Genomic DNA, 98,774 nt, shown 5'->3' on the forward strand with positions numbered 1-98,774 from the left:
GAACTTGAGCGCGAAGGTTTTGAAGCGACTTACCTCGATGTGCAAGACAATGGTCTACTCGATTTAGAAGCGCTCAAAGCCGCGATCCGCCCTGATACGATTTTGATTTCGGTGATGTCAGTCAATAACGAAATCGGCGTGATTCAAGACATTGCAGCGATCGGTGAAATCTGCCGCGAACGTGGCATCGTTTTTCATGTTGATAGCGCCCAAGCCACCGGCAAAATCGACCTTGATTTGTCGAGCTTAAAAGTCGATTTGATGAGTTTTTCAGCACATAAAACCTACGGCCCGAAAGGCATGGGTGCACTGTATGTACGCCGTAAACCGCGCATTCGCCTAGAAGCGCAAATGCACGGTGGCGGCCATGAGCGTGGTTTCCGTTCAGGCACCTTAGCAACGCATCAAATCGTCGGCATGGGTGAAGCGTTCCGCATTGCCCGGGAAGACATGGCTGAAGAAAATAAACGCATCGGCGCACTGCGTGATCGTTTGTGGAATGGCCTCAAGGAAATCGAAGAAACGCATTTAAACGGCGATATGGCGCAACGTGTTCCGCATAACTTGAACGTGAGTTTCAATTATGTCGAAGGCGAATCGCTGATTATGGCGCTCAAAGATTTGGCAGTATCATCCGGCTCGGCCTGTACTTCTGCTTCGCTAGAGCCATCGTACGTCTTGCGCGCCTTGGGCCGCTCGGACGAATTGGCACACAGCTCGATTCGTTTCACCATTGGCCGCTTTACCACTGAAGCTGAAATCGACTTTGCGATTGAATTGATCAAGGGCAAGATCGACAAGCTGCGTGCCTTGTCGCCATTGTGGGATATGTATAAAGAAGGCATCGATATCAGTACCATCGAATGGGCGGCGCATTAACACAGAGAATAGGGATTAGGGAATGGTCAAGCGCATTCATTGCATACCTTTCCTGTCCTTTCCAATTGAATCCAAGAATTAAGTTCAAGAGTGGGATCAAAGATCGGGCGTCAGGGATTTGAAGCAAGAAGCCAACAGGCTTGAGCAATCCCCAATTCCCAATCCCCAATCCCTCTCCGTCAGGAGAAGAAAATGGCATATAGCGAACAAGTACTCGATCATTACGAAAATCCACGCAATGTGGGCGCTTTTGAAAAAGGTGACGACACCGTCGGTACCGGTATGGTCGGCGCGCCTGCGTGTGGCGATGTGATGAAATTGCAGATCAAAGTCGGTGCCGATGGCCTGATTGAAGACGCAAAATTCAAAACCTACGGCTGTGGCTCAGCCATTGCATCGTCGTCGCTGGTGACTGAATGGGTTAAAGGCAAAACGCTAGATCAAGCCTTGGCGATTAAAAACACCCATATCGCTGAAGAACTGGCTTTACCACCGGTTAAAATTCACTGCTCAATCTTGGCAGAAGACGCGATTAAAGCAGCGGTTGAAGATTACAAGCAAAAACATCTGTGAGTTGAGAGTAAGGATTGGGGAGTAACAACCACTCCCCAATCACAACTCCTCACTCCCTACATGGAGCAGACATGGCACTGACATTGAGCGAAGCGGCTGCAAATCACGTCGCAAACTTTATTAAAAAACGCGGTAAAGGCCTTGGCATTCGTCTGGCAGTCAAAACCTCGGGCTGTTCAGGCATGGCGTACAAGCTCGAATTTGTTGACGCTGCAAGCGATACCGATTTGGTCTTTGAAAGCCATGGCGCCAAAATTTATACCGATGCCAAATCACTCGCTTATCTAGACGGCACTGAATTGGATTACACCAAGGAAGGACTGAACGAAGGGTTTAAATTTAATAATCCCAACGTTAAAAACGAATGCGGCTGTGGCGAAAGCTTTGGTGTGTAAGCGAAGTACAGTGAATGGGGACTGGAGAATGGGGAATGATCAGTATTTGTACTGTCGACTTAGAACTCTCTCCCGTCCTTTTTAATATCAATGTGTCAGCAAAAAAGTATGTTTTTGCTATTCCCTATTCCCCACTCACCCCATCCCCATGATCAACTTCAATCAATCCCATTTCGCCCTGTTTGATCTGCCCGTCGCCTTTGCGATTGATGCCAAACTGCTCGATACCCGCTATCGCGAAGCGGTGGCTCAGTTTCATCCTGATCGATTTGCGACGGCCAGCGATGCGGAGCGCCGCCAAAGCTTACAAGCGACCACGCACATCAATGAAGCCTATCAAACCTTGAAATCAGGTCTGGCTCGAGCGCGCTATTTACTCAAATTGGCCGACATCGATACCCAAGAAGAAACCAATACCGCGATGCCGATGGATTTTTTGATGGCGCAAATGGAATGGCGCGAAAGCATTGCGGAGGCTAAAGCCAGCCAAAACCTAAGCGCGCTGGAAAACCTAGCCAGCGAGATGCGCGCCGAAATGCAAGCCCTTGAAGACAAATTGGCCATGCAAATCGATGGGCAAAAAGACTATATCCACGCTGCGCTGAGCGTGAGAAAATTACGCTTTATGGAAAAGCTCGACCAAGAGATTGGCGATGCGATTGAAGCGATTTTGTATTAATCGCTAGGCGAGCAGTATCGTAGCTCCGATAGAGCGTAGCGAAATCGGAGGAATGGCTTACGTACGATTACGCTGCGCTAATCGTATCTACGGTGCTCAATTTTATTTCCAGCCAGTTTGGCGGGTCATCACCCGCCCTACATCAGGGTATATTCCTAAAGCCTTTATATAAAAATCGCTTCAGGCATATACCTTAAAGCATTTTAATCGATTAGATTTTTAGGATTTAAGCCAATGGCTTTGTTGCAAATCTCCGAACCCGGCCTTTCTGCCGCGCCGCATCAACACCGCCTTGCGGTGGGCATCGACTTGGGTACCACCAACTCTTTAGTAGCTACAGTAAAAAGTGGCAGCGCGGTCTGCCTGCCCGACCATGATGGCCGCACGCTACTGCCGTCGGTGGTGCATTACAGTCAATCTGGGCAAATACTGGTTGGCCATGCGGCGCAAGCGCAGCAAAATGTCGACCCCAGCAATACGCTGCTGTCGGTAAAACGCTTTATGGGCCGTGGCATCAATGACATCGCCGATTTAGCCACGCCGTATCGCTTCGTCAAACAAGACATTGATGAGCCAGGCATGCTGAAAATTGTGACCCGCGCAGGGATTAAAAGCCCGGTTGAAGTGTCGAGCGAAATCCTCAAAAACCTCAAAGCGCGCGCGATCGAAAGCCTCGGCGGCGAACTGGTCGGCGCAGCGATTACCGTTCCAGCGTATTTTGATGATGCGCAACGCCAAGCGACTAAAGACGCCGCGACACTCGCTGGCATCAATGTTTTGCGGCTCTTAAATGAACCTACCGCCGCGGCAATTGCCTATGGTTTGGACAATGCGTCTGAAGGCACGTATGTGATTTACGATTTGGGTGGCGGCACATTTGACGTGTCGGTGCTCGAACTCACGCGTGGAGTGTTTGAAGTGCGCGCCACTTCGGGCGATTCGCAACTGGGTGGCGACGATTTTGACCACCGAATTTATTGCTGGATTTTAGAGCAGGCCGGCATTCACGGCCCCAATCCACACGATACCCGCCTGCTGCTGACGCGCGCGCGCGAAGCCAAAGAAGCGCTGACCGATCACACCAGCACTCAAATTACCGCCGTTTTATCCGATGGTCAGGTGGTGGATTTAATGCTGAGCGCCGAACTATTTCATAAAATGACCGCCCACCAAATCAGCAAAACGCTGTTGCCAGTGAAAAAAGCCCTGCGCGACGCCAAGCTCGATTTTGCCAGCGTAAAAGGCGTGGTTTTAGTCGGTGGCGCAACGCGGATGCCGCATGTACGCAAAGCGGTGCGTGAGTTATTTGGCCAAGAACCGCTGACCAATCTGGATCCGGATAAAGTCGTTGCCATTGGCGCGGCGATTCAAGCCGATGTCTTGGCGGGCAATAAAGGGGACGACGATTGGTTGCTACTGGATGTGATTCCACTGTCTTTGGGGCTAGAAACCATGGGCGGTTTGGTCGAAAAAATCATTCCACGCAATAGCACCATTCCAACGGCCCGCGCACAAGAATTCACCACGTATAAAGACGGCCAAACCGCGATGGCGATTCATGTATTGCAGGGCGAGCGCGAGTTGGTGAGCGATTGTCGTAGCTTGGCGCGGTTCGAGCTGCGCGGCATTCCAGCGATGGTCGCCGGTGCAGCGCGGATTCGCGTGACTTTCCAAGTGGACGCCGATGGTTTGCTGTCGGTGTCTGCGCGTGAGCAATCGAGCGGCATTGAAGCGAGCATCGCGGTCAAACCGTCGTATGGTCTAAGCGACAATGAAATCAGCCGCATGCTCACCGAATCAATGACCCATGCCAATGTAGATCTGCAAGCCAGAAAGCTCGCCGAAGCGCGCGTTGAAGCCAGCAGCATTGTCGCCGCGGTATTGATTGCACTTGAGAGCGACGGTCATTTACTCAATTCAAGTGAGCGTGCGCCGATTGATGCGGCACTGGCCCACTTACAAACGCTGATTGCTGGCGATGATGCCAACGCCTTAATCGCCGGCACCGAGCAACTGAATGCCGCCAGCGATGAATTTGCCAGCCGCCGCATGAATGCGGCCGTCAAACGCGGCTTAAGCGGCCAAAAAATTACTGATATTTAACGACATCGCGCGCTGCGCTCAATGATTGTTTTTGCTATTGCTAAAACCAGCCGCAAAGATTGCGCTGTTTGAATGAAGGATTGACCATGACTCAAATCGTTGTATTACCCCACCCGACGCTCTGCCCAGAAGGGGCGGTACTCGAAGTCGAGCCCGGCACCACGATTTGTGATGCACTGCTGGCGAACGATATCGAAATCGAACACGCTTGCGAAAAATCCTGCGCCTGTACCACTTGCCATGTATTAGTGCGTGAAGGTTTTAACAGCCTAAACGAAGCCGATGAGCTCGAAGAAGACCAACTGGATAAAGCCTGGGGCTTAGAATCTTGCTCACGCTTGTCGTGCCAAGCTGAAGTGGCTGATACTGAATTGGTGGTTGAATTACCTAAATACACCATCAATCATGCGCGTGAGCATCACTAATCGGCGCGTTCAGATCATAGCTTGATGCCGAGCCGCAGACACTTAAAATCATCAACACGTAATCTGAACAACGCCTAATTAGTCTGGGTATAACTATCCAGCCAAATATAATCAACGTCTAGCCAGCCATACCCTAGGAGCAAATCATGAAATGGACCGATAGCCGCGAAATCGCCATTCAATTGAGCGAAAAATTCCCCGATACCGATCCAAGCACCATTCGTTTTACTGATTTACGCGACTGGGTGCTGGCACTGGATGGCTTTAACGATGACCCGCAGCATTGCGGCGAAAAAATCCTTGAAGCAATTCAAATGACGTGGATCGACGAAGCAGAATAAGCCAAGAACACTTTCATCAAACTTAAAACTCCGCATAAGAATGGAATCAGCTAAACTAGCGCCATCGCCCTATTTGATGATGGTGTATGTCTACAGCCTTACTTTCTAGCGCGCAGCATATCTTGGCTGCTCGTCAGCAACTCGCCCCCTGCTTGGCGCAAACGCCCAATCCGGCGAGTTTTATTGCGCAAATCAACGTGGTCATCACGCATCTATTGGCCGCTTGCGAGCAAAATAGCCATGTCGCCTTGGCGATGATACAGCTTGATCTGAATGACCCCTATACCGTGCGCCATCCGATCAATGTGGCGATTGTTGTCAATTTAGCGCTCAAAAACTTAGGGCATAGCGAGACTGAGCGCTGGCATTTTATCGCCGCAGCACTGACGATGAATATCGGCATGTATGCACTGCAAAATGAATTATCCCAGCAAAGCAGCGCCCTCACGCCCGAACAGCTCAGCCAAATCAAACTCCACCCCGCGCAAGGCCGCGAAGCGCTACGCAGCTTAGGCGTGGCCGACTCGATGTGGCTCGATTGCGTCTTACAACATCATGAAGCACCCGATGGCAGCGGCTATCCGCAGCAGCTCGCCGGGGATGCGGTGTTATTCGCCGCCCGCTTGATTGGTCTGGCTGATCGCTATTGCGCTTTGCTCTCAAACAGCACCTATCGCACCAGCCAATCGGCCGATGTGGCCTTACAAACTTCGCTCAATAGCGCTGGCGGTAGTCTGGATCAAAAGCTGGTGAATTTATTTAGCCAAACCATCGGTAGCTATCCACCGGGCTCGGTGGTGTTACTCAACAATGGCGAATCTGGCGTGGTGCTGGAGCAAGCGATTGGCGCCGCCGCACCGCATATTCTGGCGCTGTTTGATCGTGACGATCAACTCTATCCACAAGCCATCCGCCGTAATGGTCAACTGGCTGAATTTAGAATTTTGAAAGTACTCGATAGTCGCATCATCGCTGGCGCTATGTCATTGAGCCAAATTTGGGGCCCTGACGCGCAAATTTAACGCGCTATTTCTTTACCGCATAAAAAAACGCCAAGCTGACTTGGCGTTTTTTTTGCACGATGAATAACGCGCTTATTGGTGATGCATTGGCATTGAAGCGTTTGCTGGCATCGACGCATGGGCTGGCATTGAGCCATGCGCCATACCGCGATGGCCTTTTTTGCTTGAGCAATTGGCGCGCATAGCCTCGCGTGCTGCACGGCGTTCAGCGACTGTCACGGTACCATCTTTATTGGCATCCATTTGCTCAAAACGGGCATCCGACATTTTTTGATGCTCAGCCTTGGTGATATCCCCTTTTGGCATTTTTGGGCAAGTTGGCGTGGCCGCAAAAGCCATCGAAGTGGTAAAAACAGTCGCCGCTAATAACAAAGCTTTCATTGAGGTGCGCATTTTATTTCTCCAAACCAGCAAACTGCACTATGCAGCATGTTCTGTGTGATATAACGTCGCAATCTTCAATTCGGTTGACGACAAGGATAAAAAAAAATGACTTTTGCTGAACAATTAGCACAGATGCCCACCATTAATCATTTATCGGCGATTGAATTACTCGATGGTGAAACCGTGATCGCCCGCATTGACAATCGCCCCGGCCAAGCCGGTAGCGTGCGGCTGTATCACGCCTTGTATCAAGAATTTGGCGCCATCAGCGATATCGCCGCGCAAAAAGGCTTACGCCTGTATGCCGAGCACACTGCTGATGCGCAAGCTTTTCCCGGCAAGCACCCCAATATCGACCGTTTATTGCTGATCGCCGACAGTGGCCAGCCTTTAGCTGTGCGCCTGATTGCCGTCTAAACTTGCTGATACCAGCCGAGCGTCTTATGCCTTCTGCTTTATTTACTCGATGTATTGCCCGCCTTGCATTATCCATCATGGCTTTGAGCGCAATACCTGCTCAAGCTGAAATTGATTTGGGTTCTTTGGATTTTTTAGCCAGCGACAAACCGCATAGCCCGATACCCAGTGGACTTATCGTCGGGGGAGTCGTATTCGGTGGACAAGCGCGTTATCAGGCACAAGATGCAACGGGGTATGCCATCCCGGGGCTGATTTATTTTGGCGATCACTTCATGTATTTGGGTGATCGAGCGCGTTATTATTTTTATAAAGAACATCAGCTTGGGCTATACGCCTACGGTCGGGTGCGCTTTGGCAATCTCGATCCAAAGGACAACGCAGCATTGGCTGGCATGCTCAAACGTAAAGGCCAACTTGAGGCCGGTGTGGGCCTCAATTACGCGCTGCCTTATGCGCTACTGAGTATGCGAGTGTCGAGTGATATCACCGGCAATAGTCGTGGCCAAGAAGCGCTATTTTGGACTGATTTTCCCATTGTTCGTGACAATCTACTGATCATGCCCGGCATGGGCGTTATGGTGCGCAGCAGTAAAATGGCCAATTACTACTTTGGCGGCATTTCAGCGCAAGAAGCGAGTAATAGCCGCCCAAGCTGGGATACCGGCGCAACCGTTTCACCACTGATCGCGCTGGTGAGCAGCTATCGCATTAACAAAAGCTGGATCGGCATGGCCGCAGTCAATTACGAGCTGTACGATAAAAGCATCCAAAACAGCCCGATTGTGCAACACCGCGGTGAGTTTTATGCCGGATTGGGTCTGGGTTATATCTGGTAATTACATATACCATCAGCGCGTAATGGCTTGTATGACGAGCAACAAAAAGGGCCTTTCGGCCCTTTTGCATTCAATCACATTAAATCGTAACGCCAGTCACTTAAGAAATTTTCTTTGACACAGAGACGCAAAGACGCAGAGTAAAACCAATTCAAAACTCAAACCATTAGACGATTTAAGCGGCGATATGCTCTGCGTTGCTAAGTTGGCGGGTTTAATGCTGGCATAAACAACATCAAACCATTCAACAATTAACCGTGTTTTTTCGGCAAGAACAGCGCTGCAATTTGCGGCGTGCGCTTGGGTAATTTAGGCAAATTACTCGGGAACGCCGGCACATCGCTGGCATCACGCTGCGCGCGCGATGGCATGCGCTGATAGTCTTTCACGCCTTTATCGGTGGTCGGATCCACATGATGACGGCGCTCAGCGCGCGCTGGTCGCTCGTCGATCACTTGAATCGTACCTGGCGAGAAACCATGCACTGGAATCAACGACATTTCGCGATTGAGTAGCTTTTTAATGCCTTCGTAAGCCTTGCCTTCTTCGGGCGCAACCAGAGAAATCGCCACCCCCGTAGCACCCGCACGACCGGTACGGCCAATACGATGCACGTAGTCTTCGGCGTTGGTCGGCAATTCGTAATTCACCACATACGGCAAATCAGAAATATCCAAACCGCGCGCTGCCACGTCGGTCGCCACGAGTACTTGCGTTTCACCGGCTTTGAATTTAGTCAGCGCTTCAGTGCGCGCGCGTTGATCGCGGTCGCCATGAATCGCTTCGCAATTAAAGCCAGCGCGTTTCAAATCACGTGCCACTTGATCAGCACCGATCTTGGTACGGCAAAACACAATCACTTGCGTCATTTGATGCACACGAATCAAATGCGCCAGCAAAGCGCGTTTGCGGGCAGTTTCAACCGGATGCAATTCTTGTTTAACCGATTCATTGGCTGAGTTTTGGCGTGAAATTTCAATTTTCACTGGCTCATGCATAAATTGCTTAGACAGCTTGATAATTTCTGGCGCAAAAGTCGCCGAGAACAACAGCGTTTGCTTGCGATTGGTACACAAATTGAAAATATTTTGAATATCCAAAATAAAGCCCATATCGAGCATGCGATCGGCTTCGTCTAAGACCAAAATTTCAACTTGCGATAAATTAATTGATTTTTGCTGGATATGATCGAGCAAACGACCGGGCGTGGCGACCAAAATTTCGATCCCTTCACGCAGCGCAGGAATTTGCGCCTTCACATCGACACCGCCATACACCACATGGCTACGCAGACCCGTGCCCTTGCTGTAAGTGGCCACATTGGCGTACACCTGATCGGCCAATTCACGCGTTGGCGTCAGAATCAAAGCGCGGATCGGGTGCCGTGCCGGAGAAGCACTGTGATTGGCGTGACGGATAATTCGCGTCAAAATTGGCAAAGTAAACGCGGCAGTTTTACCGGTACCGGTTTGGGCTGCGCCCAACACGTCTTTGCCGGCCAAAATAACCGGAATCGCTTCAGCTTGAATCGCAGTAGGAGTTTCATAGCCTTGTGCAACGACCGCCTTTAATACTTCAGGCGCCAAGCCTAATGATGCAAATGTGATACTCATTACACTCCAATACACGCGACAAAACTAAAGGCAGCACTTTACACCAAGCGAGCCCATATGCCTACCTTCGTCTGCAGCCAATGGCGCCGATCAGCGATAAAATCCAGCATAAAACCAAGCATTTAACGCTGATTGCCACCGATCTTCGGCCAGCCAAGGCCCATCCATCCAGCGCACCCATTTATTCAGCGAATACGGGGTAGATCAAATTATTCTATTGAAATGACGGCAAGCTAAGCCAATCACAGTAAACTAGGGTCTGTTGACGCTTGGTTTGCCAGCCGCGTTTATGCGGATTTTGGCCTGAGGCAAGGCACGAAGCGCGCAGCGTAGTCATTCTACGCCAGCGCTTTGTAACGCAACATCAGGCCAAAATCCGCCAAACCCTGCGGGCTGGGCGCTTTTCGCGGTGACTCTGCGTTGTAGCAAGCTCACATAGAATGACTATGCATCGCTTACTACGCCTTGATTCGCCGCGAAAATCGCTCCAGCGCGGCGGAAAACCAAATGCCAACAGACCCTAGCACACTGTCACTACCCCACTTTGGAGCCCAACGTATGTACGATATCGCCCGTGAACATTTACGCACCGTGCGTGATTTGCACCGCTTTGCCGTCAGCCGTTTTAATACCGCTGAATTATTTTATGGTCACGGCACCACTGAAGCGTGGGACGAAGCCGCTTATTTGATTTTAGCCACGCTCAAATTACCGATTGACCGCCTCGAGCCGGTATTTGACGCGCATTTGCTGCCAGAAGAAATCGCCCAAGTGCTCGATGTGATTCAAGAACGCGTTGTTACGCGTAAGCCCGCAGCGTATTTAACCAAAGAAGCGTATTTGGGCGATTTTAAATTTTATGTCGATGAACGCGTGATTGTGCCGCGCTCATTTATCGCCGAAATCTTGTTTAACGATGGCTTAGAACCGTATATCGAGCACCCAGAACTGGTTCACCGCGCGCTGGATATGTGTACCGGCTCGGCCTGCTTGGCGATTTTAATGTCGCATGCCTTCCCCGATGCCGCCATTGATGCGATTGATCTCTCGCCTGATGCGCTCGATGTCGCTGAAATCAATATCCTGGAATACGGCTTGGGGGATCGAATTGATTTGCTCGACTCAAATTTATTCGCAGCGATTCCAGATGAACGCTACGACTTGATTATTTCCAATCCACCGTATGTGGATGCGCACAGCGTGGCCGAATTGCCACCAGAATATCTGCACGAGCCAGAAATGGCCTTAGGTAGCGGCGAAGATGGCCTCGATATCACCCGCGAAATTTTAGCGAAAGCCACTGAGCACTTAAACCCACGCGGTGTATTGGTCGTTGAAATCGGCCATAACCGTGACGAGCTCGAAGCGCAATACCCAACATTGCCATTCGTGTGGCTAAGCACTGAATCGGGTGACGGCTTTGTCTTCTTGCTCACGCGGGAAATGTTAGTTGAAGCAGGGTTGTAATTAACAAGGGTATATCAATCTAGGCTTTAATTTATTTAGCTTAGGTAGATATACCCATCAATCACGCTATCTCACCCCACTTCAACACGATTGCGTCCTGCCGCTTTTGCTCGATATAAAGCGGCATCAGCGCGTTCAATCAAAGCGCTAAACCCCTCCGCTGGATTGCGCGTCGCAACACCGCAAGAACAAGTTAAAGCAATGCCATTGGGCCAATCGGCCTGTTCAATCGCCAGCCTTAATTTATCCGCCAAACGAGCCGCAGCGTCCAATGGCGTATACGGACAAACAATCAAAAATTCTTCCCCGCCCCAGCGCACTAAAGCATCGCTTTGCCGGATTTCGCTTTTAAGAATCTGTGAAAAAAGCTGCAATACCTGATCGCCAACAGCATGACCAAATTGATCATTAATTTTCTTAAAATAATCTAAATCAACAAATAACAAACTCATTCCGGCTTCACTCAGACGATCGCCTTGCCATCGCTGCAATAAAAAATCTCGCAAACCTTCGCGATTGAGCGCGCCGGTCAGTGAATCAAAACGAACTTGATAACTTAAATTTTCAGCCTGTATTTCTAAAGCACGATTGATATTTTTTAATTCCGCCATTTGCAAACGCTTGGCATAAACTTGCTGCCGATAAATAACCAGCTCCAAAATCAACCACACCATCCCAAACAATAACCAAACAACCACAATACCGGCCAATAACTGGGTTAAATTAATCCATTTCCCACGAAACTCAATGGCATTCATCCTGATTTGATAATCCCCGGTCACCACCGCATTGGGCGTAATAATCTCCAGATGCGAAACATTATTTAACTTCATATCGCTATGCATAAATGGGATATTTTTCTGAATTAGCCACCAAGATGCCACGCGAAAATAACGCAATGGTATGGTTAATTGACCATTTTCCGGCACATCAATTTCAACCTCATTCACCTTGAGCGACAATGGATCATCTAAGGTCGAAAATTCGGGCTCATAATTGCGTAGATAAATCCTAATTTTTCTCCCTTTGGGCGAGCTTAATCCCAAATCTAAATGCATTTCATTGAGTCCAGATAAATCTATCCCTTTAGGCGCAATTGCAATACGTACACTGGCCTCACAAAACGGCCAAGCATACGCTTGACCGTCAAGCGCACAGGAGAGCACCATTGCGTCGCCTTCACGTGTCACGGTGGCGAGACTTTTTCCACCCAGTGGCCGATCATCAATCGGGAAAAAAATACCCGCATTGTTCTCGGCGTCAAAACGAATGACGCGCGTCATTCCCCAGTGCTGCCACATCAATAACAACACGGTCAGTAACATTAAAGCGACCATCATGCGGCGTAAAAGACGAGCTAACTGTTGCGGCATATTCCCCCCCAAGTCTTTTGGATTTTTTGTAAGTGGCTTGCTTTATAAGCATTTACTAATAATGTAAATGTTACGCAACTCAAGCAAAGCAGCCCAGCACAACGGGGGTAAAAACCATCTATTGCGAGAGAAAAGAGTACAATTCACGCCCATATGCCTAATACTCCGCTGCACATTCTTGAACACACCTTTGGTTATCACGCTTTTCGTGGCCAACAAGGTGACGTCGTCGACCATATTTGCGCCGGTGGTGATGCGCTCGTCCTGATGCCAACAGGGGGCGGTAAATCGCTGTGTTACCAAATCCCCGCCTTGGTGCGAAACGGTTGCGCGGTGGTGGTCTCGCCGCTGATTGCGCTGATGCAAGACCAAGTCGATGCGCTCAAAGAATTGGGCGTGGCGGCGGCTTTTTTAAATTCAACGCTAGATGCCAATGCCGCGCGTGAAGTTGAACGCGCTTTTGTCGCAGGGGAACTCAAGCTGCTGTATGTCGCGCCGGAGCGACTCACGACCATTCGCTTTCAATCCTTGCTGCGCCAAGCGCATATCGCCCTATTTGCGATTGATGAAGCGCATTGCGTTTCGCAATGGGGCCATGATTTCCGCCCCGAATATCTGGCTTTATCGGTGCTGGCCGATGATTTTCCACAAGTACCACGCATTGCACTGACGGCCACGGCCGATCATGCCACGCGAACTGAGATGGTCATGCGCTTGCGTCTTGAAGGCGCTGCGCAATATATTTCCAGCTTTGATCGCCCTAATTTGCGCTATGCCATCGTCGAGAAAAAAACCGCTCGCGATCAATTACTGACCTTTTTGCGCCGGGAACACGAGCGAGATTCTGGCATTGTGTATTGTCTATCGCGCAAAAAAGTCGAAGACACCGCCGCTTGGCTTCGAGAAAAGGAAATTCGCGCGCTGCCGTATCACGCCGGACTCGACGCCAGTGTGCGCGCCAAAAATCAACAAACGTTTCTACGCGAAGAAGGTGTGGTGATGGTGGCCACCATCGCCTTTGGTATGGGAATTAATAAGCCCGATGTGCGCTTTGTCGCGCATTTGGATATGCCTAAAAGCATAGAAAACTACTACCAAGAAACCGGCCGCGCCGGCCGCGATGGTTTACCCGCCAATACTTGGCTGGCTTATGGCTTAAACGATGTGATTTTGCTGGCGCAAATGATCGAGCAAGGCGGCAGCAGCGATGAGCAAAAACACATCGAACGCCGTAAATTGGATGCCATGCTGGGTCTGGTTGAATCCACCGACTGCCGGCGGCAAACCTTGCTCGCCTATTTTGGCGAAACCATTACCCCGTGCGGCAATTGCGACAATTGCTTAAATCCACCCAAACTGGTCGAAATGAGCGCGGCAGCACAAAAAGCCTTGTCTTGCGTGTATCGCACCGGCAATCGCTTTGGCGTGGGGCATTTGGTCGACGTATTACGTGGTAAAACCACGCCCAAGGTCAAAGAATTTTTGCACGATAAACTCAGCACCTTTGGCATTGGCAAAGACGTAGACGAATCGAGTTGGCGCGCCGTATTTCGCCAACTTATCGTGCGCGGCGCTTTGCAACTGGCGCCCGAAGGCCATGGCGGTTTGCAGCTGACCGATCTTGCCCGGCCGTATTTAAAAGGTGAAACACCGCTGTATTTACGCGCGCGCACCGAGAAATTTAATTACACCGACAAAGACAGCGATTTTGCCAACCCGCAAGAATTGGCGCTCTGGCAAGCATTACGCCGCCTCAGAAAACAACTCGCCGACGAGCAAGACGTGCCGGCGTATGTGGTGTTTGGCGACGCGACGCTCAAAGAAATGATTCGACTGCATCCACGCGATCATTACGAACTCTCGCGCATTTCGGGCGTGGGCGATCGCAAACTGGATAAATACGGCGATGCATTTTTGACGGTCTTAAACGCGCCCTATCCCTAGGGTCTGTTGACATAGGGTTTTCGCGGCGGATCAAGGCGTAGTCAAGGCTGCACCGTCTGTGAGCGTGCTACAGTCGCCGCAAACCGCGACCAACCCAGGGTTTGCCCCTGAAACGGACATTCTCTGTACAATGAATCACATCAAAAAGCACCCCTGCCAATGGGTTTGATTGACTCGTTTTCAGGCCAGACGGGCGAAGAACATCACGAAGTTCCTCGCCAATTTAGTCACTTTTGGAGCGCGATATGTATCAAAAAATTGTGGTTCCCATCGACAGCAGCGACACCGCGGCCGCCGCATTTGAACATGCTTTAGCCCTAGCCCAACTGGCAAAAAGCCAGCTAATTTTACTGCACGTGAGTGATATTTCGCGTGCCACCATCGCCAGTAGCGTGATGCCCGGTCTGGATCTACCCAGCTACGACGCGCAGCGCGACCGTGTTGAAAGCGACATTCAAACCCTGCTCGATCGCTTTTGCCAGCAAGCGCTAAACCAAGGTATTGCCTGTAGCAACCGCCTGATCGAGCAACGCGGCGGCCATGCCGCTGATGCGCTACTAAAAGCGGCGGCGGCAGTCAACGCCGATTTGATCGTAATGGGCACGCACGGCTATTCGGGATTTATGAATTTAATCTTTGGCAGCATGGCCGAAAGCTTATTACACCGCACCACGATTCCGGTGTTACTCGTGCGCTTAAATGAGGACGATGACGAATAAATCGCAATAATTGCAATGGATTATTAGGAGCTGTTGACGTTTGCTTTCTGCTCAATTAAAAACGATTTTTTGATTTGAAATAAGCATAAAAAAAGGCCGGTTCATCGTGAACCGGCCTTTTTTTATTTCAATCCACCCGCTCAAGCCACCAGCGGCAGTTGTGTCATCAAAACGTCGAGCTTATCGACTTTACGCCACAGCCATTCTTCATCATCCCAGTGCGTTGCGGCGGCATGCTTGATGTCGTCGAACAAACTGAAATACGCCAATCGGGTGCGTAAGCCCGCGTCTTGTGGCGATTTGGCCAAATACGTTGGCAATAAATTAAAGTCGGGGCGCACATCCTGCAAATGGAATAAATCCAAATCCTTATGCGCAAATCGCGCATGACACGGATCGATTACGCCGCATAAACGCTGGGTTTCCGGATCCACTAAAAAATTAGCCGCATGGCAATCATCGTGGATCAACGTGGGCAAACCGGCTGCCGACACAGGCAGCGCGTCAAATTGCTCGGCCAGCGCAATCAGCCTTTCACGTAAATGCAGCCCCAGATGCTGAGTTGCCCAATTGCTTTTTAGCCATTGAACGCGCTGCTGCAAAAAGGCTCGATAACTGCTGGCAAAATCAGCGTACTGACAACCATCGAGACCACTAAAACCAGTCGGCCGAGTAACGGAATGCCAGCTGAGCAATAAATCGGTGCATTCATCAGCAAAGCGATCAATCATCACCGGCGATTCCAGCGCATGACTCGCGGGAATCCCAGAGACATAGGTCATAATCAGTGCTTCACCGATGTCACCCGGGGTATGCAGCGCAATCACTTCTGGGATCTTGATGCCATGGCTATACTGCCGCAAAAAGTCCAAACCTGCCGCCTCTAGCTGCGCCTGCCCCGGCAGGCGATAATATTTCAGCACAGCCCGTACTGACCCGACGGTCACCATATACACATCGGCATAAAAGCCGGTGACTTTTTCAACCTGATGCGGTGTACCACCCAGATAAGTTTGGCACAGCCGAACCACGGGTCCTTGATCCAAAATCAGCATTGCATCACCTCATTCAATACCCTATTTCATCACAGCATGCACCAGACAAACTTACACGGTTTTGCTTTGGCGCAAACAATGCAGCGGTTTAATCTTTAAGCAACACCATCGGGGTGGTTTGTGCAAAAACGCGCAAGCGTCGCCACACCGTTAATGCCGCCAAAAACATGCCCAGCAGTAAGGTATATAACGGCAATAACAGATTAAGCGCCATCGGGATATTCAGTAGTTGCGTGGCCAAACACCAACCTAAGACACTGGCACACACCCCCGCGATCAAGCCGGCCACGGCGCCGAGCAAGAGACTTTCTACCCACCACACGGCCGCCAGCCGCTTTGACGTTGCGCCTAAAGCGCGCATAATCGCCGCTTCACGCCGTCGTTCGCTCTCTGTGGTATCTAAGGCGGCAATCAACACGGTTAAGCCCGCCAGCACGCATAAAATCAACACCAAACGCAGCACTGAGCTGGCCAAGGTCATCACTCTTTGCACTTCATTGAGCACCTGCCCGACATCAATGACGGTGATATTGGGCATGGCGCGCACCCAGCTGGCGATCCATTGCGTTTGATTGGGTGGCAAATAAAAACTGCTAATCCAACTGCCGGTCTGCGCTTGCAATAAGCTGGCACTGCCCATGACAAAAAAATTCACTTGGAACGATTCCCAAGCCACCTGACGTAAATTAGCCACAGGCGCACTAATGGGTATGCCGCCGACATCAAAGGTGAGCGTGTCCCCAACGGCAATACCCAAGGTTTTTGCCAAGCCTTCCTCCACCGACCACGCTGGAATATTCGCCTGTAACGGCTGACCAGCCACAATTTTGCCTTGTTCGCGCACCGAGCTTGGCGCCACGCTCAGATTAAATTCACGCTCGGCCAAACGCTGCGCGCGCGCTTCGCTATAGCGCTCAGGCTCTACCGCTTGCTGATTGAGCGCCAACCAACGCCCACGGATCATCGGCAATAACGTCGGCGCAGCTAAACCTTGTTGGCTAAATTGCTGGGCGACGGCACTGGCTTGTTCAGGCTGAATATTGATCGCAAAATGGTTTGGCGCATTGGCAAGAATTTGCCGCTGCCACGCGCTTAATAAATCACTTTGCACCACGGTTAACAGCGCAATCCCCATCAAGCCCAACGATAAAGCGCCCAATTGGGCGGCCACCAACACACGTTGGCGCTGCAATTGGCGCAAAGCAATTTTAACCGTCGCGCCTGGCAATATCCGCTGTAAACCACGCAGCAATACCAGCCCTAATCCACCCGCCAAAGCCAGCGCCAGCAGCACGCCAGCCCCCACCATCAGCGCCAGCTGAATGTCATTGGCAATCCAATACAGTAAGCCCAGCATCAATCCAGCCGTCACCAGCCATTGCAGACCAACACGGGCACTGGGCTCAATCTCGCGGCGCAATACGCGCAGCGGCGGCGTTTGCGCCAGCGCCATTAACATCGGCCCAGCGCAACCGAGCAATAACACCAAACCCAACACACTCGCCAATAGCCACGGCAAACTACTACCTGCTGGCAAAGGCGCGGGCAAACTCGACTTTAATAAGGCCACTAAAGCACTTTGCGACAACCAGCCCAAGACGCCGCCTAGCAGCGCGGCCATCGCCGCCACTAAAGCCAATTGCACCAATAAAATCTGCTGTACTTGGCGACGCGTTGCGCCAAAAGTGCGCAGCAACGCCACCATATCGTAATGGCGTAGTGCAAAGCGGCGCGCCGCCAAAATCATCGCCACCGCCGCCAAACAAGCCGCCAATAACGCGGCTAATTTTAAAAATCGACTAGCACGATCTAAAGCGTCTTTCAGCTCGGGGCGGGCGTCGCTGACGCTTTCTAGCTTTTGCCCGCGCTCTAATTGAGGTGTGGCTTGCAAACGCCATTCAGCCAAAGCCGAGGTGTCGCCAGCCAGCATTAAGCGATATTTCACCCGACTACCAAAGCCCAATAAACCACTGGCCGCTAAATCGGCGTCATTCATCATCAAGCGCGGTTGTAAACTCGAGAAATCAAACGCCGCATCCGGCTCTTGCCCCAAGATACCCACCACCCGTAATTGCAGCAAACCCACATCCAATATGCTGCCTACCTCAATACCCAGCATGGATTGTAAACGTTGATCAATCAGCGCCTGCCCCGCCTGCGGCGCAGTGGTACGCGTGCCATCTTGTAAACGCAAATCGCCACGTAAAGGATATAGAGCGCTGACGGCCTTCACCGAGGCCAAAGTCAGCGCTGCCGGTTCTGTTTCGGCCGAGATTGAAGCTGCCGCGACGTGTTGCTCGCCTGCAGCAACTGGCGCGCTAGCTTGCGGATGAACGCCGACCATAGAAGGAAATGTCGCAGTCTTGGCCACGCGCAAATCCTGAACTTGCGCGGCATTGCTCAGCGGCGCGGCAATTTCATGATCTGAGCGAAGCACCAAATCAGCGCCTAAAGTCTCGTTCGCTTGCCCCAGCAATAAATGCTGCACCCGCTCAGTAATCGATCCCACACTACTTAAAGCGGCAATCGCGATGGTGAGCGCCAATAGCAAAGTTCGAAACTCGCCAGCGGCCAAGCTGCGGCGAAATAAACTCCAATTCATCGACCATTTCATGCTGCTAAACCTTGCTGGCTCACCACTCGGCCAGCGGCTAAACGCAGTTGCGATTGGCAACGCGCCGCCAATGTTTCATCATGCGTCACCAGCACCAGCGTGGTGCCCGCTTCGCGATTGAGCGTAAACAATAAATCGGCAATCACCAGCCCTGTGGCCGAATCCAAACTGCCGGTGGGTTCATCGGCAAATAAAATCGCTGGCCCCGGCGCAAAAGCCCGCGCCAACGCCACGCGCTGCTGCTCGCCGCCAGAGAGTTGCCGCGGCGTATGCTGCATGCGCTCGCTTAAACCGACTTTAGTCAGCCATTGTTCGGCAACCGAACGCGCATCGGCCCGATCATTGAGTTCAAGCGGCAACATCACATTTTCTAAGGCGGTTAAATCGGGCAAGAGCTGAAAAGACTGAAACACAAAGCCCGCCGTTTTAGCGCGTAATAAGGCCCGACCATCTTCACTCAAGCCACTTAAAGCGCTGCCCGCCAAGTAGATTTCGCCAGAACTGGCCACATCTAAACCCGCCAGCAAACCCAATAAAGTCGATTTGCCAGAGCCTGAGCTACCGACAATGGCTAAACTAGCGCCATAAGCGACACTTAAGTTTAAATCGTGCAAAATAGTCAGCGTCGATTTGCCACTGGCAACGGTTTTAGTTAATTGCTGTACTTGCAAGATCGCCGATGTATCGACAGGCCAAGGAGTCGTCATGAATCTAGTCATCCGTTTGAAATGGTTAATCAGTGCTGCATGCGCCAAGCGCGCAAAATACCTTACGAAATCTTGCAAAGCCAAACCATACCGCTGGCTACTTGCTGCCTTACTCATTACCAGCCAAGGGGTATTTGCCGCCAAGACACCGACTATTTTGGTCTATGGTGATAGCCTTTCGGCTGGATACGGCCTAAAAGCCGAACAAGCTTGGCCACGATTGCTAGAAACCGAATTACAGCGGCGCGGTAAAAGCTTTCAAATAATTAACGCCAGTGTATCAGGAGAAACCACGGCCGGTGGGCTAACGCGCTTTGCTGCGATCCAAAATAAATACCCCGCGCAATTACTGATTTTGGCGCTTGGCGCTAACGATGGTTTACGTGGTCTGCCCACGCAAGCCATGCAAGACAATCTGGCAAAAATCATTCGCAGAGCACAAAGTAAAGGCACCACCGTACATTTAGTTGGCATACAGATTCCGCCCAATTTTGGCCCGCAATACACCCGCGCATTTACCGCGAGCTATCAAAAACTAGCCAAAGAGTTTCAACTGAGTTTCACCCCTTTTTTATTAGCGCCGATTGTTCAGAATAATGCGCTATTTCAAGCCGACCAATTACACCCCACTGCACCAGCGCAACCACTGATTATGCAAGGGGTACTGCAAGATTTACTTAAGCAACAAGCGGCATTATTTAAATAATACAAACAAAAACAGCGCTCATTGGAGCGCTGTTTATTGAATAAAAACCATTAATCTATGGCGTAGTGACTAAGCTCGGCTCGATTAATTTCACCACCTGCGCCACCCCTGAAACCGAAGCGGCAATATTGGCGATTTGGTCGGCAATTTGCGGTGATGCCAAGCCCAATAAATACACCACTTTGCGTTCAGTGACGATTTGCACATGCACGCTCGCGCCATCCGGCACTTGCAACATCACGGCACTTTTTACTCTGGCCGTGAGCTGGCTATCGTTTAAGCGATCCATCGCGCTCGATGGCGGCGCAACCACGGTTTCGTTATAGACTTTCCGCGTTTTAGCAAAGCTTTTCGCCATCGTCGTGGCCTCTTGCTGCGCCGCAACATTTGGCAATTCGCCAACGAGCAATACCGCACCATTAAAGCTATCGACATTCACATGCGCGAGCTCTTTCCAGCGATCAATGATTTTGGCACTGATATTGGCCGATAAATCGGCATCGTCTTTAATCATCAGCGTTTTACGCGGGTCTGAACCAATCCAAGCACCAACCGCAATGCCACCGACGACAACCAACGGCACACATGCTGACAAGCCTAGACTGGCCACCAAAATCGCGGCCGTGATGCGCCCTTTCATTAATCGCCCCCTAACAGCATAAAGTCCACGGCATCACATAAAGCGTGAATTGCGGTGATATGAACCTCTTGAATCCGCGCGGTGCGTGGGTGAGGCACACATAAATGCACATCATCGCCAGTCAATAAATCGGCAATCTGCCCACCATCGCGGCCAGTAAAGGCCAAGACCACCATATTGCGATCATGCGCGGCATGAATCGCCGAGATCACATTGGCTGAATTACCCGAAGTCGAAATCGCCAGCAAAATATCACCAGCACGGCCAAGCGCATGCACTTGCTTAGAAAAAACCAAATCAAAATCATAGTCATTGGCAATGGCCGTCAACGCCGATGAATCGGTCGTCAAGGCAATCGCTGGCAAACCAGGACGCTCACGCTCAAAACGACCGACCATTTCGGCAGCAAAATGCTGCGCGTCCGCAGCGGATCCGCCATTGCCACAAGCCAAAATTTTGCCGTCGGCAATCAACGATTGCACGATTTTTTCGGCAGCAATCGCAATCGCTGGCGACAAAGCACCCATTGATAATTGTTTAGCTTCGATACTTTCTACAAAGTGTTGCTGAACACGCTGGATCAAATCCATGAGGTTTCCTTTTTTAAACGTGCCACTCAAGGGCTCACGTGTTATCACGTGGTTGGGGACAATATGGGGCTAATCGGCTTGGATACAATCTTTTAGCCATTGCAAGTGTTCGCCATCAATACAAACGGCGTCAAACCGGCAAAGCGGTAATGTGGTCATCGATTGTAAATAGCATTGTGCCGTGCGCACTAACTTAGCTTGTTTGGCCGAATTAATACTGCCAGCCGCACCACCAAAACGAGGATTACGTCGCGAACGAACCTCAATAAAAACCAAAGCTCGCCCGTCTTGCATAATTAAATCTATCTCTCCGAGTTTACACGACCAATTGCGTACAATCAGCCGTAAACCTTGTCGCTGCAAATATTCAAGCGCAGCTTGTTCGGCAGCCTGCCCAAGGGAATTCATTATTTCTCGAGTGTCATCGTGCGCAGCAGCATATTGCGCACCACCACGCGATCGGGGCCCATTGTGAGCTGGCCGGTCACCCCATCGATACTGAATGTGGGCGGCGTATCTTTGGCCAAGACACTCGCAATACGCCAAGCATCAATGCCAAAAGCAAATAATCGTTCTAAATCATACGCATTAGAGCGAGTGCGGTTATACAAGTCATAGCCTTCGCGATGCGGCATACCCAGCCAGGGCATATCGACGTAACGTATACCCGTTAAGTCTACCAGCGCAGTACGTCCTAAGCGACCCGAATCCACTTGGCTGGTGGCATAGATTGCCATATCGTTACCCAAATACGGTCGTACAAAGCGGGCTGTCTTGCCATCCATAGCCAAAAAAATCACATCGGCACCCAGCTGAGCGATTTGCTCACGCAACTGCGCTGCATCGCGGCGTGCATCGGCAATCGTTATCACCTGCACCTCATTGCCGGTTATTTTTTTCCACTCTTGGGTAAAACCTTGCGCCATTCTTTGGCTTAAGGCTTCATTCACTTGCAATACCACCGGCCGCATGAATTGATTTTTTTGAATTTCTTGCACCACTTGCGCCGCTTCAGCCTCAACCGACAAACTAAAGCTGTATAAATTGGGCTGCAGCAACGTCGTTTCATCAAAACTATTGAGCGCCAAGACCGGAATATTCAGTGCGGTGCTATCAGATAAATAATTAATCGCCGATTTGGTTAACGGGCCAATCACCGCTTGCGCGCCATCTTGCTGGGCCTGTAAATATGCCAAAATGACGTTTTCTTCTTTCTCATCCGTTGGATAGGCGCGCACCAAAGGAATCCCAGTTCCGCCGTGCACCCGCTCAGCCGCCAGCACGCCAGCGCGAATCGTATCGCTCACCGACTTAAATGCCTTGGCTTTACTGGGCAAAATCAGCGCAATAAAGCCAGTTGACTGCACCGGCTCAACCGTCAAATCCGTTTCTTGGGCGTGGATGGTAGTGGTCGTAAAGGCCAGCGCCCCGTATAGTATGAGCCCTAAGATCGCAGTATCGCGAAACCACGACACAGCCGCCTTTAAGTGGGCAAGGAGAAATTTGGCGTGCATAACCCTGATATCCATGTCAGTAAGTCTTCATTATATGTGGTTGCCACCCCAATCGGAAACTGGGGTGATATGACAGCTCGGGCCATCGCGGTTTTAAACGCTGCCGACGTGATTGCAGCCGAAGATACCCGAGTCACGGGCCAACTACTCAAACAATACGGCATCACTACGCCGATGATTTCGGTACGTGAGCATAATGAACGGGCGATGGCCGACAAACTGATCGCCCGTCTCGCCGCTGGTGAAATCGTAGCGCAAGTTTCTGATGCTGGTACGCCCGCGGTCTCTGACCCTGGCGCGGTATTGGCCGCCAGCGTACATGCCGCAGGTTTTAAGGTCATCCCCATCCCTGGTGCATCGGCCTTAACCACCGCCCTATCGGCCAGTGGTTTTAGCTGTGCGCACAGTTTGTTTTACGGATTTTTACCACCCAAAACTAAACAACGCTGTGATGAATTAACATTACTTAAAGATTCGCCCTATATCACCGTCTTTTATGAAGCCCCGCATCGCATCGCCGACTGTGTCGCTGATATGAGCAGCATCTTCGGTGCTGAGCGCGAGGCCGTATTATGTCGTGAATTAACCAAAACGTTTGAAACAATTCGTCGCGGGCCACTCGCAGAACTCGCCGAGTGGATCAAAAACGATCCGAATCAGCAAAAAGGCGAATCGGTTGTCGTGGTGAATGCTGCGCCGCCCGCCGAAAAAGACGAAGCGGCAGCGCATGACCAAGTCTTAGTGCCATTGGTCGCTGAATTGCCGGTCAAACAAGCGGTTGCCCTCGCACAAGCGATTACTGGCGCACCAAGAAACGCCCTTTACGAACGCGCTTTAGTACTGAAAAAAAACACTCAGGCCTAATTTAACAACAAAACGCTTGCCAAGTTTAAAAAGCTTGGCTATTATGTCGGCTCTTTACCAGACACCTGCCCGGGTGGCGGAATTGGTAGACGCAGGGGACTCAAAATCCCCCGCCGAAAGGTGTGCCGGTTCGAGTCCGGCCCCGGGCACCACGAGTACCGAGGCTTCTAGCCCTATACCCGAACAGGGTATAAAAATCAGAGTATAAAAATAGCCTTTAGCTTAATTTTTAACTCTGAAAGTAAGACAGAAAAAAGCTCAACTTTGTTGGGCTTTTTTCTATTCAAATTCACCGCCATACCGGCCATACAGCACAATCAACAAAAAAGCCGCTCCATTTTTACGCGGCACTTGCTCGTCAGCATGATTTCATCAGCCTCTGCGGCCTTGTACTCAAATACCGTGCTTATCATGCTCCTCTCTATCCATACCTGCGCAACCGACAGCAAGATCACTAGAGTCGATTGACGTTTAGTTTTCCGCCGCACTGGCGCGATTGTCGCGGCGAATCAAGGCGTCGTTATGCGATGTGCGCTTGCGACAACCCACAGTCAAGCAAGTCAATAAATTGCAATAATTACACAAAAAAACCCGCTAAATATTGTAAATTTAGACAGAAAAAACAAAGCAAAAAGTAAGTATCATTGTATGATCTTTCCACCTCACCGAAGGATTAAACCATGCGACACAAAATACTCACCACTGTGATACTGATGAGCTGCGGTTTGAATGTATTGGCAAGCACAGCAGCGGAACAAAGCGCCGTACTTTTTGAAAATGTGCGAATCTTTAATGGATCGTCCGCAGAACGCTCGCCCACATCGAATGTTTTGGTGCAAGGCAATCGCATCACCCAAATTTCAACCGCGCCAATTACGCCACCAGCAGCAGTGAGCATCACCAAAATCAATGGTGCAGGTCGCACTTTAATGCCCGGTTTAATCGACAATCATGTTCACATCACGCTCGGCGCGAGTAGCCAGTCTGATTTAATTAATCCGGCAATTAGCGCCGAAGTTTTACAGACCCGCGCAGCCGACGAAGCGCATTTTATGCTACTGCGTGGTTTTACTGCCGTACGCGATTTAGGCGGTCCGATATTTGCTTTAAAACGAGATATTGATGCAGGAAAAACCATTGGGCCACGGATTTATCCGAGTGGCGCAATGGTTTCACAAACCTCAGGCCATGGCGACTCACGCTTACCCAATGAACGCTCACGGCGCTTTGGTGGCGAGGTATCACGGGGCGAATTACTCGGCGCCAACTTTATCGCCGATGGCCGCGATGAAGTGCTGACTGCGACGCGAGAAAACCTTCGTGCGGGAGCCAGCCAAATTAAAGTCATGGCGGGCGGCGGCGCGGCTTCAGCATATGACCCGCTAGACGTCACCCAATACACGCTGGACGAAATGAAGGCGGCCGTTCAAGCCGCGGATGACTGGGGCACCTACGTTACCGTTCACGCCTATACGCCCAAAGCCGTTCGCCGCGCCGTCGATGCAGGCGTCAAATCGATTGAACATGGTCAATTGCTCGATGAAGCAACCATGAAGTTGCTCGCCCAAAAAGGCGTGTTCTTAAGTTTGCAAGCGCTCGATGAAGCACCGGCAAGCCAAACTGACGATGTTCGCGCAAAAAAACATCAAGTTGTGGATGGAACCGACCGCGCATTTAAATGGGCAAAAAAACACCACGTAAAACTCGCTTGGGGCACTGATTTTCTATTTTCACCGGCCAACAATAAAAATCAAAATGCCGATATCTTAAAATTAAAGCAATGGTTTAGCCCTGCTGCGGCACTGAAATTAGTCACGCACGATAATGCCCAATTATTGGCGCTCTCTGGTTTACGCAATCCCTACCCCGGTAAATTAGGCGTGGTCGAAGTCAATGCATTAGCCGATTTACTTCTGGTCAATGGCGATCCAACTCAAGATTTAAATCTGATTGCCGATCCAGAAAAAAACTTCGTGGTGATTATGAAAGACGGACAGATCTACAAAAATACCTTGTAGTTTTTAGTACGCTTGAACCCGCATTGGCACAATCGTGTGATGGTAAGTTGTAGTCAGCGACGCATCATCATGGACGCTTACTACAACGACCATCCGCGCGCAAAACCCCATAGCGGCCAGCGAATTTATATCTTTCTCATAACGAAATACCCTTGTCGGCTGGCCTTAGGCAGCAAACCTAACTAAGCTGACAAAATAACAACATCGGTACTCATCATGCTCAAGCCACTACAAGAATGGATTTGTGACTGCTGTGGAAAAATCATCCCGCACGCCGATGCCGGCTATGTCATCTGGCGTCATGATACCGATCAGCGAGATTTTGATTTTAAAATCATTCATAAATTTGTTTGCGAGCCGCCAAACTATCCATCATCAACGCCGCTGACTGAATTTTTGGGCACCAAGGGCAGTACCTATTTATTGTCTTTTATTAGCCTTGGCAAAATCAAAGCGCGCGGTCGCTATCGCAATTACTGCCATGTGCTGGATTTTGATGAATTTGTGGATTTTTATCGCCGAGTGCAAATCCCGTATTACGAAGAAGCGCGGACAAAATTTAACAACCCTGTTTTATTAGCCGAAATGGAAGACGCTAGCGAACTGCACCCTTACCAAGAAGATGTTTTAAAACACATTATTGAACGCTTTTAACGCCCCCCCCCCCCCCATCAACACCAGTGAGCGCAGCACTGCGCTCAAATTTCTTGTATTTAAATTTAATTAGCAAGCCATCGCCCTGTATCAAGAACTGGGTATTTCTACTCGCACCCTAACCATGAGTAAAAGCTTGCTCACCCAAGCCACGCAGGCGACTAAAAGTACGTCAGCGTAAAGCGCAAAATAGACGAACCAACTAAAGGTATATTCCGCTAGCCTATTATTTTAAAGGCACAAAAAACAATACCCCAAGATCGCCTTGGGGTATTGTTTTTAGCGAGTTTAAAAACTCATGATCAATTGATCAATTCGGCCATCTTACGAACCGATGCGACCGCCATCGTCTTTGGTAATCACAATCGTTGCCGAGCGTGGGCGTTTACCCGCGCCGTAGCCGGCATTGCTTGGCCATTGGCTGGTGTATTTCGTTGGGTCAGCCACATCGGCCATCTTGGTGCCTTCACCTGGATGCTGAATATTAATAAAAATCGCCTTGCCATCTGAGGTTTCGCATAGACCGGTGATTTCGCAATCTTTAGGACCAACCAAGAAGCGTTTGAGTTTATCGGCAGCCGGTTTGGCACCCACTTGCGTGACCACATTCATCACGCTGGTATCGGCCTTGGTATAACTCAAAGTTTGCGCAGCGCCATCGCCCACCTTGCCAGCAATCGCCGCCAACATCATGCAATTACTCACGTCGGTGTAGGCACCATCATCGGTTTGAATCCAGCAAATACCGGTGTTTTGGCTAAACGCCAAACCGTCAGGCGATGAAAAGTCTTGGTCATCGGTCAAATTAGACAAATTCACCTTCGCTTTATCGGCATCGGCTTCAGCACCAAATAAATACACATCCCAAACAAAACTACCAACGGCAGCGCCTTCTTTCATGCGCAGAATGTGACCATTAGGATTGCCCTTGCTTTTAACGCCATCGTTATCTTCGTAATAACGTGGATTGGCGCTATCAGGGGTCAATTGCGAGCTTGATGCTGGATCGATACGGCGATTGCTATTATTAGTCAGCGTTTGGTAGTACTCGCCCGTCACCGGATTAACACCGCCCCACTCAGGTCGATCCATTTTGGTGGCGCCCACGGCATCACCGGCCAAACGGGTATTGACACAAATATCGCCATAATCAGCAAATAAGTACGCCGAAAAGCCCGCGATTGCCGCATTGCTCATCGAGAGCTCGATCCATTGGCCCGAACCATCAGCATTAAATTTGGCCACATACAAAGTACCCTCATTGAGGTATTTATCGCCGGTCGCCATCCGATCGGCTGGATTGGCATCCGCAGCCACCCACAGCGCTTTGGAGACAAATTTATACATGTATTCATTACGCGAATCGTCACCCAAATACACCGTCAACGGTTTGCCAGCTACTGGCAGGCCAAACGCGGCGCTTTCATGGGCAAAGCGGCCTAAAGCGGTGCGTTTTTTCAGTGATTTAGTTTTGTCGTACGCGTCCATCTCAATGATGTAGCCTTGACCATTCATCTCATTGCGATAGTCGTCTGAGCCATCGGCTGAGCTGCCGATTTTACTGATATCCCAACGCGCGTATTGATCAGCAGCCCCACCGGTTTCCCAGCCGTGACGTGATGCAGAGCCCGCACTACGGCCATAACGTTTTAATGACGTTACGCTCTTATCATTATTGCGATTGGTATCATCGGCCGCGACCCGGAAGAAATAACCCGACCAATTTTCTTCGCCCGACAAATACGTTCCCCATGGGGTTTTGCCAGTACCGCAATTATTAATTGTGCCGCGGGTTTTAGTCCCAGTCGTCGAATATTTGGTTTTCAACAAGGCATGACCACGCGCTGGGCCGCTAATTTCAACCTCGGTGAGCGGCGTCACGCGGCGATTAAATGCCGAGCTTGGCACAGTGGCCCATTTGTTACTCGTCGCTTTCACTTCAACCACTGACAAACCGTGAATCGCCACTTCTTTATCGACTTCGGCCGCTGGGCGTGGCAAAGTGCTGGTGCCGCCATTGGCGTGCAAAAAGAACGACGACTTGGTTTCATCAGTGGTGGCTTCGTGGTTCATCGCCAACAGGCCGCGCTCAACGCCAGAGCTCGACGGTTTTCCAGCGGCATCTAAACCAAAATACTCCATCCCATCGTGATGATCGCCCGCGCGATTGTCATAATCGCTATCGCTACCATCATTTTTATACGCTGGGGTGTTGGCCGTCAGCGGGTCGCCCAAGGCATAAATCACTTGGTAGCTATACCCAGCTGGAATCACCACTTTATCTAATAAGCTTTTACCAACGGCAGTAAAGCCCAAGCTGGCCATAATCGGATTGACTGCCACTGGCGGTGTGGCCGTTGGCGTTGGGCTCGGCACAGGGCTGCCACTTGGGGTTGCAGTAGGCGATACTGGCGGCGGCAAAATCTCACCAGAAGAACAGCCAACCAAGCCTAGGCCCATTCCGCCTAAAGCCGCTGCGCCCGACAAGCTCATGCCCAAAAATCGACGGCGATTAATTAATCGCTGTTCAAGCACCGAATCAAATGTTGGGTTCTCTGAGGTATTAGAGTTTTCATCATTAAAATTATTAGACTTAGACATTCGCTGCAATCGCCTTAATGGTAAAAAAAGCGCTACTTTAAAGTCTCAACATGACAGTATCACGCCAGTTTAATGACGGTTTTATGAAAAAACCATAAGTACATCATTGGTATGAACAATCGGCAAATCATATGGGTATATTCATCAAGGCTAATTTTTATAAGGCTAAAAACAAAATACCCCAAGGTTTTTACCTTGGGGTATTTTTATATCGTATCGATTTACGCCAAATTAAGCGGCGACAGCTCGGCGGCGAAATAGCGGTAAGGGTTGCGCCACGCTCGATTGATAAGACTCAGTAAAGTCATCCAAGCCCTTGGCAGCATCGACAATGTCTTTGTCGCTACGCACGTCAAACGCGGTAAAGCCACAGCGCGATAAATAATTGATGGTGTCTTTAAACACATCGCCCACCGCGCGCAATTCACCAGTAAAGCCATGGCGCTCGCGCAGCAAACGACCAATCGAAAAACCACGGCCATCGGTAAACGCCGGGAAATCACACGCAATCATCACAAAATGATTGGCATCAACCGGCAGGCTTTCTGGCTCGTCATCGGGCGCAAAACACACCGCCACCGCATGACCGGCCGCCGCACGCAATGTGAGTTCTTCTTGCTTAGACAGCCAGTATTGGTATGGAAGCAGCACCGCGCCTTCGCTAGGGAGCAATACCTCGCCCTCTTCATTGGCAACAACGCGAACCCAACGATTTTCAACCACTGCACGGTCAATAATGACTTGAGGATTTTGATCAAGCATCTGCTTTCTCCCGACGATTGGGTTTGCCTTCATACACTTTGGCTTTAAATGGCTCAGCGCCAATGCGATCAAACAAGTCGATAAACGACTCTTCGCCATTGCGGTTGCTCACAAACACATTGATGATTTTTTCGATCACATCCGGCATTTCATCTTGCGCAAACGATGGGCCAAGCACCTTGGCCAAACTCGCGCCCTTGCCTTGACGGCCACCGAGCGACACTTGATACCATTCCGAACCGTTTTTATCGACGCCCAAAATGCCGATATTACCGATATGGTGGTGACCGCAAGCGTTCATACAGCCCGACATATTCATGTCGATTTCGCCCAAATCATGTAGGTAATCGAGGTTATCAAAACGATCTTGAATCGCTAGCGCAATCGGGATCGACTTGGCGTTCGCCAATGAACAGAAATCGCCACCCGGGCAGCAAATCACGTCGGTCAACAAGCCAATATTCGGCGTCGCAAAACCAATCGCTTTGGCCGCTTCCCACAAGGCAAACAAATCAGACTGCTTCACATCGGCCAAGATCAAATTTTGCTGATGCGACACGCGCAATTCACCAAAGCTATATTGGTCGGCCAAATCAGCCACGGCAGCCAGCTGCGCGGACGTTGCATCCCCTGGCGCTACGCCATTGGGTTTCAAACTCAACGTCACGGCGGCGTAGCCCGCTTGTTTATGGGCAAACACATTGCGCTCTACCCAACGGCTAAAGCCTTTGCTGTCGAGTTTTTGCTGGGTGAATGCGGCATCGTCACCACTAAAGGCAATGTATGCTGGCGCAGTAAAGTATTGCTGGTTACGGGCGATTTCGTCCGGCGTTAACGTCATTGGGCCATTTTTGGTAAATGCCCATTCTTGATCGACTTTGGCGCCAAATGCTTCTGGCGTCATCGCTTTCACCAAAATCTTAATCCGTGCTTTGTATTTATTATCGCGGCGACCGTAGCGGTTATACACGCGCAAGACGGCATCTAAATACGACAGCAAATGCTCTGGCTCAAGCCAAGGCTTAATCAAGCTACCGACAATCGGCGTGCGGCCTAAACCACCACCAACGTAGATCTCAAATCCGACCTCGCCAGCGGCGTTTTTCACCACATTGATACCGATGTCGTGCACCAACACGGCGGCGCGATCTTCGACTGAACCATTGACCGCGATTTTAAATTTACGCGGTAAGTGGGCAAATTCAGGGTGGAACGTCGACCATTGACGGATGATTTCGCACCACGGACGTGGATCAACAATTTCATCATGCGCCACACCGGCAAACTGATCAGTCGTGGTATTTCGGATACAGTTGCCCGAAGTTTGAATCGCGTGCATTTGCACTGTGGCCAATTCAGCCAAGATATCCGGCACGTTTTCCAGTGCTGGCCAGTTGTATTGGATGTTTTGGCGCGTGGTGAAATGCGCATAATCTTTGTCATATTTACGGGCGATTTCTGCCAGCTTGCGAACTTGGCGGCTGGTCACATGACCATAAGGAATGGCCACCCGCAACATCGGCGCATGTCTTTGAATATAAAGGCCGTTTTGCAAGCGCAATGGGCGAAATTGTTCTTCCGTTAACTCACCGGCTAAGAAGCGTTGCGTTTGATCGCGATACTGCGCTACGCGCTGGTCCACAATCTGCTGGTCGTATTCGTCGTAAATATACATCGTGGTGTGATTCCGTAATGACGGCAAAATATGTGGGTCATAATACCAGTCGGCACTTATAAGCTGAATGACTGTTTTTGTCTAAGATCGAACTTTTTCGGAATATACCCAGACAAATAAAGATACGTGATCACAAAACAAACGAAAGGCAAGAATCAGATTGTTGAAATTGATACGCCTAATTTTTATTTAAGCGTCTGCGTCATACCTTTCGTGAGTTCCAGTTTTAATCTTTTTATTTGGCACAAAACATGATCATGATACTGCAACACTTACATTTTATTTAAGACCTCCAGCATCCCTGCCCAACTCAACGCCCCAGCCAAAGCATTCGTTTCAAATACCATAAAATAACGATACTCACGCCCTGCCAGCTTTTCCCACTCGCCCCCGAGAGCAATCTTTGCTGCCGAGTCGGTATTGTCTCGATCCCCCCCTTTGGTTTCGATCAAGAGCAATCGACCATTTTTCATTTTTACGATGAAGTCAGGGTAATGATGCTGCACTGGCCCATTGAGCATAAAACCCGTTTTACCAAATGAATTACGATGCCACCACGCCACGTTATCCAACCCAGCCAACAACTCGGCCATGCGATTTTCCAAGTTATTACCGACTTCTTCGCGTAAATACAGTGAATTCTCGGACGGAGACAATGTCTTCAAAGGATGGATTTTGACAGGCAAACGGTGCTGACCTTGGGTTTCAATTTCTCCACTTGCAATCAATTGCTTAAAGCGTTTAAGCGACCAATCAGCCATTTCCTGCTTAATACGCTTTTTAATTGTTTCAACATACGCCTGCTGTTGCTCCAGCACATCGTCAAGCTGGCTAGGGGACAGCGCCGTCAAAATTTTGCCAATATAGGCACGAATATCACTTTCAGCTAACGGCGGCATTTTGCCGACCCACTGCCCGACCAAGCCACTCACTTGCGCCACTTTCGCTGCAGTATCTAACATCGACAAGTAATCTTTCAATTTACGTACTTCGTGGTCTTTCAAACGTACTCGCGTGGCTTCGTAATCATGCTCACCCACTTTATGCAAATCGAGCTTCACCAAATCCCCTGAGCTAGGCGTTAAAACAAAATCTTGCACACTGCAGTTGGCCAGCTTGAAGTCACGGCCAATTAAATGATCTCGCTCCAGCCACGCCCAATCAGACCTTTCATCGTCCAGCATGAGTGCACCGGGCAGTCGATAGAAAAACTGAGGAATCCTTAGCTCGGCAATTTCGGTGGCAAACTCTGGACGAACCGCATATTCATTCTTCAAAGCCATAATCTCCGGTGCTTCACGATCTACCTGATTTGTGCTCAACTGCGCATTCATTTCAGCATAAGCCTGCGCAGCAAAATCAACCGTATCATCCGATAAGCCTTGCTGATCAGAGCTTTCAACGATATGCCCTTGTTGGGTATATTGTGGACTAGCTGAATCGGCAGCGCCGACAGGTGCAACAACGGGCATCGCATAGTCAGACGATGTGGGTAACTCAGTCTGCTTTGTCAAAACACCCGATTGAGCAGGACGATTAGGCTGCAATGGCTCAGTTAAATCAGGCGTTCGGTAATCGAGTCGACTAAATCCTGCCCGATTCAAACCTGCGACGATTTTTTCCAACGCGGTAGAAAACACACTCGACGCCGTCAACACATAACTCATATTCAGTGCTTCTTGCCCATGTAAACGCACTGCAGGTTGGCGCAAAATGCGTCCTAAAATTTGCTCAACATCGACTGGCGAAGATCGATCGGCCAGCGTCGCCAAAATATAAGCAAACGGACAATCCCAGCCTTCTTTTAAGGCATTAATCGTAATAATGAAACGAATTTGGCAATCGCTTGCCGCGAGCACAATGCCTTTTAGCTCATCAATTTTTGCGGTCTTAATCGCGATTTGTTCCTGTGGGATGCCGCGCGACAGCAAATCAGCCTTAACAGACTCAAAGCAACGGCGATCATCCGCAGTTTTGGATTCAGCTTGCAGCAAAACAATCGGACGGATGTAGGTGCCGCCGGCAGTTAATTCAAACTGCGCCTCGGCCTCCAATCTGGCGCGTAAATCAATCGCATGTGCAATCACGGCATCTTGATCCGCTAAATTTCGCACGATCACCGGCAACTTCACCATATGCTGCTCACGCAATGCCATCGCGCCGACGGCGCTCACTAAATTCGCGCCATCACGCGGTGTCGCCGTCAGCTCCAGCACCAGCGCGGGGTTCAAATGTTTGAGCATGTCATTGGATAGTGGCGTCGTCGCGTTATGGCTTTCATCGACAATAATCACTGGATTGAGCCCCGCCATTGCCGCCACTAACGACGCAGGGTCAATCGCCTCATCCAAAGCCATCCCATCAAAATCAGCCAGTGCGCCGTTTTCCTGATATAGCTTGCGATCATCCTTATTTTTGGCACGTAAGCTTGCATACGTCAGCACAGCAACTACCACCCCATCACGCACATCATCAGAACTAAATCCGGCCAACAAACCGGCTTTATCCAATACCGTTACGCGCCCCTCAAACAACTGATTTAGACCTAGTCGGTAAGGATGTTGCGGCGATTGAAACGCATTAATCACCTGATCGTGAATCGACGTTGATGGCACCAACCATATACACAGCCGCGCATCACCCTGCCGCCGCTGCAGCGAGTCAAAACATGCCGCCAGCGCATGCACGCCAATAAAAGTCTTACCGCCAGCGGTTGGCACTTTAGCGCAAATTTGCGGTGCACCATGCGCAGCGGGTTGATAACCGCGCATTTTGGCGACGCCCTTAGCATCCCAATGCGCGCGATAAGCTAATCCAACATCGCCCGCAGCTTGCCATTTGGCCAAAAAGCTACGCAAATCGACGATAACGTCGGTTTGATAAGAATTCAATTCCATTTTTACGCTCGTTTATTCAAATCGTGCCACATGTAAGAAAACATCATCCTAGGGTGAGCTAGGCCACCAGACAGCCCTTGGCGCAACAAAGTTTTTCGGCAGTAAGCCACCATTACTTGGCTTTATCGCAAATCGCAACGGTGGCTTACGGCAAAAAAACCGCCTAAGCCCCTAACAAAACGGCTGTCATAGCTTGGCAATATCTCGCGGGATTTTTTTGAAGGTGATTTTACGTTGCGCCATAAATTGCGGCCCCAACGTACAGACATCGGCATAAATTACGCTGCGCTGGCTAGTAATTTTCAAAGTTGCCAACAATTCAAAATCCAGAATCACCACTTCATTGGCTTCGTAGCAAAAAAAGCGCGCGCTATCATGCGCAGTACCTAACCAATATGGTGATTGCGCGGCATCTGGCGTAGGTAAATGATCTAGCGGCAAGCCTTCTTGCCATGCAATATAAGCGCGAATTTTTGGCTCGGCAGCAGCAGGGTTAAGGTGACCAAAATCATCAAAGAGTCGTGCGCCGACTTTATAAAAATCAAAACCACCGCCTAAACCCGCCACGGCCTTCTTCCCCTCTCCCTCGCCATAGCCCGTCATCACCCGCCGCACGCGCTCGGCGGTGATCGTTTCGGCATAGTCCATCGTTTCGACCAAAATAAACCGCCGATTGCCACCGTCCTGCGCATTGAGTTTTAACACCGCATGCGCGGTGGTGCCAGAACCCGCGAAGGAGTCGAGGATGATGGCGTTTTTGTTTTGAGTTAAACCAAGAATATATTCAAGCAATTCAAGATTTTTAGGGTTATCAAATAAATTAGATTCATCCATTACGTCATTTAGAATTTTTATTCCATTATTAGTTGAAAATTCTAAAATACTTCTTGAATTAGTTGGATTGAAATATCTATAAAAATCACTTCCATCCTTAGTAAAAACTTCACCCCTATCTACAAATGTTCGCTTTCTTACGGAGTAAACACCAAGCTTTCCAGTAATGACTATATTATTTTTATCTTGGTTGAATTTATCTAAATCCCATGTCCAAGCACCCAATTTTTTACGTACTTTAGGTGGACGAATTGCAACATATCCTTTTTCTATTAACGCAACATCCGTTGAATATACCTCGTCTTCATCATTCGTTTCTTTCGCCAAAGAAATATCATAGTCACACACGGCAATTTTATCGTTAGTTTCTTTATTAAAATAAATTGTGTAGCCGAGATTTGGCCTTGCATTCAAAGTACCACCGTCACCCCTAGTCGTTATTGGGTCATTATAAAAATAATACTCACCATTTTCATAAAACACTTTTTTCTCTGAATAGCCTTTATTACTCAGCAAAGTAGTTTTTTCAATATTTTCAGGTTTTCCATAAACCAAGATGAATTCATGATTTTTTTGAACATTAAGAGAATCATTTTTTGCATTCATCTTATTTTGAATAATCGGACCAATGCAGTTTTTGTAACCAAAAATCTCATCCATCACCAGCTTCAAATGCGCCTGCTCGTTATCATCAATCGACACAAAAATCACGCCATCGTCGGCCAACAAGCGATGCAGCAATTTTAAACGCGGGTACATCATGCACAGCCATTTATCATGCCGCGTTAAATCTTCACCCTCTTTGCCTACGACCTGACCGAGCCAGCGTTTCATTTTCGGGTCGTTCATTGCATCGTTGTATACCCAGCCTTCGTTGCCGGTGTTGTACGGCGGGTCAATATAAATACAATTCACACGGCCTTCAAATTCGGGCAATAGGCTTTTGAGCGCGTCCAAATTGTCACCATGAATAATCCGATTGCCGCTGCTATTGGCGGGCGTTTCGCTCGGGGCGGTGTAGTTATATTGCAGGTCGAGCGCGCGCACCGGCACGTCGCGGTGATGTTGAACGACCTGTTCACGGCCGATCCAATGAAGCTTGGGCATGGGGACTCTTGGCTATTATGCAAATAAAACCCGCCAGTATTTGCGCTGTACGCATTTTTTAGCAAGCAAAAAATGCGTATTCGCTTTGCGTGCAGCGCAAATCAAGTCAGAAAATCTGGCCTATGAATATAGGCACAGTTATTAGAAAATTGCGTTTAGCGCAAGGTGCGACGCTTGAAGCACTTGCGCTAGAAATTGGCATCGACGGTGGCAATCTGTCGCGTATTGAACGCGCCATCCAACAACCGGCATTCAATATGGTTGAGCCTATTGCTGCCGCACTCAAAATAACACCAGCCGAACTCATTGCTGCAGCCTGCGCAAACGAGACAAACCAAGCGCAAGCCGATGTCGATTTAACACTCCTGAGCAACTACCGAAGCTTAACGCCGGCCAATCAACAACTGGTGCTTGAGTTTGTACTGCTACTCAATCGTCTAAACAGCGAAAGCAACTAGCTTACGCTCGCAAAGCACACCAGAAAAAAATAAAACCCCAAATTTTTGCTGTGTTGTGTGGATTCCTGATATTGCTTTTTACGACCTTTTTTAATTCGCAATTCAAAGCTTTGGTTTTAATGCTACTTACAGCGCAATATCACGCCTTCCACATTGTTCGACAGCCTAACTAGGTTTAAGCTTGCACCTTTTCTGCCATCAAAAAGAGCCGCCCACTATGAGCAGCCGCCAAGCGATTTGTCGCCTCGACTATACCCCCCCCAGCTATTTAATTGACCGCGTTGATTTAACTTTTGAGCTGAGCGATACCCATGCCAAAGTGACATCGCGTCTGATTATTAAACGCAATCAGGGTGTGAGCGCCGATACGCCGCTGGTTTTGGATGGTGAAGCACTGACACTCGAGAGCATTAAACTCGATGGCGTGCCCCTCACGAGTAGCGACTATGTTCTCGATGAGCGCCGCCTGTGTATTGCCCACATGCCCGACGATGGTATTTTAGAAATCGTGACGCGCTTGCTACCTAGCGACAACACCAGCCTGATGGGTTTATATCAATCGAACGGCAATTTCTTTACGCAATGCGAGGCCGAAGGCTTTCGCAAAATCACCTATTACTTAGATCGCCCTGACGTAATGGCCAAATTCACCACCACCATCATTGCCGATAAAACCAAGTTTCCGGTGTTGCTATCAAACGGTAATCGCGTGGGCAGCGGTGCTTTGGACAAAAATCGCCATTGGGTGAAATGGGTCGATCCATTTAAAAAGCCAGCGTATTTATTTGCCTTAGTCGCCGGTAAATTGGTGGCGCTCTCGGGCAGCCATAGCACACCGAGTCAGCGCAGCATTCAAATCGAGATTTATGTTGAACCGGGCAATTTAGATAAATGCCATCATGCGCTGGCCGCCGCGCAAAAAGCCATGGCTTGGGATGAAGCACGCTTTGGGCTGGAATACGATCTCGATACCTATATGATTGTCGCCGTCAGCGACTTTAATATGGGCGCGATGGAAAACAAGGGCTTGAATATCTTTAATACCAAGTTTGTTTTGGCCAAGCCCGACACCGCCACCGACGTTGATTTTGACGGCATTGATTCAGTCGTCGCGCATGAGTATTTTCACAACTGGACCGGCAATCGCGTGACCTGCCGCGACTGGTTTCAACTCAGCCTTAAAGAAGGCCTCACCGTGTATCGCGATCAAGAATTCTCCAGCGACATCGGTAGCCGCGCTGTGCAGCGTATTTCCAATGTGCGCGCTCTGCGCGAAACGCAATTTGCTGAAGATGCTGGCCCGCAAGCGCATCCAATTCGCCCCGATGAATACCTAGAAATTAATAATTTTTATACGTGGACGATTTACGAAAAAGGCAGCGAAGTGGTGCGCATGTACGCCACCTTGCTCGGGACGGCCGGATTTCGCCGTGGCATGGATTTGTATTTTAAACGCCATGATGGCCAAGCCGTTACTTGCAACGATTTCCGCCGAGCGATGAGTGACGCCAATGGCATCAACCTTGATCAGTTCGAGCGCTGGTATAGCCAAGCCGGTACGCCGATCTTGTCGGTGAACGCCGATTACGACGCCGCCGCACAAACCTATACGCTCACCGTAGCGCAGCATTGCCCAGCCACGCCCGGGCAAGAACACAAACTGCCGTTTCATTTGCCTTTAGCCGTCGGCTTGATTGATCGCCGTGGCCAAGATCTGCCATTGCAATTGCAAGGCGAAGCCGTCGCTGGCAGCACCACCCGCGTATTAGAAATCCGCGAAGCGCTGCAAAGCTTTACCTTTATCAACGTGCCGTGCCTGCCGGTGCCGTCGTTATTGCGCGATTTTTCAGCGCCAGTGCAGTTCAATTTTGCCTATAGCGATGACGATTTGGTATTTTTAATGGCCAATGACAGCGACGCCTTTGCGCGCTGGGAAGCGGCCAACACCTTTGCCGTGCAACTACTCAAAGCGCAATACGCCGCGGCCGGCCAAGGCGAAAAAGTCGCAGCACCCGCAGCCTTTATTGCCGCCTACCAAAAACTACTCACCAGCGACACACTCGACCCCGCGCTAGTGGCCTTAATGCTGGAATTGCCACGCGAAAACTATTTGTTTGAGCAATTGTCCGATGTCGACCCGGTGCGCTTATACGACGTTTGCCGCAGCATCAAGCAACAAATCGCCCGCGAATTACGCCAAGAATTTCTTGCCGTCTATCAGCACCTCAACGACGCGACGCCTTACGTTTACGAAGGCGAACAAGTCGCGCGGCGCAGCTTAAAAAATATCTGCTTGGATTATCTGGCTGAACTCGATGAACCAATGATCGCATCTTTACTCGCCCGCCAATACCAGCGCGCCGACAATATGACCGATCGCCTTGCGGCACTCAAAGCGCTAGTCAATCGCGACGGCGGTGACGCCCAGCTGGCTGACTTTGCCGCGCACTGGAGTACCGATGCGCTGGTGATGGACAAATGGTTTACGCTACAAGCCACCAGCCGCCGCCCCGGCGCGCTTTCGCGCGTGCAGCAGCTCACTGAACATCCGGCGTTTTCGATTAAAAACCCAAATAAAGTGCGCTCACTCATTACCGCCTTTTGCCTCGCCAACCCACCACATTTCCACGCTGCGGATGGTTACGGCTACGCCTTTGCTGCCGACCACATTATCCAATTGGACGCCATCAACCCACAAATCGCCGCCCGCCTTGCCAGCTGCTTTAATCGCTGGACCAAAGTCGACGCAGGGCGTCGTGAGTTAATGCAGCAAGAGCTAGAACGGATTCGCGGGACGCAAGGATTGTCGAGTGATACGTATGAGATTGTGACGAAGGCGTTGGGGTGAGTTTTGTTAAGTAAAGCCATCAGTAGACTAAGTCTAAATTTCAAATTACTTATTTTTACTTTCAATACAGGTACTGCATGACTTCATGGCTTAGTTTTATAATTTCTTGCTTAGCATTAGTTATATCTGCCGTCACGGCTTGGTTAACTTTTTTTCGAAAAGGGAGCCTAATGATGACACAGCCAACGACTGTATTCTTTGGACCCGATGGAATAAAATTTGATAGCTCGGAAAACAAAGTATATCTACGTACTTTGCTCTACAGCACAGCGAAAAAAGGCCACGTTCTTGAAAGCCTTTATTTGTCGCTCCAACGAAATGAATCAAAGCAAAATTTCACTATTTGGGTTTATAGTGAAAAAGGAAATTTAAAAAGAGGGAGTGGTTTGTTCATTCCACAAGATGGCGTTACTTTTGACCATCACTTTATGCTACCTATTGATGGGAGTAATTTTTCTTTTCTAGCAGGAAATTACAAAATAATTGTTTATGCCAAATTAGTCGGAGCACAAAACTCTCATCAACTTTCAACGATTAATCTTTCAATTAGCGAAGCTCATGCAACTCAATTATTGGAACCCAATAGCGGAATATATTTTGATTGGGGAGCTGATCAGCAAAATTACCACCCTCATATTGATAAGCGCCCGTTCATATAAGAACAAATTAATGCGTAGTCTTGTAGGTTGGCGCTGAGCTTGCGAAGCCCAACGTTTACTGAGAGATTTTTTAAATAAAACTGCCGGATTGAATCTGGCAGTTTTTGTTTTTTATGCGGCTACGCCGCGTCGATTTTAACTCGTAAACCGCAATCCCGTAGGGCGCTAATGAGCACAGCGAATTACGCCGATTACGCCGAGGCCGCCGCATAAGCTGCAAAACAAGCCACGGTGCGATTCGCTTTGCTCATCAGCACCCTACGCATCGTCATTGCGCATGGTTTTGCGCACGCCGATACCGCGTCAATCACCTGCGCCCTCCCCTGCACCACATCCACATGCGCCAAAGCGTCCCCTACCTCATCGACGTATCTACCTGCAGCCATTACGGATCAATGCTTAGATGGCAATACATCAACTCAGTCGATTGGCTGTTGACTTAAAATCGATTCGTCGATAAAAAGCGGATCGGGCAATCGATTTGAGATTTTGATTAAAGTTTGAGAGTAAGGATATTGTGTATGAGCATGACTGATGATGAGTTTTACGCTTTTATTGACGCGAGCTTTGCCGAGCTTGAGCAAAAACAAGCGATGTTAAGCGCCAGCTACAGTTTAGGCGGTGGGCTGGGGCGTTGGTGGTTTGACCAAGCCAATGGAAAACTGCAATTTTTCGACGCGGCTGATCAGCTTGAGGTGGAGGTCGAGGTGATTGAGATCGGCAGCTATTCAGCCAAAAACAATACATGGAAATGGGCGTGGAGCAATGCCGCCGTCTTGCCTGCGCTGCGCGAGCGCTCGGCAAAAATCAAAGAATTAGCCGCATTGACTGGCAATGCCCTCTTTGATTTTGACTATGTGTTTGAAATTGGCGATGAAGCGATGGCTTGGGAGCTAACCGCGATGGCGGTGCATCTGTTAGGCGCATTGGGCTGCTACAAAGCCGCAACCACCGACAATGGCGATGCCACATTTTTAGCGATGATGGCGATCAAGCCGCGCAGTTAATCGTGTTTAAACGGGCCTGAGATGGATTGATCAATGCTTCGATGCGCGGACAATCCATCGCTGATGGCGCGCAAACTCCTGCGAGCTTGTGCGCTAAAAAACTTAGGTATCAGCCTCTGGCTATTTGCTGCCAAAGCTTAGAGGGCAATACTACAGAAATTTAGGCGATATTCAGATTACGTGTTGATGGTTTTAAGTGCCTGAGGCACATTATTTTACAGTCGCAGTCCGCGACGGGGACCCTATTTTCTTTGTCTCGCCAAAGAAAATAGGGGAAAAGAAAGGCGACCCGAGCGCGCCCAGCTCCGCTGTTCCCTCGATTGTCGTGAGCCAAACGATAAAACCGTTTGTCTCCCTCCGCACTCGGTGCGCTTAGACGGGATTTTAAGCCCCAGCTCGACGAGCGCGGCACAGCATCAAATCTGAACATTGCCGAAATTTAACACCAAACTGATTACTTAAACGGACTCAAACGCCGATACGGTGCAGCGAGTGGATCGCCGATAAACACGCCTTGCGCTGGCCATGCGACGCTTTTCCAGTAGGCCTCAACCGCCGTTGCGCCGCTCAAATAATGCGCCAATAACACTTGTGGATGCGGGAATTTTTGCGGGTAGCTGTAAGGCTCGCTCACCGTGCCGTAGCTGGCGGTTGCGCCGCTTTCTAGCCATTGCATACTGCTCATTTGCCCGCTGTCGGTCAGCATGCCGCCGTAGGATGTTAAATGATCGGCCAGCGCGCCGGGAACAAAGCGCAGCGTTGCTAGATCGGCTACGTTCGCCAAACCCGTTTGGTAAATCAGAATATCGCTTTTATCTTTCAGCGTATTGGCGTGGATATTTTCGATTTTAATCGCTGGTTTTTTGACGATTTGGCTCGGTGGAAACAAGGCCGCGCGCGAGCTGCGGGCTTGATCCGTTGTCGTTAAAAAATACGCCGTCGCTTTAGGCTGATTACCCCAAGCTTGCACCCCACGCTCAATCAATTTTTTAGCACTCGACACATCGTTTGCCGCCAGCATCATGCTGGGGCGGATGCCCAAATCGGTAAAAGGTTGCGTACTGGGATGATTAAAATACGGTGATTCTGGCGTTGGCTGGCCCAGATTACTGCAGATGCCTTCAACGTAGCCAAGCGTAATCCCATAGGTCATCCCGATGCAGTTCACGCGATACGGCTTGCTCCACGCCAGCGCCAACGCTTGAATTTTGGGCGAAAAATGTGCGTCGATTTGCGCTTTAACTTGCTCTAGTTCGCCCTCCGTAATCCACACCCGATCTGTCGGCAGGCTGATTTCGAGAATTTGCTCTGGTGCTAAATGATGCTGAGTAGCGTAATAGGCGGCGATCTCCAGAGACAGCGGATCGTTTTTATTCACCACCAGACCCAGCTGCTCAGGGCCCAATTGATAAGCTGGCGCAGCAGACTTAGCCTGCACCATCGGCGTCGCTGCGAGGACTGCAGCATTGAATAATGCCAAACCTAAAGCCAGTAAAACTCGCATCGCTCGCGCCAAGTTCAATAAATAACGCATCATAGCGGCAAATGACGCTGTAATAACAAGTAACCCATAAAAAAGCCAAGCGACAGCATTAATGCCGTTCACTTAAGCCAAGTGAGCGGCATTTTTTTCCTCTATTTCATTGCTGGGGTCGCTTTTGACGCAAAGGTGCAGAGAAAATCAATCGAAAAGCCCTGAATTTCCTCCGCGCCTCTGCGCCTCTGCGTCAGGTTTTCAGGGTTTGTCGTTAAGTGAACTGTATTTATGCGACAGCATGGCATTTGATTGAATCAAGCGATGTTCAGCTGGGATTGCACCTTTTTTCTAAGCTTAAATCCCCGCCTAACCGCGCCAGCGGGTTGGAACAGCACTTGAATCAGCGCCAATATCGCTCAATCTCACCCGCCAAGTTCGTGCAGCAATTGCTTAGCGCTGTGGCTTAAATCGCCCGATGGGTCAATGGTTAATGTTCGGGCTTGGTCCATTCTTAGGTAGTTATTTTGGCTGCTGCGCTTATACGCAGGGTCGTAGTGTTTATGAATCAGCTCGCTAAACAACTCGGCTTTTTGCCCGGCATCGATTAATTCATACCAATGCGCCAAAACGACTTTGCCGTGCATTTCGACCAATCGGGCCAGTTTACTTTTAAAATTGACGGGATCATTCAACAAATGGCTGTAGTCGTCGCACAAAAATCGAATTCGATCGGCAAAGCTCGCTTCAATCTGAATGCAATCGGCGGCGCGAATTGCCAACATCAAGCTGGCTGGCAGGTGGATTAAGCCGATGCGTTTGCTTTCGGCCTCAACAAACACCGGGCGACTCGGATCAAACTGCGCCAGCTGGCGCGTTAACAAGCTATCAAACAATTTTTGTGCTGGCTGCGCGCGGCTTGGGCTCGCACCGAGCACGGAGCCGCGATGCTGTGCCAGCCCTTCTAAATCCAGCGTCTGCGCGCCCGCTTGGGCTAAGGCGGTTAAAAGCCGCGTTTTGCCGCATCCGGTGTGTCCGGCCAAAACGATAAAGCGCGATGCGGCAGGCAGCGCCGCCAATTTGAGCAACACATCCGTGCGATAGGCTTTATATCCGCCTTGCAATTGCCCGGCTTTCCAACCGATTAAATTAAGCCACGTGGCCATTGAGCCCGAGCGTTTGCCGCCGCGCCAGCAATAAATTAACGGTTTCCAGTTTCTGGGTTTGTCTTTAAAGGTAGTGGCAAGGTGCAAACCGATATTGCTGGCGACCAGTCCCGCGCCGAGTTTGGTCGCGGCAAATGGGTCTTGCTTATACAGCGTACCCACAATCACCCGCTCTTCATTACTCAGCACGGGCGCATTGATCGCGCCGGGAATATGGTCGATGGCAAACTCTAGCGGCGTGCGAACGTCGATCACTTCGTCAAAATGGTTTAGATCGGCCAAGGTCGATAACATTTTTTTCACGTTTTTTCACCTTATCCACTCAATCGGTGGATTATCCCACCTACACGGCAGCCGTGGCTAAATTCATCCCGATGCCCTCTCGCCAAAGCACGACAGGGCTGCTATCTTGGGCCATTGGTTTCTGATTTAGGGGTGGTAATGAGCACAAAATTAACAACTTTATCGCACGGTGGTGGTTGCGGCTGCAAAATTGCGCCGGCGGTATTATCTGAAATGCTGTCAAAACTCCCCACTGCGGCGATGTTTCCCAAACTGTTGGTCGGCACCGAAACCGCCGATGATGCCGCAGTGTATTGGCTCAACGACGAGCAAGCATTAGTCGCAACCACGGATTTTTTTATGCCGATTGTCGATGATGCTTTTGATTTTGGCCGTATCGCCGCCACCAATGCGATCTCAGATATTTATGCCATGGGCGGCACGCCGATTATGGCGTTAGCAATTGTCGGCATGCCGGTCAATGTGTTGCCAATTGAAGATATCCAACAAATCTTGGCCGGCGGGGCTGCCGTGTGCGCCGCTGCCGGCATCCCGATTGCTGGCGGACACTCGATTGATGCGCCGGAGCCGATTTATGGCTTGGTCGCCATGGGCTTGGTACACCCCAAACAGCTGAAAAAAAACAGCGACGCCCAAGCTGGCGATGTGCTGATTTTAGGCAAGCCCTTGGGCATCGGTATTTTGGGGACCGCCATGAAAAAAGGGCTGCTCGATGCTGCGGGCTATCAACAGCTGATTGATACCACGACTCAACTGAATAAAGTCGGCAGTGATTTAGCCAAACTTGCTGGCGTGCACGCGCTAACCGACGTCACCGGCTTTGGTCTACTTGGCCATGTATTAGAAGTTTGCCGTGGCGCTCAACTCACCGCGCAAATTTGTGCCGATGATTTACCGCTATTATCGGCGGCCGTTGGTTTTGCCCAGCAAGGCATCGGCCCTGGCGCCATTGAGCGCAATTTAGCCAGCTTTGGCCCCGATGCTGAATTTGCCGCCAGCGTTGCCGATTGGCAGCAGCGCATCATGGCCGATGCACAAACCTCCGGTGGCTTATTAGTGGCCTGCTCGGCCGACGCGGCCGACCAAGTCATGGCTTTATTTCAAGCGCAAGGCTTTGCTCAAGCAGCTGTGATTGGCTCCTTGCAAGTGGGCGCCGCCAAGGTGAGCGTGGTTTAAAAGCCGTACTCTCGCCCAAACAAAAAGCCCAAGTGATGCAGCAGCATCGCTTGGGCTTATTCATTTAAGGGATTGATGGTTTTAAGTGCCTTCGGCACGTTTATTTACAGTCGCAGTCCGCGACGGGAACCCTCTTTCTTTGACTCGCCAAAGAAAGAGGGGAAAGAAAGGCGACCCGAGCGCGCCCAGCTCCGCTGTGCCCTCGATTGTCGCGAGCCAAACGATAAAACTGTTTGTCTCGCTTCGCACTCGGTGCGCTTGGACGGGTGATTAAGCTCCAGACCAACGAGCGCGGCACAGCATAAACACAAAGTTTAAACAAAGTGAAAATATCAGCAGTATTTACTTCAAGCGCTTAGCCAACCAAGGCCAGCGAGCAATACCCTTATTGCACTGAGCCGGTGGCTGGGCTATCGGCATAGAGTGCACCGATATCCACGGCGTCAAACTCATATTCTTTACCGCAGAAATCACACACGATATGCACATTGCCGCGCTCGGCTAAGACTTCATCGACTTCATCGCGTTCCATCAATTTAATCATGCCGGCAACGCGGTGGCGCGAGCAAGAGCAGGCAAAACGGGGCGTGGTGGGGTCAAATACGCGCACGCTGTCTTCGTGAAATAAACGATACAGCACTTCACGCGCAGGCAAATCGAGTAATTCTTCGGGCTTGACGGTGTCGGCCAGTGTTACCAAATGTGCATACGATTGGGTTTCGTCGGCTTCCGCCGGCATTTTTTGCAGCATCATGCCCGCGGCCATTTTGTTGTCGCTTTTGGCATCGCTGCACGCCAACCACAAACGCGTTTCTAGCTGCTCAGACGCGCTCATATAGTGCTCGATAATTTGCGCCACAGACTGACCACGCTCCATACCCACCACGCCTTGATACGCTTCGCCCACGGTTGGATCGAGCGTAATCATAAAGCGACCACGACCGAGTAATTCAGCCAATGAAGTGCCTGGACCAAAGGTTTGGATTTTGTCAGCATCCCAGCGTGCAGTAGCACGCATGGTGCGATCGGATGTAAATTCAATCACGATCAATTGCACCGCACCAGTACCATGCATTTGCATAATCAAAGTGCCGTCAAATTTGAGCATCGCCGACAGCAAGGCGCTGGCCGCCATCAATTCACCAATAATCCGTTGCAGCACCAGCGGGTATTGATGCCGCGCGAGCACTTCTTTGTAGGTGGCATCAAGTTGCACTAATTCGCCGCGTACTGGAGCTTTATCAAACAGGAAACGCTCTAAAATATCTTTCATTCGATTCTCTTTATTTATTCATAAGGTAAAGGCCAACAATCAACACCACAGGCGATCAACGCGATTGCCAAGCAACAGGCTTTAAAAAACCAGTGGGAGCCAAAGCCCCCACCATTTCATGCGAATGCGACGTAACGACAGTAGCAACGCCTCACAACAACGTCTGCACATCGTCTGGTAGAGCGTATTTCCTGCCTGGCCACGGTTGTATATCTGGCTGTTACGCCTTCATTTCGACCGAGTACAGCGTCATCGGCAAGCTCGAGGCCACGTCAAACATACAACCGGTTTCAACGCCCACTTTGGCGATGTCGCTGGCGCTTAGTTGCGAATACACCGCGTGCATTGCGCCAATGGCATAGTCGCGGCCACTGCCGCTGGCCCAAAAACGCTCAAATTCATACACTTCGCGCAAGCTATACACGCCAAAAATTCCGTGTCGATTCACAATCAACACCGTCATCTGGCTCGATTCATACGCGTCGTCGTCTTCTTCGTCGGTTTTTAGAAAAAAATCGTCTTTTAATTTGCGATGTAATTTGCGGAATGATTCAAAAATGGCGGCGCGATTAGAAAAATCAAGCTTTTTGAATTTTTTTAACGCCGATTGCAAAACCAAATCGTGTGCGGCGCTACCGCAAATGGCGAAATAATTATCGTCATATTGAAAAATCTTATTCCAGCGCGCATCGTCCATCGCGGCTAAACGCGTGTCGCCAAAGGTCGACTGACTATCAGCGGCAATGGCGCAATGCCCGTCTTTTTTTACTACCACAATGGTTGTCATTGTCAGCTCTCCTGCAAAAGCGAATCCTGCACTCGCTTAAGTGGCTTGTTTTAATAAGGCAACTAAACGCAATAAAGCATGGTATACCGCTGCAGACCTTACTGCAGAACGATTACCAGCAAATACCTGCTTTTCGGTGTGAATCCCTTCTGGCGTTGCAAACGCAAACCAAACCGTACCCACCGGCTTGTCGATACTGCCACCGGTTGGCCCAGCCACCCCAGAAACCGCCACCGCCCAACGCGCCGCCGCACCATCAGCAGCGCCTTGCGCCATCGCCGCTACCACCGGCTCACTCACCGCACCGAGCCCATCAATAAACGCTGCTGGTACATCGAGCAGGCTGACTTTGGCTTGATTGGCATAGGTAATATAACCGCGCTCAAACCAAGCACTCGATCCGGCGATTTCGGTAATCGCAGCGGCAATCAAGCCACCAGTGCAAGATTCGGCGGTCGCAACGGTTTCACCGCGCGCCAATAGCCGTTGCCCCAGTTCGGTCGATAAGGCTTCAATTTCAGAACTAAACATGATGCGGGCCCAATCGAGTCTTCAAAAATAAGCCAATACCCATGGTCAATACCAGTGGGGACTGACCATAAGTGCAGGGCGATGCTTTGCCCAAATCACCCGTTCAGTCGCCCCGCACCCCAAGATCGGGCTTAAGGCGACGCAATCCAATTAAGACGCTTCTTCAACCGCTGGCGCTTGAATAAAGTGCTCGCGGTAATATTTCAACTCATCAATCGATTCGACAATATCGGCCAAAGCGGTATGCGCGCCGCGCTTTTTAAAGCCTTTGGCAATTTGCGGTTGCCAACGTTTGCAGAGCTCTTTGAGTGTAGATACATCCAAATTACGGTAATGGAACCAGCTTTCTAATTGCGGCAAGTAGTTCACTAAAAAGCGCCGATCTTGATGCACTGAGTTACCACACAAAGGCGATACGCCTTTGGGCACGTATTGCGAAATAAATTCAATCAATTGCGCCTCAGCTTGCGCTTCGGTGGTGGTTGATGCTTTTACTTTGGCGGTTAATCCCGAATTACCGTGGGTTTTAACGCACCATTCATCCATTGAGTCGAGCAAGGCGTCGTCTTGGTGAATCACAAAAACGGGGCCTTCGGCGACGATATTTAAATCATTGTCGGTAATGACCACGGCAATTTCGATGACACGGTCGGTTTCAGGCTCCAAACCCGTCATTTCCATGTCGACCCAGATGAGTCGGTTCTGGTCTTGTGGCATACTGAGCAATTCCCGAGAAAAAACATCATTTTACTTCATGACTGACCTTTTTAGCGCTACACAATTTTCACTACTTTTCTTGTTTGCCCTGATGGCGAGTGTTTTATTACAGCTTTGGTTAGCACTGCGTCATGTCAACCATGTAAAACGACATCGCAATGCGGTTCCAGCAGAATTTGCCGAGCAAATTACCCTCGCCTCACACCAAAGAGCGGCGGCGTATACCATCGCTAAAACTCGCTTTGGCATGCTGACGACAATTTTTGATGCGATGATCTTGGCGGCGTTTACCTTGGGCGGCGGTATTGCGTGGTTATCCAATCTCACCGCACAGTGGTTTACTCCCGATAGCCTCGGCCACGGCATTGCGCTGATTGCCAGCTTGGCGGTGGTCAGTAGCGTCTTGTCGTTGCCGTTTTCTTTGGTCTCGACCTTTGTCATCGAATCGCGCTTTGGTTTTAACCAAATGAGCGCCAAGCTGTTTATCACCGACCTGACCAAAACCACGCTGATCGGCGCAGTGATTGGCCTGCCGTTAATTGCAGCGGTATTGTGGTTGATGGGGGCAATGGGCGAATATTGGTGGCTGTGGGTTTGGCTAACTTGGCTGGGATTTTCGCTGACGCTGATGTGGGTATTTCCAACCTTTATCGCGCCGCTATTTAATAAATTCATTCCGATGGAAGACGGCGAAGTGAAAGCGCGGATCACCGCCCTACTCACGCGCTGCGGCTTTCAATCCAATGGCTTATTTGTGATGGATGGCAGCAAACGCTCATCGCATGGCAACGCCTACTTTACCGGCTTGGGCAAATCCAAACGCATCGTGTTTTTTGATACGCTACTCAAGCATTTATCGCCGTCAGAAATCGAAGCGGTGTTGGCGCATGAATTAGGCCACTTTAAGCATCGCCATATTGTGAAACGCATCGTCTGGACTTTTGCACTGATGCTGGGCTTTTTATGGCTGTTGGGTCAGCTCAAAACCCAGTTGTGGTTTTATCAAGGTTTAGGCGTAGCCACGCCATCCACAGCGGCGGCTTTATTGCTGTTTTTTATGGTGCTGCCGGTGTTTACTTTTTTGTTTTCGCCGCTGAGCTCGATGATGTCGCGCCGCCATGAATATGAAGCCGATGCTTTTGCGGCCAGCCAAAGTTCCAGCGCTGATTTAGTCAATGCCTTGGTTAAATTGTATCGCGACAATGCCGCAACGCTGACACCAGATCCTTGGCACAGCTTGTTTTATGACAGCCACCCGCCAGCCAGTTTACGCATTGCTGCCTTGCAACGACTGGCGGTGTAATTTGGTTTGGGCTTATTCAACAGCTTGGACTACAACAGAGAAAACCCACACTGGAGCTCTGCGATGTCATTAAATACCGAATCTTGTGTTCAAGCTGCGTCTAAACTCGATGCGCTGGCCGTTGAAATGCTGTGTACCGAACTCGACGATTGGTTTGTCGTAAATGACAGCCTAGAAAAAACGTTTCGCTTTCGCAGTTTTTATGAAACGATGGCGTTTACCAATGCGGTGGCTTTTATTGCCCACCAGCATAACCATCATCCTGATATCCAACTGAGTTTTAGCCGTTGCAAACTGACATGGAATACCCATTCAGCCAACGGCTTAACTCGTAATGACTTTATCTGCGCCGCGTGCGTAGATGCACTTCCAAAGGCCTCATGACCGAAACAGCCCGCATTGTGACTAGCTATGGCAAGGTTTACATCGTAGAACTTGCCGATGGCCGCCGTCTTTCCGCCTCTACCCGAGGCAAAAAAACCGATTATGCCTGTGGCGATCAAGTTGATATCGACGTGCTCAATCTTGAGCAAGCCGTCATCAATAAAGCATTACAGCGTAAAACCCTGCTCTATCGCTCGGATGCTTGGCGCAGCAAAATGATTGCCGCCAATGTGACGCAGATTGTGATTGTGGTGGCGACTGAACCGAGCTTTTCCGATGAGCTCATTAGCCGCGCCCTCATCGCCGCCGAAGCCGAAGGCATACGCCCAGTGATTTGCCTAAATAAATGTGATCTGCCGGTCGCTGATGCGGCCAGAACGCGTTTGGCGTATTACACGGGCTTAGGCTACCCGGTGGTTGAGATTTCTGCCAAACAAGATTTAAGCCCACTCACGCCTTGGCTAGAAGGCCAAGTCTCAGTACTGGTGGGGCAATCGGGGATGGGTAAATCGACCATTACCAATGCCTTGATTCCCGAAGCCAATGCCCGCGTGAAAGAAATCTCCACCGCGCTCGATTCGGGCAAGCACACCACCACGCATGCTCAACTGTATAAACTCAATGCCACTTCTGAGCTGATTGACTCACCCGGCTTGCAATCTTTTGGTTTGGCACATATTGGGGTGGAAGACTTACCGCGCTTAATGCCCGACATGGCACGCCATCTTGGCCAGTGCCGCTTTCACAATTGTCGCCACCGCCAAGAGCCCGGCTGCGCCATTCATGCCGCCATTGCCGAAGGAACGATCTCACAAGAGCGTTTAAACTTTTTGCAACGCCTGCAAGACGAACTCAGCGCAGCAGCGGCCAGTAAATACTGATGTATATGCCTGTAGATAATATTAAATAAAGTCTACAGGCACATACCCCAGCCTCACCACCAACGCTTTATTTCAAACGCTGCTTACGCCGCTGATGCCAGCTCCAATAAATCCATAAACGCCACGCAAGATGCACCCCGACATAGCAGCACAATGCCAAGATCGCCGCCAACAACGGCAAACCAATCAAAAGCGGCGTGCCTAAGGCTTGCACCCACGTCCACATTGCCGGCAGCCAATCGCTCCAAGACAGTGCACTCCATGATGGCATTGCGGCCATTTGCACTGCAGCACTACTGCCAGTCACCCAAACTCCCAAGCGATACGCCAGCCAATACAGCGGCGCAATCGTCAATGGATTGGTATAGAAAGTACCCAAAATGGCAACCGGTAAATTAACCCGAAAAATCAAACATAAAATCGCCGAAGTAATCACCTGCAATGGCCCCGGAATCAGGCCACCAATCATGCCGACCGCTAAGCCACCTGCGACGGATTTTCGATTCAGATGAAATAAATTGGGATGCTCAAACCAAGGGGCAAAACGCCGTAAAAAACGATTGTCTAGCATCGCCGCATGGTCAGGCAGCCAGCGACGGAGGTATTTTCGAGGCATTCGGTTATTTTTCCAATGATTTAGCTATGACAGACTGCATTATTGCCGCAAAATTCAATCATTCGTTTACGTTGTAGAAAATTATGGTTGCCGTTACTCGTCCTCTAGCCCAATCAATTGCCGAAGCTGCCGATCCTGACCGTTGGTTAATTGCGCTATCTGAGCGCTATCCACCGCAGGATATTATTCGTTTACGTGAAGCATTAGACTGGGCGGCGGAGCTGTATCAAGGCGCAGTCAATCCAGATACGCAAACATCTTTGTTTATCCATGCCGTGGCCAGCGCGTCCATCGTGGCCGATTTACGCATGGATGCCAATGCGGTGATCGCCGCGTTGCTGTTTTGTGCGCCCGATACCCTCAGCCAAGCGACAGAACAAATTAATAAACGCTTTGGCAGTACCGTTACCGCCTTGGTGGAAGGGATTATCAAGGTCAGGCAATTACGCCAATTGGCGCAGCCACAGCAAGGCAAGGCTGCGGACTACGCGCAGCAAGTTGAAGCGCAGCGCAAAATGCTGCTGGCGATGGTTGAAGACATTCGCGCCGTGCTGATTAAGCTCGCTTGGCGCACGCAAACCATGCATAGCTTGGCCAATGTCAACGAAGAACAACGCCGCATTATTGCCCGAGAAACCTTAGATTTATTCGCCCCCTTAGCCAATCGCTTAGGCGTTTGGCAAATTAAATGGGAGCTCGAGGATTTAGGTTTCCGCTATTTGCATACTGATACCTATAAAAAAATCGCCAAATTACTCGACGAGCGCCGGGTTGATCGTGAGCATTTTATTGGTGATGTGATCAGTAAACTGCGTAGCGAATTGGCGCTGGCGGGTGTGACGCATGTTGATCTAATGGGGCGGCCAAAACACATCTACAGCATCTGGAAAAAGATGCAACAGAAAAAGCTCGATTTTTCTGAGCTATATGATATTCGCGCCGTTCGCGTGCTGGTGGATGATGTTAAAGATTGTTATACGGTGCTGGGCATCGTGCATAACCTCTGGCAACCGATTCCCGGTGAGTTTGACGACTATATCGCCCAGCCCAAAGGCAATTTTTATCGCTCTTTACATACGGCGGTGATTGGCCCGGCCGATAAAGCAGTCGAGGTGCAAATTCGCACTTTCGATATGCATGAACACGCTGAATTTGGCGTGGCGGCTCACTGGCGTTACAAAGAAGGCGGTAAAGGCGATTCGCGCTATGAAGAAAAAATTGCTTGGCTACGCCAATTGCTTGATTGGCGTGAAGATTTGGCCAATGAAAGTGATTTTTCGGATGCGTTTAAGGCGGAATTATTCGACGATACGATTTATGTCCTTACCCCAGCAGGGCGCGTCATTTCACTGCCCAAAGGCAGTACGGCGGTCGATTTTGCTTATCATTTGCATACCGATTTAGGCCACCGTTGCCGTGGTGCCAAAGTCAATGGCGCGATTGTGCCGCTGGGCACGCCACTGGAAAATGGCCAACGCGTTGAGATTTTAGCCGCCAAAGAAGGTGGCCCAAGCTTAGATTGGTTGCATCAAGGTTATGTTAAAAGCCATCGCGCCAGCCAAAAAATTCGGCACTGGATACGCCAGCAGCATCTGGATATTGCCATCGAGGCCGGTCGTACTTTATTTGATAAAGAAGCGTCTCGCGCTGGAGCGAATAATATTAGCCAAGAGCTGATCGCCCAAAAACTCGGCTATAAGCAAATCGAAGATGTATTTGCTGCGCTAGGCCAAGGCGAATGCTCTTTACGCGCATTAGCAATGGCCTTTGCCGAATCGCTGGCACCGCTCGAAGTCGCCGATGACACCCCTGATCGATTAGTCAAAACCGCGCGTGCCAATCAAAGTGGCGAAGGTATTTTGATCGAGGGCATCGATAAATTAATGACGATGCTGGCGCGCTGCTGCAAACCGGTTCCGCCCGATCATGTGATGGGCTTTGTGACCAAGGGGCGAGGGATTTCGATTCACCGTACCGATTGCAGTGCACTGAAACGGCTAGCGATCGAAGCGCCAGAGCGACTGATTAAAGCCGATTGGGGACAATCGCTAGGGCATGTGTTTTCGGTGGATATTTTGGTGGAAACGCTAGAGCGAGCGAGTATGTTGCGCGATTTATCCGACGTGATGGTCAGAGACAAAATCAATGTGACTGCGGTGCAGACGCAAAACAAAGATGCTCGCTCTCAAATGCGGTTTACGATTGAAATCCGCGATAACGAGCAACTGCAAAAAGTCTTTGTGCGCCTAAAGGATGTCCCAGGCGTGATTCGTGTTTCAAGACAATAAAGCGATTGACTAAAAAGAGGCGCACCTCGGTGCGCCTCGAACCATCACGATTGCAAGCTACAGCAGTTAACGGTGCTTAATTTCACCGGCTTTAACGATTTTTAGGCAGTTGGTGCCACCACCCATACCGACCACATCGCCAAATGTAAATGCGATCAAATCGCCGACTTGCACAATGCCACGGCGTAACATTTCGACTTCGGCGCGCACCAATAAAGATTCACGGTCGGTATTGTCATGCGACAACATCACCGGCTCTACGTCACGGAACAATGATAAACGATTGTAGGTTTCGGCTTCTGGCGTTAAGGCATAAATTGGCACACCACTAATCACCCGTGACATCCACAATGCCGACGAGCCCGATTGCGTCAAAGCGGCAATCACTTTGATATTCAAATGATTGGATGCAAACAACGCCGCCATAGAAATAGTTTGATCAACGCGAGAATACTCACCCTCTAAAATCGCCGCATTGCTGACTTTATAATCTTGCGATTTTTCAGCCTCAACACACACTCGCGCCATCGACTCAACCGTTTCCACCGGATAAAGACCTGACGCCGTTTCTGCCGACAACATCACCGCATCGGTGCCATCTAATACCGCATTGGCCACGTCAGACACTTCGGCGCGCGTTGGCACTGGGCTCGAAATCATCGACTCCATCATTTGCGTCGCCGTAATGGTGAGCTTATTCATCGCACGTGCCGCTTTAATCATGCGCTTTTGTAGTGCTGGAACTGCCGCATCACCCACTTCAACCGCCAAATCACCGCGCGCCACCATAATGCCGTCCGACGCAGTCAAAATGTCTTCTAAATTACCAATCGCTTCGGTGCGTTCAATTTTGGCAATCAGCAACGCCTTACTGCCCGCAGCGCGAAGCAAGGTGCGCGCCATATACATATCGGCACCACTTTTAGGAAACGAGACCGCAACATAATCGGCACGTAATTTGGCCGCTACTTTGATGTCGTCCATGTCTTTGGCAGTTAAAGCCGGGGCGGTTAAACCGCCACCTTGGCGATTAATGCCTTTATTGTTCGACAGCGTGCCACCGACTAACACCGTAGTGAATACTTTCGCGCCTTCGACATGATCCACTTGCAGTTTGACTTTGCCATCATCGAGCAGCAATACCACACCGCTTTCTACATCGTTGGGCAGCTCTTTGTAATCTAAGCCAACGGTGTTTTGATTACCCAGCGCGCATTCAGCGTCAAGAATAAATTTGGCACCGTTTTTTAATTCAATTTTATTTTTTTCAAACTTACCAACGCGAATTTTAGGCCCTTGCAAATCGACCATAATGGCAATCGGACGATTGAGTTTTTTGGCAATTTCACGCACCAAGGCAGCACGATCTAAATGATCTTGTGCGGTGCCATGCGAGAAATTCAATCGGACCATATTCACCCCAGCCACAATCAGTTGTTCCAAGATAGCGACATCATTGGACGACGGGCCTAAGGTTGCGACAATTTTTGTACTGCGTGACATGAATTTCTCCTGAACGAATGCGCTGGCACTATTGACGTATAGCCTAGGGCAACAATCACCCTATAGCGTTGATTAATGTCATTTTGCAGCAAGGTAGTCAATTATTTAGCCACGGGCGTGGCAACAGCATCACAATCTACGCGCCATGTCGGCAAGGATTTATGGCCATTGGCTTGACCGGCTCACACCCGGTATCAAGCCCTCCCATCACTGCTGGCAGAAGCACCGCCCTTGCGGTACAATCGCCGCCGTAGTCCTCGTAGTACAACGGATAGTACCAGTGCCTCCTAAGCGACTTGGGAGGGTGCCAAACCAAAGCTAAGTTGTTGATTTATATGGAAAGCAGGCTCTGCTAATCCCTCGAAATCCACCTTGATCCAAGGTAGTCTTGGAACAAATTTGGCACACGAAGATGGAAAAGTAAGGGCCAGAAATGACAACAGGTAGCACGTGGCTACCTGTTTTTTTATGTAGTGTCAATCGGTGGTGTCCCCACCAGGAATCGAACCTGGATCTGATTCTTAGGAGGAACCTGTTCTATCCATTGAACTACAGGGACACACGATCAGCCCGCTACTGTAGCATGTGTGCGAGTCTTTAGACAAGAAGTGATATACAAAATGGTCAGTCAACAACTTATTGATAATTTGAAGGAAAAGACCAAAGGCAAGTTGTTGATGTCACCTGAACAACTGTCTGAAGTAATTCCACTTACATCCAAGCAGCAATCAAAGTTGCGAAAAGAAAACCGTTTTCCGATCCCCTTCAAGAACATTGGACGACTTGTTTACTACTCAGTTTATGACGTGGCAAACTTCCTTTTGAATGGTGAAACCACACCAACTAAAGAAGTTCCAGAAGAAGCACCAGCGCCACAGATCACCATCAAGAAGAAGCCAGCCAAGCCCACAGCGCCAGTTCAGGACTTGTCTCATATCTTCATGCTTAGAGCCTTTGCGAAGTCTTTGGAAGAACGTGCAACTGCTATGCTGAACTTGGCAGAGAATTTGAACAACTATGCCAATAAGAAAGAAATGATGGACAACTTCCAGAAAAAGTTTCCACCCAAAGGACGATAAATTTTATATTACCTCTAGCAATAAAGAAGTATGTGAATAGATTTAATGGCTGTACTTTCCTGATCTGCCTTGGTAGACTCCCCAATCTTGTTGCACCAAAGGGAAGCCATGCTGAGAAAATACGAAGAATTTATTGCCAGCGAATTCAGTTCATGTGTTCAAAACACAATCACACGACTAGCGGCAGAAGACACCTATCGCCCTTTTCATAGCGCGCTACTTTCTGAACAAGCCTTGTTCTGGAGCAGATTTGAACGATCATTTAGCACCTCCTTTGGCCAGAGAGTCATAGAGAAAATTTCACAAGCAGCCGCCCTATCTGGGGGTGCGGAAGTGGCTACAAATCAACAAGCTACTATTGTTAATCTCTCACAGTCGCAGCTAAATTCCATTGAGGATCATATTACGGGATTGCGGACAGGTAGCAGATTAACCAATTGGAATGCAGATATTGCAGCAATGTCAGCCGCTCCCCCAACAGGAGATCAATATCAAATCCGAGTTATCTCAGATTTATACTGGACAAAGAATGGCGTAAATAACTACATGAGCATAAAGACAGTTAAGCCAAATATAGATCAAACAGCAGAAGCAAAACGTGATTTATTGAAGCTAAAACTAGCAGACCCAACTGCCAATGTCTATTATGGACTTTACTACAACCCATATGGCGAAAGTAAACTTGACTATGCTTGGAGTCCACCAAAAAATATTTTCAACTTTAATACCGACCCCTGCATTTTGATTGGCAAAGAATATTGGGATACTCTAGGTGGCGTTGGATTCTATGAAGAAGTCCTTGCTATAGCTGCCAGAGTTGGAATCATTACAAGACAGCAAATTCAGGGATTAAGATAATAAAAAAGCACCCAGTGGGTGCTTTTTTTATGATTCAAACAGTTCCATATTTATAGACTTCTTCGCTCGGAGCTTTGAATTTTTGCCTTGACTACCAATAATTTCATGTTTGGAAATCCAAGTTTTATGATCGGTTTCCTTATACCTTGAATAAGCAAAACCTTCATAAACTTTAGTTGGTTTCCCTTGCATGTGATTAAGAATCAATTTCCCAATTGCTTCACCCAATCCAGCCGGAACAGCATTGCCAACCTGCTTATATTGGTCAACCAGAGATCCACAAATAACCCATTCATCTGGGAATTGTTGCACTCTTTTGTACTCCTGAATGCTCAATGGACGATCTTCTACAGGATGGGCTAAATCTGTAGCCGGCATAGCTGGATGAGTCACCAAAGTAGGAGCAGGCTTGTCCCAAGCTAACCTTCTAAAAAATCCGGTCTTCCCACCACCAGCATAAAAAGACTTTCCAAGAGCTTGTTTTTGAATCTCAAGAGGAAGATGTTTCCAGTATTCACCGGGGCCAAGCATTTTGTAATAGCGGAGCCGCCCTTCTGGAAAGGTTAAATGTTCATGCTGCGCATTTTCGAGACCTTCAACCGCATTGCGGAAAGTATTCCACTTAGGAAGATTGAAATCTGACTTGTCGCTATGAGTTGGCTCCAAATAAGGAAGCTCTTCACCGCCCCTGTGGCAAATCAAAACAACTCGTTCCCTTACTTGTGGAGATCCATAATTAGCCGAATTGTAGAGATTGAAGGAAACACCATATCCAGCCTTTTTCAATCTATCAAGAATCAGCAACAGAGCACCGCCGGGTAATTCCTCTGACTCCAAAGGATTTTCATCACCACGATCAGCATGGGGACGATGGGAAAGCGGAGCAGACAATAGGCCTCGTACATTCTCAAGAACAGCATACTTGGGCTTGAGTTGTTCAATTAATTCAATATAACGAATAAGTGCGCCACCCCGTTGATCATTGAATCCACGACGAGATCCAGCGGTGCTGAATGCTTGACAAGGTGGCCCACCAACAATGAGGTCAATTTCTTCATTTTGCGAAAGACCAGCAGCATCCCTAATCTGTTCAGCAGAATAATTCCAAACATCACCAAGAAGGGCAATATCTGGATTGTTAGCAGCAATGGTTTTCCTGCAAGCCTTGTCAAACTCGCAAGCAAGCATAACTTCAATGCCTGCTTTTTTAAGGCCTAAATCAAGTCCCATAGCCCCAGAAAAAAAACTCAAGGCAACAACATTTGGTTTGGGCTTGTTCGTTCTTTTCTTATCTGGTGGGTTCACATGGTTCTGTGGCACAGCTAAAAAATTCTCTAAATTCTCACGGTCAACGAGCCACTGTTTACCAAGCTGCTCTCCAGCGATCTTCCCCTGCTTCAAAAGGGTACGGACTCGCTGCTCTGTCAACTGCATAAGTTCAGCAGCTTCTTTGGTACTGATAACATTTGGAATCATGTTGTTTCGCCATCGAATGTTTTTATAGTCCAATTATAGCGCAAGAGGCAAAACCCGGCAATGAGACAAGCATAAAAAAAGCCAGTCTTACGACTAGCCTTTTTATTTCGTTAGATTCGGCACCACCCGGTTTCTAACAGCACACTTGACATTTAAGAAAATCTTATTAGAAGTGTACTACCACGAACAAACTAATCATATTAGATATTTTTTAATTGTCAATAACTCGAAACTGATTATTTGCTCTTGGTAAAACAAGGGCATTTTTTATGCCTGAATGAAAGATGGATTGATATGTTATATGTCACAAGGCAACCATAAGACCTTGGAATCAGCGTTCAATCAATCCAGGAAGAAGTTAGGAGAGTAGAGGATGCTTGTTCATGGTTGAATAATACAGCGACGAACAAATGCAAAACTTGAATGATTTAGGCACTAAATAATAACCATGCGCCTGTAACAACAAGCAGACTCAAAATCCTGAAAGTATTTAATCAGTCATTTGTGTGACGAAAATAGCATGGCTCATTAGAGTGTAGTAGTTTGGCAAAATTACAGCGATACGGCATAAGATAAGTCCGAATGCAACTGGCGAGAAGTTGCAACCAAGCCAAATGAACGAGCCCAATAACACAAATGCCATTGTTTGCGAACAATGGAGTTTCTTTCAGACTACTGATGAGGAATTATTCATGCCGATTCCTCAAGGCAAGAAGTTGGGTTGTGCAAAGCAAAAGGTTAAGGCTTAGTTCATAGAAATATGGATGCCGTGGAGATCCTGCACACTGCTGTTAGATTGGCAGAAAACGACTACGGTTTCAGTGAGTAGCTAACCACTTACTGGGGTCTTTTCAATTAAATGGAAAGAGACAAAAGCAAAACGATTTTATTAAAAATCGTAGGGTAAGGCTTTGTCTTTTTCTTTGGAAAAATACAAAGCTGTGTACCATCAATAACCAGTAAATGATGATTAACAATCTTCAAACAACCATTAACTCGTTAGAGATTTACGATAGTAAATAAAAATGGAGTAGCGCCGATTTATTGACACTAGCATGTTGACAACAATAATTCTCTTGTTAGTCTAAAACTATAACAATACGGAGAAAATATGCTAGACAAAATACTCAATTCATTCGGTTCAATATTGAAATTCTTTGGTGTAATGATTGGCCTCATTGTGGTATCTGCAATCATTTGGACTTTTTATACATTGTCAGGAGGTTCTTCCAACCGCCACGACAAAGAGCCAGAAGTTAAATCTATAGCCTTACAAACTCAATCTAAGGAAACTGCAAAACCAAAGGACAATGGACTTGCAAGTCAATTAAGTCTTAAGGTGATAAACATCCAAGGGCACTATTTTGATATGGTAAGTGCTTACGATAAAGTGAATGTGGATGTTGAAATTGAAAACACCAGCGGCAAAACCTTGAAAGGCTTTCTTGGTGATGTGATTATTAAAGATGCCTTTGGTGATGTCGTGAAAACTGTTAGCTACAAAAGTGATGAAGATTTGCCACCAGGCAAAACCACTCGCAAACTTTCTCTAGAGTTGAATATATACATGAAAGATGATCAGAGATTGGCAGCATTGAACAAATTCACCTCTGAGTTCCATATTGAAAAAATCTTGACTGAGTAAATCACAAAGGCACTCTGAATAGAGATATACAGAAAGCACCGTCAGGTGCTTTTTTTACGACCTAACGTCAGACGTTAGGACCTCACGTGCCACTGCATGTACCTTCTTCACTGACAAGCGTACAGTTCGTTCTATTGGTTGGCGACACAAAGAAGTCAATCAAATAAAGCGATCAAATACCTATTCAGTGACTAACTGTAGTGACTACCCACTTTATACCTACTATGTAGATTGGCTACATGGAAAGGAGGGAATAAATATGATTTAAATTAAAGGAAAATATCATGAACCAACTTAATCTTATCGCAGTCCCTAACGGTGCTTTTACTCTTGAAGAAGCTCTTCAAGATTCAACAGTTCAACAAGCTATTCAAATGATTAAAACCATTGAAGGCACCACAACATCAAAAATCAAGGCTTTTCTCGCCATCTATCAAATGATTGATGCTTTGTCTCAAATGCGCCAGCAAAACATTGATATGAGCCAATTGCACTACGAGAATTTTAGAAACTCAATGACGATGGTTATTAATGTTAGCTACGATTCAATCATGAAGTCTTTCACTAATCACGAACGCAAAATGCTTCAAGAGTTGGTTGCAAAAGCTCCTGCACACTAAGCTTCAGCAGCACCAAAAACAAAGGCTCCAATTTGGAGCCTTTTTTGTTGATCTCTGCGCCTATGTCAGTCAAAATCATATGAATTTAACTAACAACACTGCACATGGCAAAGTCACCCAAAGACATACAACGATTGCAGGTAATCGGTAAGAGCTTGCAGAAGCTGCGAGTGAAAACAGGCTATTCACAAGAAGAGGTTTCTGAACGTCTTAATATCACTTCCAAGTCGTATGGTGCATATGAGCAAGGCACTTCCACACCGGACATTCTGAGATTGATTCAGATTGCTGAAATATTTGAATGTGAGCTTGATGAACTTCTAGTTGGCATCAGTTCAAAACCTGATGACCAGGCCAAACACATAGCCAGCCTTCTACAAGGAGTTAAACGAGCCGATAGACTCCACATTGTCAGAATTGTGGAGAAAATATGCCTAATTTCAAAAGGCAAATCAAAAATAGACTCCTAACTGGTGTCATTTTTCTGGGCAGCTTAGTTGCAGAATAGTGCCCACGTCAATCAAAAGTGCATTAGTTAATCGCTAAAGCAACCAGCCTTATATTAATTCTAGCAAATAGAATTTTTGAAGCAATAGAACATAAGCACTCAAACGAGTGCTTTTTTATTGGCTGAAAAATTATCAGGCCCGATCACTTCTAAATCACATCAATAGCCATTGACTTGCATTATTTATTTTCTTATTTTAAGCAAAAAAGGAAAATAATATGAAAATCAAAAATAGCATCATTTGTGGAATATTGGCGAGCTTATTTTTAGTAGGTGCAAACGCTTTTGCTGCCGACTGGAAACCATCAACGATAGAAAAAGGAGGTCAAGAGTTATATGGCCGATTAGATTTCTCACCAGCCCACAATGAGTTTATGGCACTAAAAGCGCCTAGCCAAAAGGGAAAAGTCATTTTTATATTCAAGAGGGAACCTCTAGCGGAAACTGTTGGAGCAATTTATGGCTTCTTTACTGATGCCATATTTATTCTCTATCCTAATGACCCGAAAGACTATATTAATTCCAAACCTGAGCCTTACGAGCTATCAGATGGAACTGAAGGCATCGTATTCAAGTCAAAGAAATACATTTACTTTGCACAACCAATAGACATGTCTCGCAGTGATACAAGGATTGGTACCATGATATTCTGGAGAGAAGCCAGATAATTTAATTTCCCGAAGCACTCAAACGAGTGCTTTTTTTATTTCTGCATTTTTTTCCCCATCCCTGCGGGAGCACCTACTTCATTTATGCGTTGCAAAATAAAGCAGGTCGATGAAATGCACTCTTACAACTGGCGCACGTAGTGAGAACGCTCCGCCGTTCTTCCAATATGTGAGGCCGGGGCCGGCACCAGCCAAGTGCGTTTAGTCAGAGCCATTTACATCAACAGCACCGGGAAGAAGTCTATTTTTTCTCACGATTGATTCAAGGATCATTTTCAGTTCTTGAATCTTTTGAGCATCATTTCCAATAGTAAAAGCTTGAACCAAGTCCCTCAAGTCTGCCACTGAAACACTCAATTCATCAATTGAAGTGAGTTGGCTTTTGTCATAGTTGAACTCAACTTTCATTTTTACTTCCAACCATTTTTGAAACATATTTTGATTTTTGGATCAGTGTTTCCTTGATCAATTGCTCTAGATTAGTTCCATTTTTAATTGCATATTCTTCAAGAGCCTTGCAGTTTTCTTCACCAATGAACTTGAAGTAGGCAGCGGCGCGAGCCTGTTTTTTCTTCTGAACATATTCACTCACTGCATTTCTAACTACCATGCCGAAGTTATCTGACTGCCCCGCATTGATTAAATAATCATCAATCCACTCAGCATCTTCGTTGCGAATAAATGCAGTTTTTTTCTTGCAACCCTTCATAAAATTCCTCCTGTTTTTATGAAGCATATGAAATCAGATAGATAAAACAAGACCCATTCCGAAAATGTCAGCTATCGAGTTTTTTCATAATCGTGGACATTATTTTTTAATTTCGTAAAATTAAGAGTACAGAACAGCAAGACAAATAAACCATACCGTCGCTTAACCCCTTACGGGCTTAACCAACGTGGTTTATCTCTTGTTAGGGCGTTGCCCTAAGACCCTAAAAATGCTTAAAACAAAAATAAAAAGGAGAGCATATGAGCAAAGAATTAGAACCAAAATTGCACCCAGGAAGACATGGCAATGCTGATGATCATTTATACAAACGCACTCACTCATTAGACATTCGTTTATCTCCAGTTGAGTTCATTGCATTGAAAGAGTCATGGAATAAAACTCAATTTAATTCAATGGCCTCTTATGTTCGCAACACCATCTTCAAAGGAAATGAAAAGAAGATTGACTTCTACTTTGAAGAAAAGCAGCAAGATCGCATCCTTGCAGGAAAATATTTAGCGGAGCTAAATAAACAAGGAAAGAATTTGAATCAGATCGCAAAGCAGCTAAGTTTAAAAACAGATTTCACAAAACAAGAGACAAAATTACTTGTTGACGATCTGAAAAATACATTGCTTGCCATTCAAGAAATCAAAGATAAATTTTCTGTACAGAAGAAAATTTAAGGCTTGGTTTTGTGATTAATGCCGTTCAAGGCCATCGCACGAATTCAGTTCAAGAAGCGATTAACTATCTTAAAGGCGACCACGATCATAATGGCGTGGAGAGAAAACCTAAGCCTAGATTTTTCACCGGAAGTGAAAATGATTGTCTTATTGCTTGTGAAAGCATAGATAGAAAACAGAAGTATGTTACTGGAACCTTGGCCTTTGAACCAAATGAACGACCAAGTGATAAAGAGCTTATGGAAGTAGTTAAATCATTCCGTGCCACCTTCATGGCCGGTCTTGAACATGGCGTAAATTTCACAGACTTTTGGAATATCCATGAAGATAAAAATCGTATTGAGTTGAATTACGTCATCCCATTGACTGAATTAACCACTGGCAAGCAAATAAATCCGTTTCCACCTGGCAAAGCAAAAGAAGATTTTAAGGACGCATTTGATGCAACCTGGAATCACATTCTTGGTTTTGACCAAGTTGTCAGAGATCCACTAAAAGCATCTTCTTCAAAATTTGAAACCAAGGTTTTGCCACATTCAGATTCAGCACTTGCCAAGCAAATTAAAGTTAGTAAACCAGATAAGGACAACATAAGCGCCAATGTTGCCTATCAGATTCATCAAGGAAAAATTAACAGTAGGCAGCAACTATGTGATTACCTAGAAAACTTTGGTGAAATCACCAGAGTGAACGATAAATTCATCTCACTAAAAATTCACGGATCACAAAAAGCTTTTCGTTTAAAAGGACCAGTTTATGAACATGGCGCCGATTTTCAGAAGTTGAAAATTGAGTCTGCTACTAAGGATGCTCCATACAGAAGGCAGCTTAATGATGCTGATTTTCAAAAGGTGCAATCAACTCTTGCACGATTGACTAAATCAAGAAAGTCTTTTAATCAGAAGCTGATTGCCACTCCCATGACTGGAAGAAGCAACAGAAATCGTTTGTATGGTGCGAAGTCAATTCCTAAGCAGTCTGCACCAGTCAAAGAAGTTCAGCAGACACCACAGAAGGCCCCTACACAGGTTCAAGCGCCATTGACCAGCACTGCACCTAAGCAAGTTCCTGAGATCGCTCAGAAGCAGCCTACAGCCGGTAAACCAGCAATGAAGGATTCACCAACTAAAGAAAGTGGTTCTTCTGGACCAACTTCAATGGGTAGCAGTTCAGATGCTTCTATTGGAAATCTTCAAGCTCAATTGTCTGATTTGAGAAATCAAATTGCTAATGCCAAAGATCCAGCCAAAGCCGCATCTTTGAAAATTAGAGCTATGAAACTTGAACAGCAGATTGGCGCAGCAGTAGAAGCTGATCGCATTAGAAAACTCAAAGAATCAGAACGATTCAGTGGCATCAAGAAAAAATATTGAATATTCGGCCAAAAAAAGCACCCGAAGGTGCTTATATTTTCTTTGTTTCTTTTCTTTCTCTTGGACCTAACATGGCATTGAGTTTTTCATTGAGATTTTTCTTATCAAGCCATTGATTAAAAACAACTTCGGAAACCTTGCTTCCATAGAGCCACCATTCCTTTAACCCGGTTTTCTCCCACACTACAGCGGGACCTGATTCGCAGTGTTTTTGAAAGCGGCCATTAATGTAATTCGTTAAAACATAGCATTCTGATTGAATATCTTGATCTTTTTCATTTTCGTTCATCTTGATTGCCTACTCCCTACTGAGGAATATCATACAAAATATAAAGCTCAAGTCAACAAAAAAGCACCCGAAGGTGCTTTTTTATTACTGCCATTTGGCAGATCATTAGTTTAACGAGTTTCCCGCTCACATTAGCCGTTAATTTTGGCTTTGTCAAAACTAATCTAACAGAATAAATCAGGAAGTCAAGCCTTTATCTTGCTTGCAATGTGCAGTTAAATTTATATGAATTTAACTGTCAATCAAGCAGCATTAGCCCAAAGTTTTGCGCCAATGTCACTATGCCTTAAAGTGGCATATCTTTTCAAAGTTCCCAACTCAATATGACCTGAAATTTTACTAATTTCAATGTCAGTCAAATTTGTATTCACAAAATACCAGCTAACAGCACAATGCCTTAAATCGTGAATTTTGAAGTTTGTAACTTTGGCATTTTTGCAGATGATTTTGAACCGAGCAGCAAGAACAGAACTGCTTTGCCAATAATCACCAAACACCAACGATTGACCATCCTTCTTCAACTTCATAAGACGGTCTTTAATGAAGTGGTAAAACTCTGGCCTTAGTGGAACCTTCCGATCTTCGGCATTCTTTTTGTCAGCAATTTTTGTATTCTCTTTGGGAACGAAAATGTATGAATTACTTGGATTGCTTTCATCCAAGTGAATTTCATTCCACTTCATCAACAATGTTTCACCAGCACGCATACACGAATAGTATTGCCAAAGAATAAGACACCGCAATTCTTCGCGCTTCACATACATTTTTTCTGTAGCAGCCAGCAAGCTATCTAATTCACCAGTTTCAAGAATGCGATCCCTTGGAATCCACGCTTTAGGAGGTGAATTTTCATCAAATGGCTTACGGTCAAATGTGTAATCGTGGTGCTTGGCGTGCCACTTCAAAGAAGTCCTGATGGCATAGTAGAGCTTGCGAATGGTGCTTTCACTGTAGGTCTTTGTGACCAACTCACCAGTTTTTACATCCAAAATTTTATGACCAGCATAAAGCGGACTAGGTTTCTTTTTAGTCACTTGGTCAGGAATGACCTGTTCTAGTTTGGCCTTCAAGTAGAGAGCAAACGTTCCAGACTTGAAATTTCCAAGCGGAACTTTTCCAATCTCCAACTTCAATTTTTCAAGGTCGTATCGCTTACCCGGTGCCACAGTGTTGTGCTTTAAATATTCGGTAAAAATCTGGGCCAAAGTCATCTTCTTGATTTTGGTGATGTCTACCGACTCACCACGATCAATTTTTGACTTGACTTCACGAATGAATTTTTCAGCTTCTTTTTTGGTCTTACAGGTTTTGCTGACAGCAACACCTGCTTCTCGAATGCGCACCAAGAACGACACATCGCCATTCACGCCAACACGTTCAGTTATCAACTTACCCGCCATCTTCGCCAATCCTTTCTAGTCACCAAGTTGGAACTTGGAACAAATTTGGAACATTTTAGCTATGGTAGCGTACTTGTTGTCTGTAAGTGGTTGCTGTATAACGACTTTTCCAACTTATGATTGTTGCCTCCTAAGCGCTAGATACAGGTTCGATTCCTGTCGGGGACACCAGCAATGACAAAAGCCCCAATGTGGGGCTTTGTTATTTCTGTTACTGCCGCACGTTTAATATCGTCCTAAACGGCTATTAAATTCATCAAGCAGTTTTTGCTCTTGCTGCCCTTCTTTGCGTAATTCAGCTTGATTGTGCCGATCGCGTAAGGCTTCGAATGCTTTTACTTTGCGCTCGCAGCTTTGCCAATCCGTTTTATGCCGTTCATATTCCAACGCTAACCGCTCTACTTCAAAGATTTGCTGATCGGCAGCGCCATCGAGTTTAGCCAAAAACAATTGATAATCTCGCCACTGGCCAATCGACATGCCGGTTTGCGCGCTATTGGCCAAGCGCGCGCGGTATTCATGCCGAAAGCCATCCACTTGCTCGAGCTTATTGCGCGCCAATAACCACGCTGCTTGCGCCGCTTGCATTAAGCGTGCCGCGTCTTCACGCTGATCAATCGCCAGTTGCAATAAAAATGCAAAACGAAATTGCGCCACTCAATCACATCCCAAACAATTGCGCCAACTTCACTCTAGCGCCTTCGTAGCTTTCTTGTTCGTGAATCCCTTGTTGCAAAAAGGCTTCAAAACCGGGATGCCGGCGTATCGCTTCATCGAGCACCGGGTCGGACCCCGGCACATATGCACCAACACTGATTAAATCGCGGCTACGCTGATAGCGAGCATACAAGTGCTTAAATTGACGCACTAAATCAAACTCAGGCTGGCTAATAATATCGTGCATTACCCGTGAAATAGAGGCTTCGATGTCAATCGCCGGATAATGGCCAGATTCCGCCAATTGCCGTGACAAGACAAAGTGACCATCTAAAATCGCGCGGGCATTGTCAGCGATGGGATCTTGCTGATCGTCCCCTTCTGACAACACAGTATAAAAAGCCGTAATCGAGCCGCCGCCCTCCCGACCATTACCAGCCCGCTCAACCAATTGCGGTAAGCGCGCAAATACCGAAGGCGGATAACCTTTGGTCGCGGGTGGCTCACCAATCGCCAAGGCGATTTCCCGCTGCGCCATCGCATAGCGGGTTAAGGAGTCCATAATCAGCAGTACATTTTGCCCTTGATCGCGAAAATACTCGGCAATGCTGGTCGCGTAGGCTGCGCCATACAAACGCAGCAGCGGCGGCGTATCGGCCGGCGCAGCAACGACCACACTGCGCGCACGGCCTTCGTCACCCAGAATGTTTTCAATAAAATCTTTCACTTCTCGGCCCCGCTCGCCGATTAAGCCCACCACCACCACATCGGCCTTGGTGTAGCGCGCCATCATGCCAAGCAGCACCGATTTACCCACCCCAGAACCGGCAAATAAACCCAAGCGTTGCCCGCGCCCAACCGTCAGCATGGCATTAATGGCGCGCACGCCAACGTCCATCACTTGCTTGACGGGTTCTCTATCCATGGGGTTATACGGGCGAGCAAATAAGGGCTGATAGCTCTCAAATTGCAGCGGCCCTTTGCCGTCAAGTGGCCGCCCCAAGCCGTCTAAAATTCGATTGAGTAATCCCCATCCGACCGGCACTTGCCGGCCATGATCTTCAACACGCCGCTGCGCCGCTCTGGGTTTGCCAAATTCGGGCTCCCATGCAGAAAAATCCTCCAGTGGAATCACTGCCGCACCCGGCTCAACACCATACACTTCAGCAATCGGCATTAAAAACAGCCGGCTTTCTTGAAAGCCCACCACCACCGCTTCCACAGAATGGCCATTGGGCGTCATCACTTGGCACGATGCGCCGATTGGCAGCCGCAAACCGACCGCCTCCAGCACCATACCCGAAACACGCGTTAAACGCCCACGCGGCTGGCAGGGACGAATCGCAGTAATGGCCGAGCCGCAATCATTGAGATAGCTTTGAATGAATTGAATTGGCGTGCTCATAAACTAAGTGAGCTCAGCATCGGCAGCAGGTGCCAAAGGCGATGACGTAGACAATGAATCGATGATCGCTGCGGACTCAACATCAGTTATTGCTGGCGCTGGCGTTTCGAAATGCAGGGTTGCAGGTGCCGCCTGTGTTTCTTCTGATGGGTATTGCCCCCAAGCTAAATCAGTTCGCTCGTTGCGTTTCAATACCCTAAGAATATTTTCCCAGCGTGATGCCAAAGAAAAAGACAACTGCGTGGCCGGTGTTTCAATTTTGCAGCTGCCACTCAATAAATTGGGATCGGCGACTAAGCGCCAAACGTCGTCAGGCAATTCAATTTGCAGCGACAAGTGCAGCAATTCAAAATCTTCGGGCGACAAAAATAAGCGCGATGGGTGGCTCGCCGTTGGCATCATTGCGAGCGCCTCACGGATCGGGGCCAGCAATTGCTTGGGCTGACTTTTTAGTTCATCACAAATCATTTGTCTTGCCGCGAGCAAAGCCAAATCGAGTACCGACTCAGCCAATTGCGCCTCGCCCTGCGCTAAGGTTTCGGTAATATGCCCCAATAAATGTAGCAATTGCTGCGTTTCGGCCTCCCCGGCCAAACGTCCCGCCTCTAAACCGGCTTGAAAACCTTCATGATGCGCTTGCTGCTGAATCGCTTCGATTTCTTCTGCTGTGGGTAGCGGCAAGCTCGGTTCAATAGGCAAAGCCGCCTCTGGCGCCAACGCTGGCGACGCCAGTGGCTCAGGGATCGACTCGATCTCCTCTGGCGTTTCAACTACAGGTGGAGCGGGTGTGGCCTTGGGGGTATCAAGGAGAGAATTAAATTGCCAGAGCTGAAACTCAGATAGCTCTTCGCGTGGAATCACGCGACGATGGGGTCCTGACATGGTGTTCCTTAATCAACTAAACCCTCGCCGCCGCCGCCGCCCAACACAATTTGCCCTTCATCGGCCAGACGACGTACGATTTTAAGAATTTCTTTTTGCTCGCCTTCGACTTCAGAGAGTTTAACCGGCCCTTTTGCTTCTAGATCTTCGCGCAACATTTCTGCGGCACGTTGTGACATGTTTTTAAATATTTTTTCGCGTAATGCTTGGCTGGTGCCTTTGAGCGCGACCACTAAAGAATCGGATTGAATTTCGCGCATCAAAAGCTGGATTCCACGGTCATCAATATCCAACACGTTATCAAAGGTAAACATTTTGTCTTGAATTTTTTGTGCCAGCTCAGGATCGTATTCACGAATATTGGCAACGGCCGATGTTTCGACTGCGCTGCCCATAAAATTGAGCATATCGGCGGCCATTTGCACGCCACCCATCGCACTTTTTTTCAGCTTATCAGTGCCAGATAAAAGCTGAGTCAAAACGTCATTGAGCTCTTTTAATGCCGCCGGCTGCACGCCCTCTAAGGTTGCAATCCGTAGCAAGACATCATTACGTAAGCGCTCAACAAAATGCCCCATGATTTCTGACGATTGATCCGGCTCTAAATGCACCATGATGGTAGCAATAATCTGTGGATGTTCGTTTTTAATCAATTCAGCAACCGCAATGGCATCCATCCATTTTAAAGATTCAATGCCATTATTATCATTGCCTTGCAAGATTCGATCGAGCAAATTAGCGGCTTTATCAGTGCCCAGCGCTTTAGTTAAGACCGAACGAATATATTCATCGGCGGCCCCTAAATTGGCGCGATTTTGCGTCGACGCAATGAAATCTCCGAGCACTTTGTCCATATCTTCGCGCTTGACCGTATTCATATTGGCCATCGCAAAACCAATTTTTTGGACTTCTTTCGGCCCTAAAAACTTAAAAATTTCAACAGCACAGTCCTCACCCAAAGACATTAGTAATAAGGCACCACGATTGACGCCGTCTTCATTCATATTGGCTGCCATCTCGATGACTCCTAAGACATTTTATTGGGATCGGATTTCTCCGCATTAACCATCATCCATTCACGCAAAATCGTTGCCACCATGCGCGGATCATTTTTAGCCAACTCTTTAGCTTGCTGCAATAAGTCAGCAAAAGCCGACATTTTTTGCTGCTCCTCTTCGCCTTCACTCGCCGGCCCTTTCGAATCTGGCGAGAAATGCTCGCCGACCGGCATATCCCCCAAATCAAGCTCAGTGGTGCGGGCCTCTTCGCGAGAGCGCGTGATGTCTTTCATCAACGGTCGAACGATAAAGAACAGTAAATAAAATACCGCCACTAAAATCACCAGCGCTTTTAAGACGTCTGGACCATTGCTCTGCACATAGCTTAAAGCGCGATCTTGTAATGGCTTGTCTTCCAAAGGAATAGACTCGGCAAAAGCAGCATTCACGACATTCACCGAGTCGCCACGCTCTTTGTTATAACCAATCGCTTCACGCACCAAATTGTTAATCTGTAGCATTTCTTGCGGCGAGAATGGCACATACGACAACTTGCCATCTTTATCTTTACCAGCCTTGTAATTGAGTACCACTGCCGCAGAAAGTCGCTTAACCGACCCCACCGACTGCTTGACATGTTGGATGGTTTTATCCACCTCAAAATTAGTTGTGGCCTCTTTACGCGAATTACTTTGGGTTGCCGGCAATATGGCGCTCGCGCCAGAAGCAATCGGCGCCGTAATCGGCGCGAGTGCTGCGCCTGGCGGTTGATTAGACAGAGCCCCCGGCACCCCCATCGCCATCTCTTCGCTCGATTTACCGGCTTGCTCCAAAGATTGCAAGCTACGAATCGCCGCAGAGTTGGGCGGCGAGTTTGGCCGATATGTTTCGGACGTTTGCTCTATTTCAGAAAAATCGAGCTGTGCTGTCACTTCTGCGCGCACATTGCCTTTACCGACAATCGGCGCCAAAATCGTTTCTAGTCGCTCAACAAAGCCTCTTTCAACGGTATTGACATACTGCAGCTGACGCTGATCTAAAGTGCCCTTATTTAAATCAGCCGAGCGAGACAGTAAATTGCCATCTTGATCGACTACCGTCACATTGGTCACCGGCATACCGGGAATACTCGATGACACTAAATGGATAATGCCAGCGACTTGCCCACCATCCAGAACGCGGCCAGGATGCAAAGTGAGCACAATCGACGCCGATGGCTTTTGCTGATCGCGCAAAAATACCGTTTGCTTTGGCGTTGCTAAATGCACACGGGCTTTTTCTACTGAAGAGATACTTTCAATCGAGCGAACTAACTCACCTTCGATTGCTCGCTGATAATTAACTTGCTCGGTAAACTGAGAAACACCAAATTTTTGGTTGTCGATTAACTCAAAACCGGTATTGGCCGCTTTAGGTAAACCTTGCGCCGCGAGTTTGAGCCGGACATCGTAGATTTTTTCTGCTGGAACTGAAATCATGCCAGCATCGAGTTTGTAGGGGATATTGAGTTGCTGCAAAGACTGAATGACTGCGCCACCGTCTTTGTCTGGCAAATTGGTAAACAAAATGCGATAAGCCGGTTCGCGTGACCACAATAAAGAGCCCACTACCCCAGCAATAATGATGGCGACCATCACCATGGCCAACATTTTACGCGCAGCAGGCATCTCGCTGAAGCGCTGACGCAGCCCACCGAAATTTCCTGCCCTAACTAAGGTGTTATCTGTCGCGACGCCCGCTTCTGCCATACCTTACCGATTTTCAAGGTGTCAGGTTTATACCTGCATATTCATCACTTCTTGATAGGCAGTCACTAGCTTATTGCGTACTTGCACCATGGTTTGAAAACTCAAACTGGCCTTTTGCAATGAAACCATCACATCTTGTAAATTCGCGTCAGAATCGCCCGACTGAAAAGCCGCCTGCTGGGCTTGTGCGCCTTGCGATACTTGGTTCACTTGGTCGATGGATTGTTTTAGTAACTCGGCAAAATCAGGCGCTCCCGCTTCGGCTGCTTTTGCTACTGGCTGACCAGAGGCTAAAGCAGACATCGACCTTAACTCGCCGAGAACCTGATCTATTCCTTGCACGCTCATAACTACCTATCCTTCTTGGCAAAATTGTAGGGGCGCAAGGCGATGGCGGCAAGCAAATACTGCGCCCTGTCGCATCAAACTGGTAAATTACCATCCTGTTCACGGTATTGCGCCAATTTATAGCGCAAAGTCCGCTCACTCATTCCCAATTTTTCTGCGGCAGCCTTTCTCACCCCTTGCGTTGACTTCAATGCTTCAAGAATTAAATTCTTTTCCATCTCTTTCATATTGCCCGAGGCCATGCTGGCATCGGCCTGCAGCACGACTGCTACATCAGCGGCAGAATTTGCCGCATCGTGTGGCAAATACAAATGTTCAACGGCAATTTCATCCCCTGGGGCCAAAATTAAAGCCCGCTGAATCACATTGTCTAATTCGCGAATATTGCCCAACCAACGATGCGCTTTGAGTGCTTGTTCTGCTGCTGGCGTCAAATGAGGCAAACGGCGCTGATAGGCGACTGAATACGTAGAAAGCATAGATCGTGCCAAAGGAATGAGATCTTCCAAGCGCTCACGCAGCGCTGGAATTCGCAATGGAAAAACATTCAAACGATAAAATAAATCTTCACGAAAACGCCCAGCTTTAACCTCCAGACTGAGATCTCGATTGCTGGTGGCCAAGATGCGAATATTCAGGCTAATCGATTTCACACCACCGACGCGCTCCAGCTCACGTTCTTGTAACACGCGAAGGAGTTTGGCCTGCAACGCCAATGGCATTTCGGTCACTTCATCCAGCAATAAAGTACCACCTTGCGCCTGCTCAAACTTACCGATGTGATGACTTGCCGCACCGGTGAACGCCCCTTTTTCATGACCAAATAAAGTCGACTCAAGTAGCTGTTCAGGGATCGCCGCACAGTTAATTGCAATAAATGGTTTATTGGCCCGAGGACTATGCCGATGAATGTAGCGCGCCATGACTTCTTTGCCCACGCCCGACTCCCCAGTCAACATGATTGAGGCATCGGCCAGGGCGGCCCGCCTTGCAATCGCCATTAATTGGCGCATCGCGGGCGCCTCTGCCAACACCTCATCCCCCTCCATATCGGGTAGCCGATATTTTTCTACTTGCGCCAACAACAAATCCGGCTCAAAGGGTTTGGGTAAGTAATGACACGCGCCGGCATGCAGCGCAGAGACTGCGCGATCAATGACGCCATACGCCGTCATCAGCATCACGGGCAACCACGGGTATTGGGTTTTGATTTCTTTCAGCAGGGTATCGCCATCCATCGGTTGCATCTGCACGTCGGAAATGACCATACCGACCCGATGTATTTTTAGTATTTCTAAAGCCGCCATACCATCCTCAGCGGCCAATGCTAAATAACCTCCTAATTCAAGCGTATCGAGTAATGCCTCACGTAAGGCATCGTCATCTTCCACAATTAAAACCGGTAAAGCCATGTCCTTCCTTTTTAAATCCTAAGCGCCTTGCCACCATTGCTCGCCAACCATGCCAAGACTTTTTGCGCCATTTCTTTCAAACTAACAATTTCATTCACGCCGCCCACGGCAATCGCTTCTTTGGGCATGCCAAAAACCACACAACTGGCCTCATCTTGCGCAAAATTATGCGCGCCCGCTTCTCGCATTTCTAACATACCCACCGCACCATCTTTACCCATTCCGGTCAAAATAACGCCAATTGAGTTACGACCAGCAACATTCGCGGCAGATCTAAATAACACGTCAACTGAAGGCCGGTGCCGATTCACTGGCGGCGCTTGCGACAACTCACACACATAGTTTGCGCCCGAAATACCCAGCAAAAGATGCGAGTGTCCCGGTGCAATATAAGCATGTCCAGGCAAAATACGTTCGCCATGCTCCGCTTCTTTTACCGTAATTCGGCATAAAGTATCTAAACGATTGGCAAACGACTTGGTAAACATCTCGGGCATATGCTGCGCAATCAAAATACCCGGCGCATCCGGTGGCATCGGCACTAAAAACTCTTTTAGTGCTTCTGTGCCGCCGGTTGAAGCACCCACAATAATCAATTTTTCGGACTTCATCAGTGGTCTTACCGTCTTAGACAATACCGCATCCGCAGTGTAGTTCGCGGCAATATGCGGCTGCGATAGTGTGCTTACTCTCGCCTTGGCTGCCATGCGAATTTTCTCTCTAATTTCTTCTGCATAATCTTGAATGCCTTGCGCAATATTTAATTTTGGCTTGGCGATAATATCGATTGCGCCCAATTCAAGCGCGCGCAATGCCACTTCGGAGCCTTTTTCTGTCAACGAAGAGATCATCAATACCGGTGTTGGTTTTAAGCGCATTAAACGCGCCAAAAAATCTAAACCATCCATTTTCGGCATTTCGACGTCCAGTGTAATAACATCTGGATTGAGTTCCCTAATTTTTTCTCGCGCAATCAGTGGATCAGGAGCCGCAGCAACACATTCCATATCTGGCGCAGTATCAATCACCTCTTTCAATAAGCTGCGCATTAATGCTGAATCATCAACGACAATCACTCGGATTTTTTGCCCCATTACAGCCTCCCTACCGCATTGAGTTCAGCGCAACTGCTGTGCCGTAGCCCTTCTGCCGGACAACAATACAAAAATGGTTGATTCATTTTTTAAGTAAACAACTCAATATCACCACCTTCATCAATATGTGTCAAACGCGCGCCATAGCTTTTTTCTCGTTCAACAATCGTATTATTGTGAACTTCTTTTAATTTTCGAATCAAAACACGCCCTGTTTGCGCAAAAAAATAAACTTTCCGTGGATAGATATCTAACAAATCTTCTGCAACAATTGGAATACGCTCTAAAGATAAAAAACTTTTTACAAACTCTGAATTTTTTAGGCCTACATTAGAAACAGTAAAGCCACGTAGTACATTACCACCACCAAATACTTTTGCCTCTAAACGCGTTTTTTTTGCACCCTGCTTAAGTAATTGATTAATTAATACTTCCATCGCATATGTGCCATAACGAGTGGACAAACCATTCACCGTTGCCATTGATTCAGCTGATTCTGGCAGCATAAAATGATTCATTCCGCCAATCCCCGTCACGGGATCACGAATGCATGCCGCAACGCAAGAACCTAGCACGGTGACCAATAACATGTCTCGGCCGGTGACATAATATTCACCGGGTAAAATCTTGGCAGCTTCAATATCAAAATTTTTATCAAAATACAGTGTGGGCGCTAATACCTCTTCATAAAGATGAGTTGACATTAGCGATGTCCCCATTGTGAAATCGCATGCTCAGTTAAGCGATACGTTGTTTTTCCACAAGACGCATAATAATCCGATAAAAATTGTAAATTTTCAGAATGGCCAACATAAAGATGCCCTTCCGGTTTTAATAAATGCCCCATTTTTTCTAAAATCACTTTCTGGGTTGGTCGATCAAAATAAATCATGACATTTCGACAAAAAATAGCATCAAATCGACCTTGCAAAGGCCATTCATCATTTAATAAATTAATCTGCTGAAACTCAAGCAACTCCCGTAATATTGTTTTTGCACGGACCTTGCCAGCATCACTGCCTTTTCCTTTTAAAAAAAAGGCTCGCTTTCGCTCCATGGATAATTTTTCTAATTTATCTAAGGTATAAATCCCCGTTGCTCCTGTCGCTAAAACTTGTGTATCTAAATCAGAAGCGACGATTTCAACATTGGGATGATTATTTTGATACGCCTCAATCGCAGTCATTGCCAAAGAATACGGCTCTTCCCCTGTCGATGCTGCGGAACACCAAATACGAAAAGGCTTAGCGCTGCTTTTTTTCATTTGCTGCGCCAACATATCAAAGTGATAAGACTCTCGAAAAAACGAGGTTAAATTCGTGGTCAATGAATTCGTAAATTGCTGCCATTCTTCTGAATTGGCATCTTTTTCAAGTTGCGTTAAATATTGTGTAAATGACGTCATATTCAATGCACGCAAACGCCGTGCCAAACGGCTATACACCATTTGCTGCTTGCTATCATTGAGTCGAATACCGGCGCGCTGATAAATTAACTGCACCACTTTATTGAAATCAGCTGTCGAATAAGTAAATTCATGTGGATCACTAAGCGGCGAGTTCGAAACCATAGTTAAACCTACGTATATGATCAAAGCCATTGAGAATCAAAGCCTAGAAGCAAATACCATCAAAATACTCTAGGCAAAATGGACAATAGAGAGAAGAAAGAATCATTCTGAAGCGTTGCGGAACATCATCAAGCCGATTGAATAGAACGAGACAACCAGCGATAAACTGTGAGCGCCTGATATCGACGTCAAGCCAAAGAAGTGAGTCCTCTTTGGCTTGCACAGTTATCTTAATTTAATTAAAACTCCTCCCAATGACCATCATCCCCTCCCAATTGAGACGGCACAGAACGCGGTGCTGCCTTACTAGCCGGTTTCACCATGGATGACGTCGGAGCAGAGTGAACGACTTTAGTTGATCGAACGGCGGCAGGACGATGCGTCGCTTGCTCTGCACCTAGCTTAAAAATAGCCACGGTTTGAGTTAAGTTACTCGCCTGCTCTTCAAGGCTTTCCGCCGCTGCTGCAGCCTCTTCGACTAAGGCGGCATTTTGCTGCGTATTTTCATCCATATGCGTAATCGCTTGGTTGACCTGCTCAATCCCTGCGCTTTGCTCGCTAGAGGCCGCCGAAATTTCGCTCATGATATCGGTCACTCGACGTACTGCGCCGACCACATCCTGCATTGTATGTCCTGCTTGATCCACCAATTTAGAACCTGCCTCTACCTTAAGCACCGAATCACCAATCAAGGTTTTGATTTCTTTGGCAGCCCCTGCTGATCGTTGAGCCAGATTACGTACTTCGGATGCAACCACCGCAAAACCTCGCCCTTGCTCGCCGGCTCTCGCGGCTTCAACCGCAGCATTGAGCGCCAAAATATTGGTTTGGAAGGCAATACCATCAATCACCGAAATAATGTCGACAATTTTTTTCGCCGAATCATTAATATCGGCCATAGTTGATACCACCTGACCAACCACATCGCCGCCTTTCACCGCAATATCCGAGGCACCGATGGCCAATTGATTAGCTTGACGGGCATTTTCTGCATTCTGTTTGACGGTACTGGTAAGCTCTTCCATGCTTGAAGCGGTTTCTTCCAAGCTTGCTGCTTGCTGCTCAGTTCGGCTCGATAAATTACTATTGCCCGCAGCAATTTCTTGCGATGCCACATTAATGGTGGAGGCCGCTTCTTTGATATTGGCGACAATTTCTGCCAAACGCTCGCTGGTAGTATTACAGTCCTCTTTCAATTGCCCTAATAAACCACGATATTCAGCGGTGATTTTTTGCGTTAAATCGCCCTGCGCTAAAGCGCCTAAAACACGCGCCACATCAGTTAAACCGGCTTCATTGGACTCAACTAACTGATTCATCCCTTCGGCCAATTTCAGCATAAAGCCTTCTTTGCCGGCAGGATCAACCCGTCGTGTGAAATCACCATTGACTGCGGCATCGACCAAATTACCCACCTCGACCTCAACAGCCACCTCTTGCGTTCGATCAATCCACTCAACGACCGAACCGAGTCGAGTAATGCCATCTTTAGCAAAGACAGGGCTGGCCACCAATTTAAATGTTTTACCAGCAACTGTAATTTGCGAAACATAAGTACTGGTTAAATTGGCTAATAAGCTGGATTGGTGACTTGGATTTTTATGGAATGTATCAATATTGGTGCCAATTAATTTAGAAACATCGAACGATGGTAGGACTTTGCGCAAATCATTTTGCACCCCCGACAACATCGAAATGACTGATTTATTCATATATACAATCACCCGATTCACATCGGCGAGCATCACATTGGCTGAAGTACCCTCAAGCGCACCTAAAATTCGCGCACTTTCATTGGATAGCTGCTGTTCACGCAATTCAGCAGCAAGCGCGTCGGTGCGATCTAGCCACTCAACAACATAACCTTCCCGGCCACCTTTCTCATTCACTACCGGATTCACAATCAAAGAAAACGTACGACCACCGACGACAATACTGGTTCGATGCTCACCGGCCAAACGATCCAGCATCCCACGTTGATGCGCCGGGTTTTTATGGAAACCATCGATATTAGCGCCAATGATGTGACGAGCATTAAACTGAGGTAAGTCTTTTTTAATATCCGATTCTGCATTTTGTAATAACCGCTCAACGGCCCGATTGCAGTAAATAATATTGCGATCAGCATCAGCAATCATCACGCTCGTAGAGACAGAATCCAATGCTGTTTTGATTCGAGCATTTTCAATTGTTGCAACTTCTGCGGTGCGTAACTTCAGTTGTAACTGTTGCAATTTAGCCATCAAACTCGATGTATCATGACTAGCAACTAAAACGTCTGAATTTAAATCACCACTTGCGATTTTATCGACTAATTGTTGGACAGTTTCTAAATCTCCACCAAGCTGTTTTTTTATTTTACGTAGCAGTAGAAATCCGACACCCAAAACCAAAACCACCCCAAAAATAACAGAAATTAGAACCAATAATTTTGTCGATTCAGATGTTGAACTAAGAATAGAGGCATCATTCAATACTGTTTTTTGCTGAATATTTATAAAAGATAATATTTCATCGCGATATACATTAAAAGTTTCCCTGAGCTCGCCCATCACAAAAAGCCGAGAACCCGCTGCATCCCCGGTATCAAATAGCGTTTTAAACTTTATTTGAGCAGCCTGAAAATTAGCTCGCTTTTCACGGACTTTATCTAAATATTTAATCGCTTCTTGATCATTATTTATTTTTGCATTTTCTTCTGATTCAGAAAATATTTTATCAATAATAGTTTTAGATTTTAATACATTCTCCCACTCTACATCAGCTTTAAGTTTATCTTCTGCTGTTGCCGCCCCAATAATTTGCATGTTTCGTAAAGATCTAGTAACGCCGTTAACCTCATTCATTAATTCCTGACCATGAATCAAATGAGGGAGATACTGATTTTTTAATGAATCAGTCTGATCAATTGTTTTAACACTTGCACTATAGGTAATACATGCCAAAGCAATAAAAACTAAAACAATGACCGATAAGCCCAATACCATGCATTTACGTAAAGTCATATTATTCATTGGAATCTCCTTATGCTGCAATAGCTTCAACAAGCGCCATATCAGCACTCGTCATGAGTTTTTCAATATCAACTAAAATAATCATTCTATTTTCTACAGTACCTAAACCTAATATATAGGCAGTATCGAGTGCTGATCCAAACTCAGGTGCGCTACGCAATTGATCGCTAGCTAATGTCATCACATCAGAAACACCATCAACGACAATACCCATGGTTCTTTGTGAAACATTAATAATAATAACGACGGTAAATTGATCGTAAACTACATTACCAAGACCAAACTTGATTCTAAGATCAACAATAGGAACAATATTTCCACGAAGATTAATAACACCTTTAATAAATACTGGCGAATTTGCAATACTAGTTACCGCATCATAGCCACGAATTTCCTGCACTTTTAATATATCAATGCCATATTCCTCTTTGCCTAAGGCAAAAACTAATAGCTCACGATTGACCTCATCATCTGACATCATTGGATCCATCATTTCCTCCTTATGCAGCCATCTGCGTTAAATAGGGTGTTGTAATTTGTTGCGCCATTTGTACTAAAATCGCGATATCTAAAATAAATGCAACATGTCCATCACCCATAATAGTTGCACCAGCAACCCCGGCAACTCGCCGATAGTTTGTTTCTAAATTCTTAACCACCACCTGATGCTGACCCAATAAATCATCAACAAATAAGGCAATCTTTTGCCCTTCCGCTTCTAAAATAATCGCAATACCATCTTCAAATGATTTCACTTCAGTTGGTAAATTAAAAACTTCATATAATGCAACAAGAGGCAAATACTCACCACGTACATTAATGACGCTGCCACGACCGGCCATACTTTTAATATCAACCATTCTTGGCTGCAAAGATTCAACAATAAACGTTAAAGGGATAATATATAGCTCGGAAGAAACCGAGATCGACATGCCATCTAAAATAGCTAACGTTAATGGCAGACGTACGCTCATTGTTGAGCCAACCCCCGTCATAGATTGAATTTCAATTCGCCCGCCCATGGATTGAATATTTTTTCGTACCACATCCATGCCTACACCACGCCCCGAAACATCGGTAACTTGTTCCGCGGTAGAAAACCCAGCTTCAAAAATCAGCATCCACACTTCAGAATCAGGCATATTGTCATTGACATTAAATCCACGTTCTCTAGCTTTGGATAAAATCCGCTCTCGATTAAGTCCAGCACCATCGTCACTGACTTCAATCACAATATTGCCGCCTTGATGAAATGCTTTCAGCGTCAAATTGCCTTGCGCAGGTTTGCCTTTCGCTAAACGGATTTCTGGTGTTTCTAAACCATGATCTAGGCTATTTCTAACTAAATGTGTCATTGGATCAGATAGTTTTTCAATAAATCCTTTGTCTAATTCCGTATTTTCACCAATCATACGTAATTCAACTTGTTTATTAAGTTTACTGGCTAAATCTCGAACTAAGCGTGGGTAACGATTAAATACAAATGAAATCGGCATCATGCGAATCGACATAACGGATTCTTGTAATTCCCGTGTATTGCGCTCGAGTTGTGCAACGCCGGAAAGTAATTTTTCATGTACTACGGGATCAAGCAATAAAGCATTTTGTGCCAGCATCGATTGAGTAATGACCAATTCACCGACCAAATTTAACAGTTGATCTACTTTTTCAACACTTACGCGAATTGAGGAGTCTGATTTATCATTTACGTTTGATTTTTCAGCAACCTTATCCATTACAGTTCGATCACTACTGCGACGATTTAACTGTTCAGGAATGACCGGCGTTTCTATTTGGATTGGCTCGCTAGATACAATCGCTGCAACGGCAGTAAAAAAGCCAAATCCATCGCCATCCTCTATGAGAACAGCGGACTCTGGCGTGGTGACTGAAGTAAAGAATCCATAACCTTCATTTGAAGCCGGCTCGCTGGCGAGCGCGTCTTCAAAAAAACCGTAGGCACCTTCTTGGCTATTATTTAAATCTTTAGGTTTTACAATGGCTTTATTAACTTTATCCTGCTCATTTTGTATATAAATACGATCCGGTGAAATTAAAAAAGCAATGGACTCCAGTATATTTTCAGCAGATTGTTCTGTCGCAACCTTCAAGCGCCATGGATGCGCATTATCACCATGCTCAATATGAGAGACCTCACCATACCGAGCTAGACCAGCAATTAAATTGCTCATATCAAAAACGTCACCAGCCGCAATTTCAATAGACAGCCCATCTGATACCCTCGATGGATAGTCCTCGTTTGAAAAACTAGCTAATTCGTCTGTTATTTGTTGAATGGCGATCTCATCGGCTTCGCCCTGTCCTCGATGCGCGCCAAGCATATCCTGCAAGACATCTCCGGCACGCAAAAAAACATCCACCATCGCCGGCCGTAGCTGAGTTTCTTGTTTACGAATCCGGTCTAATAAGTTTTCAAGAATATGAGTGACTTCGGTTAAGTCGTTAAATCCAAAAGTAGCGGCACCGCCTTTAATCGAATGCGCCGCACGAAAAATGGCATTTAAGGCTTCAGGATCTGGATTTTCAACATCAAGCTTCAATAACAAAGCTTCAAGACTGGCTAAATGCTCTGCCGCCTCATCAAAAAAAACCGCAATAAACTGGCTCATATCGATGGTCATTGCTTACTCCTGAGTGCCGGTGAACTAACCAATGACTTTACGAACCACTTCAAGTAATTTTTGCGGGTCAAATGGTTTAACTAGCCAACCTGTTGCACCAACAGCACGCCCACTTTGTTTCATTGTGTCGCTCGATTCCGTCGTTAACATAAGAATCGGCGTTGTTTTATACTGGGGCAAAGCACGAACAGTACGGATCAAAGTCAGGCCATCCATGCCCGGCATGTTTTGATCCGTTAAAATAAGATCGACTTGCTGGTTTTTTGCTTGTGCGACACCGGCATTGCCATCTGCAGCTTCAACTACTTCATAGCCAGCACTTTTTAAAGTAAAGGCGACCATTTGCCGTATCGACGTTGAATCATCCACAGTCAAAACTTTTTTAGCCATCTTGTTTTCCCTTAACTTTTAAAGAATGCAGAGCGATTAAAATAAATCTACTGAACCGCTATTCATATTTTGTTGTGCAACTGGGTTACGTTGTAGCGCAGCACCCAGTTGCATCGCTTGAATATAAATCTCCGATTTAATTTCATTTTCACCAGCAGAATCTGAATTTAATATAGTCAAATCACTGTCAATTGCAGAAAGTTTTTGCAAAATATCCTGAACCTCATGGACACGACTTTGCACATGAAGTAGCAACTGCTGCGTTAAGTCTTGAAATTGTAAAGAACAGACGGCCTGATCAATTTGTTGCTCAACTTGTTGTGCAACAAGACCCAGACGTTGGACGGTATCTTCAACGGAATGATTTAAGTTTTGAATTTCGACTAAGGTATGCTCGACTTGAAGCTTGGACTCTAATGAAAAATTCATATCTTGAGAAGCCAGCTTAAATATTGCGCTTTCGGCCCCTGAAACAGAGGCATGAATGTTTTGTATATTGTCCCTGATTTGCGAGCTAAATTGATTCGTTCGCATCGAAAGCGTTCTAACTTCATCTGCAACGACTGCAAAGCCTCTGCCGGCCTCCCCTGCTCGAGCGGCTTCTATCGCAGCATTCAAGGCCAATAAATTCGTTTGCTTTGCAATACCTTCGATCTCACTTAGCACCGACAAAACACTTGCCACTTGCGCCCCAATTTGCTCCATCTGATCAACCAAACTCATTGCAGCACTCGAGTTATGGACCACGCTATCAACAAATCGAGAGAGAATTTCAGAAGTTTCTAATACAAATTTTTGAAAATCCAGCCCGCTATGATCAGCCTCGGCCTGCAATAGCCGAGCAACCATATCACGCTGCAATCGAGACTTTTCAACCATTGAAGTAAAGCCAGCCAGTAGATTTGGTATTGCATCGCTATAAATTGCAATAACCTGCTGTATTTCTTCCTCGGCTAAGACCAGTTGTTCATGACTGGCCAAGTGAATTTGCTGCTGATCTGCCAAGTGAGGCACACTGTTTTGCGTTTGAGCAAATTGGTACGAATTGGGCTTTCGACTTAAAAAGAGAAATAACGAGTAGAGGCTAGAAGGAAAAATGAAGGCCATCAGTAGTGCAAACCACTGAATATCTAGCCCCGAAAAAAGCACGCAGATTGGAAATCCGCACGCAAAAAGTAGAAGCCAAAACAATTGACGATGTGACATGCGTATCCATAATTCAAATGAATCAAGAAAAAAAAACCAAGACCAATCTGATTATTTATAGACACAACAAAAGGCAAAAGAAAGCAATTTGAAATTGATATGTAATTAAATACCGCTAAATCTCTTGGGGAAAGTAATAAACCTCAACTTCATTTCCAATTCCAATATAATTAACTCGTAATGCAAGGGCCTTTACCAATGAAATTCCACGACCAAAAGTAAACGCAGGAACAGCATCAATGGCATCACCCAACTGTAAAGAACGAGACCAATCAAACCCTTGGCCACTATCTTTGACTCGAATACGTAAAATTTCATGCCCTCTAAGCAATACCCCCATCAAATCAATTTCTATTCGACCTTCTTCAAGCTCAGCTAAGCGGCGCACCCGCTCTGTTAAATAATACTCCATACCATCGGTATTCATTTTGATATGAGAATCCATACCGAGCAAACCATGATCAACGGCATTAACAAATAATTCAGTTAATATTAAAAAGACATCTGACTGCGAACTGGCTAATGACTTGATTTCTTTAACAAACGTCATCATAAATGGAATCGTATTGACATAGCGTAGCTCTTCAGCGGTCAAAACTAAGTTGTATCGCCAAGTGCTTTGATTTCCTGTTGCAAAATCAGCCGTTAATAACTGACTGATATCTTCTGAGGAATGATGATTAATTTTTAAATCGCGATTTGGATTGGTGCCAAAACTAGCTAAAACCAATGAAACATCATCATGATGTTTTTCTTGCTGCAAGAAATTTAGAAAAATTTCTTGAAAGTATTCAATTGGTTTTAAACTCGATTTTTCTTTTAATAACTGCAGTAAACGCTCAGTTCCAAATTCTTCGCCTTGTTTATTTCTCGCCTCAATCAAGCCATCTGAACAAGCCACCACATATCCAGTGCCATTTGAATAAAATCTTTCCGGAGAAAAATCCATCGAATGCGAAGCAATAATACCTAAAGGTAAGTTTTTAGAACGGCACTCAGAAACCACATCGCCGTGTTCATTCACTAAATAAACCATCGGCATGCCGCCATTCCAAATTTCAATACACCCCGTGGTTTCATCAATAGAAATTAAAGTGACGCAAACAAAACGTCCAACAGGCAAAACCTGCCGAACTTTATCGTTCATTTCTAATAAAATGTCGCTGATTGCATAACCTTTTTCGGTCATGCTATAAAACGGCTGCGTCAATGGCAATACATTCAATGCGGCAGTTAAGCCATGACCAATCCCATCGGCAAGCATCACATGCAATGCTTGCCCTGGGGTACGAGCAGAGGCAATCAAGTCGCCCGATAAACTCTCCGCTGGCGACAACAAATACTGCAACTGGGGATCTGATAGCCGCTCTGAGTTAACCAATTGCTCCATCAAGTGCCGAACAACTCGTTTTTCTTCTTCAGCATTCTCATAGTAGTCAGCAAGACGTTCTGACTGTTCTCTGACCTTTCTATTTAGTTCTAAAGTACGACCAAAAGCTTTTAGTTTTGCCTCTAAAACTCGGAAATTAACAGGCTTATTAATATAATCGTCAGCGCCACGCTCGATTGCATCAGCCAGCGCATTTTCCTCGCCAATACCCGTAACAAAAACAATAGGAACCCAGCGCTCCCCAGATTCTGCTTTAATAATAATTGCAGCTTCAGGACCAGTCATGATCGGCATCATGACGTCCATTAAAACCAAATCGGGCTGCTCCAAACGACACTGCTCAATTGCATCTAACCCATTTCGAGCCAATATTGCCTTATGACCCAAGGCTTCTACAAACCGTGAAATGAGCAACAAAATCGCTTCAGTATCATCAACAACCAAGATTTTCATGCAAATTACCTAATGGTGAAGATTTTACCAAAGCATGCAATTTCAAGAACTTGCTTTACAGTGTCACGGCAATTCACAAGCGCCAAATTTTTGCTAGCGGCTGATATTTTCTCTTTTAAAAGCAAAAGCATGCCAAGTGCAGAACTATCTAAATAATTGACATTTTGAAAATCAACGAGCACCTCTTTTATTTCTGCATTTGCAATCAGAGACTCGCAAACCTGGCGAAACTCTCTGTGCGCGCTGAAATCAAACTGCCCCGATAAAATGACGCGGCCAACGTTACCTTCAATCTGCACGGTAGGTGTCATACGTAATTAACCTTATAACTTGTAGTAAATATATTCACGGTAAACCCAAGAACTCATCTGGCAAATAAAGTGTCGATCTAAATTCTCAACCACTTTCACACCTTAGTTGTAGCTGTCGTTAGTGGCAAGCGAATCTTAAAAGAACTACCAAAATCTAACTTAGATTCAACACTAATCTCGCCACCATATGAAGAGACTAAATTTCTCACAATGGCTAGACCGAGACCAGTACCATCTTTACGCGTGGTAAAAAAAGGTTCAAACAGCCGGATGCAAGTGGCTTCCGACATGCCACAACCCACATCTTTAATTTCAATTTCTAATGCAGACGTATCAACTGATAGACTACATACCACATTCTGTCCTGATACTGATGCTTGCAGTGCATTTTCAAGTAAATTAGCAATCGCACCAGAAAACTCTCTGGCATTTACTTTTGTCCATACCGGCATACCCAAGCCAAGCCAATGTAATACCACTTTTTTAGCGTCAAATTGAGGCTGCACATGCTGAATTGCATCAAGTAATACGGCACTGATATCTAAACGCTCAGTAAATTGTTGCTGCCCACGAACAAAACGCAGCATATTTTGAATCAAGACCTCTAGATGCCGCAGGCGCTCTAATGATTTTTGAGCAAATCGAATGCGATCTTCACTACTTAGATCAGTCCGAACTAAGTGCCCACTATAAAGAAGAGCTGTTGCCAATGGTGTGCGTAATTGATGTGCTAAACCAGCAGCCATTTCACCCATTTCGACCAAACGCTGATGCCGACTTAATGCTCGACGCATTTCTGTAGCAGCGGTCACGTCATGCAATAAAACCAATCGAATCCCCTCTTCGGGCACATCAACTTCTTCTAAAAGAAGATGCCGTGCATTATCCCCACTTTGGTACTCTAAAACGCCGGGCTCGTCAGTCGCTTGCATTTGCTCAGCCATGACCACTGACCAATTGAATCGATGATCACTGCGTCCTAATAACTTTTTTGCTGCCGCATTTTGCGTCAATACATCACCGCATTGATCCAATTCTAAAACGCCTGCGGGTAATCGATCTAACAATAAGCTGAGACGCCGCGACAATGCTGACTTCTCCTCAAACTCACGCCGTAAATTACCATTTGCAACCTCTAGCTGTTCAGTAAGAGTAGTAACCTGATCTTGTAATTCTGCATAAGCAATTGATAGTTGCTCTGATGCAGCGGTAAATAATGCAAAAGCTTGTTCTAAATTTTTAGGATCAATGACTTCATGGTTTAAACTCATCAGATAACACTCTTGTCGTCAGCATAGTTATGCATTATAAAGATTTTAGATTACAGACCTTAATACAAAAAAACAAACCAAGTAAGCATACTGAAAACCAAAGCTTTTAAAAATAAATTGGTTTTAAGGCTTTATATTTAGAGCTCTAAGCCGATAATGCTATATTCAATCACCCGTAGCCTCTGGGAGTAAAGTCGTGTCAGACCTTCTAAAAAATATCGACGCCCGTACGAAATTGGCAGGGACCAATAAATTAGAAATTTTACTCTTCACTCTGGGCCTAGATCAAAGATCAGGCCGAAGAGAAACTTTTGGTATCAATGTATTTAAAGTTAGAGAAGTAATGCGAACGCCAGAAATCACTCAGGCTCCTGATATGCCGTCTTCAGTAGAAGGCATGGTTAGCTTACGAGGTGTTCTTGTTCCGGTTATTGATTTAGCAAAATACGCTGGTATATCGACAGAAAGCAAACCAGAGATTATGGTTGTTTCAGAATACAATGGCCATACTCAAGGCTTTTTAGTAGAAGCTGTTGATACTATCTTACGCTTAGATTGGTCCGTCATGCGAGTACCTCCTGACATGCTCACAATGCAAATGGGAGGGCTAGTTACGGCAGTAACGGAATTAGAAAACGGCAAGCTAGTTATGATGCTTGATGTTGAAAAAGTACTTGCAGAGACCACTCAAAAGAGCAACATTATTGATACGGCAGCAGTAATTTGTGACTCAAGTATCAGTCATAAAACAGTATTTTTTGCCGATGACTCCTTAGTTGCACGTAGCCAAATAGAACAGACCCTAGATGCAATGAATGTGCATCATATGCACGCAATAAATGGCAAACGCGCATGGGAAGATCTACTTAAGCTAGCCAAGTCGGCTGAAGTGCAAGGAAAAATGGTTAAAGACTTATTGCACTTAGTATTAACTGACGTTGAAATGCCAGAAATGGATGGCTACATGCTCACCAAGCAAATCAAAAGTGATCCTCGTTTTGCTGGTATTCCAGTGTTGATGCATTCATCACTATCGGGTCTATCCAATCAAAAGTTAGGGCAATCTGTTGGGGTTGATGGTTATGTTGCGAAATTTGAGCCACATAAACTATCAGAAAGTATCACGAATTTTTTGCGTCGCGAATAATCGCAAAAACACCAGGCTGAGGTGACTTATGAGCAAACCACAACAAACTAACTTACTTGATACCGTAGATGCTCGCACAAAGCTTGCGGGATCAAACAAAATGGAAATTCTGCTTTTTTCATTAGGAACACGAGAAATATTTGGGATTAATGTTTTTAAGGTGCGTGAAGTTTCGCAAACACCAAAAATAACAAAAACGCCAAATATGCCGCACGGCGTCGAAGGCGTCCTTTCTTTGCGTGGCAATATTATTCCTGTCATTTCATTGGCCCGTTTTATTGCGACACATGAAGAGCCGATCGGTGACACATCAAGCACAATGATTGTGACTGAATTTTCAAAGCATACTCAAGCATTTTTGGTTCATGATGTAGATCGAATTATTCGAGTGGACTGGGATAAAGTACGCGCGCCAGAAACAATGCTAGCTGGAAATCAAGCATTGATAACTGCAATTACTGAGTTACCTGATGGAAAATTGGTTTCCATTCTGGATGTTGAACAAATTTTAGCTACCGTGATTGGAGAGCCTTTAATTCCTGAGCTACCGCCAACACAAATAAATCCAGATACATTTATGTTTTTTGTTGATGATTCAATGGTTGCACGCAAAGAAATTATTAGTGTTCTCGACAAAATAGGTATTAAGTATCATCAAGCCAATAATGGTAAAGAAGCGTGGGATAAACTACAGAATTTAGCCAATAGAGCAGTTCATGATGGCGAAAATTTGCGAGACAAACTAAAATTAATATTAGTAGATGCTGAAATGCCTGAAATGGATGGGTATGTGCTGACTAAGTATATAAAATCAGATCATCGTTTTAAAGGTATTCCAGTGGTAATGCACTCTTCTCTCTCATCTAATGCCAATCGTGCAATGGGTGCAAGCGTAGGTGTCGATGCTTATGTTGCTAAATTTGATGCACTCATTTTAGCCGACACTCTTTCCCCGATGTTGAGTAGCCAAGGCTAAGTCAACATCTTCGTAACAAAATATTATATGCGTATATCAATTGCGATAACGCAGCTGGAGTGAAGTTATGGCAGATCAGAACATGCGCTTTCTCGTGGTAGATGATTTTTCTACCATGCGTCGCATCGTCCGAAATCTTCTAAAGGAGCTTGGATTTACCAATGTGGATGAAGCAGAAGATGGACAAGTTGCACTGCATAAATTAAAAAATGGTCAATTTGAGTTCGTGGTGACCGATTGGAACATGCCCAATATGACCGGTATTGAATTATTAAGAGCGATTAGAGCCGATGCTCAGCTCAAACATTTACCTGTATTGATGGTGACTGCAGAAGCAAAAAAAGAAAATATTATCGAGGCAGCAACAGCAGGAGCTAGCGGTTATGTTGTGAAACCTTTTACAGCAGCCACACTGGATGAAAAGCTGAAGAAAATTTTTGTCAACATGGCAAAATAATTTTTCACAATACATTAGATAACAATCAGTAGGAGGCACTGTGAGCGATAATGCATTAAAAAATGGGGACTCTCCCGACCTTGAGGCACTTTTTGATAGCATTTTGGAGTCAAGCCAAGAAGTATCCTCATCAGTAGCCTCGATCTCCAACGACCAAGAGGACTCACAGTCATTGATGGCGGAACCTGCCAAATCGATGTTTTCCCACATTGGTCAAATCACACGCAAACTACATGACACATTGCGCGAGCTTGGCTTAGATAAGTCCTTAGAGTCTGCAGCGGCATCGATTCCTGATGCTCGTGACCGACTGTCCTATGTCGCAACAATGACGGAACAAGCGGCAGAACGAACTCTTAATGCGCTAGATATCGCTAAACCATTGCAGGACAATATTACTGAAAGCTCAAAAAAACTATCCTTACAATGGGATAGATTTTTTAATAAACAACTCAGCATTGATGAATTTAAGTCCCTTGTTGAACAAACAAGAACGCACTTATCGACCACAGCTCAGCAATCAGAAGAAGTGAGCGCTCAAATGCTTGAAATCATGATGGCACAAGACTTCCAGGACTTAACCGGTCAAGTGATTAAACGTGTTTTGACGATGGCTAAAGATATGGAAAGTCATCTACTCGACTTTCTGCTTATGTTTAATCCACAAGGAACCACAAAAGTGGAAGAAAATAGCTTACTCAATGGTCCTGTTATTACAACCGAAGGAAGAACCGATATTGTAACTAACCAAGAACAGGTTGATGACCTCTTGGAAAGCCTCGGTTTCTAAGTCTTATTACCGCGTATAAGGGGTATATCATGAGTGTTTTCGGCGGAATGGAAGACCTATTACAGGATTTCTTAACTGAATCTTCAGAATTGTTATCTGAAGTCGACAATAAGTTAGTTGAGCTAGAAAAACGCCCAGATGATAAAGCGTTACTCAATGATATTTTTCGCGGGTTCCATACCATTAAAGGTGGAGCAGGCTTTTTAAATGTAGACTCCATGGTGAGCTTATGCCACAGAACAGAAAATCTTTTTGACAAACTTCGTAATGCCGAGCTTACGTTAAATCCAGAGATTATGGACGAAATTTTAGCCGCAACAGGCGTAGTACGTGAAATGTTTGGTGAAATGTCACAGGGTCGTCAACCTGCCCCCGCTGATCCAGCACTACTTAAAGCTTTAGATGATGTATTAGAAGGCAGAAGCAGTAATGCCTCTTCTGCCATACTAGAAAGCCCACCAACCGTACCTTCCGTTTTAGTCGTGACGGAAAACAAGTCAGAACATGACTGGAAAAATTTGTATGATGTCTTACTCGATGAAAAAGGAGTGACCACTCAAGCGACTACTGAGCAATCATCCAGAGATATTGAAGTAATCAGCGTAGAACTGAATGAAGTCTTGACCCAGCCCTCTGCAATGCTAGAACCAATGCAAAGCCTAAAGCCCGCTGCGGCAACAAACAACGCACGCCCTCAAGCCAATACACAACAACTTGCAACGCAAGAAACAACTATCCGAATTGATACAGTTCGCTTGGATCAAGTATTAAATTTATCCGGTGAAATTGGCCTCACAAAAAATAGGTTGACCACTTTGCGTGCAGACATTATGTCTGGAAAAATGGATAGCATTACGCTCAAAGCGCTTGATGAAGCAATTGGTCAACTCGACTTGCTTGTTGGTGACTTACAAAATGCCGTGATGAAAACACGAATGCAGCCAATCGGTCGCCTATTCCAAAAGTATCCGCGTCTAGCTCGTGACTTGGCTCGTCAAATGGGAAAAGACGTTGAACTCGTTATATCAGGAGAAGAAACAGAGCTCGACAAAACGATGCTTGAAGATCTCAATGATCCTTTAGTGCATTTAGTACGCAATGCTGTTGATCATGGTGTTGAAACGACTGAAGAGCGCATTGCTAGTGGTAAGCCAGCCAAAGCGGTGGTTGAGTTAACTGCAACCCAAGTGGGCGATCATATTCGAATTGAAATTATTGATGATGGGCGAGGCATGCGCCCTGATGTAATTCGTAGAAAGGCAATTGAAAAAGGTTTAATTGACATCGAAACAGCAAATAGCCTCGATGATAAACAAAGCTTACAACTGATTTTTCTTCCTGGGTTTTCGACTAAAGATCAAATTTCAAGTGTATCAGGACGTGGTGTTGGTATGGATGTCGTTAAAACGAACATTCAAAAATTAAATGGCCGCGTTGATATTCAATCTGCTGTTGGTGAGGGCTCCCGCTTCACTATTTCTCTGCCATTAACCCTCGCAATTTTACCTGTACTCGTTGTAAAAGTATGCGATCAGCCTTTTGCTGTGCCATTAGCGATGGTTAGGGAGATTATTACCATTCGCCAAGAGCATGTACAAGAAGTATCAGGAAGAGCAACAATAGTCGTCCGTGACGAAATTTTATCGGTACGCTCTCTAGCCAACTTGATTGGTTGGGAAGAAGTTCAATTACCGCAATTTGGCGTTTTAATGCAATCTGCGGAGCATTCATTTATTCTTGCTGTAGACAGCTTCATCGGTCGAGATGATGTAGTCATTAAACCACTACAAAATATCCGCCCTAAAGGAGTCGCAGGTGCAACCTTATCAGGAGATGGCTCAATCGTGTTAGTTCTTGATATGGAAGATCTACTGGCCTCTGATACAGCAGAAACATCAGCAATAAAAACCTCTCGTTTTATCGAGCAATTTGTCTAATAAAAATTGACATAAAATTATTCCAACGAACTAGGAGCATGGCATTTAGCCTGTTACCAGAATATGACGCAAGAACATGCATTTATTGGACGTCAGCCCATCCTGAATCGCCAGCAACAAATTATTGGTTATGAACTATTGTTTCGCTTAAATCAAGAGGCTATTTCTGCTGAATTTTCAAGTGATATGCATGCTGGTACAAACGTATTGGTAAACACAATATCTAATATGGGTACAGATTGGCTAGTTGGCAATAAGTTAGCATTTATTAACGTCGCCGAGTCAATGCTTGAAAGTAATTTTCTAGAACTATTACAGCCTCAGCGCGTCATTTTAGAAATTGTTGAGACCACACAGCCTACTGAAGATTTGTTAAATCGCTTACGTGATTTACGTGCACAAGGTTTTGGTATTGCGTTAGATGACTTTGTGCTAACCCCCCAAACAGCATCAATGATTGAATTTTCTAATTATATCAAATTAGATATTCAACAGCTGGGTATGGCTCAAGTTCCTATTTTATCAAAAGAATTACGTCGTTTCCCATTACTTCAAGTTGCTGAAAAAGTTGAAACCAAAGACGAATTCATGAAGTGTCTTGATATAGGAATGGATTGCTTTCAAGGATTTTATTTTGCACATCCAGAAACTCTATCTGCAAAAGTAATTAATCCAGGCTATGCAAATATTTTGCAGCTTTTAAATATGTTGCGCAACAATGCTGAAATTAGAGATATCGAAAATGCACTTAAAAGAGATGTCGCACTTTCATTTAAACTTCTTCGCTACATCAATTCAGCAGGCTTTGGACTTTCTTGTGAAATTCAATCATTTCGTCACGCCGTCACTATATTAGGATATCAAAAGCTATATCGTTGGCTTACATTGTTACTCGTTACAGCTGGCGCTGATACTGGCACACCACCTGCACTATTAAAAACGGCAGTTACACGTGGTCGATTAGTTGAATTATTAGGTTCACATCTACTTGATGGACAAGATAAAGATAATCTATTTATCGTAGGCATGTTTTCTTTACTTGATGTATTGCTAGATATGCCAATGGATAAAATATTGGAAACTCTAATTTTACCTGAAAGTGTTACTGATGCATTAATGGAGCGTACTGGCATCTATGGTCCATTTCTTGAACTAGCTGAAGCTTGTGAAGACCCAGAAATGGCAGAAGTACCAAGGTTATGTGAGCAATTGCAAATAACGCCTGAAATGCTTAATCGATCCCACGTTCAAGCACTAAACTGGGTGGAAGAGCTTGGTGTTTAATTTTAAAACCATCTAATAAATATTTAAAAAATAAATGCTCGCTTACTATATTAGTTAAGTGAGCATTTTCATATAAATTTAAAATAAATTAAAGATTAAATAAATCAAAAGTGATTTTAGATTTTTAACTTTATGGGAATATCGTCATAAAAAGATAAACAGAGAAAATCATTAAGTGAACCAAACCTTGCAAAACTGTGGTTCTACCATTACCTAATGATAGAGTTGAAACTATTAATGTAAGTAGCAACAATACTGTTGATTTAGCATCAATGCCAAGCATCAAAGGCCAGCCATTTAAGATTGAAACAATTGCGACAGCGGGTATTGATAAGCCAATACTCGCTAATGCGGAGCCTAATGCTAAGTTTAGGCTAGTTTGTAATCGATTTGATTTTGCTGCACGTAGTGCAGCTAAACCCTCAGGCATCAACACAATTGCTGCGATAATTACACCAACTAATGCTGCTGGTGCACCAATGCCGGCAACACCAGCCTCAATCATAGGAGAAATAGATTTTGCTAGTAAAACAACAGCAATTAAACCAATTAATAACAAACAAGCACTCAAGATCGCAACTTTAGTTGTAGGTGGCACTGCATGAATATCTTCATCACTCACACCTTGTTGTGGTAAAAAATAATCACGATGACGAACCGTTTGTACAAAAATAAAAGTTCCATATAAAACCAAAGAAACTAATGCTACAAATGCTAATTGATTTGAGCTATAAATTGGCCCTGCAACAGTAGTTGTGTAATTAGGTAATATTAGAGTTAAAACTACAATAGCCGCTAGCGTTGATAATGAAGCATTAACACCCAACATACCAAACCGTTGCTCCCCAAAGCGATTTCCTCCAACCAAAAGACACAACCCAACTATACCATTTAGAATAATCATCACCGTAGCAAAAATGGTATCTCGCGCTAATGCAGATGCAGCTTCTCCACCTGTTAGCATTAGCGTCACAATCAAAGCAACTTCAATGGCTGTAATTGCAGCAGCCAGAACTAAAGTCCCAAATGGTTCTCCGACACGATGCGCAACCACTTCAGCATGATGAACCGCAGCCAAAACGCCAAATAATAATCCAATCGACAGCAAAATTAAATACCACTCACCAAAACCAAGCAACTGCCCAAAAAGTAACACACACCCTATGAATGGTGTAGCGATAGTCCATGCAGGCAATTGCATCATCGATTTAATCATTTAGTCAACCTTATAAACTTCAAAAATTTTCTGAACAAAACGTCACTAAAAAACTAATTAGACGAATTAAATTTTACATACTTCCATTGAATAAAATATACAATAGCGCCAACAATCAACCCTGCACATCCAAATAGAAAAATCTTCAAACTAAAATTAGACAAGAGATAAATTGATGCGCATAAAGCCAAAATAGGAATACAGGTCCCACCGGGAATAACAAAACCTGTAGGTAAAGTCTGGTCACTCCTTAGCTTAATAACTGACAATGCAGTTGGTATATATTGTACAAAAGAAGCAAAAACAGCTAAAGATATTAAAAATAAATAATCTCCACTTAAAAGCAACAAAGAGCACAAACAAAAAGTAATAACCAACGCATTAACTGGACGATTATATTTATTTTTTCTACCCATAAATTCAGGTAGCAACTGATGTTGTAATGCAAGTGACGATGCAATCAATGGAACACTAAAAGAAAAAGCTAAAATAACACCACCAATAGAAATTAACATACCAATAACGATTAGATTGTATCCCCAATTACCAACCATTTTTGAAAATGCATCTGCAACAGGTAACGATGAAAATTCTAAATTTTTACCTAGAACACTAATTGAAACTGCCACCAATAAGAAATAGATAACACTACATGTCATAATAACTAAAATCAAAGCTAAAGGAATATTTTTCTGTGGGTTCTTCATTCTTGCTGCAGCAATTGGCAAAAAAGAAAACCCAGTAAACGCATAAAATATAATGCCCAGTGCAGCACCAAATGATGAATAAAAAGAGTCATCCGATACAACTTTAGGCAATAAAAATGGTTTGAAATTATTTATGTCTATAAAAAAAACACCAACAAAAACAAATAAAAAAATAACTATTAACTTAGATACTGATGAGAAATCATTCAATAACCGGCTAAGGCTAACTCCAAAATAATTAACTACAATAAGAAAAATACAAATTAACAAAGCGGATAAATCATATACATAATTATTTTTAAGTTCTGGAAAAAACCCAGCTAAAGCAGTTAAAAATCCAGCTATTTCAGAAGACAGTATAATAATACCCAAAATCCAAGCATAAAATCCAACCTCAAACCCAACAAATCGACCAAATGCTCTGTAGCTATAAATCCATGCCGCGCCATTTTCAGTAAATTTACTAGCTAATTCTGCATAACACAATGCAATAACAAGAACCAGTAGTGATGCAATCAATACAATAGCAATACTAGCAACACCAATTTTTGCATATATCTGATTGGGTAGTAAAAAAATACCTGAACCTATAATTCCATTAATCCCTAACAAAAAAATACTAATAAAACCAATTTTATTATTGATAGCTACTGAACTTTCAGCTGTATTTAACTTTGATTCGACTGGCATTGATCTACCTCACAACACTGATCATCGTTGGCATAGTTTAGTCAAAAATTGTACGTTGCACACAACTTAACTATTTCCTACACCTTCTATTTTCTTGCTAATTTACCAAAGTAGTATTACATCTATGGAAATTTAAAGCAGTAAAAAAAGCACTAAAATTTATTTTTTTAAATGTGTAGTGGTCTAATTCCTGCAGACACCTCGATAGGGCACTATTCATCCTAACGAGGAAAGGTAATCCCCCCACCAAAGGTAATCCCCCCACCAAACCAGCTCATTTTTAAGTAGAATTTTCTCGCAGTCTTTGAGGAGCTTCTACATGAAAGCAGCACGTTATTCTGACAGCCAGATTATGGCGATTTTAAAGCAGGCCGAAGCCGGTTCCACCGTTCCTGATTTATGCCGTGAACACGGTATGAGCTCGGCTTCCTTTTATAAATGGCGCGCGAAGTTTGGCGGCATGGACGTCTCGATGATGACGCGCATGAAAGAGCTGGAGGATGAAAACAAGCGCCTTAAAAAGATGTATATCGAAGCTCAAATGCAGGCAGATATCATCAAGGAAGCCATGTCAAAAAAGTGGTGAAGCCATCTCAGCGGCGTGAGATGGCTCGCTGGGCCGTTGAAACCAAGGCTGTTTCGATTCGTGCAGCTTGTGCTAGCTTTGCGATCAGCACGACTTGTTATCGCTATGTGGCAAAAACTAGACGCAGAAAATGAAAAAATTGCCGATTCGTTACTGCAACTCACCGAAGTTCATCGCAACTGGGGCTTTGGTCTGTGCTTTTTGCATCTACGAAACGTCAAGAAAAAGGGCTGGAATCATAAACGGGTCTATCGGATTTATTGCGATTTAGAATTAAATCTGCGAATTAAGCCTAAAAAACGCTTAGTTCGTGCAACGCCAGCACCATTAGCAGTGCCTGAGAAAATCAATGAAACGTGGTCGATGGATTTTATGAACGACCAATTAGCCGATGGCCGTAGCATTCGCCTGTTTAATGTGATTGATGATTTTAATCGGGAAGGTTTAGCGATTGACGTTGATTTCTCTTTGCCGGCCGAGCGCGTGGTGCGCAGTTTGAATCAAATCATTGAATGGCGAGGCAAGCCCAAACGGATTCGTTCAGATAATGGGCCTGAATATATTAGTCAGTTGCTAAAAAACTGGGCGGAACAACATTCAATTGAATTAGCGTATATTCAGCCGGGCAATCCCCAGCAAAATGCCTATATCGAGCGCTATAATCGGACCGTGCGGCATGAATGGCTGGCTTGCGATGATTTTGAAAGTCTTGCTGAAGTGCAAGAGGTGGCCACGCAATGGCTTTGGAGCTACAACAACGAACGCCCGCACATGGGTTTGGGTGGCATCACCCCGAAACAAAAACTGGCATTACATGCCTGACCTCTACTTTTAAGTGAGCTTAAAAATGGGGGGATTACCGTACGACCTTGGCGTTGGTAAACTTTGCTCAGCGCCTGCTGTTTAAAGTCGTCAGAATACGTGATTTTTTGCATGTTGAAGCCTCTGTTTTTTCAAACCAATAAAAGTTCAGAGGCGACAACTAGTCTGACATAGGGGGGTATCTACGATAGCCCTCCAGCGCATAACCGCCGGACAGCAAAAAGCCCGACTCTTTCGAATCGGGCTTTCTGGTATGGGGAGTCTGGCAATGACCT

At 46.6% G+C, this 98,774-nt stretch carries 87 protein-coding genes, 3 tRNA genes and 2 pseudogenes (1 of these 92 cut by a window edge); 43 read left to right on the forward strand and 49 right to left on the reverse strand.

Features of this window, described 5'->3' with window-relative positions; translation table 11 throughout:
• The 8 genes from LG219_RS07610 to LG219_RS07645 all read left to right on the forward strand — a co-directional run.
• Positions 1 to 879 carry the 3' portion of an IscS subfamily cysteine desulfurase gene (locus LG219_RS07610; RefSeq protein WP_226763919.1) on the forward strand. Its footprint begins 336 nt before the window's first position, so 879 of the gene's 1,215 nt are visible here — the last part of the coding sequence; its start codon lies off the left edge, out of view; the stop codon is at positions 877 to 879.
• 192 nt (positions 880 to 1,071) lie between these two features.
• Complete coding sequence (iscU, locus tag LG219_RS07615) at positions 1,072 to 1,452, forward strand: Fe-S cluster assembly scaffold IscU (RefSeq protein ID WP_226763920.1); 381 nt, start codon at positions 1,072 to 1,074, stop codon at positions 1,450 to 1,452.
• A gap of 71 nt (positions 1,453 to 1,523) precedes the next feature.
• The gene (gene iscA / locus LG219_RS07620) at positions 1,524 to 1,847 is read left to right on the forward strand and encodes an iron-sulfur cluster assembly protein IscA (RefSeq protein WP_226763921.1); all 324 of its coding nucleotides are present in this window, start codon (positions 1,524 to 1,526) and stop codon (positions 1,845 to 1,847) included.
• A gap of 148 nt (positions 1,848 to 1,995) precedes the next feature.
• On the forward strand, positions 1,996 to 2,526 hold the full coding sequence (gene hscB, locus LG219_RS07625) for a Fe-S protein assembly co-chaperone HscB (protein WP_226763922.1): 531 nt from the start codon (positions 1,996 to 1,998) through the stop codon (positions 2,524 to 2,526).
• A gap of 234 nt (positions 2,527 to 2,760) precedes the next feature.
• Positions 2,761 to 4,629, forward strand: coding sequence for a Fe-S protein assembly chaperone HscA (hscA, locus tag LG219_RS07630; RefSeq protein WP_226763923.1), 1,869 nt, complete (start codon positions 2,761 to 2,763; stop codon positions 4,627 to 4,629).
• Positions 4,630 to 4,715: 86 nt separating this feature from the next.
• On the forward strand, positions 4,716 to 5,054 hold the full coding sequence (gene fdx / locus LG219_RS07635) for an ISC system 2Fe-2S type ferredoxin (RefSeq protein WP_226763924.1): 339 nt from the start codon (positions 4,716 to 4,718) through the stop codon (positions 5,052 to 5,054).
• A gap of 146 nt (positions 5,055 to 5,200) precedes the next feature.
• Positions 5,201 to 5,395 (forward strand): Fe-S cluster assembly protein IscX, encoded by a 195-nt coding sequence (iscX, locus tag LG219_RS07640; protein ID WP_173532112.1) that lies wholly within the window; start codon positions 5,201 to 5,203, stop codon positions 5,393 to 5,395.
• Positions 5,396 to 5,481: 86 nt separating this feature from the next.
• Positions 5,482 to 6,417 (forward strand): HD-GYP domain-containing protein, encoded by a 936-nt coding sequence (locus LG219_RS07645; RefSeq protein ID WP_226763925.1) that lies wholly within the window; start codon positions 5,482 to 5,484, stop codon positions 6,415 to 6,417.
• 72 nt (positions 6,418 to 6,489) lie between these two features.
• Here the strand turns inward: LG219_RS07645 and LG219_RS07650 are convergent, their stop codons facing one another.
• Complete coding sequence (locus LG219_RS07650; protein WP_226763926.1) at positions 6,490 to 6,810, reverse strand: hypothetical protein; 321 nt, start codon at positions 6,808 to 6,810, stop codon at positions 6,490 to 6,492.
• A 96-nt stretch (positions 6,811 to 6,906) separates the two neighbouring features.
• Between LG219_RS07650 and LG219_RS07655 the strand changes: the two genes are divergently transcribed.
• Complete coding sequence (locus LG219_RS07655) at positions 6,907 to 7,218, forward strand: DUF2322 family protein (RefSeq protein ID WP_226763927.1); 312 nt, start codon at positions 6,907 to 6,909, stop codon at positions 7,216 to 7,218.
• 26 nt (positions 7,219 to 7,244) lie between these two features.
• Positions 7,245 to 8,057 carry a MipA/OmpV family protein gene (locus tag LG219_RS07660; protein ID WP_226763928.1) on the forward strand — a complete coding sequence of 271 codons (813 nt, stop codon included), beginning with the start codon at positions 7,245 to 7,247 and terminating at the stop codon, positions 8,055 to 8,057.
• A gap of 251 nt (positions 8,058 to 8,308) precedes the next feature.
• Here LG219_RS07660 and LG219_RS07665 read toward each other — a convergent pair whose 3' ends face one another.
• Positions 8,309 to 9,670 carry a DEAD/DEAH box helicase gene (locus LG219_RS07665; protein ID WP_250647236.1) on the reverse strand — a complete coding sequence of 454 codons (1,362 nt, stop codon included), beginning with the start codon at positions 9,668 to 9,670 and terminating at the stop codon, positions 8,309 to 8,311.
• Between the two features lie 558 nt (positions 9,671 to 10,228).
• On the opposite strand from LG219_RS07665, the gene prmB reads away from it, so the two are divergent.
• Positions 10,229 to 11,137: a 50S ribosomal protein L3 N(5)-glutamine methyltransferase gene (gene prmB / locus LG219_RS07670; RefSeq protein WP_226763929.1), complete on the forward strand. Its 909-nt coding sequence runs from the start codon at positions 10,229 to 10,231 to the stop codon at positions 11,135 to 11,137.
• Positions 11,138 to 11,208: 71 nt separating this feature from the next.
• On the opposite strand, the gene LG219_RS07675 is transcribed toward prmB, so the two are convergent.
• Positions 11,209 to 12,510 (reverse strand): GGDEF domain-containing protein, encoded by a 1,302-nt coding sequence (locus tag LG219_RS07675; RefSeq protein ID WP_226763930.1) that lies wholly within the window; start codon positions 12,508 to 12,510, stop codon positions 11,209 to 11,211.
• 153 nt (positions 12,511 to 12,663) lie between these two features.
• On the opposite strand from LG219_RS07675, the gene recQ reads away from it, so the two are divergent.
• Together recQ and LG219_RS07685 are read left to right on the forward strand one after the other, a co-directional pair.
• Complete coding sequence (recQ, locus tag LG219_RS07680; RefSeq protein WP_226763931.1) at positions 12,664 to 14,454, forward strand: DNA helicase RecQ; 1,791 nt, start codon at positions 12,664 to 12,666, stop codon at positions 14,452 to 14,454.
• A gap of 245 nt (positions 14,455 to 14,699) precedes the next feature.
• A complete protein-coding gene (locus LG219_RS07685) occupies positions 14,700 to 15,173 on the forward strand; it encodes a universal stress protein (protein WP_226763932.1) in 474 nt (157 codons plus the stop codon).
• A 140-nt stretch (positions 15,174 to 15,313) separates the two neighbouring features.
• On the opposite strand, the gene LG219_RS07690 is transcribed toward LG219_RS07685, so the two are convergent.
• From LG219_RS07690 to LG219_RS07700, 3 genes are all read right to left on the reverse strand, one after another.
• Entirely contained in the window at positions 15,314 to 16,228 is a 915-nt protein-coding gene (locus tag LG219_RS07690) for a phosphotransferase (RefSeq protein ID WP_226763933.1), read from the reverse strand.
• 88 nt (positions 16,229 to 16,316) lie between these two features.
• The gene (locus LG219_RS07695) at positions 16,317 to 18,842 is read right to left on the reverse strand and encodes an ABC transporter permease (protein ID WP_226763934.1); all 2,526 of its coding nucleotides are present in this window, start codon (positions 18,840 to 18,842) and stop codon (positions 16,317 to 16,319) included.
• Positions 18,839 to 19,549, reverse strand: coding sequence for an ABC transporter ATP-binding protein (locus LG219_RS07700; RefSeq protein ID WP_226763935.1), 711 nt, complete (start codon positions 19,547 to 19,549; stop codon positions 18,839 to 18,841). The genes LG219_RS07695 and LG219_RS07700 overlap by 4 nt, the downstream gene beginning before the upstream one ends.
• Here LG219_RS07700 and LG219_RS07705 point away from each other — a divergent pair.
• On the forward strand, positions 19,548 to 20,255 hold the full coding sequence (locus tag LG219_RS07705; protein ID WP_226763936.1) for an arylesterase: 708 nt from the start codon (positions 19,548 to 19,550) through the stop codon (positions 20,253 to 20,255). The two genes, LG219_RS07700 and LG219_RS07705, sit on opposite strands and share 2 nt — an antisense overlap.
• Before the next feature lie 55 nt (positions 20,256 to 20,310).
• Here LG219_RS07705 and LG219_RS07710 read toward each other — a convergent pair whose 3' ends face one another.
• From LG219_RS07710 to LG219_RS07725, 4 genes are all read right to left on the reverse strand, one after another.
• Positions 20,311 to 20,895 carry a BON domain-containing protein gene (locus tag LG219_RS07710; RefSeq protein WP_226763937.1) on the reverse strand — a complete coding sequence of 195 codons (585 nt, stop codon included), beginning with the start codon at positions 20,893 to 20,895 and terminating at the stop codon, positions 20,311 to 20,313.
• Positions 20,895 to 21,485: a phosphoheptose isomerase gene (locus tag LG219_RS07715; RefSeq protein WP_173532127.1), complete on the reverse strand. Its 591-nt coding sequence runs from the start codon at positions 21,483 to 21,485 to the stop codon at positions 20,895 to 20,897. The genes LG219_RS07710 and LG219_RS07715 overlap by 1 nt, the downstream gene beginning before the upstream one ends.
• Before the next feature lie 69 nt (positions 21,486 to 21,554).
• Entirely contained in the window at positions 21,555 to 21,893 is a 339-nt protein-coding gene (locus LG219_RS07720) for a YraN family protein (protein ID WP_226763938.1), read from the reverse strand.
• The gene (locus LG219_RS07725; RefSeq protein ID WP_226763939.1) at positions 21,893 to 22,999 is read right to left on the reverse strand and encodes a penicillin-binding protein activator; all 1,107 of its coding nucleotides are present in this window, start codon (positions 22,997 to 22,999) and stop codon (positions 21,893 to 21,895) included. The genes LG219_RS07720 and LG219_RS07725 overlap by 1 nt, the downstream gene beginning before the upstream one ends.
• On the opposite strand from LG219_RS07725, the gene rsmI reads away from it, so the two are divergent.
• From rsmI to LG219_RS07745, 4 genes are all read left to right on the forward strand, one after another.
• Entirely contained in the window at positions 22,994 to 23,863 is an 870-nt protein-coding gene (gene rsmI / locus LG219_RS07730; RefSeq protein WP_308444076.1) for a 16S rRNA (cytidine(1402)-2'-O)-methyltransferase, read from the forward strand. The two genes, LG219_RS07725 and rsmI, sit on opposite strands and share 6 nt — an antisense overlap.
• A 67-nt stretch (positions 23,864 to 23,930) precedes the next feature.
• Positions 23,931 to 24,015 (forward strand) — tRNA-Leu (locus LG219_RS07735).
• A gap of 528 nt (positions 24,016 to 24,543) precedes the next feature.
• Positions 24,544 to 25,881: a metal-dependent hydrolase family protein gene (locus LG219_RS07740; protein WP_226763940.1), complete on the forward strand. Its 1,338-nt coding sequence runs from the start codon at positions 24,544 to 24,546 to the stop codon at positions 25,879 to 25,881.
• 216 nt (positions 25,882 to 26,097) lie between these two features.
• Entirely contained in the window at positions 26,098 to 26,535 is a 438-nt protein-coding gene (locus LG219_RS07745) for a hypothetical protein (protein WP_226763941.1), read from the forward strand.
• Between the two features lie 324 nt (positions 26,536 to 26,859).
• On the opposite strand, the gene LG219_RS07750 is transcribed toward LG219_RS07745, so the two are convergent.
• From LG219_RS07750 to LG219_RS07770, 5 genes are all read right to left on the reverse strand, one after another.
• The gene (locus LG219_RS07750) at positions 26,860 to 29,136 is read right to left on the reverse strand and encodes a PhoX family protein (RefSeq protein WP_226763942.1); all 2,277 of its coding nucleotides are present in this window, start codon (positions 29,134 to 29,136) and stop codon (positions 26,860 to 26,862) included.
• A 231-nt stretch (positions 29,137 to 29,367) separates the two neighbouring features.
• Positions 29,368 to 29,898 carry a DUF934 domain-containing protein gene (locus tag LG219_RS07755; protein ID WP_226763943.1) on the reverse strand — a complete coding sequence of 177 codons (531 nt, stop codon included), beginning with the start codon at positions 29,896 to 29,898 and terminating at the stop codon, positions 29,368 to 29,370.
• Entirely contained in the window at positions 29,891 to 31,573 is a 1,683-nt protein-coding gene (locus LG219_RS07760; protein WP_226763944.1) for a nitrite/sulfite reductase, read from the reverse strand. Before LG219_RS07760 ends, LG219_RS07755 begins: the two co-directional genes overlap by 8 nt.
• A gap of 272 nt (positions 31,574 to 31,845) precedes the next feature.
• Positions 31,846 to 34,470 (reverse strand): DEAD/DEAH box helicase, encoded by a 2,625-nt coding sequence (locus LG219_RS07765; protein WP_226763945.1) that lies wholly within the window; start codon positions 34,468 to 34,470, stop codon positions 31,846 to 31,848.
• Between the two features lie 186 nt (positions 34,471 to 34,656).
• Positions 34,657 to 36,261, reverse strand: coding sequence for a site-specific DNA-methyltransferase (locus tag LG219_RS07770; RefSeq protein ID WP_226763946.1), 1,605 nt, complete (start codon positions 36,259 to 36,261; stop codon positions 34,657 to 34,659).
• Positions 36,262 to 36,533: 272 nt separating this feature from the next.
• Between LG219_RS07770 and LG219_RS07775 the strand changes: the two genes are divergently transcribed.
• The 4 genes from LG219_RS07775 (at position 36,534) to LG219_RS07790 (ending at position 41,383) form a co-directional block, all read left to right on the forward strand.
• The gene (locus tag LG219_RS07775; RefSeq protein ID WP_226763947.1) at positions 36,534 to 36,869 is read left to right on the forward strand and encodes a helix-turn-helix domain-containing protein; all 336 of its coding nucleotides are present in this window, start codon (positions 36,534 to 36,536) and stop codon (positions 36,867 to 36,869) included.
• A gap of 217 nt (positions 36,870 to 37,086) precedes the next feature.
• A complete protein-coding gene (gene pepN / locus LG219_RS07780) occupies positions 37,087 to 39,717 on the forward strand; it encodes an aminopeptidase N (protein ID WP_226763948.1) in 2,631 nt (876 codons plus the stop codon).
• 170 nt (positions 39,718 to 39,887) lie between these two features.
• Complete coding sequence (locus LG219_RS07785) at positions 39,888 to 40,376, forward strand: hypothetical protein (protein ID WP_226763949.1); 489 nt, start codon at positions 39,888 to 39,890, stop codon at positions 40,374 to 40,376.
• Positions 40,377 to 40,897: 521 nt separating this feature from the next.
• On the forward strand, positions 40,898 to 41,383 hold the full coding sequence (locus LG219_RS07790) for a DUF6882 domain-containing protein (protein ID WP_226763950.1): 486 nt from the start codon (positions 40,898 to 40,900) through the stop codon (positions 41,381 to 41,383).
• 454 nt (positions 41,384 to 41,837) lie between these two features.
• Here the strand turns inward: LG219_RS07790 and LG219_RS07795 are convergent, their stop codons facing one another.
• Together LG219_RS07795 and mnmH are read right to left on the reverse strand one after the other, a co-directional pair.
• A complete protein-coding gene (locus LG219_RS07795; protein WP_226763951.1) occupies positions 41,838 to 42,887 on the reverse strand; it encodes a TIGR03790 family protein in 1,050 nt (349 codons plus the stop codon).
• Between the two features lie 395 nt (positions 42,888 to 43,282).
• Entirely contained in the window at positions 43,283 to 44,317 is a 1,035-nt protein-coding gene (mnmH, locus tag LG219_RS07800; RefSeq protein WP_226764003.1) for a tRNA 2-selenouridine(34) synthase MnmH, read from the reverse strand.
• A 147-nt stretch (positions 44,318 to 44,464) separates the two neighbouring features.
• On the opposite strand from mnmH, the gene selD reads away from it, so the two are divergent.
• Entirely contained in the window at positions 44,465 to 45,502 is a 1,038-nt protein-coding gene (gene selD / locus LG219_RS07805) for a selenide, water dikinase SelD (RefSeq protein ID WP_226763952.1), read from the forward strand.
• Positions 45,503 to 45,887: 385 nt separating this feature from the next.
• Here the strand turns inward: selD and hslO are convergent, their stop codons facing one another.
• The 4 genes from hslO to orn form a co-directional block, all read right to left on the reverse strand.
• Positions 45,888 to 46,775 carry an Hsp33 family molecular chaperone HslO gene (hslO, locus tag LG219_RS07810; RefSeq protein ID WP_226763953.1) on the reverse strand — a complete coding sequence of 296 codons (888 nt, stop codon included), beginning with the start codon at positions 46,773 to 46,775 and terminating at the stop codon, positions 45,888 to 45,890.
• Between the two features lie 220 nt (positions 46,776 to 46,995).
• Positions 46,996 to 47,562 carry an MFS transporter gene (locus tag LG219_RS07815; RefSeq protein ID WP_226763954.1) on the reverse strand — a complete coding sequence of 189 codons (567 nt, stop codon included), beginning with the start codon at positions 47,560 to 47,562 and terminating at the stop codon, positions 46,996 to 46,998.
• Between the two features lie 36 nt (positions 47,563 to 47,598).
• Positions 47,599 to 48,093 carry a CinA family protein gene (locus LG219_RS07820; RefSeq protein WP_226763955.1) on the reverse strand — a complete coding sequence of 165 codons (495 nt, stop codon included), beginning with the start codon at positions 48,091 to 48,093 and terminating at the stop codon, positions 47,599 to 47,601.
• Between the two features lie 150 nt (positions 48,094 to 48,243).
• Positions 48,244 to 48,810: an oligoribonuclease gene (gene orn / locus LG219_RS07825; RefSeq protein ID WP_226763956.1), complete on the reverse strand. Its 567-nt coding sequence runs from the start codon at positions 48,808 to 48,810 to the stop codon at positions 48,244 to 48,246.
• 37 nt (positions 48,811 to 48,847) lie between these two features.
• On the opposite strand from orn, the gene LG219_RS07830 reads away from it, so the two are divergent.
• The 3 genes from LG219_RS07830 to rsgA all read left to right on the forward strand — a co-directional run bounded on the left by LG219_RS07830 (position 48,848) and on the right by rsgA (position 51,378).
• Positions 48,848 to 50,113, forward strand: a complete 1,266-nt coding sequence (locus LG219_RS07830) for a M48 family metallopeptidase (RefSeq protein WP_226763957.1) — start codon at positions 48,848 to 48,850, stop codon at positions 50,111 to 50,113.
• A 63-nt stretch (positions 50,114 to 50,176) separates the two neighbouring features.
• Complete coding sequence (locus LG219_RS07835; RefSeq protein ID WP_226763958.1) at positions 50,177 to 50,497, forward strand: 4a-hydroxytetrahydrobiopterin dehydratase; 321 nt, start codon at positions 50,177 to 50,179, stop codon at positions 50,495 to 50,497.
• Positions 50,494 to 51,378 (forward strand): ribosome small subunit-dependent GTPase A, encoded by an 885-nt coding sequence (gene rsgA, locus LG219_RS07840; protein ID WP_226763959.1) that lies wholly within the window; start codon positions 50,494 to 50,496, stop codon positions 51,376 to 51,378. The genes LG219_RS07835 and rsgA overlap by 4 nt, the downstream gene beginning before the upstream one ends.
• Positions 51,379 to 51,445: 67 nt before the next feature.
• On the opposite strand, the gene LG219_RS07845 is transcribed toward rsgA, so the two are convergent.
• Entirely contained in the window at positions 51,446 to 51,994 is a 549-nt protein-coding gene (locus LG219_RS07845; protein ID WP_226763960.1) for a DUF2062 domain-containing protein, read from the reverse strand.
• Between the two features lie 83 nt (positions 51,995 to 52,077).
• Between LG219_RS07845 and LG219_RS07850 the strand changes: the two genes are divergently transcribed.
• Positions 52,078 to 54,282: a RelA/SpoT family protein gene (locus LG219_RS07850; protein WP_226763961.1), complete on the forward strand. Its 2,205-nt coding sequence runs from the start codon at positions 52,078 to 52,080 to the stop codon at positions 54,280 to 54,282.
• A gap of 66 nt (positions 54,283 to 54,348) precedes the next feature.
• On the opposite strand, the gene pyk is transcribed toward LG219_RS07850, so the two are convergent.
• Together pyk and LG219_RS07860 are read right to left on the reverse strand one after the other, a co-directional pair.
• Positions 54,349 to 55,785: a pyruvate kinase gene (gene pyk / locus LG219_RS07855; protein ID WP_226763962.1), complete on the reverse strand. Its 1,437-nt coding sequence runs from the start codon at positions 55,783 to 55,785 to the stop codon at positions 54,349 to 54,351.
• 484 nt (positions 55,786 to 56,269) lie between these two features.
• Positions 56,270 to 56,344, reverse strand: a tRNA-Arg gene (locus LG219_RS07860).
• Positions 56,345 to 56,405: 61 nt separating this feature from the next.
• Here LG219_RS07860 and LG219_RS07865 point away from each other — a divergent pair.
• Together LG219_RS07865 and LG219_RS07870 are read left to right on the forward strand one after the other, a co-directional pair.
• A complete protein-coding gene (locus tag LG219_RS07865) occupies positions 56,406 to 56,864 on the forward strand; it encodes a hypothetical protein (protein ID WP_226763963.1) in 459 nt (152 codons plus the stop codon).
• A gap of 108 nt (positions 56,865 to 56,972) precedes the next feature.
• Positions 56,973 to 57,722, forward strand: a complete 750-nt coding sequence (locus LG219_RS07870) for a TdeIII family type II restriction endonuclease (RefSeq protein ID WP_226763964.1) — start codon at positions 56,973 to 56,975, stop codon at positions 57,720 to 57,722.
• Positions 57,723 to 57,749: 27 nt separating this feature from the next.
• Here the strand turns inward: LG219_RS07870 and LG219_RS07875 are convergent, their stop codons facing one another.
• Positions 57,750 to 59,198: a DNA cytosine methyltransferase gene (locus LG219_RS07875; RefSeq protein ID WP_226763965.1), complete on the reverse strand. Its 1,449-nt coding sequence runs from the start codon at positions 59,196 to 59,198 to the stop codon at positions 57,750 to 57,752.
• 1,111 nt (positions 59,199 to 60,309) lie between these two features.
• On the opposite strand from LG219_RS07875, the gene LG219_RS07880 reads away from it, so the two are divergent.
• The 4 genes from LG219_RS07880 (at position 60,310) to LG219_RS07895 (ending at position 62,639) form a co-directional block, all read left to right on the forward strand.
• Positions 60,310 to 60,843: a hypothetical protein gene (locus LG219_RS07880; RefSeq protein WP_226763966.1), complete on the forward strand. Its 534-nt coding sequence runs from the start codon at positions 60,310 to 60,312 to the stop codon at positions 60,841 to 60,843.
• 284 nt (positions 60,844 to 61,127) lie between these two features.
• Positions 61,128 to 61,463, forward strand: a complete 336-nt coding sequence (locus tag LG219_RS07885) for a hypothetical protein (RefSeq protein WP_226763967.1) — start codon at positions 61,128 to 61,130, stop codon at positions 61,461 to 61,463.
• 104 nt (positions 61,464 to 61,567) lie between these two features.
• Positions 61,568 to 61,933, forward strand: a complete 366-nt coding sequence (locus LG219_RS07890; RefSeq protein ID WP_137008662.1) for a helix-turn-helix domain-containing protein — start codon at positions 61,568 to 61,570, stop codon at positions 61,931 to 61,933.
• 256 nt (positions 61,934 to 62,189) lie between these two features.
• Complete coding sequence (locus LG219_RS07895) at positions 62,190 to 62,639, forward strand: hypothetical protein (protein WP_226763968.1); 450 nt, start codon at positions 62,190 to 62,192, stop codon at positions 62,637 to 62,639.
• Positions 62,640 to 62,840: 201 nt separating this feature from the next.
• Here the strand turns inward: LG219_RS07895 and LG219_RS07900 are convergent, their stop codons facing one another.
• Together LG219_RS07900 and LG219_RS07905 are read right to left on the reverse strand one after the other, a co-directional pair.
• Positions 62,841 to 63,047, reverse strand: a complete 207-nt coding sequence (locus tag LG219_RS07900; protein ID WP_226763969.1) for a hypothetical protein — start codon at positions 63,045 to 63,047, stop codon at positions 62,841 to 62,843.
• Positions 63,037 to 63,348 carry a hypothetical protein gene (locus LG219_RS07905; protein ID WP_226763970.1) on the reverse strand — a complete coding sequence of 104 codons (312 nt, stop codon included), beginning with the start codon at positions 63,346 to 63,348 and terminating at the stop codon, positions 63,037 to 63,039. Before LG219_RS07905 ends, LG219_RS07900 begins: the two co-directional genes overlap by 11 nt.
• 260 nt (positions 63,349 to 63,608) lie before the next feature.
• Here LG219_RS07905 and LG219_RS07910 point away from each other — a divergent pair, with 260 nt between their 5' ends.
• Together LG219_RS07910 and LG219_RS07915 are read left to right on the forward strand one after the other, a co-directional pair.
• Complete coding sequence (locus tag LG219_RS07910; protein ID WP_150728783.1) at positions 63,609 to 64,034, forward strand: plasmid mobilization protein; 426 nt, start codon at positions 63,609 to 63,611, stop codon at positions 64,032 to 64,034.
• An 11-nt stretch (positions 64,035 to 64,045) separates the two neighbouring features.
• A complete protein-coding gene (locus tag LG219_RS07915) occupies positions 64,046 to 65,407 on the forward strand; it encodes a relaxase/mobilization nuclease domain-containing protein (protein WP_226763971.1) in 1,362 nt (453 codons plus the stop codon).
• A gap of 31 nt (positions 65,408 to 65,438) precedes the next feature.
• Here LG219_RS07915 and LG219_RS07920 read toward each other — a convergent pair whose 3' ends face one another.
• Together LG219_RS07920 and LG219_RS07925 are read right to left on the reverse strand one after the other, a co-directional pair.
• On the reverse strand, positions 65,439 to 65,696 hold the full coding sequence (locus LG219_RS07920) for a hypothetical protein (protein WP_226763972.1): 258 nt from the start codon (positions 65,694 to 65,696) through the stop codon (positions 65,439 to 65,441).
• A gap of 242 nt (positions 65,697 to 65,938) precedes the next feature.
• The gene (locus LG219_RS07925; RefSeq protein ID WP_226763973.1) at positions 65,939 to 67,096 is read right to left on the reverse strand and encodes a site-specific integrase; all 1,158 of its coding nucleotides are present in this window, start codon (positions 67,094 to 67,096) and stop codon (positions 65,939 to 65,941) included.
• A gap of 78 nt (positions 67,097 to 67,174) precedes the next feature.
• On the opposite strand from LG219_RS07925, the gene LG219_RS07930 reads away from it, so the two are divergent.
• Positions 67,175 to 67,267, forward strand: a tRNA-Ser gene (locus tag LG219_RS07930).
• Between the two features lie 54 nt (positions 67,268 to 67,321).
• Here the strand turns inward: LG219_RS07930 and fliJ are convergent.
• The 18 genes and pseudogenes from fliJ to LG219_RS08025 all read right to left on the reverse strand — a co-directional run bounded on the left by fliJ (position 67,322) and on the right by LG219_RS08025 (position 87,887).
• Positions 67,322 to 67,753, reverse strand: coding sequence for a flagellar export protein FliJ (fliJ, locus tag LG219_RS07935; RefSeq protein ID WP_226763974.1), 432 nt, complete (start codon positions 67,751 to 67,753; stop codon positions 67,322 to 67,324).
• 4 nt (positions 67,754 to 67,757) lie between these two features.
• Positions 67,758 to 69,158: a flagellar protein export ATPase FliI gene (gene fliI / locus LG219_RS07940; protein WP_226763975.1), complete on the reverse strand. Its 1,401-nt coding sequence runs from the start codon at positions 69,156 to 69,158 to the stop codon at positions 67,758 to 67,760.
• Between the two features lie 3 nt (positions 69,159 to 69,161).
• The gene (locus LG219_RS07945; RefSeq protein WP_226763976.1) at positions 69,162 to 70,040 is read right to left on the reverse strand and encodes a flagellar assembly protein FliH; all 879 of its coding nucleotides are present in this window, start codon (positions 70,038 to 70,040) and stop codon (positions 69,162 to 69,164) included.
• Positions 70,041 to 70,048: 8 nt separating this feature from the next.
• Positions 70,049 to 71,056: a flagellar motor switch protein FliG gene (gene fliG, locus LG219_RS07950; protein ID WP_226763977.1), complete on the reverse strand. Its 1,008-nt coding sequence runs from the start codon at positions 71,054 to 71,056 to the stop codon at positions 70,049 to 70,051.
• An 11-nt stretch (positions 71,057 to 71,067) separates the two neighbouring features.
• A complete protein-coding gene (gene fliF / locus LG219_RS07955) occupies positions 71,068 to 72,786 on the reverse strand; it encodes a flagellar basal-body MS-ring/collar protein FliF (RefSeq protein WP_226763978.1) in 1,719 nt (572 codons plus the stop codon).
• A gap of 27 nt (positions 72,787 to 72,813) precedes the next feature.
• Entirely contained in the window at positions 72,814 to 73,134 is a 321-nt protein-coding gene (fliE, locus tag LG219_RS07960) for a flagellar hook-basal body complex protein FliE (RefSeq protein WP_221021080.1), read from the reverse strand.
• Positions 73,135 to 73,208: 74 nt separating this feature from the next.
• Positions 73,209 to 74,546: a sigma-54-dependent transcriptional regulator gene (locus LG219_RS07965; RefSeq protein WP_226763979.1), complete on the reverse strand. Its 1,338-nt coding sequence runs from the start codon at positions 74,544 to 74,546 to the stop codon at positions 73,209 to 73,211.
• A gap of 11 nt (positions 74,547 to 74,557) precedes the next feature.
• A complete protein-coding gene (locus LG219_RS07970) occupies positions 74,558 to 75,640 on the reverse strand; it encodes a protein-glutamate methylesterase/protein-glutamine glutaminase (protein WP_226763980.1) in 1,083 nt (360 codons plus the stop codon).
• Positions 75,641 to 75,729: 89 nt separating this feature from the next.
• On the reverse strand, positions 75,730 to 76,344 hold the full coding sequence (gene cheD / locus LG219_RS07975; protein WP_173532160.1) for a chemoreceptor glutamine deamidase CheD: 615 nt from the start codon (positions 76,342 to 76,344) through the stop codon (positions 75,730 to 75,732).
• Positions 76,344 to 77,240: a CheR family methyltransferase gene (locus LG219_RS15410; protein ID WP_308444077.1), complete on the reverse strand. Its 897-nt coding sequence runs from the start codon at positions 77,238 to 77,240 to the stop codon at positions 76,344 to 76,346. Before LG219_RS15410 ends, cheD begins: the two co-directional genes overlap by 1 nt.
• Positions 77,241 to 77,449: 209 nt before the next feature.
• The gene (locus tag LG219_RS15575) at positions 77,450 to 80,224 is read right to left on the reverse strand and encodes a methyl-accepting chemotaxis protein (protein ID WP_373314852.1); all 2,775 of its coding nucleotides are present in this window, start codon (positions 80,222 to 80,224) and stop codon (positions 77,450 to 77,452) included.
• Positions 80,225 to 80,234: 10 nt separating this feature from the next.
• Positions 80,235 to 80,714: a chemotaxis protein CheW gene (locus LG219_RS07995; protein ID WP_226763981.1), complete on the reverse strand. Its 480-nt coding sequence runs from the start codon at positions 80,712 to 80,714 to the stop codon at positions 80,235 to 80,237.
• Between the two features lie 10 nt (positions 80,715 to 80,724).
• Positions 80,725 to 82,866, reverse strand: coding sequence for a chemotaxis protein CheW (locus tag LG219_RS08000; protein WP_226763982.1), 2,142 nt, complete (start codon positions 82,864 to 82,866; stop codon positions 80,725 to 80,727).
• A gap of 24 nt (positions 82,867 to 82,890) precedes the next feature.
• Positions 82,891 to 83,256: a response regulator gene (locus LG219_RS08005; protein WP_182075441.1), complete on the reverse strand. Its 366-nt coding sequence runs from the start codon at positions 83,254 to 83,256 to the stop codon at positions 82,891 to 82,893.
• Positions 83,257 to 83,292: 36 nt separating this feature from the next.
• Positions 83,293 to 83,919, reverse strand: a pseudogene (locus LG219_RS15580) (methyl-accepting chemotaxis protein); the annotation flags it as partial.
• Positions 83,920 to 84,577: 658 nt separating this feature from the next.
• Positions 84,578 to 86,305, reverse strand: coding sequence for an ATP-binding SpoIIE family protein phosphatase (locus tag LG219_RS08015; RefSeq protein WP_226763983.1), 1,728 nt, complete (start codon positions 86,303 to 86,305; stop codon positions 84,578 to 84,580).
• A 5-nt stretch (positions 86,306 to 86,310) separates the two neighbouring features.
• Positions 86,311 to 86,616, reverse strand: a complete 306-nt coding sequence (locus tag LG219_RS08020; RefSeq protein ID WP_226763984.1) for an STAS domain-containing protein — start codon at positions 86,614 to 86,616, stop codon at positions 86,311 to 86,313.
• A gap of 95 nt (positions 86,617 to 86,711) precedes the next feature.
• Positions 86,712 to 87,887, reverse strand: a complete 1,176-nt coding sequence (locus tag LG219_RS08025) for a sensor histidine kinase (protein WP_226763985.1) — start codon at positions 87,885 to 87,887, stop codon at positions 86,712 to 86,714.
• Between the two features lie 196 nt (positions 87,888 to 88,083).
• On the opposite strand from LG219_RS08025, the gene LG219_RS08030 reads away from it, so the two are divergent.
• From LG219_RS08030 to LG219_RS08055, 6 genes are all read left to right on the forward strand, one after another.
• On the forward strand, positions 88,084 to 89,034 hold the full coding sequence (locus LG219_RS08030; protein WP_226763986.1) for a chemotaxis protein: 951 nt from the start codon (positions 88,084 to 88,086) through the stop codon (positions 89,032 to 89,034).
• A 28-nt stretch (positions 89,035 to 89,062) separates the two neighbouring features.
• Positions 89,063 to 90,010, forward strand: coding sequence for a chemotaxis protein (locus LG219_RS08035; protein WP_226763987.1), 948 nt, complete (start codon positions 89,063 to 89,065; stop codon positions 90,008 to 90,010).
• Between the two features lie 67 nt (positions 90,011 to 90,077).
• Positions 90,078 to 90,467: a chemotaxis response regulator CheY gene (gene cheY, locus LG219_RS08040; protein WP_173532170.1), complete on the forward strand. Its 390-nt coding sequence runs from the start codon at positions 90,078 to 90,080 to the stop codon at positions 90,465 to 90,467.
• Positions 90,468 to 90,507: 40 nt separating this feature from the next.
• On the forward strand, positions 90,508 to 91,257 hold the full coding sequence (gene cheZ / locus LG219_RS08045; protein WP_226763988.1) for a protein phosphatase CheZ: 750 nt from the start codon (positions 90,508 to 90,510) through the stop codon (positions 91,255 to 91,257).
• Between the two features lie 29 nt (positions 91,258 to 91,286).
• Complete coding sequence (locus LG219_RS08050; protein ID WP_226763989.1) at positions 91,287 to 93,194, forward strand: chemotaxis protein CheA; 1,908 nt, start codon at positions 91,287 to 91,289, stop codon at positions 93,192 to 93,194.
• A gap of 63 nt (positions 93,195 to 93,257) precedes the next feature.
• Positions 93,258 to 94,478: an EAL and HDOD domain-containing protein gene (locus LG219_RS08055; protein WP_226763990.1), complete on the forward strand. Its 1,221-nt coding sequence runs from the start codon at positions 93,258 to 93,260 to the stop codon at positions 94,476 to 94,478.
• Positions 94,479 to 94,608: 130 nt separating this feature from the next.
• On the opposite strand, the gene LG219_RS08060 is transcribed toward LG219_RS08055, so the two are convergent.
• Both LG219_RS08060 and LG219_RS08065 read right to left on the reverse strand, forming a co-directional pair.
• Positions 94,609 to 95,694: a calcium:cation antiporter gene (locus LG219_RS08060; RefSeq protein WP_226763991.1), complete on the reverse strand. Its 1,086-nt coding sequence runs from the start codon at positions 95,692 to 95,694 to the stop codon at positions 94,609 to 94,611.
• 53 nt (positions 95,695 to 95,747) lie between these two features.
• On the reverse strand, positions 95,748 to 97,091 hold the full coding sequence (locus LG219_RS08065; RefSeq protein ID WP_226763992.1) for an APC family permease: 1,344 nt from the start codon (positions 97,089 to 97,091) through the stop codon (positions 95,748 to 95,750).
• A 319-nt stretch (positions 97,092 to 97,410) separates the two neighbouring features.
• Here LG219_RS08065 and LG219_RS08070 point away from each other — a divergent pair.
• Positions 97,411 to 98,499: pseudogene (locus LG219_RS08070) on the forward strand (IS3 family transposase).
• The last annotated feature ends 275 nt before the right edge of the window (positions 98,500 to 98,774 follow it).

The sequence above is a fragment of the Deefgea salmonis genome (assembly GCF_020531905.1).
In the GTDB taxonomy this organism is placed as follows: domain Bacteria; phylum Pseudomonadota; class Gammaproteobacteria; order Burkholderiales; family Chitinibacteraceae; genus Deefgea; species Deefgea salmonis.

Excerpts from the sequence above, each read along its gene's own strand:
- iscU (WP_226763920.1), top strand. The coding sequence starts at position 1,072 with ATGGCATATAGCGAACAAGTACTCGATCATTACGAAAATCCACGCAAT.
- iscA (WP_226763921.1), top strand. The coding sequence starts at position 1,524 with ATGGCACTGACATTGAGCGAAGCGGCTGCAAATCACGTCGCAAACTTT.
- hscB (WP_226763922.1), top strand. The coding sequence starts at position 1,996 with ATGATCAACTTCAATCAATCCCATTTCGCCCTGTTTGATCTGCCCGTC.
- hscA (WP_226763923.1), top strand. The coding sequence starts at position 2,761 with ATGGCTTTGTTGCAAATCTCCGAACCCGGCCTTTCTGCCGCGCCGCAT.
- fdx (WP_226763924.1), top strand. The coding sequence starts at position 4,716 with ATGACTCAAATCGTTGTATTACCCCACCCGACGCTCTGCCCAGAAGGG.
- iscX (WP_173532112.1), top strand. The coding sequence starts at position 5,201 with ATGAAATGGACCGATAGCCGCGAAATCGCCATTCAATTGAGCGAAAAA.
- LG219_RS07645 (WP_226763925.1), top strand. The coding sequence starts at position 5,482 with ATGTCTACAGCCTTACTTTCTAGCGCGCAGCATATCTTGGCTGCTCGT.
- LG219_RS07650 (WP_226763926.1), bottom strand. The coding sequence starts at position 6,810 with ATGCGCACCTCAATGAAAGCTTTGTTATTAGCGGCGACTGTTTTTACC.
- LG219_RS07655 (WP_226763927.1), top strand. The coding sequence starts at position 6,907 with ATGACTTTTGCTGAACAATTAGCACAGATGCCCACCATTAATCATTTA.
- LG219_RS07660 (WP_226763928.1), top strand. The coding sequence starts at position 7,245 with ATGCCTTCTGCTTTATTTACTCGATGTATTGCCCGCCTTGCATTATCC.
- LG219_RS07665 (WP_250647236.1), bottom strand. The coding sequence starts at position 9,670 with ATGAGTATCACATTTGCATCATTAGGCTTGGCGCCTGAAGTATTAAAG.
- prmB (WP_226763929.1), top strand. The coding sequence starts at position 10,229 with ATGTACGATATCGCCCGTGAACATTTACGCACCGTGCGTGATTTGCAC.
- LG219_RS07675 (WP_226763930.1), bottom strand. The coding sequence starts at position 12,510 with ATGCCGCAACAGTTAGCTCGTCTTTTACGCCGCATGATGGTCGCTTTA.
- recQ (WP_226763931.1), top strand. The coding sequence starts at position 12,664 with ATGCCTAATACTCCGCTGCACATTCTTGAACACACCTTTGGTTATCAC.
- LG219_RS07685 (WP_226763932.1), top strand. The coding sequence starts at position 14,700 with ATGTATCAAAAAATTGTGGTTCCCATCGACAGCAGCGACACCGCGGCC.
- LG219_RS07690 (WP_226763933.1), bottom strand. The coding sequence starts at position 16,228 with ATGCTGATTTTGGATCAAGGACCCGTGGTTCGGCTGTGCCAAACTTAT.
- LG219_RS07695 (WP_226763934.1), bottom strand. The coding sequence starts at position 18,842 with ATGAAATGGTCGATGAATTGGAGTTTATTTCGCCGCAGCTTGGCCGCT.
- LG219_RS07705 (WP_226763936.1), top strand. The coding sequence starts at position 19,548 with ATGAATCTAGTCATCCGTTTGAAATGGTTAATCAGTGCTGCATGCGCC.
- LG219_RS07700 (WP_226763935.1), bottom strand. The coding sequence starts at position 19,549 with ATGACGACTCCTTGGCCTGTCGATACATCGGCGATCTTGCAAGTACAG.
- LG219_RS07710 (WP_226763937.1), bottom strand. The coding sequence starts at position 20,895 with ATGAAAGGGCGCATCACGGCCGCGATTTTGGTGGCCAGTCTAGGCTTG.
- LG219_RS07715 (WP_173532127.1), bottom strand. The coding sequence starts at position 21,485 with ATGGATTTGATCCAGCGTGTTCAGCAACACTTTGTAGAAAGTATCGAA.
- LG219_RS07720 (WP_226763938.1), bottom strand. The coding sequence starts at position 21,893 with ATGAATTCCCTTGGGCAGGCTGCCGAACAAGCTGCGCTTGAATATTTG.
- LG219_RS07725 (WP_226763939.1), bottom strand. The coding sequence starts at position 22,999 with ATGCACGCCAAATTTCTCCTTGCCCACTTAAAGGCGGCTGTGTCGTGG.
- LG219_RS07740 (WP_226763940.1), top strand. The coding sequence starts at position 24,544 with ATGCGACACAAAATACTCACCACTGTGATACTGATGAGCTGCGGTTTG.
- LG219_RS07745 (WP_226763941.1), top strand. The coding sequence starts at position 26,098 with ATGCTCAAGCCACTACAAGAATGGATTTGTGACTGCTGTGGAAAAATC.
- LG219_RS07750 (WP_226763942.1), bottom strand. The coding sequence starts at position 29,136 with ATGTCTAAGTCTAATAATTTTAATGATGAAAACTCTAATACCTCAGAG.
- LG219_RS07755 (WP_226763943.1), bottom strand. The coding sequence starts at position 29,898 with ATGCTTGATCAAAATCCTCAAGTCATTATTGACCGTGCAGTGGTTGAA.
- LG219_RS07760 (WP_226763944.1), bottom strand. The coding sequence starts at position 31,573 with ATGTATATTTACGACGAATACGACCAGCAGATTGTGGACCAGCGCGTA.
- LG219_RS07765 (WP_226763945.1), bottom strand. The coding sequence starts at position 34,470 with ATGGAATTGAATTCTTATCAAACCGACGTTATCGTCGATTTGCGTAGC.
- LG219_RS07775 (WP_226763947.1), top strand. The coding sequence starts at position 36,534 with ATGAATATAGGCACAGTTATTAGAAAATTGCGTTTAGCGCAAGGTGCG.
- pepN (WP_226763948.1), top strand. The coding sequence starts at position 37,087 with ATGAGCAGCCGCCAAGCGATTTGTCGCCTCGACTATACCCCCCCCAGC.
- LG219_RS07785 (WP_226763949.1), top strand. The coding sequence starts at position 39,888 with ATGATGACACAGCCAACGACTGTATTCTTTGGACCCGATGGAATAAAA.
- LG219_RS07790 (WP_226763950.1), top strand. The coding sequence starts at position 40,898 with ATGAGCATGACTGATGATGAGTTTTACGCTTTTATTGACGCGAGCTTT.
- LG219_RS07795 (WP_226763951.1), bottom strand. The coding sequence starts at position 42,887 with ATGCGAGTTTTACTGGCTTTAGGTTTGGCATTATTCAATGCTGCAGTC.
- mnmH (WP_226764003.1), bottom strand. The coding sequence starts at position 44,317 with ATGTTATCGACCTTGGCCGATCTAAACCATTTTGACGAAGTGATCGAC.
- selD (WP_226763952.1), top strand. The coding sequence starts at position 44,465 with ATGAGCACAAAATTAACAACTTTATCGCACGGTGGTGGTTGCGGCTGC.
- hslO (WP_226763953.1), bottom strand. The coding sequence starts at position 46,775 with ATGAAAGATATTTTAGAGCGTTTCCTGTTTGATAAAGCTCCAGTACGC.
- LG219_RS07815 (WP_226763954.1), bottom strand. The coding sequence starts at position 47,562 with ATGACAACCATTGTGGTAGTAAAAAAAGACGGGCATTGCGCCATTGCC.
- LG219_RS07820 (WP_226763955.1), bottom strand. The coding sequence starts at position 48,093 with ATGTTTAGTTCTGAAATTGAAGCCTTATCGACCGAACTGGGGCAACGG.
- orn (WP_226763956.1), bottom strand. The coding sequence starts at position 48,810 with ATGCCACAAGACCAGAACCGACTCATCTGGGTCGACATGGAAATGACG.
- LG219_RS07830 (WP_226763957.1), top strand. The coding sequence starts at position 48,848 with ATGACTGACCTTTTTAGCGCTACACAATTTTCACTACTTTTCTTGTTT.
- LG219_RS07835 (WP_226763958.1), top strand. The coding sequence starts at position 50,177 with ATGTCATTAAATACCGAATCTTGTGTTCAAGCTGCGTCTAAACTCGAT.
- rsgA (WP_226763959.1), top strand. The coding sequence starts at position 50,494 with ATGACCGAAACAGCCCGCATTGTGACTAGCTATGGCAAGGTTTACATC.
- LG219_RS07845 (WP_226763960.1), bottom strand. The coding sequence starts at position 51,994 with ATGCCTCGAAAATACCTCCGTCGCTGGCTGCCTGACCATGCGGCGATG.
- LG219_RS07850 (WP_226763961.1), top strand. The coding sequence starts at position 52,078 with ATGGTTGCCGTTACTCGTCCTCTAGCCCAATCAATTGCCGAAGCTGCC.
- pyk (WP_226763962.1), bottom strand. The coding sequence starts at position 55,785 with ATGTCACGCAGTACAAAAATTGTCGCAACCTTAGGCCCGTCGTCCAAT.
- LG219_RS07865 (WP_226763963.1), top strand. The coding sequence starts at position 56,406 with ATGGTCAGTCAACAACTTATTGATAATTTGAAGGAAAAGACCAAAGGC.
- LG219_RS07870 (WP_226763964.1), top strand. The coding sequence starts at position 56,973 with ATGCTGAGAAAATACGAAGAATTTATTGCCAGCGAATTCAGTTCATGT.
- LG219_RS07875 (WP_226763965.1), bottom strand. The coding sequence starts at position 59,198 with ATGATTCCAAATGTTATCAGTACCAAAGAAGCTGCTGAACTTATGCAG.
- LG219_RS07880 (WP_226763966.1), top strand. The coding sequence starts at position 60,310 with ATGCTAGACAAAATACTCAATTCATTCGGTTCAATATTGAAATTCTTT.
- LG219_RS07885 (WP_226763967.1), top strand. The coding sequence starts at position 61,128 with ATGAACCAACTTAATCTTATCGCAGTCCCTAACGGTGCTTTTACTCTT.
- LG219_RS07890 (WP_137008662.1), top strand. The coding sequence starts at position 61,568 with ATGGCAAAGTCACCCAAAGACATACAACGATTGCAGGTAATCGGTAAG.
- LG219_RS07895 (WP_226763968.1), top strand. The coding sequence starts at position 62,190 with ATGAAAATCAAAAATAGCATCATTTGTGGAATATTGGCGAGCTTATTT.
- LG219_RS07900 (WP_226763969.1), bottom strand. The coding sequence starts at position 63,047 with ATGAAAGTTGAGTTCAACTATGACAAAAGCCAACTCACTTCAATTGAT.
- LG219_RS07905 (WP_226763970.1), bottom strand. The coding sequence starts at position 63,348 with ATGAAGGGTTGCAAGAAAAAAACTGCATTTATTCGCAACGAAGATGCT.
- LG219_RS07910 (WP_150728783.1), top strand. The coding sequence starts at position 63,609 with ATGAGCAAAGAATTAGAACCAAAATTGCACCCAGGAAGACATGGCAAT.
- LG219_RS07920 (WP_226763972.1), bottom strand. The coding sequence starts at position 65,696 with ATGAACGAAAATGAAAAAGATCAAGATATTCAATCAGAATGCTATGTT.
- LG219_RS07925 (WP_226763973.1), bottom strand. The coding sequence starts at position 67,096 with ATGGCGGGTAAGTTGATAACTGAACGTGTTGGCGTGAATGGCGATGTG.
- fliI (WP_226763975.1), bottom strand. The coding sequence starts at position 69,158 with ATGAGCACGCCAATTCAATTCATTCAAAGCTATCTCAATGATTGCGGC.
- LG219_RS07945 (WP_226763976.1), bottom strand. The coding sequence starts at position 70,040 with ATGTCAGGACCCCATCGTCGCGTGATTCCACGCGAAGAGCTATCTGAG.
- fliG (WP_226763977.1), bottom strand. The coding sequence starts at position 71,056 with ATGGCAGCCAATATGAATGAAGACGGCGTCAATCGTGGTGCCTTATTA.
- fliF (WP_226763978.1), bottom strand. The coding sequence starts at position 72,786 with ATGGCAGAAGCGGGCGTCGCGACAGATAACACCTTAGTTAGGGCAGGA.
- fliE (WP_221021080.1), bottom strand. The coding sequence starts at position 73,134 with ATGAGCGTGCAAGGAATAGATCAGGTTCTCGGCGAGTTAAGGTCGATG.
- LG219_RS07965 (WP_226763979.1), bottom strand. The coding sequence starts at position 74,546 with ATGGCTTTACCGGTTTTAATTGTGGAAGATGACGATGCCTTACGTGAG.
- LG219_RS07970 (WP_226763980.1), bottom strand. The coding sequence starts at position 75,640 with ATGGGGCAAAAAATCCGAGTGATTGTCGTTGATGATTCAGCATTAATG.
- cheD (WP_173532160.1), bottom strand. The coding sequence starts at position 76,344 with ATGTCAACTCATCTTTATGAAGAGGTATTAGCGCCCACACTGTATTTT.
- LG219_RS15410 (WP_308444077.1), bottom strand. The coding sequence starts at position 77,240 with ATGGCTTTGATCATATACGTAGGTTTAACTATGGTTTCGAACTCGCCG.
- LG219_RS15575 (WP_373314852.1), bottom strand. The coding sequence starts at position 80,224 with ATGAATAATATGACTTTACGTAAATGCATGGTATTGGGCTTATCGGTC.
- LG219_RS07995 (WP_226763981.1), bottom strand. The coding sequence starts at position 80,714 with ATGGATCCAATGATGTCAGATGATGAGGTCAATCGTGAGCTATTAGTT.
- LG219_RS08000 (WP_226763982.1), bottom strand. The coding sequence starts at position 82,866 with ATGACCATCGATATGAGCCAGTTTATTGCGGTTTTTTTTGATGAGGCG.
- LG219_RS08005 (WP_182075441.1), bottom strand. The coding sequence starts at position 83,256 with ATGGCTAAAAAAGTTTTGACTGTGGATGATTCAACGTCGATACGGCAA.
- LG219_RS08015 (WP_226763983.1), bottom strand. The coding sequence starts at position 86,305 with ATGAAAATCTTGGTTGTTGATGATACTGAAGCGATTTTGTTGCTCATT.
- LG219_RS08020 (WP_226763984.1), bottom strand. The coding sequence starts at position 86,616 with ATGACACCTACCGTGCAGATTGAAGGTAACGTTGGCCGCGTCATTTTA.
- LG219_RS08025 (WP_226763985.1), bottom strand. The coding sequence starts at position 87,887 with ATGAGTTTAAACCATGAAGTCATTGATCCTAAAAATTTAGAACAAGCT.
- LG219_RS08035 (WP_226763987.1), top strand. The coding sequence starts at position 89,063 with ATGAGCAAACCACAACAAACTAACTTACTTGATACCGTAGATGCTCGC.
- cheY (WP_173532170.1), top strand. The coding sequence starts at position 90,078 with ATGGCAGATCAGAACATGCGCTTTCTCGTGGTAGATGATTTTTCTACC.
- LG219_RS08050 (WP_226763989.1), top strand. The coding sequence starts at position 91,287 with ATGAGTGTTTTCGGCGGAATGGAAGACCTATTACAGGATTTCTTAACT.
- LG219_RS08055 (WP_226763990.1), top strand. The coding sequence starts at position 93,258 with ATGACGCAAGAACATGCATTTATTGGACGTCAGCCCATCCTGAATCGC.
- LG219_RS08060 (WP_226763991.1), bottom strand. The coding sequence starts at position 95,694 with ATGATTAAATCGATGATGCAATTGCCTGCATGGACTATCGCTACACCA.
- LG219_RS08065 (WP_226763992.1), bottom strand. The coding sequence starts at position 97,091 with ATGCCAGTCGAATCAAAGTTAAATACAGCTGAAAGTTCAGTAGCTATC.